The sequence below is a fragment of the Mycetocola sp. 2940 genome, from assembly GCF_040548835.1.
GTDB lineage: Bacteria > Actinomycetota > Actinomycetes > Actinomycetales > Microbacteriaceae > Mycetocola_A.
This window is the reverse complement of the sequence record NZ_JBEPSK010000004.1, coordinates 57,672-168,312: the sequence shown is the minus strand read 5'-3', so window position 1 is coordinate 168,312 and position 110,641 is coordinate 57,672. Positions and strand designations below refer to the sequence as shown.

The window sequence follows — 110,641 nt, the reverse complement described above, 5'->3', positions numbered from 1 at the left end:
GTCACGGGTGTCGGCGTCCTTGTAGTACGCGACAAAGACCAGGACGAGAACAAGCGCGACGGCGCCAGGGGCGAGGAGGAGGAGGAGGAGGAGGAGGAGGAGGAGGAGGAGGAGGAGGAGGAGGAGGAGGAGGAGGAGGAATGGGTGGTTGGCGACTGTTCCGCCGAACACAGCGCCGAAGACCGGTGCGACCATTGGACGCGAAGCCGGTGATGGCTCCGACTTTTCCGCGCTGGTTGTCTGGCAGTCTGTCTGTCTGCCTGGATCGTGCCGAATGGGTTCACCGTCTGGTTGAGGCCAGACGTTGAAGTGCACGCGACTATGTTGGCCGAACACAGGACCGGGTTCTCGAGGATCAGGGTGCACCCTCCCGCGGGTCGTCCTGCCTGGATGTAGCCCGCTGAGCCGGTGGTGGGGCGAGTGCGGCGAGGTCGCGTAAGGCTTGGTGGTACGTCGGCGAACGGTAGTACCAGCTGTGCGTGTCGACGTCCGCGACGTATCCGCTGAGGTCCAATTCCTCAGCATAGCGGTCGCGAGTGTTCTCTTCCCGGGAGTCGGTTGCCCTCACTGCCAAACTGCGGCGCGGTTCGGGGGCACCCTTGCCGACCGCTGGGCCGTCGAAGACGGTCGGACCGACGGCGACCGCTCCCCTGCACACGCTAGACCTGGGCCGGGCGCGGGTCTAGCCGTATCGGAAGGTTCTGCACCTGGGTCGCTTCCCACCGCCTAGTCAATCTGCCGCGCCTAGGCGAGGGGGCCGACTGGGCCGTTCCGTTCTGCCTCGGGCGCGCGAAAGTGCGGGATTTGTCGAAGCGTCGAGCGGTGCCCATCTCAGCGAACCCGGCTTCGTATGCCGCGGAACTGCTTCGGGGGTATCACCTCGGATAACGCAGCCCGGAGGCCGGCAAGGTTCTCCGCGATGTCGGGGCGAACGGTCGTCGTCATGCTTCATGTAACCACTTCGCTTCACGGAGCGGAACGACCCCCAGAATTTCGCGCGATGACGTATTCCCTGATGGACGACGAACGCACCAAGCGTCATGGTCAACCTATGCGCGGGCGGTCACTGCATCCCTTCGTGTTTCACGGTGGGGGCTTCCGGGTTCTGGGACAACGGGCCAGTATGCCGGAATGAGCGCTGATCAGCCGAATGAGTCCAAACCCTCCGAACCGTCCAAGCTGGCGGCGCCTCGCCGCCGGATGACGAAGGCGGAGAAGGAGACACACGCTGCTTCGATCCAGAACCTCGAGGATGAGAAGAAGCACCGTATCCGAAACACCTGGATCGGCGGTATCGCCATTGTCGTGACCGCGGCTTTCAGCCTGGCGTCGTGCGCGGAAACTCGCAATGAGATCCAGACGATGGACAGGATTGCCGCGCAGCAGCAGGCTCGTGACCGGGATCAGTTGCGGCTGCGCTGCGGCGAACAGAGTGCGGAGACAGTCGAACCCATGATCAAGATGATGCTAGCGCTGCAAGGCACAGGGCCCAGTTCCAGCTCCGTCACCGTAGCGAAGGCTGATCCTGCTCTCCTCGCCGAAATGCTCGCCGCCTCCACAAAGATGACAGCGATCTGCTCGGCAGCTGGTCTGACAAATGATAATGCAGAGGACCGATTCGGGGAGGCCATGTCGGCGATACTGACCGCCGCAGGTGAGCCGGTCGAAGATGCTCAGACTCTCGAAGAGAGGGCCGCCGCACTGGTCGAGTTGGGCGCCGCTTACAACGCGTATTTCGACGTTGACGTCACCGGCATGGACGACGTCTTCGAAACGGAAACCAGAATTGACGAAGCAGCCAAATAGACCGTTCCGTGGACAGCCAGGAAAACCTACACCGGGGCGAGTTCACCGTTCATGGCCGACAGTTCGGCGCGAGACGTTTCATCCCGTTCCGAAGCGAGCTTCGACACGGTCGTCCGGGCGTCCCAGACAGCGTCCCATTTCTCGTCCCGGTCACGCTTCGCCGTCAGGTACGCAGCGGTGACGTCAGCGAACGCTTTCTCTGACCGTTTCCACGCCTCATGCGCGTCGCCGTACTCCGCGGCGGCGGCCTCGTGGAAGGTAGGCCGGCGGATCAAGACTTGCCAAGGTCGCACTGAGCGTTCCCGCACAGCGTTCTGCCAATCGTCCTGAGGTGTGACGAGGATGAGACCACGGGTAAGCGTTCCGACATCTCGCATTTCGTCTTCGGCGATGCATGGGCGAACAGCGATGAGTGACAACCGCGACCCTAGCGTTGCCGCCGTTTCCGGCGTTTTCGCCTCGGTTGCTTCGCTCCCGGACGCTCCACGAACCAGCTCAGGAACAAGAGCACCGCATCAACGAGGACCAACCACAAAGGGGCGAGCATACCGACCCGAGATGTAGCGATTTAAGGACGCCGTCATGATGTCTTTCTTGGCGGCGTGCCAGGGCCGCGCTTCGGCGATCTGAGCTAGCGTTCGCGGGCCGGTCGGCTGTGGCATTGAGGGTTGAAGCTATCCGAACCGCGCCCGCTCCGCGTTGTTGATATACGGGCCCCAGCTGGGGCCCTAGTGGAAGACGATGTAGCGGGTGAGAATCATTGTGCGTCATTTGCATCGGCTCAGGGGCGGCCTGAGGAAGTGAGGTCAAGATGAAGCGCTTAGCCGTCTTTGTCGACGGGACCTGGAACGTGCCGGACAACAATACAAACGTATGGCGGCTCTTCAATCTCACCGCCACTGAGGACACCGATGTTCGTCAACTGTCGTATTATCACGTCGGCATAGGAACGGGCAGCCGACCGGGCGTTGGTGCCGAATCGCGACAAGCCGTCAGCTCGCGTCTTCGTGGAGCTTTCGGTGCTGGCGTCAACGCGAGTGTGCGTGCCTGCTACGAGTGGTTGGTCCGTCACCACGTTGAGGGAGATTCCGTCTATATTTTCGGCTTCTCTCGCGGAGCATTCATCGCAAGATCTCTCGTGGGTCTTATCGAACGGTGCGGTTTGCTTCTTCCCGGTACCCCAATTTCGGTCGAGGAGGTGTTCGAGAGATACAGGGTTGAGTCTCCAAACGGGCCTGTGGTGAAGAATCCTTACGCTGCTCGTTTGGAATGGCCAATCACGACTGACCCCCGATTACAGCGGTTCTCGCACAGAGTTCAAGTCGAGATGCTCGGAGTATGGGACGCAGTTCGGTACCACGACGTCCCATTTGGGACGGTTCGAGGCCTCAGCCGTGAGCAAAACCTGTTCCACGTCGTTCATCCCTCGACCGCGACCGCGAAGCGGATGTTCCACGCGCTCGCCGTCGATGAACACCGGTATGCGTACAGGCCGAATATCTTGCGGGTATCGGAGCCAGAGTCAACACAGCCCTTCGCCACCTTCGAACAGCGATGGTTCCCCGGAGCGCACTCGAATATTGGAGGCGGGTATGAAAATGACACGGCCGCCTTGCTGTCTCTGTCCTGGATGCAAGACAATGCCGCCAAAGCCGGGCTTCAGTTCAAACACAACGTGGCGCTACGAGCTGACGACCACACGGCTCCAATCGCGGATAGCTTCAGCTCCTTCTTGGGCGGGACCTACAGCTTCACCCGCGCCGGTCGTCGCTATTCTCGACCGATCGGCACGGATGTGCGCCCAAGCTGGGAAGCCACCCCAGATGGTGCCAGCAACCAGTCGATCGATGCAAGTGTTTTCGACCGGTGGCGCGAGATTGAGTCATATCGGCCGCTCAATGTGGCCCGTTGGGCGCACACTCACGGAGTAGATCCCGCCCGTTTAACGGACACATGTATCGCCGCTGCGCCTGCCCAGGTCATCGATACCTGAACCCGCTTCACACGACGTCATCCGACGCAAGCCGGTTCACGCTGAGCACAATTGATAGCAACCAAGGATTAAACTCCGCCGATGTCGTACCTGATCTTTCGGCCCGATAGCTTCCCGTAGAAGGTTCCCGGTGAGGGTCCGCTAAGCGACCCAGGGACGAGACCGAGAACGTGGGGAGACGGCGATCGCCGACCTAGCGCAAAACAAAGAATGACTATCCCAGTGGGGCGATAGGTGCCACGATAACTCCATGTCGATAGGTCGAGGGTGGAAGATGATTGCGTGGGCGACGCTTGGTTTGCTCTCGCTGGTGGCCGCGATCATCGCGCTGATTATCAGCGACGACGCGTTCGGGCGAGTCGCCCTTCCGATCTTTTTCGTGGCAATGGTTGGTCTCTGCTCCTCGCGAGTCGTCAGCTTGATTCGCGCTTCCAAGAAGGTCGCTGACTAGACACCAATTCCTATGCTGGCTTCGACGCGCTGGAACGCTGAGCGACCGATCGCCGCAAACGTCGTCAAAGCGACTAGGGCCTTCCCGCTGAGGGTCCGGCATGCGACGGCGACAACACCACGCCTAAGCGCCGGGACTCAGGTCCGAAGGGAAAGGCGCTTGCGGCGCACGTGGGCAATCGTCAGCCCGAGGACCGTGATCAAGAGGGCGCTTGTCACCCAGGCAACCGGGCCCAGGTCGACGAGTAGTACGAAAGCGCCTGGTGCGAGGACTCCGCCGATCGCAATGCCGGCGAGCCCTAGCATTGCCAAGAACTGCGTCAGGATGCGTCGGCTGGGCAGAGCTCCGAGAACAGCGAAGCCGGCGAACAGCGCCACCGTGTACCAGCTGGGTCCTTGCCACCTGAACAAGGCACCAAGGACGCCGACTGCGATCGCTGAGAGGCCGCTGGACAGCGCGAGGAAGCGTGAGACCCGGGTCCACGGGGTCATCGATGTGGCGAACGCGGATCCCATCAGGAGTGCGGGGACGACCAGCGCATTCGAGAACGGCCAGATCGCGCCGGCGATATTCGCGTTGGGCGCCCAGGCAACGTAGGACAAATACAGCGCCGTGAACGCTGTTCCCAGACCCAAGATGGATACCGATCGACCATTTCGTCGTCCCGGCGTGAGCAGTCGTTCCCGCACCCCACCGACGATGATGCTCGCTCGATCGGCAAGGCTCGGTCGCGTGAAGTTTCGTTCCTCGGCTTGATCGAGCAGGACGCCGATGACAGCTTCGCTGTTGCGTTCGCGCCATTCCGCTGGATACCAGCGCATCAGCTGCTCATACGCCCGGCCGAGCTGGCCCAGGTCGGTGTTGTGACCGGGCGCAGTCTGCGCGGAACCTTCCCAAGGCGCTGCTGAGTCACGTGCACTGCTGCTGTTGCGACCGGCTTCGGACGGGCTCGGTATTGGCGTTGAGTAGGACGGCGGAAGGTTTATGTCTTCTGGTCTCATGCCATCGCTCCTCTTGTCAGACCGGGCCGGAGCCGAAGTCGTTCCCGCGCTTGCCTTGCGCTCAATTCCATTCGGGAGACCTCCTGCTGGAGGCGGTCGGCGCCGAGATCGGTTAGCCGGAAGTATCGCCGAAGCCGACCATCTACTCGCTCGTCGCCGTCGGCCGCGATGAGGCCCTCCCGTTCGAGCCGGTCCAATGCGGCGTAGAGCGTAGTTGCCTTCAGGTTCACTCGACCTTGCGAGAGTGCCTGCGTTTCACTGATGAGCGCATATCCATGACGTCGCTCGAACGCCAGGGCCGTCAGCACCCAGAAGGTCGGCTCTCTCATCTCCGTGTCTGCCATAACTGCAACATAGTGCAACCAATGGAGTATGGGAAGAGCAACCACGACTTGGGTATGTGCCTGCGACGGCGTCGCTGTTCGCCCCGCTGAGGGTCCGCTAACGGCGAAGGCAAGAATCTGGCTCTGTTGGAAGATAGCAGGCCCCCGGGAAGAAGGGGCTGCTTTCTGCTTAGCAGCCACCGGATCTAACGCTTAGCGATGTGTAGCTTGACAGCGATGTTCTGTCCGAGCTTGAAAACAAACCCCGACACCCGACGACTCGCGACTACCACGGCTAGGCCCAGTAACGCAACCAGCCACGGAAGCGAGGTGTCTTCCGGGACAGTCACGTTACTGCCCGCAACGACCAAGTAAAGAATGATGGCCGTTCGAGATGTGTATACGAAGGCGACCATTGCAGCAGTCGCGACGATCCATCCTCGAGCGTGACGCATCGAGACGGGGGACCTTCCGGGCGGCTTCCCGCTATTGCTTATAGTCATCGGTCTCTCCTTTGAGATCGGTGGCTGCCGTCCGGCACCCGGTCCGGCACGCCGTTTAGGGACTCAAGATGTTTCCTTTCGTAACACTACTTGTAGTAGTTACATCGCTGTAGTTCCACAAGATGTTGTGGTTCACGATACCCGAGCGTTTACTCGCGGTCAAGCGAAATCTAGCGCAATTTCACTGTTTTCGGCTGGTATGCGGCCGTCATCGGCCGGACTAACCATTCGAGACGAACGGCAATGGGCGGAGGTGTCCCAAAAGAAGGACGCGACAGCGCGGAGAGGGGGCTGCGTGTCGCCCGGAGGGCAGAATCATCGCAGACGACGATCCTTCCGGGCATTCCTCGCCGTAGATCCGGGCGGTCCTGCTGCTCAGGCCGATGAGGAGCACCAGCTCATTCAGTTCACAATGGGGTCAGCTTCGCACCATGGCTTCGGCTTCGCTGGGCGACGTGGTGGCTTCCTGGGCAAGGATGTGTGCGGAATGGCGAGCCGCAGCTGCGTGAATAGAACGCATCCCCGCATGGGCGTCAGCGACCCAGCGTGACCTCCATCAAGACAGGCGTTGCGCTAACGGCGCAGATCGGACTCCGCTGGAACGTCAAGATCCATCATCTCCACACCAATCATTCCTCGCACCACCATCTCTAGCTGGTGGGCGCGCACCACGTAGGTGCGCGCTGCGCCCTTCGTGGGGACCGCTTCTCCATGTGCGACTTGGTTTCTTAATTCCAGAAGGCTGATTGCCGACTCGTAGAAGGCCTCGCTAACGGCTTGACTACGTCGCAGTTGCTCAATAATCAACCTTGGGTTACGTGTAGGGCGTCCTCGGCCGGCCTTGAGACGACCGAAATCTTCCAGCGACTTCATCAGCGTTTGCCATGACATGATGATTGCCCCCGAGGGGTCACGTGTCGGATCAGGCTTGTGCGGGTCCGGGTCAGGACCATCTTGGTCTTCTGATGAATTCCATCCCGCACCTGGTACGGAGTCCTTCGGCTCGTCCGTGGCGGGCTCCGAGTGATCCACAATCGGCTCTGACTCAAGAACTTCGTCAACGTTCTCCTCCGCAACTTCGAGGAGTTCACTGAACTCGAGTTCTCCTCCAAATCCCATTGCTGCCTTTACCCGCCCGATCAGCCTGCGAATCGGCTTCAGTAGTAGAAGAACGACAACCAGCACGACAATTGGCCACGACAAGACGTCTCCGATAACGGACGCCGCGAACTCTTTCCATCCCATCTGCTCAGCATCGCAGGTCGGGGGGGCAGCTACGAAACACTCACGGCGGTGCCGATGTGCCGACCGACCAGCGTAGCGCGCCTGATCGCTGCTCGCCGGTAGCCGATCGTCCCGTACGAGGTCAGGGAGTGACGACGAAGGTCAGGGAGTGACGACACGAACGCCGTCCCTGGATAGCTGCTAGAGGCGGAGGCACTTGCGAACCCCACCGCAGTGTCGATCCCGAGGCCAGTCATGAGTCGACGCTGGGGGCTCGACCTGAAAAGCGACTGCCGGTAGTTTACGGGGCATAATTCCGTGCGCTTTAGGGGTGAAAGAATGGACGTCCAGACACGGCGCGAGGTGCGACTCGGGCTCCTTTCGCTCTTTCTCTCCGCATTGCTGTGGTCGATCGCCCTTTTTCCACGCGGGCCGGGCGACCTTGCAGATCCGGGCTCGTGCTGTCGAGCGGAGTTCTCGGCCGGGCTTCAGGTGGCTTGGATCGTCCTCGTGGTGGGCGATGTGTTGCTGCTGTACGGCTTTTTCGGTCTCTACCGTTTGCTGGCTTCGCGGTCCGAGAGCGTCATTCCGCTCGTCGCGTTTGTCGTCAGCCTTGCAGCGGGCGCGTTCTTCCTCGCGCTGAGCATGTTCTTCGCCGTCAGCGGCCCTGCGATCGCCACCCTGGTCACGCAGGGCGAGGCTGGGGCGATAGCCGTTGTGGAAGCGAATTTCACGAGTCCAGTTGGACTGGCATGGACGGCTACCCGCGGGCTGTTCTGGATTCTGGGCCCGGTGCTGTTTGCTGTGGCAATGTGGCGTGACGGGGGGCTGCCGCGGTGGACGGGTCCGGCGCTGGCCGTCGCCTTCCTGTTGCTCATCCCCGTCACCTATGTCACAGAGCTGCTCGGCGCTGCCTTGTTCCTCGTCACCGCGGGCGTGATCGCATGGTCTGGGTGGCGCGCTTCCGAGAGCCGAACCCGCGGGCGCGCGGCGGCCGATCGTCCGCCGATCGACGCGTAGGCGACGACGAGAATTCCCGCTTAGCGTTTCCCTTGCACCCAGTTAGGGGCAGTTTGTTCCCTGCCGACGAACCACAAATACGATTGGGCAATGCATCCAACGGCACAAGTGCTCCGAAGTCGAAGCGTTTGTGTCGTCTGCCACTACACAACCTTCAGTGAGCAGCAGTGAAGCGGAAAGTGCTCCTTGCTGCGCTGCTCGGTGGACTTCTCCCAGGCCTTGTCGGATGCGCTGGGTCGACGGGCGGTGACGCGGCCCTCGACGGGCCGGATTCGGAGGTTCAGGCGGACGATTGGGTTGTTGTCCATTACGACCATGAATCGTGGGATGCGTCGCTCGACGTCTTAGACGTTCTTCTCGAGACAGAACTGGCGCAGATGAAGCTCTCGCAGCGGCCAACCTGGGCTGGATTGATGGAAACGAAGTCGGTGAGCAGTCGTACGACATCTACTTCATCGGCTACGACCACGTTGAGATGTGGGCAACCCTCGAACCAATTTTTGCTGCGGCGCCGCTGAGGTGGACCCGTGTGGAGTTGCGGAACAGCCTTGAAGGTAAGGCTGCCGTCGAACTGAGCCCATAACCGCTCTGGTGCCCAGACCCCTGCTGGCGAGCGCTTCTCAACGTGGTCGGGCGTCCCGTTGAGCGTCGCTTCTCCGAGACTCGAGAAGCGTAGACGTCTTCGTGACCTATCGTTTCTGAGTGACGTTGAGGTCTGAGCTTCGTTCGAACTCTCGGTCACCTCGGCATGATGCCCCTGGAGGGTCGAGTGAGGACACCCAGAGTGGGGTGTGTGCCGGGGATGACTCCACCCGATAGGTTCCAGATAGCAAGGGAGTGCGAATTTTCTCCTTTTGACAAAACCCGGTTCTGGAATTGAGCTAGGTCCACTGGGTCCCAGCGTGAAAAGGAACAGGGACGATGCCAAAAACCAAAGAAGCGCAAGCAGCCTTTCGCGTTGATAGCCCAGTTACAGAGGTATTCCCTCACGTGGAGACCGCGCTTGTGGAAGCAGGATTCAAACGCGTTACCGCCGATGCCGCTCGCCAAAAGGTCAACGGGGAGTGGAAGCCTTTATTTGGGACCCTCTGGGGAGAGTTGTCGGTAGCTCTGCATCCCCTGGGCACCACTACCTCCGTGATGGTGACTTCACGTGCGGCCATTGACAACATCCACGCGGCAACTCGAGACCCCAATCAGCGCCTCTTCGAACTCTTCCGCGAGAAGATGTCGGCAAAGGTCCGTATCGTACGCTCGGATGCAGAACGCGAACGGGACAAAGTCCAGACCGCCGCGCTACACGCCGACGAACACTTCTGGGACGGCACCAACTTTGTCGGGGCGAAACCTTCAGCAGCGGCTCTTGGGGTCGTCAGGGAGATGGCACCCGATGAGTCGCCATGGCTGTTCCTGACATCGGTCGGAGCCGGCGCTCTAGCCGCTTTTGGCAATTACCTGGTGATAGTGAAGACCGGCGTTGTGGTGTCTTTTATGGCTGGGTCCCTCGGGCGAGGGCGGACAACGATGTTCGCATACCCCGACATCACGGCGATCGAATACAACGGTCAACTCATGTCCGGGGTGTTGGAGATCTTGACGCCGAGCTACCAAGGCACCGCAAACAAGGACTTCTGGAGAGGAACGACTCAGAGCCGAAACGCGAATAGCGACGACCCATACACTCTCTCCAACACCCTGCCCCTGAGCCCGTCCGAGTACAAGCAGGCCTTGCCGCGTTTGAACGAACTTCGAGGACGGATCGTACGTTCGAAGTCACCGGGGGGCAACGATCTTGGTCGCGGAAACATCTCTGTCGCCGATGAGATTCGCAAACTCAAGGAACTCCTAGACCAAGGGATCGTTGATCAAAGCGAATTCGATGAAGGAAAAAAGAAGCTGCTATCGAACTTGTGATGACCAGCCGGTGCCCATCGCGCGCAACCCGTCGTGATTCAGTTCCCGCTCAGGGTCCGGGTAGGGGGCCGTCGAGGGATGGCCCGCTTTGTGCGACCCCTGGCCATCGAGTAGACGGTTCCCGTACAGTCGGGGCAACGTCAGCGCCGCCCCGCGACTTCGATCGGAGATTCTCTTGGCCGTTGTGTTGGGCGTACTCTTCGTTGCCGCCGGGCTGGCTGCCTCTACCCGTTCGGGAATTCTGGAGACCCGAGCCGCAGGCACGCGAGAGATCCCTCTGTGGACCAACAGTCGCGGGTATCGACGACCACCGGCAAGCATTCTTCTGATCCTCGCGGCAGTTCTTCTTGTCGGGATCGGCGCTATCTTCTTCGTTCCAATCTGGGGAGGAGCCGCAGCTTTGTTGATGAGTTTGCCTCTCCTGCCTCCAGTCGTGGTCGTCGCGATTCACAACCGATCCGCGCAAGCCCACCCCTAGCGAGCCTGGGCGGAGGGGCGGTTCCATAGGCTTGCCCGGCGACCGTCGGGCTACGCGAGCTGCGGTGCGCCAAGCGAGAGCATCGTTGACGCCGCCGTGCTGGTCGCAGTTACCGCAGCAGTCGCCGGAGCCTGATGGTTGGGTGGTTGCCCTTGCCCAGCCATTCGAACGCGGAATGCGAAAGTGCCGTGCTGCGTGCGATGGCCGCCAAGCTCTGAGCGCCCTGCTCATCAAGGCTGCGGGCTGCGGGGCTCTTCCGCCGTTCCACCGAATTCTTCCCATTCGACGTTCCCGATAGTGCCGCCGAGCAGACAGGACGACCACGAGTCGCCATCGGGATACATGTCGTCAGCGGGGATCGGATTGGGATCGTGTTCAGGGATGACGACCCACCACATCCCATCCGGACGGTGCTCCACCTGGTCGAGGTCCAGAGTCCGCACCATCGGCAAGTCACCGAACGGGCTTCTCGAAATGGTCCGTGCCGCGCACAGAGCGAGCGCGTCGAAATTCTCGATGGGGTCGGACGGAGCGCGTGGCGCAACGGACGGCGTTGCCGTCGCGGTCACCGTGGCGCTGGGGCCCGGCACCTCGGCGGTGCAACCCGCCAGAATGAGCGTCGCAGCAAGCACGGCAACGATCGATCGACGTGGCGCCATGCTTTTCAATTCCCTGTCGGGCAGACCGGAGGCTGCGGGTATGAGGCGTTGAACGGCTCGATCGCGCTGAGGTCAGAGAGGTCGTCGACAGGTCTCGAGCCCGAGCAATATCCGCCGGCGATCCAGGTGACATCCTCAATCGTTCCCTCGAGTGCGCAGCGCCCCCACGATTCGGTCCCCAGCCCGGGGTAGTCCGCAGCCACCGGCGACGTGTCGGTTCGTTTGAACAACACATACCAGCCGAAGGAATCGGTGCGTTCGAAGGTCGCGTCGGCGAAAGGGGTGAAGATAGTGGAGTAGCTCCCATCCATTGGGGGGCTATAGATTCGCGCTGCGCAGAGCGCGTAAGCGTCGAGCGCGTCGATTCGTGATTCGGGGCCTCGGACTTCAGGCGATGCGGTCGCTGTAACAGTCACCGTCCGTCCGGGAACCGCCGTCACCGTACAGCCGCTGAGGAACAGCGCCACAGCGCCGAGCGCCACCCCCTCGATGAACCGCACTGATCTCCCCCTGAGTTGCACACATCCTATACAGGGAGGAGGCCGGGCAGCGGCCTTCCCGAACGGGTATGCGACAGCCAATGCTCCCTCAGCGTCCAGGGTAGAGATCCACTCTTCATCGCATAACGAGTCGCTTGTCGGCTCGCCGTCGTACCGTTGCCGTTGAGGGTTCCCGTGAAGCCGTTCTCATATGAAGTTTTTCAGGCACAAGCCTGGCCGCTCAGCGCTCCTGCAACGCCCAAGAAGTGGGGGCACGGTGAAGAGCCGATTGATCGCTCGACGCTGCCATACTCCGAGAAAGCCGTCGCGCCGCCGGAGCAGCGTCGACTCTTTCACCGCACATGAATGGACCCCATGACTACCCAGACGCGACTTCCCATGCCGATGAACTTCGATCAGCCGAGTATCCGAACAGCCGGCGGTGAAGGAGTTGTCAGCGGACTTGCAGTCGGTGGGTTCATCACCGCGTTCTTTGTGCCGTTCGTCGGGTTTTGGTTGTCCGTGTTCTCGTTCGCAGACATCCGGAACGGGAACCGTTCAGGTATGGCTATCGCCACTTGGGGGACAGTGTTCAGCATTCTGGGTGTCCTGACGCAACTCGCACTGGCGTTCATCTTCGTGAATTCCGGTATTGCCAGCCTCAACGAATTTGCGACGACGTTCTCCGAACCGGCCAGCGTTCCCGTGCCGTAGATGCGCTTGCCGTTCCACAGCCGGCTACAACTGGCCTCCCAGGTAGAAGAACCTGTCGTACGGCAGCGGGGCAAGAGCGAGCAGCGCCACCAGCGCGACGAGGAGCCATCTTTTGCTCCGAGCGAGCACAATCATGCACAGCCCCATCAGGCCGACGATGGCTAGCGTGAGGAGAGGTGCGCCCGGAAACAACCACGCGTTAGTTCCGCCAAGACGGCAGATCGCGGGTAGGTCCTCGCTGAGCATGCTGTTGGTCCAGATGTTCGGACATTGCCCAAGCGCAGAGAGCCCGCCCCAGACGGTCAGCGGTAGGAAGATCGCGAAGGCCGCGATGATCACGGCGACCCCGAGAATGGGAAGAAGAGGGGTGACCTGCCTCCCGTGCGTGGACGCACTCATGCACTCGACCATACTGCTGGCTCAGCGCTGATTGGTGGTTTCGCTTCAGCCCTTCTCCCAGAGCCGCCGCGTGCGAACCATGCTCGAAATGCGCGATCTGCTTGATATTTCCCCGGTCCACGTCAAGGACCGCTCCGCGCGGAATGTAGCGATCAAGGTCCGTCACGCACATGACTGCCTCACTTCGAGGGAGCGTCACTCTCTGCGATTGACTTGCGAACGTCGTCCATGTCGAGGCCTTTCACCGCGGCGATGACTTGGTCGAGCTGGGGGGGTGCGAGCGCGCCCGGTTGGGAGAACACGAGGATCTGGTCTCGGAAGACCATGAGGGTCGGGATCGACGTGATTCCGGCGGCTGCGGACAGGGCCCGCTCAGCTTCGGTGTCGACCTTGCCGAAGACGATGTCGGTGTGCGCTTCGGATGCGGCCTCGTAGGTCGGTGCGAATGCCCGACAGGGTCCGCACCAGGCGGCCCAGAAGTCGACGAAGAGGATGTCGCTGTCTTCGACGGCGGAGTTGAACGAGCTGGTTGTCAGGTCGACGGTGGCCATGGTTTTCCTTTCAGAGAGGTGCCGTTCGGTTTCAAGCAAGCGCTCACGCGAGGGTGAGGAAGAGTTTCTCCAGCTCGTCGACGGTGAGCTGGTTGGTTGTGTCCGCCGGGGAGCCGATGCAGTCCTTCATTGCCGAGGAGACGATGGTGAAGCCGGCGCGATCGAGTGCCTTCGAGACGGCGGCCAGCTGGGTGACCACGTCGCGACATTCGGCACCGGATTCGACGGCGGTGATCACCGACGCGAGCTGGCCCTGGGCGCGACGCAGGCGGTTGAGGATTCTTTTCTGGCTATCCACTGCGGGTTCGATCGGGGCTTCGGTTGGTGTTGGCATGTGTGCTCCTTAGATGTTGGTGAGAACGGGGATGGGGGCGTTTCGGTCGGTCGCGGAGGTCCCGGCGAGCCAGGTCCTGTATCCACCGTCGAGGTTACGCACGTCGCGGCCCAGTTGGGTGAGCAGTCGCGCTGCGGTGTGACCGCGTTGCCCGACCTGGCAGTGAACGACCAGCGGTGTGTGCGGCAGTTCGGAGGTACGGGCGCGGATTTCGTCGAGGGGCACGTTGATCGCGCCGGGGATCGCGCCGTGAGCGAACTCATCGACCGAGCGAACGTCGACGAGAGTGGCACCAGCGTCGATGGCCTTGTCGAGCTCATGCCATTGAATGCTTCGCGTTGTTCCCGTTGCGACGTTGTCGGCAACGTAGCCGGCCATGTTGACGGCATCCTTTGCTGAGCCGTACTGCGGGGCGTACGCCAGCTCGAGTCGCGACAGCTGGGACGCGGTCAGGTGTCCGGTCATGGCGGTGGCAATGACGTCGATGCGTTTGTCCACACCCGTCCGACCGACGATCTGGGCGCCGAGGATGGCATCCGTTTCCGAGTCGATGAGCAGCTTCATGGACATCTGCTCAGCTCCTGGGTAGTAGCCCGCGTGAGAGGACGGATGCGTGTGCACCACTCGGTGTGGACGACCGGAAGCGGCCAGACGGGTCTCGCTCCATCCGACCATGGCGATGGTGAGCCCAAAGAGACCGACGATCGCGGTTCCCAGGGCCGGAACGCTCGGTTCCGCGATCCCCACGATGGCGTCCGCGGCGGTTCTCCCATGCCGGTTGGCGAGTCCCGCCATTGTGACGAGCGTCGCAGCAGCGTCGATGGCATCCGTCTTCTCGACAGCATCACCGACCGCATAGATCGAAGGATCACTGGTGCGCTGGTATTCGTCGACGGCGATGCCGCCCGTTTCTCCGACGGCGAGGCCGGCGGTGAGCGCGAGATGCGTGTCTGGGCGAACGCCTCGAGCTTCAATGATGAGGTCGGTCTCGATGATGGATCCGTCGTCGAGGTGCACCTGGCCTGCGCTGGCGTCGGTGACCGTGCTGTTGACGCGCACGTCGACGCCATGATCGAGAAGGATTTCGAGAACGGGGATCGCCATCTCGGGGTCGAGAGGAGAAAGAGGCTGCGGGCCGCGCTGCACAAGCGTGACCTGCACGCCACGGGAGACGAGGTTCTCAACGGCCTCGAGCCCGATGAATCCCGCTCCGACGACGACCGCCCGGGCATCGGTCCCAAGTCCTTCCAGCACGGAAGAGATCGCGTCTACGTCGTCGACCGTGCGAAGGGTGCGCACCGGAACGCCGTGCCCGGGAAGCGCAGACCCTGTGGTCGCACCGGCGGCGACGATCAGGACGTCGTAGCTTTCGGTGGCGGTCGCGCCATCGAGAACGTTGGTCACCTGCACGGTCTTCGCCTCTCGATCAATCCGGACCACCTCGTGGTTGACACGCACATCGAGGCGGAACCGGGCGGCAAGCGACTCGGGAGTTTGAAGCAGGAGGCTGTCTCGATCCTCGATAATCCCGCCGACGTAGTAAGGCAGGCCACAGTTCGCGAAGGAAACGTACGGACCGCGTTCGAAGACGACGATCTCTGCCGCCTCGTCGAGGCGACGGAGCCGCGTGGCCGCCGACATCCCGCCGGCGACGCCACCGATGATGATGGTCTTCATTCAGTTCCTATCCGGAGTCGGGTTGGTCAGCGTGAGAACAGGCGAGAGAGGAACCCGCCGGTGCTCGGCTCGCGGTCATGACCCTGGCAACGGTCGGTCCGCGGTACCCCGCGCATCACCTCATCAACATGCTGGCCGCAGCCCGCCCACGTCGTCTTTCCACAGGTCTTGCAGGTTACGGCTCGGCACATAAGGTTCGTTTCTCCCATCGATTTGCATACCCCGGGGGGTATCGTAACTACGAGTATATGATACCCCCGGGGGTATAGCAAGCCGATCGCCCCGGACTCAGCGCTCGGGCACGTTTGAGCGTGACGTCTCGTAGGGGGTCCGTAAGGCAGACACCTTTCGACCTGGCACGCGGCCGCCCTATAATCAACGCAGCAGATTGGCCCGGGCAACCCCTGAGGTGATAGAGGGATGACAAGCGGCATGAGTCCGAGCACAGGGCGGACGATCGCCGTCCTCGGCGCCACGGGCCGTCAGGGCGGCCAAGTCGTCCGGCGCCTGCTGGTGGACGGATGGCACGTACGGGCCATCATTCGAAAGCCCGGCAGCAAGAAGGCCGTGATACTCAAGGAGCGGGGAGTTGACGTCTTCGGGGCCGATCTAGAGGACCCGAAGTCTCTCGACTCTGCCTTCGCCGGGGCGCATGGCGTATTCAGCATGCAGGAGCCGCGTTCTGGCTCGATCGAGATCGAGATTCGCCAAGGCACGAATGCCGCCCGGGCGGCCGCGCGAGCCGGGGTCCGACACGTGGTCTACGGATCGGCGGGGCCGGGAGAGGAAACGACGGGCATCGAGCAGTGGGACGCCAAAATCGAGGTCGCGCGCCAGATGAAAGGGCTGGGGCTGCCGCTGACGGTCTTGCGTCCGATGGCGTTCATGGAACTCATGGTCGATCCGTCTTTCTACCCGCAGAGCTCCACGTGGTACACCATGCCGAAGCTCGCCGGCCTGGACTGCCGGATTCCTTGGCTCAGTGTGCGCGACCTCGGGGCGATCGCGGCCAAGGCATTCGCCGATCCGGAAAGGTTCATCGGAATGGACTTGCGGCTCGCCGCAGACGTCAAGTCTCTGGCGGAGTGCAGGGCGATCTATCGTGACGTCACGGGCAAGAATCCGCCCCGCTTCCCCATACCACTGTTCCTATTCCGGAAGTTCGTCGGGGACGATGTGCTGAACATGTGGCGGTGGCTGCGGGTCAACCCCGTGGAGCTTGACATAGGCCCGACCTACGAGATCCACCCTGAAACTATGGACGTACGGACGTGGCTGGCGAACTCGCACTGAACGAGGAGTATCGAGATCGTCCGATCGCGTGTGCCCGTTAATGGTCCACATCGGCGTCGAACAATACCCACCAGCCAATTGTCGTGAACTTGTGGCTCGGTGCACCTAGCTCGGCGCAATGATGAGATTCATGCCACTCTCCGGGTGATACCCCCACGACTCGGAGTACTTGTCCCACTCGCCTGTTTGTCGACCATCAAGCGCCCGGGTGCTGCCGATGAGTTCCGAGACATGTTTGGGAACGTCGAGCTCTTCGTAAACGCAATCAAGTGCGCGCGAGGTCATACCCGGGGCATCGTCGGTATCCGGTTTCGTCGAAACAATGAGCGTGGTCCCGTCATCTTCAACCGCAACAACTTTATCGAAAAGATCGTCATACAGCTTCTGCGTCACAGCGTCTCGAGTTCCCGTCGGACCTGGTTCCGGGGACTCAGCTGCGGACTCCACCCGCCGTGATACCGGCAAGAAGTTTCCGGTTCCTCGGTGGGCGCGTCGGAGTCTCCCCCACATGCTCCTGCATTGACTCATTGTTCGGTCGTCGACTCCGACTCTGACACGGCAACTGCCATTCCTCGTCCCGAGGCCCAGAAGGAGGGTCGCATCAACACCGTTACGAGCCTGGAGGCCCGCACCTCTGTAGTGCGCTCCGGACTTCGGGGCACAAGCGTCGCTGTTGACAATCATGCTCGGTTGCGACTGCAGCGTATGGCCTGGCGGTGCGGGCCGTTCTCACCAAGATGATTGCGCTTCCACAAGTCGGCGCATGGTTGAAGGCGTCCACACCGCGTGGCTCCGAGCGGTGCAGTCAGTCGGTATGGTGGCGTCATGCGTTGGTGGATTATCCTGACTGTCCTTGCCCCGTTCATCGCCGTCGCCCTCGTGGCGTGGCTCTCCGTCGCGCTCTACCGGTGGAGGCAACGCCGGACGGATGAAGTAGCTCGAGCAGCAGCGATTGACGTGTATCGCACTATGCGCGGTTCCCCGAGTACCGACCGCAATCCACCGTCTGAGTAATCCAGGAAAGACGCTGACTGAGGCGTCGAGTAGTGACTCAGAAAGCTGCCACGATAGTTCACATGAAGAAGTTCATCGCGACTTTCGTCCTCGTCGCCGCTCTCGCCCTGACCGGTTGCGGTGGGACGGGCGCCGCGCCTGCTCGCACTTCGCCAGCCGCCGCCGCCGATGAAGCCAAGCCCGTCGAGGAAGCGCCCAAGGCTCCCGACTTGGCGGGCAGCTGGAAGCAGAGCAACTCGCAGAGCGAGACCGACTTCATGACGGCTGCGATCACCGACGACGTCATCAGCGTCGACTGGGAGCTGGGGAGCGAAGACATCACTGCCGTCTACTGGGTGGGCACGTTCGAGGCCCCGGCCGACGCGACCGAAGCTCACACGTGGACCTCGCAACGTGACGCTGCGGCGACCAACACGGCGGTCATGGCGTCGACAGACGACACGAAAGACTTCACTTACAAGGAAGGCGTCATCAGCTTCACGGTGAGCATCCAAGGCAAGTCTGCGACTGTCGAATTGAAGAAGAACTAGCGGCCGCCCCTGGGCGCGTAGCCAGAGAACCATCGCCGCTGCTCGCTTGCCGCGTTCTTTCAACCATCCGCTCTCCGACCGTTTCCGATGTCCCGCAAGACGTTCCTTATGCGAGATCCTTGGCTCAACTACCAAGCACGTCGTCGAGAATCTCAGCCGTCACCGGGTCAACTTGGTCCGCTGTGACCACATAGCTGTTACGCGTAATTTGCTCGCTCGCATGGCCGAGAAGTCTGGACGCCAGCGTGATCCCGGCTGCCCGCTCGATCAGCGTCGCGGCCGTGCGCCGGTAGATGTGTGTCGTGTACTCGGTGACATCGACGCCGAGCGCGACGAGTTCCGCGCGCTCATCGTTAATGAATGCACGGAGTAAGCGCTCATAGTTGCTGACGCTCATTGTGAGACCGGTTTTTGTCGGGAACAGGAACGCTTCTGGGTCGGGCTCGGCCAGTGCCAGGCGGCGGCGCACGGCCGCTGCGGCCATCGAGGGAAGCGCGATGTTCCGTCGTTGTCGAGCACGCTTCGGGGAATGCTTTCGATGCGTCCCTTGGGTCTTGTTGCTGACGATTGTGCCGTTGACGACGAGGGTAGGCGGCAGAGTGGTCATGTCCACATCGCACCGGCGTAGGCCGAGGCATTCTCCGATCCGCACCGAGGTTCCCAGCATGATCTCCATACCGTCGAGCAGGGCACGGTAGTTGGGCCGCGGGCCGTCATCGCGCGTGACTCTCCACTGCTCCATCAGCTCCCTGATGCCGACGATTTGCGCCGTGCTGAGCGCGGACTCCTTTCTGGGCGCCGTCGGAAGCCGCTGAACGTCACGCACCGGGTTTCGATCCAGCGCGTCGTCCCGTACGGCGTACCCACAGACGAGACTCAGCACCGCGCGGGCACGCCGCGCCTTCGAAATAGTCTCTTCGTCCAGGATCTTCTGCAGGATGCGGTCACAGCGACCGACAGTCAACTGGTCGAGCCGGACTCCCCCGCATCGCGGGACGATGATCACCCGCGCAGTCGTCTCGTACGACTCGTACGTCGAGTACGAGAGGCCGCCGGTGTTCGCGCGGGTGAGGATTTGTGACAGCCACAGCTCGACCACGTCGGCGATCGTGCTCGACGGCGAAAGCGCCGCCGACCCGCCGGTGCTGAGCGCCTTCGCCTGCCGGAGAAGGTCGGCGCGGGCAGCGTCCTCAGTGTCGTCGGTCGTCGCAAGACGATGCAACGCCCCGCTGTCGTCACGGAAGGATGCTCGGGCTCGGTACCGGCCGCTCGGGAGGACTCCCACGACGACGCTGCCCAGCTCACCGGCGCGGATCTGCGGCCTAGCCATGCCGGTGCTCCTGCACCCAGGTGAGCACGTCTTGCACGTCGTACCGCACGTGCCGGCCAAGCTTGAGATACGGCGGACCGGCGTGGGTCAGGCGCCAGTCCTCCAACGTGCGCTCGGGCAGCCGGAGCAGCTCCGCAACTTCGTGCTGTGTGAGGAATTGCGGGGCGGTCTGCAACGTCAGGTCCATACCCAACAGGTGCACCATCGAACCCGTACTCGGCCGGGACAACTCCGTCTCAACCGGGACTGCCTGACACCATTAAAAGCCCACATAGGGTTTTTGGTGTCGTTTTTGGTCACAGAGGCCGTTTTGGACCTGTGAGGAAGGATGGGCGATGTCTGATTTCGCCGCGGAATCCTGCGCCTGTTACTGCTGGGGTACCTGGACTCGAACCAAGAACAAATGAACCAGAATCATCCGTGTTGCCAATTACACCATACCCCAATGGCCAAAAGCATTGCCTCGGCCGAGTGTCAACTGTAGCCTAACCCCGGCCCACTCTCAAATTGAGCGGGTGCGTGCCGCCACCGTGTCGCGCACGATCGTCGCCGACGCCTGGGCACCCGTTCCCGCAGCAACGATGAGCTGCTCCGGGCCGGGAGGAGTGATGTCGCCTGCGGCATATAGACCGGGCACGGACGTCCGGTGGTCCGCATCCACGATGAGCAGGCCGTTCTCGTCAGTATCCGCGCCCAGCCCGTCGAGATAGCCCAGCGTCGTCTCCCAGCGCGGCCGCACGAACCCGGCGGTGCGGGCGATGACCTCGCCGTCGGAGAGCGTCAGCCCGGTCAGTTCTGCGCGTTCGCCCACGAACTCGGTGACGACGCGACGTTCTACCCGGATGCCGTGGGTCGCCAGCATCCGCTCGTCGCCGTCAGAGACGGTCCCGACGCCGTTGGTGAAGACGATGATGTCGTCGCTCCAGACGGACGCGTGCAGGGCTCGCTCGGCGAGGTCGTCCGACTCCCCCACGACGGCAAGCGCCGCCCCGGCTTTCTCGAAGCCGTCGCACTCGTAGCAGCTGTGCAGCGCGGTGCCATAGAAGGCCCGCAGGTTGCCGATCGCCGGGAGTACCTCGCGGAGACCGGCAGCGACGAGCACCCGCCGAGTCGTGACGTCCTGGTCCGGCGCGCCACGCACGCCGGCGGCTGTGACCCGGAATCCCCCGTTTTCGGCCGACACCCGGTCGACCAGGGCGAATTGCACATCGCCGTCGGCGTAAGACGCGACCTCCTCGCGGCCCAACCGCCGAAGCTCCAACGGCGAGACGCCGTCGCGGGTGAGGAAGCCATGCGAGTGCAGCGTGGCGGCGTTCCGGGGCCGGTTGCCGTCGAGAACGAGGACCCGCTGCCGGGCCCGGACGAGGTTCAGCGCGGCCGACAGGCCGGCCGGTCCCCCGCCGACCACGACGACGTCGACATCGAACGGGCTGGTCATGCCGACAGGTGCGCCGAGAGCCGTGACAACCGGGCCAGCGTGTCGGCCTTGCCGAGGATCTCCATCGATTCGAACAGCGGCGGCGAGACGCGACGACCGGAGACAGCGACGCGCAGCGGGCCGTACGCTATCCGGGGCTTCAGTCCGAGCCCCTCGATCAGCGTCGCGGCCAGAGCGCCCTGGAGGCCCTCGGCGTTCCACTCGGAGTCCGGCAGCTCGGCCAGGGCCTCGCTGGAGGCCGACAGCACGTCAGTCGCGTTCTGCGGCAGGCTCTTCAGTGCGTCGTCCTGGTACTCGATGCCCGCGGCATCCGTGAAGAGGAACCCGAGCATGCCCGGTGCCTCACCGAGCAGCCCGATGCGCTCCTGGACGAGCGGCGCCGCCTCGGTGAGAATCGTGCGCTGCTGGTCGCTGAGCGGTTCGGTCAAAATGCCGTCTCGCACGAGATACGGGATGGTGCGCTCGGCGAAGTCGGCGACGTCGAGCAGGCGGATGTGGTCGCCGTTGATCGACTCGGCCTTCTTGAGGTCGAACCGGGCGGGGCTCGGGTTGACGTTCACGACGTCGAACGCGGCGACCATCTCGGTAAGGGAGAAGACGTCGCGGTCGGCCGACAGGCCCCAGCCGAGGAGGGCGAGGTAGTTGACGAGGCCTTCGGGGATGAAGCCCCGGTCGCGGTGGTGGAACAGGTTCGACTCGGGGTCGCGCTTCGACAGCTTCTTGTTGCCGTCGCCCATGACGTAGGGCAGGTGGCCGAAGCGGGGAATGAACGTCGTCAGCCCGATGTCGATGAGCGCGTGGTACAGCGCGATCTGCCGCGGCGTCGACGGCAGCAGGTCCTCGCCGCGGAGCACGTGGGTGATGCCCATCAGGGCGTCGTCGACGGGGTTCACGAACGGGTAGAGCGGATGCCCGTTGGGGCGAACGACGACGAAGTCGGTGAACGACCCGGCCGGGAAGGTGATCTCACCGCGGACGAGGTCGTCGAAGCTGAGGTCGGTGTCCGGCACCTTGAGCCGGAGGGCAGGCAGGCGGCCCTCGGCCCGGAAGGCGGCCCTCTGCTCGTCGGTGAGGTCGCGGTCGAAGTTGTCGTAGCCGAACTGTTTGGGGCGGCCGGCGGCCTCGTTGCGCGCGTCGATCTCTTCGGCGTTCGAGTAGCTCTCGTAGACGTGGCCGGCCGCGGTGAGCTTGCTGATGACGTCGCGGTAGATGTCGGCGCGCTGCGACTGACGATAGGGGCCGTGGTCTCCGCCGACTCCCTCACCCTCGTCCCAGTCGAGCTTCAGCCAGCGCAGGGCGTGGAGGATGAGCTCGTAGCTCTCCTCGGTGTCTCTCGCGGCATCCGTGTCTTCGATCCGGAAGATGAGCCGTCCCCCGGTGTGCCGCGCGTAGGCCCAGTTGAACAGGGCGGTGCGGATGAGCCCGACGTGGGGCGTGCCGGTCGGAGACGGGCAGAATCGGACGCGGACGTCACTGCCGGAAGCCGTTGAGAAGAGGGGGGAGTTTTCGCTTGACATCACCCGCAATCCTAGCCGCTGGCGGGCACCGGGGCGGCGGGCCGGCGGCTCACGACGATGGTGCCGACGACAACGACGGCGACGAGCGCGGTGGCGGCCACGGCCAGTCCGTCGAACCCGACGAAGGCGAGGATCGGACCGGCCAGCGCTCCCCCGACAGCGCCGGAGAGGCTCATCAGGGTGTCGGAGATGCCCTGCACGCGCGGGCGGCGAATGGGTTCCGTCGACTCGGTGATCAGTGCCGAGCCGGCCACCGTCGAGGCGCTCCACCCGAGCCCCAGCAGAACCAGCCCGACACTCACCGCCGGGGCGGACTCCGCGCCCATCGCGATCGTGACGAGAGCAGCAACGAACAGGGACTGTCCGAGCAGGATCACCGGGAGTCGCCCCAGCCGGTCCGCCAGGATGCCGAACACCGGCGACAGGGCGAACATCCCGGCCACGTGCAGGCTGATGGTCAGCCCGATGATGGTGAGGCTGGCGCCGTGGTGGAGCAGGTGCACCGGCGTCATCGACATCACGGCCACCATCGTGGCGTGACTGAGCGCAACGGCGGTGATGGCGAAGCGCTCCCGCGCGCGAGAGACGGCCGCGGTCTGCTCCGGCCGCGAGCCGGCATCCGACGTCGCGCCGAGCGCCCGCGCGGTCAGCAGCGGGTCGGGGCGAAGAGCGAAGAGATAGACCAGGGCGGCCAACACCTGCGCCGCGATGCCGAACAGGAACGGGCCGGTGAGTGGCACCAGACCCAGGACCCGGCCGACAGCATCCCCCGGTTCGAGCAGGTTGGGACCGATCACAGCGCCAATGGTGGTCGCCCACACGACGATCGACAGATCGCGGCCGCGGGTGCGGTCGCTCGCCAGGTCGGTGGCGGCGAACCGGGCCTGCAGGCCGACCGCCACGCCGGTGCCGAGCAGGGCGAGCGCGAGGAGGAGGAGAGGGAAGCTGCGGACGGTCGCCGCGACGATGGTGAGCGAAGCGCCGAGCGCCGAGACCAGAGCCCCGCCGCCCAGCGCAACCCGCCGCCCATGGCGGACGGCGATCCGGGCGAGCGGGATGGCCGCGATCGCCGCCCCCAACGTCGACATCGTCGCGGCCATGCCCGACCAGGCATCCGAGCCGGAGATGTCAGCGGCGAGGAGGGCGCCGAGGGAGAGCGTGGCCCCGACAGCGAACCCGCCGAGCACTTGCCCGGCCGAGAGCAGCCAGACCGACCGCCGCTGCAGTGCGGCGAGCTCTGCCTGACCGATCGCGGCGCTCATGAGGGGTCAGGCGGCGGTGTTGCGCAGGACGCCCAGGCCCGAGACGGCGACCTCGACGGTGTCGCCGGACACGAGAGGCCCGACCCCTGCTGGGGTACCGGTCAGGATGACGTCGCCGGGGAGCAGCGTGAACACCGCTGAGGCGTAGGCGATGATGTCGGCGACGGAGTGGATCATGTCAGAGAGCGGAGCCTGCTGGCGGATGTCGCCGTTGACGCGGGTCTCGATCGTTGCGCCGTCGAAGGAGAACTCGGTGTCGATGACCGGGCCGAGCGGGCAGAAGGTGTCGAAACCCTTCGCGCGGGTCCACTGCCCGTCCTTCTTCTGAAGGTCGCGGGCGGTCACATCGTTGCCGATGGTGTATCCGAAGATCACGCTCTCGGCATCCTCGGCGCGCACGTTCCTCGCGACGGCGCCGATGACGACGGCGAGTTCGCCCTCGTGCTCGATCCGGTCGGACAGCGACGGCAGAACGATGCGGTCGTTCGGGCCGATCACCGAGGTGTTCGGCTTGAGGAACAGCAGCGGTTCGGCCGGGGGTTCGTTACCGCCCATCTCCTTGACGTGGTCGGCGTAGTTCTTGCCGACGCACACCACCTTGGAGCGTGGAATGACCGGCGCGAGGAGCACGGCATCCGCCAGCGGCACCCGCTCACCGGTGGTCTCGAATCCGCCGAACATCGGATCCGCGGCGAGCACGACGAGGTCGCTCTCATCGAGGATCCCGAAGTTGATGGCACCGTCATGGCTGAATCGCGCTATTTTCACGTGTCGAGCCTAGCCTCTCCGGCGCTTCCTCCGTCAGGCGCGAGCGTCGCGGATTCGCGCGCTCAGGAATCCAGACGGTACAGCCAGCCGTGCGGGTCTTCGCGGCGTCCGTACTGGATGTCGGTGAGCTCGTCGCGAATCGACATGGTCAGTTCGCCGGGTTCCGCGTCGGGAGCACCGATCGAGAACTCTGCTGTCTTCAGCTCGCCGATGGGGGTGATCACGGCGGCGGTGCCGCAGGCGAACACCTCGGTGATCTCACCCGACTCGACTCCTGCGCGCCACTCGTCGACGGTCACGGCGCGCTCCTCGACCGTGTACCCGCGGTCGGTCGCGAGTTGGATGATGCTGTCGCGGGTCACGCCCTCGAGGATGCTGCCGGTGAGTTCGGGGGTGACGATCCGCTTGTCCCGGTGGACGAAGAAGATGTTCATGCCGCCGAGTTCTTCGATGGTGGTGCCGGTCTCGGCATCGAGGAAGAGAACCTGCGCGCAGCCGTTCTCAGCTGCCTCCTGCTGCGGGAGCAGGGATGCCGCGTAGTTGCCGCCGCACTTCGCCGCTCCGGTGCCACCGCGGCCGGCGCGGGTGTACTCGGTCGACAGCCAGATCGACACCGGCTTCACTCCGCCGGAGAAGTACGCCCCTGCCGGGCTCGCAATGACGTAGTAGCCCACCTTCTGGGCGGCCCGAACACCGAGGAACGACTCGTTCGCGATCATGAACGGCCGGAGGTACAGGCTCGTGTCTTCGCCGGACGGCACCCAGTCCTTGTCGGCGGCCACGATCTGGCGCAGCGACTCGAGGAAGTCCTCGACGCTCAGCTCCGGCAGCGCGAGCCGCCGCGCAGACCGCTGGAACCGCTCGGCGTTCTTCTCGGGTCGGAACGTCCAGACCGAGCCGTCCGCGTGCCGGTAGGCCTTGAGCCCCTCGAAGATTTCCTGGCCGTAGTGCAGCACGCTCGACGCGGGGTCGAGCTGCAGCGGTCCGTACGGCTGGACCCGGGCGTCGTGCCAGCCGTCGTCGAGGGTCCAGTCGATCGCGACCATGTGGTCGGTGAAGTGTTTGCCGAATCCGGGGTTGGCCAGGATCTCCTCGCGGTGCGCCTCTTCGACGGCCGAGGCCGACGGGCGGTGCTCGAAGGCCAGCGGGAAGGATTCTGTGTCGGTTCCTGGTGCGAGAGTCATGTGCGTTCCTTTGCGTGCTGAAATCTAGTGTGCGCCGAGCGACGCGACGATCGCATCCCCGACGGCCGACGTCGACCGGGCGTTGCCGGTTCGAGCGGCGATGTCGGCGGTCACGGCGTCGGTCACCGCTTGTGACTCGGCGGCGAGTCCCAGGTGCTCGAGCAGGAGGGCGACGCTGAGGATGGCAGCGGTCGGGTCCGCTTTCTGCTGCCCGGCGATGTCGGGGGCAGAACCGTGGACCGGCTCGAACATGCTCGGGAAGGCGCCGTCCGGGTTGATGTTTCCCGAGGCCGCGAGCCCGATGCCTCCGCTGATTGCGCCGGCAAGATCGGTGAGAATGTCGCCGAAGAGATTGTCTGTGACGATGACGTCAAATCTAGCAGGGTCGGTGACGAGAAAGATCGTGGCGGCGTCGACGTGCAGGTAGTCGACCTGCACCTGCGGGAACTCCGCCGCGACCGCGTGCACGATGCGCTGCCAGAGTCCGCCCGAAAAGGTCAGAACGTTGGTCTTGTGCACGAGCGTCAGCTTGTTGCGTCGGGCGGATGCCTTCGCGAACGCGAACCGGACGACGCGCTCCACACCGTACGCGGTGTTCACCGAAACCTCGTTGGCGATCTCGTGTTCGGTGCCCTGCCGGATCGCGCCGCCGTTACCGACATACGGGCCCTCGGTTCCTTCCCGCACGACGAGGAAGTCCACGTCTCCGGGATCGGCGAGCGGGCTCGGGACCCCGGGGTAGACCCGGGTCGGCCGGAGGTTGGCGTAGTGGTCAAGCGAGAAGCGCAGCTTGAGCAGCAGTCCGCGCTCGATGTTCGCGCCGGCAAGGCGCGGGTCACCGGGCACTCCCCCGACGGCTCCCAGGAGGATGGCGTCGTGTGAGCGGATCGCGTCGAGGTCGTCATCGGTGAGGACGTCGCCCGTCTCGAGGAACCGGGCCGCCCCGAGCGAGAATTCCGTCGTGTCGAAGCTGACGTCGCTGTCGCGGGTGACGGCATCCAGGACCTTCACTGCTTCGGCGATGACCTCAGGGCCGATCCCGTCCCCCGGAATGACCGCTAGCTTGACCTGACGCGACATGAGTGCTCCATCCTGGGCGGGGAATTTCCGACCCGTCCAGCCTATCGCCGCGCTGTCCGGCTCACCGCACGGAACGGAACGCGAGCAGCGCGACGATCGCCGCGGTGACGATGAGCCCGCAGCCGAGCCACGCCGACAGCCCCACGCCGCTGTCGAAGGCGTGGCGGGCCGATTCGAGCAGCGCGGAGGCGGCGTCCGACGGAAGCTCACCGGCGACGTGCACCGCTCCCCCGAGGGTTTCGGCGGCTGCGCTGTGCTGATCGGCGGTGAGGCCGTCCGGCAGGAGGACGGCGTTCCGGTACGAGGCGGTGAGGATGCTGCCGAGGGTGGCTGTTCCGAGCACGGCGCCGAGCTCGTACGCCGTCTCGGAGACGGCGGAGGCGGCGCCGGCCTTGTCGACTGGGGCGCTCGCGAGGATCAGCTCGTTCGACACGGTTTCGGCCGCGCCGATTCCCAGGCCGAGGAGGACGAAGCAGATCGTGATCCCGGCCGCGTCGACCGCGCCCCCGGTGAGCCCGATCGCCCCGTACCCGACAGCCGAGAGAACGAGGGCGGCGGGAACCACGATCGATGGGCGCACCCGGGCGGCCACCGGCACGACCAGGAGCCCGGCGATGATCATGGTGATCAGCCCGGGCACGAGGGTGAAGCCGGCGGTGAGCGGTGACAGCCCGAGCACGAGCTGCAGGTGCTGTGAGACGAAGAAGAGTCCGCCGACGAAAGCGATGACGCTGAGCAGGTTGATGACGACGGCGCCGCTGAATGCGGGCTGGCGGAACAGCGCCAGGTCGAGCATGGGCGTCTCCAGCCGTCGCTGGCGCCGCACGAACAGGGCGCCGGCGACGAGCCCGAGCCCGATCGCCGCGAGACCGACGGCATCCCACCCTTCCGTGGCGAGGTGCTTGATGCCGTAGACGACCGGCAGCATCGTGACCAGCGACAGGGCGATGCTCACCAGGTCGAGCTTTCCCGGGGACGGATCCCGCGACTCCGGAACGAGGAACGGCGCCAGCGCGAAGAGCGGCAGCAGCACCGGGACGGCGAGGAGGAACACGGATCCCCACCACAGATGCTCGAGCAGGATGCCGCCGATGATCGGGCCGAGTGCGCTCCCGGCAGCAAAGGCGCTCGCCCAGATCGCGATCGCGAGGCGCCTCTGGCCCCGGTCGCGGAAGATGCTGCGGATCAGGGAGAGGGTCGACGGCATCAGCATGGCGCCGAAGAACCCGAGCGCTGCCCTCGCACCGATGAGCAGTTCGATCGACGGTGCGAACGCCGCAAGCACCGACACCAGCCCGAACCCGGCGGAACCGACGAGCAGAAGCTTCCTGCGGCCGATCCGGTCGCCGAGGCTGCCCATGGCGACGAGCAGCCCAGCCAGGATGAGCGGGTAGATGTCGATCATCCACAGCAGCGCTGTGCCGCTCGGAGTGAGCGCCTCAGAGATCGCCGGCAGCGCGAAGTTCAGCACCGTGTTGTCCACCGACACCAGGAGAACGGGCAGCATGAGCACGGCCAGCGCGGCCCAGCCTCGCCAGCCGACGCGAACCGGCGTCAGCTCGAGGGCGGGAGTGCGCGTGGGGGTAGTCATGACAGATCCTTCGGTGAAGACGGTGAAGCTCCTACTATACCGGCTGGACGGTATAGTAGGAGTATGACCTCCTCCCGTGCCGGATCCGATCGACGGATGCCGCAACCCGAGACCGCGCGCGATCGCATCCTCGTTGCCTACGAAGACCTCCTCATCGAGTCCGGGGAGCGCGGCGCGACCCTCGACGCGGTCGCCGCCCGCGCCGGCGTCTCGAAGGGCGGCCTGCTCTACCACTTCGGCTCGAAGGACGCTCTCACGACGGGCTTAATCGACCGGCTGCTCGTGCTGACCGACGAGGACATCGCGCTCATGCGCTCGGCCCCGGCGGGTGTCGTGGACTACCTGATCCGGACCTCGGTCTACGCCGGCACGGCACTGGATCGTGCGCTCATCGCCGCCGCGCGCCTGGCCCAGACGTCAGACCCCCGTGCGGGCGTCGCCCTCGCGACGATCCGGACCCGTTGGCTCGATGTGGTCGCGGAGGCGGTGGGCGACCCGGTCGTGGCCCGCGCCATCGTGCTCATCAGCGATGGGCTCTACTACAACTCCGCGCTGATGGGCATGGGCGCGCCCGATCCCGCCGACACGTCGGACGAGGCTCTCGACCGGCTCCTGGCCCTGATCGCGGCGCTCAGGGCCTAGCACAAATCCCGCGCCGTCCGCGCCGGAACGCGTGTCCCTAGCCCGTACCGGCGAAATAGCCCTAGTGTGATGCCACCAGCACCAGAAAGGGAGCAATCACCATGAGTATTGGTTTGGGAATTTTCCTACTCGCCATCGGGGCGATCCTGACGTTCGCCGTCAATGTGAGCCTCGACGTCATCGACCTCGACCTGATCGGCTACATCCTGATGGGAGCCGGCCTCATCGTCATCATCATCGGTATCGCGCTCCTCACCCGGAAACGCCGTACCGTCGCGACATCCCGCACCGACGTGGACCCGACCACCGGGTCCCGTGTGAACACGACAGAGCGTGACGACACACTCTGACCTGACACCAGGAAACACGAAGAGGGCCACCGCATCGCGCGGTGGCCCTCTTTGCGTGGTTGCAGTCCCGCGCTACTGCTCGGTGATCTCGATCGCCCGGAGGACGCTGGCGTCGATGTCGGAGCGAACCGACTCGAGGATCGCATCGGGCACCGGCGAGTCGACGGTGAGCACGCTCAGCGCCTGCCCGCCCGCCGCGCGACGGGCGACCTGCATGCCGGCGATGTTGATCGACGCCTCGCCGAAGCGTCGACCGTAGATCGCGACGATTCCGGGACGGTCGGTGTAGAGCATGACGATGTGGTGCTGGGCGATCGGCACCTCGACGTCGTAGCCGTTGATCTCGACGAGCTTCTCGATCTGCTTGGTGCCGGTGAGTGTTCCCGAGACCGAGATCTGTGATCCGTCGCTGAGCGCACCGCGCAGGGTGATGAGATTGCGGTATTCCTCGCTCTCGGCATCCGTCAGCAGGCGCACCACGATGCCGCGCTGCTCGGCGAGGAGCGGGGCGTTGACGTACGACACCGTCTCGCTCACGATGTTCGTGAAGATGCCCTTGAGCGCGGCGAGCTTGAGCACGCTGACGTCATACTCGCTGAGTTCGCCGTGCACTTCGACGTCGACGCTGGTGAGCGGCGACGAGGCGAGGGAGGCGAAGACCTGTCCGAGCTTCTCCACGAGCGGGATGCCGGGACGCACGTACGGGTCGATGACGCCGCCGGCCACGTTGACCGCGTCGGGGACGAGTTCGCCACCGAGGGCAAGCCGAACGGACCGGGCGACCGAGACGCCGGCCTTCTCCTGGGCCTCATCGGTAGAAGCGCCGAGGTGCGGGGTGACGATGATGTTCGGCAGGCCGAGCAGCGCATCGTCCGACGGCGGCTCAGAGACGAAGACGTCGAGGCCGGCACCGGCGATGGTCCCGGTGATGAGGGCTTCGTGCAGCGCCTTCTCATCGATAAGCCCGCCGCGGGCGACGTTGACGATGTACGCGGTCGGCTTCATCAGCGCGAGCTGGTCGGTGCTGATCATGCCGGTGGTCTCCGGCGTCTTCGGCATGTGGATGGTGATGAAATCCGACTGCTCGAGCAGTTCGTCGAGAGTAACGAGCTGCACGCCGAGCTGCTGTGCCCGCGCGCTCGTGACGTACGGGTCGTAGGCGACGACGTGAGTGCCGAACGCCTGCAGGCGGGCCGTGATGAGCGCGCCGATGCGGCCGAGGCCGATGATGCCGATGGTCTTCTCGTAGAGCTCGGTGCCGGTGTACTTCGAGCGCTTCCACTGCCCCTGTGCGAGCGCGTTGTGCGCCTGCGGGATGTGACGGGCCAGGCTCAGGATGTGCCCGACGGTCAGCTCCGCGGCCGAGATGATGTTCGACGTGGGCGCGTTGACGACCATGACGCCGGCGGCGGTGGCCGCCTTGATGTCGACGTTGTCGAGTCCGACGCCTGCACGGGCGATGACCTTCAGCTGAGGGGCCGAGGCGAGTGCTTCGGCGTCGACCTGGGTGGCTGACCGGACGAGGATCGCGTGGGCGTCAGCGAGCGAGGCGAGGAGCGCCGGCCGGTCGGTGCCGTCCACCTGGCGGATGTCGAAATCGGGCCCGAGGGCGTCGACTGTTGCTGGGGAAAGTTCTTCGGCGATCAGTACGACCGGTTTTGACACAGGGGCATCCTTTGCTTGCAACGGGGAGACGGGCGCCGCAGCCGTCGGGACGCACGTGCTCCAACTTTACTGGACGGCGGGCAGATGTTACGTCAGCACTGACCCGATGCCGAACAGCGCGAGGAGGCTCAGCGAGAGCGCCGCCACCGCCCCCAGGCCCGCGAGGTAGAGCAGCACTTGTGACAGCACGTCCCGGCGACGGCCGAGCCAGAAGGCGAGCGCGAAGACGGCGACCGGGAGCAGGATGCCGAGGATCAGCACGACCCAGCCGAGCGCGTTGATGGTCGTCTCGAGGCCGGACGCGATGATGCTGACGCCGGCAAGATTGCCGACGGCCTCCCAGACGTCGTAGGCGAAGACAAGCCCGAAGAGGATGGCCAGGGTCAGGGTCAGCCAGGCCGGTGCGTTCGCACGGGCAGGCTGGGCAGCGGATGTCGTCATGCTCAATTCCCTCCCACAATGAACGGCCACGGAATGAGCACGATCGCTCCCGCCACGAGGGCGAGAAACCGGGCGCGGAGCGAGCCGGACGCCCTCGTCAGCCAGAAGGTCGCGCCGATCCAGAGGGCCGGGGCGAGCACGGCGAACCACAACCCGACCGTGTACATCGCCGCGCCGACGATGTCCGTGGGTGCGTTCGTCGCGCGCTGGGCGGCGATCAGCCAGCCGATTGTATAGAGCAGGTAGATCCCCGCGAGGATGCCGAACGCGACGAGCGCCACGGAGCTCATCTGTCCCTGCCGACGGTCGGCGTCCGGCGTGGCGACGCGTCCGGGCTTGCCCACAACTTTCCACCCACCGGCGACCCGCGGCGTGGCGGCGTCGGTCGGCGTGGTGCCTCGCGTGGGTGGCGCCGCAGGTTCCGCGTCGCCGGCCCAGGTCAGTGCGTCATCGTCTGGGTGGTCCGAGCTCATGCCTGCCAGCGTACCGGCGATTTCGAGCCTGGTCCGCGACCCCCCTTCCGTGCTGACAACGCCCGGACGATACTGAGGGGCGTTCTCGTCGCCTGATCGACAAAGGAGGCAGGCATGATCGACAATCGACGCACTCTCCAGCGGGACAGATGGCGCGAACTCGACCGGGTGACCGGCATCGCCGGCATCGTCGCGACCGTGGTGCTGTTCGCCCCCATCATCGCGATCTCCACGCTGGGCGAGCCGGGCTTCACCGCCACCCCTGAGCAAGCCGCCGAGTTCTTCCGGAACGGGGACACCGCGTGGGTGACCGCAGCGGAAGCCACCGCCGCGCTCGGCATGCTGGCATTCCTCTGGTTTGTGGCCGGGTTGACGACACTGCTGCGCCGGGCGGAGGGCGAGCCCGCATGGCGATCGACCGTCGCCCTCGTCTCAGGGGTGCTCGTCGCCGCCTATGGGGTGATCGACGCGAGCTGGGATGCCGCGTTCAGCCGCGGGAGCGAGCTCGACCCGGCTGTGGCCATTTTCGCGTTCGACCTCGGTAACCTCGGCTTCGCCAACGCCTGGCTTGCGCTGGCGAGCTTCGCCATCGCGGCCGGGTGGGCCCTCCTCACTGGCCGCACCCTCGCAGCATGGTGGGGCTGGTGGGTGATCGTGGCCGGCGCAGGACTCATCATCGTGCGCTTCGCGTGGGAGAGTTTCGCCTGGACACTCCCCTACTTCGTGTTCTGGGCCTGGGTGATCGCGATCTCGATCAGGCTCCTCGCCCGCCCGACGGTGTCGCCGCGGTCAGGCTGACCACGGTTCACGCGACGGCGGGCTCCTGCGCGCCGCGGCAACTCGACGGGGCACGCTCGGTCGATCGGTCGGTCCCAGAAAGTCATTCGCCAGCGATATCCACCACCCTTTCGGCCCGATCGACGCCCGCGGCAACCGTTCGGGACCGATCGACCGCCGCGCCACACTTGAATCCCCGCAAAACGTCGCACGAAGCACCCACGAACGACAAAGTGCGTCAACTCGAGCATCGGCAACGACAACGTGCGGCGACTCGACGTGCGTGCTCGGTCGATCGGTCCCAGAAGGTCGTTCGCGATCGATCGCAACCACACTCTCGGCCCGATCGACGCCCGCGGCAGCCGTTCGGGACCGATCGATCGGCGCGCCACGCTTGAATCCCCGCAAAACGTCGCACGCGGCACCCACGAACGACAAAGTGCGTCAACTCGAGCATCCGCAACGGCAACGACAGAACGGCTCCCGCCTGAGGCGGGAGCCGTTCGTCGTTCAGAAACGGATGCGACTAGCGCGCGACGGAACCGTCGACGTAGTCGTCGTCGTTCGAGGCGTTCCAAGCGAAGAGCTTGCGCAGTTCGCGACCGGTCTCTTCGATCGGGTGGGCCTCGCCCTTGGCGCGGAGCTCGAGGAACTCGGGCGCTCCGGCGTCCTGGTCATCGATGAACCGCTTGGCGAATGCACCGGACTGGATGTCGGCGAGAACGGCCTTCATGTTCTCCTTGACGTTCGGGTCGATGACCCGCGGGCCGGAGACGTAGTCGCCGTACTCGGCGGTGTCTGAGACGCTCCAGCGCTGCTTGGCAATGCCACCCTCCCACATGAGGTCGACGATGAGCTTGAGCTCGTGCAGCACCTCGAAGTACGCGACCTGCGGCTGGTAGCCGGCCTCGGTGAGGACCTCGAAGCCGTACTGGACGAGCTGCGATGCGCCACCGCAGAGGACGGCCTGCTCGCCGAACAGGTCGGTCTCGGTCTCTTCGGTGAAGGTGGTCTTGATGCCACCGGCGCGGAGGCCACCGATCGCCTTCGCGTAGCTGAGGGTCAGCGGCCAGGCGTTGCCGGTCGCATCCTTCTCGACGGCAACGATCACCGGAACGCCACGGCCTGCTTCGTACTCGCGGCGGACGGTGTGTCCCGGGCCCTTCGGGGCGACCATGACGACGTCGACGCCCTCGGGCGCCTCGATGTAGCCGAAGCGGATGTTGAAGCCGTGGCCGAAGACGAGAGCCTTGCCGTGTGACAGGTTGTCCTTGATGGACTCTGCATAGATGGTGCGCTGGAACTGGTCAGGCGCGAGAATGACGATGACGTCGGCCCAGGCAGCAGCCTCGGAGACGCTCTTCACGGTGAAGCCCTGCTCTTCAGCCTTGGCGACCGACTTGGAGCCCTCCTTGAGGCCGATGACGACCTCGACACCCGAGTCACGAAGGTTGAGCGCGTGGGCGTGGCCCTGTGAGCCGTAACCGACGACCGCGACCTTCTTGCCCTGGATGATCGAGAGGTCGGCATCTGCGTCGTAGAAAATCTCAGACAATTGTTGTTTCTCCTTTATTGGTGAGGTGTTGCTGTCGGGCGTTGCCGTCTTCCGGCGGATCCCGGCTAGTTCTTGAATACGCGGTCGGTGATGGATTTGGAGCCGCGGCCGATGGCGAGCAGGCCTGACTGCGCCATCTCCTTGATGCCGTACGGCTCGAGGACCTTGAGCATCGCGTTGGTCTTGCCCGAGTCCCCGGTGACCTCGATCACCACGGCGTCCGTCGACACATCGACGACGCGGGCCCGGAACAGGGTGACCGCTTCGAGCACCTGCGACCGGGTGGTGTTGTCGACCCGGACCTTGATGAGCAGGTGCTCACGCTGGACGGACTGGTCAAAGTCGAGCTCCACGATCTTGATCACGTTGACGAGCTTGTTCAGCTGCTTGGTGATCTGCTCGAGCGGAAGGCCTTCGACGGTCACCACGACGGTGATCCGGCTCAGCCCGGGCACCTCGCTCGTACCGACGGCGAGCGACTCGATGTTGAAGCCGCGGCGCGCGAACAGCCCGGCGACGCGGGTGAGAAGGCCGGGCTTGTTCTCGACAAGCAGGCTCAGGACGTGTCTTGACATGGTCTAGGCCTCCTCATCGAACGACGGGCTGTGGTCTTTGGCGTACTGGACGTAGCTGTTGCTGACGCCCTGCGGCACCATCGGCCACACCATAGCGTCCGCGCTCACCACGAAGTCGATGACGACCGGGCGATCGTTGGTCTCCAGCGCGAGCTTGATCGCGGCGTCGACCTCTTCTTCCTTCGTCACGCGGATGCCGAGGCATCCGTACGCGTCGGCGAGTTTCAGGAAGTCGGGGATCCGGATGGTGTCGTGGCCCGTGTTCAGGTCGGTGTTCGAGTACCGGCCGTCGTAGAACAAGGTCTGCCACTGCCGGACCATGCCCAGTGAGGAGTTGTTGATGACCGCCACTTTGATCGGGATCTTGTTGATCGCGCAGGTGGCGAGCTCCTGGTTCGTCATCTGGAAGCATCCGTCACCGTCGATCGACCAGACGACACGGTCGGGTTCGGCGACCTTCGCGCCCATCGCGGCGGGCACGGAGTACCCCATGGTGCCGGCCCCGCCGGAGTTCAGCCACGAGTTGGGTCGCTCGTACTTGATGAACTGCGCTGCCCACATCTGGTGCTGGCCGACGCCGGCGGCGTAGATGCCCTCGGGCCCGGTCAGCTCGCCGATCCGCTGGATCACATACTGCGGTGCCAGCAGGCCGTCGGTCGGTGTCGTGTACCCGAGCGGGAACTCCTCGCGGAGCCCGTTGAGGTACGTCCACCAGGCCTCGGTGTCCGGCGTGACGCCGGCGAGGGCGGGGCGCAGTGCGGCGGTCAGATCGGCGATGACGTCCTTGGCATCGCCGACGATGGGAACGTCTGCCGTGCGGATCTTCGAGATTTCCGCGGGGTCGACGTCGACGTGGACGATCTTGGCGTTCGGGGCGAACAGAGCGGTCTTGCCGGTGACCCGGTCGTCGAAACGCGCACCAAGCGACACGATGAGGTCGGACTCCTGCAGCGCCAGCACCGCCGGAACGGTGCCGTGCATGCCCGGCATGCCGAGGTGCTGGGAGTGCGAATCGGGGAACGCTCCGCGGGCCATCAGCGTGGTCACGACGGGGGCGCCGATCAGTTCGGCCAGTTCGAGGAGCTCAGCCGACGCCTTGGCGCGGATGACACCGCCGCCGACGTAGAGCACCGGCTTCTTCGACTCGACGAGCAGCTGCGCTGCCGCGAGGATCTGCTTGCCGTGGGCCTTGGTGACCGGGCGGTAGCCGGGCAGGTCGATCTTCGGCGGCCAGATGAAGGGGGCGTCCTGCTGCTGGGCATCCTTCGTGATGTCGACGAGCACAGGTCCCGGTCGGCCGGTCGACGCGATGTGGTACGCCGCTGCGAGAGTCGACGGGATGTCATTGGCGTCGGTGACGAGGAAGGAGTGCTTCGTGATCGGCATGGTGATGCCGACGATGTCCGCCTCCTGGAAGGCATCCGTTCCCATCAGGTTCGAGAACACCTGCCCGGTGATCGCGAGCAGCGGCACGGAGTCCATGTGGGCGTCCATGATCGCGGTCACAAGGTTCGTCGCGCCCGGACCGGAGGTGGCGATCGCGACGCCGACCTTTCCGGTGGATGCCGCGTAGCCCTCGGCCGCGTGGCCGGCGCCCTGTTCGTGCCGGACGAGGATGTGCCGGATCTTGGAGGTGTCCATCAGGGGGTCGTAGACCGGCAGGATCGCACCCCCTGGCAGGCCGAAGACGTCGGTGATGCCGAGCAGTTCGAGGGTGCGGACGACGGCTGAAGCGCCGCTCATCGTTTCGGGGCCGCTCGAGGCGGCCTTGAGGTCAGCGGGCGATATGGCGGTGCGAGGTTCCGCAGGCATCGTATGGATTCCCTTGTCGATGGTTGGATCTGAACGTGAGGCGCAGAGCTACCCGGTGATCGCACCCTCCGCGGCGGAGTGCACGAGCTTGGCGTACTTTGCGAGAACTCCACGGGTGTAGCGCGGGGGAAGCGGTGCCCAGCCGTTGCGGCGGGCGGCCAGCTCTTCTTCGTCGACAAGTAGGTCGAGCGACCGAGCTGCGATATCGACCCGTATCAGATCACCATCGCGCACGAAGGCAATGGGACCAGCGTCCACCGCTTCGGGTGCTATGTGGCCGATACAGAGGCCGGTTGTGCCGCCTGAGAATCGACCGTCCGTCAATAGTAGTACATCTTTTCCGAGCCCAGCGCCCTTGATGGCGGCCGTGATGGCGAGCATTTCGCGCATGCCGGGGCCACCCTTCGGACCCTCGTAACGGATGACGATGACGTCGCCGGCCGAGATCAGCCCGTCGGTGAGAGCGTCCATCGCTCCGCGCTCGCGTTCGAAGACGCGGGCGGGACCCTCGAAGACGTCGGCGTCGAAGCCGGCGGTCTTGACGACGGCGCCCTCGGGCGCGAACGTGCCGTGGAGCACGGTGATGCCGCCGGTCGCGTGGATGGGGTTGTCGAGGGTGCGGATGACGGTGCCGTCGAGCGGTTCCGGGTTGAGCGCAGCCAGGTTCTCGGCGACGGTCTTGCCGGTGACGGTGAGGGCGTCGCCGTGGAGCAGGCCGGCGTCGAGAAGCGCCTTCATGACGACGGGCACTCCCCCGTGGCGGTCGACGTCGTTCATGACGTACTTGCCGAACGGCTTGAGGTCGCCGATGTGCGGAACGGTGTCGCCGATGCGGTTGAAGTCGTCGAGGGTGAGCTCGACCTCGGCCTCGCGGGCGATCGCGAGCAGGTGCAGTACGACGTTGGTCGAACCGCCGAACGCCATGGCGACGGCGATGGCGTTCTCGAACGCCTTCTTCGTGAGAATGTCACGGGCGGTGAGCCCGAGGCGCAGCATGTTGACGACGGCCTCACCGGAGCGGTGCGCGAAGTAGTCGCGGCGGCGGTCGGCCGAGGGCGGCGATGCCGAGCCGGGGAGGCTCATGCCGAGCGCTTCGGCGACGGATGCCATGGTGTTGGCCGTGTACATTCCGCCACAGGCGCCCTCACCCGGGACGATCGCGCATTCGATGCGCTTGAGGTCTTCTTCGCTCATCGTTCCGGCCTTGCAGGCGCCGACCGCTTCGAAGGAGTCAATGATGGTGACTTCCTTCTCAGTACCGTCGCTGAGCTTCACCCAGCCGGGAGCGACCGAGCCGGCGTAGAGGAAGACCGAGGCGAGGTCGAGCCGTGCTGCTGCCATGAGCATGCCGGGGAGCGACTTGTCGCACCCGGCGAGAAGCACTGTGCCGTCGAGGCGTTCGGCCATGACGACGGTCTCGACGGAGTCGGCGATGACCTCGCGGGAGACGAGGGAGAAGTGCATGCCCTCGTGGCCCATCGAGATGCCGTCGGAGACGGAAATGGTCCCGAACTGCAGCGGGTACCCGCCGCCGGAGTGGACGCCTTCCTTCGCGCCCTGGGCGAGCCGGTCAAGCGACAGGTTGCACGGGGTGATTTCGTTCCAGCTCGACGCGATGCCGATCTGGGGCTTGTCCCAGTCCTCGTCGCCCATTCCAACCGCGCGGAGCATTCCGCGTGAGGTGGAGGCTTCGATTCCGTCGGTGACTGCTCGGCTGCGCGGTTTCAGGTCGATCTCTGACATGGTTCGAGTCTAGAACCTCGCGCATGCTCCGATTTTCATCGACCGGTTGCTGCCCGGAGGCTCGCCAGCGTATCGAGCACGTCGGCGACCTCTGCCGGGGAGCCGACGCGGAATGGCGCGATCGTCGGCCCCTCACCGCTCTTCAGGGCGAGGTCCCCTGCCCCCAGCACCGAGAACGCGTCCTCGTCGGTGACGTCGTCGCCGGCGTACAGCACGGCTGTGGCGCCGGTGTAGTCGCGCAGGTGCACGATCGCGTCGCCTTTGGTCGCGTCGAGCACCGAGAATTCGAGGACGTCCTTGCCGTCGCGCACCGTGGCATCCGGGCACACATCAGCGACGATCCTGCGCGCCTCGTCCTCGGCGGCGAACGCGGCGTCCGCGTCGAGGCCGCGGGTGTGCACGGCGAAACCCGCCGGTTTGCGCTCGATCCGCGCGCCGGGGTGGGCGTCTGAGAACCGGGCGAACCCGGCGGTCAGTTTGGCCAGCCTGGCGCTGTCGACCTCGTCGAGCGGAGGGTGGGCGGCGACGCCGTCGAAGCGGTACTCGGCGCCATGCGACCCGACGAGGAGAACACCGGCGGGAGCTTCAGACGCGTGCTGGAGACTGTCGACCGCACGCCCGGAGACGAACGCGACCGTCGTGTGCGACACCTCGAGGAGCCGTTCGACCGCGAGCCGCGCTTCGGGCAGGGCGCGGGCGTCTTCCGGCCGGTCGACGAACGGCGCGAGCGTCCCGTCGAAGTCGAGCGCGACGAGCAGGTGCTCCGCCTGGGCGAGCTCCGCGAGCGCGGTGGTCAGCGCGGCGTCGACGGGGCTCATTTTCGTGCGTCCGGGTGCTCGTGAGAGACAGGATGCGACGTGGTCGAGTTCGAGAGTTCCTCGAGGAACACCCGCGACCACTTCACGACGTCGTTTTCGAGCACGCGTTTGCGCAGCGCTCGCATTCGCCGGCGCCGCTCGGACGGCTGCATCTCGACGGCTTGCATGATGGCATCCTTCACCCCTTCGATGTCGTGCGGGTTGATGAGGAGCGCCTGGCGCAGATCGTCGGATGCCCCGGCGAACTCGCTGAGGACGAGGACGCCGCCGAGGTCCGCACGGGTGGCGACGTATTCCTTGGCGACGAGGTTCATCCCGTCCCGCAGGGCGGTGACGAGCATGACGTCCGCGGCGAGGTAGAGCGCGACCATTTCTTCACGCGGATAGCCCTGGTGCAGGTAGTTGATGGCGGTGTGGCCGATCGAGCCGTAGTCGCCGTTGATGCGGCCGACGGTGAGTTCGATCTCGTCGCGGAGCTGCATGTAGCTGCCGACGCGTTCGCGGCTGGGGCTGGCGACCTGCACGAGGGTGACGTCGTCGACGGTGAGGCGGCGTTCGGCGAGGAGTTCGCCGAACGCCTTGAGCCGGTGCCCGATGCCCTTGGTGTAGTCGAGCCGGTCGACGCCGAGCATGATGGTCTTCGGGTTGCCGAGCTCTTCGCGGATCTGCTTCGCCCGGGCCTGCACCGCGGGGTCCTTCGCCAGTTCGACGTAACTCGTCGCATCGATGGAGATGGGGAACGCGCGGGCGACGACCCGGCGCACCGGTGCCCCGCGCACGTGGGACCGGTCGCCGGTGGTGGCGTCTGAAGAGTCGCCGACCGGGACCCAGACCCTGGTGCCCTTGGTGTCGTAACCGAACAACCGCCGCACGGCGCGGGCGAAATTACCGGCGTCAGCGACGCGCTGGAAACCGATGACGTCGGCGCCGAGCAGGCCCGAGATGATCTGCTGCCGCCACGGAAGCTGGGAGAAGATCCCGTAGGCAGGGAATGGGATGTGGTTGAAGAACCCGATCGTGAGGTCCGGGCGTGCTTCGCGGAGCATCCCTGGCACCAGCTGGAGCTGGTAGTCGTGCACCCAGACGGTGGCACCGGTGTCGGCGATCCGCGCAGTGGCGTCGGCGAAGCGACGGTTGACGTCGACGTAGGTTTCCCACCATTCACGGTGATAGCTCGGCTGGGCGATCACGTCGTGGTACAGCGGCCACAGCGTGTCGTTCGAGAATCCCTCGTAGTAATTCTCGATCTCCTCCGTGTTGAGCGCGATCGGCACCATCCGGATGCCTTCATGTTCGAACGGCTCCAGCTCGACGTCTGGCGCTCCCGGCCAGCCCACCCAGGCACCGTCGGACGACTTCATCAACGGCTCGAGTGCAGCCACCAGTCCACCGGGTGACATCCGCCATCCGGCCGAACCGTCCGGCTGGATGGCGCTGTCGACGGGCAGACGGTTGGCGACGACGACGAAGTCGTAGGTGTCGCCTGCGGTGGGTGTGGTCACGTTGATTGTTGTCCCCTCGGCCATCGACTGGCCTGTGTTCTTCCGCCACTGTCCGGTGGCCTCACAGGTTACCAGCAGCCGGTTGGCGGCGCCCCGTCGCACACCTTCGTGCTATGGCGCGACCGGTTGGAACTCTCGATCGAATACCGCTAGCGTCGGAGGCCTTGGAGGTGCATCCATATGCGCAAATACGTTCTGAATTTCACAGTCATCAGCGCCTTTTTCGGTGCGATCACGCTGATCAAAACCAGCAAGAACGCCCCACGGGACTGGCGCCTTGCACTGCTCTGGCTCGGGTGGCTCGTGACCGTCGCCAACGCGTTCGCTGCTGTGTCGGAGCGCACCGACCAGAAAGAGGTCGAGGCCGAGGGTGGCGAAAGCAAGCTCAAGCGCCGGAAGGCCGGGAAGATCAAGCGTTAAGTCAGCGCACGGCACACCGCGATCCGCCGTATCCCCGCCCCCATCGGCGGGAAACGGCGTGTCAGGTGGCCGTTTCCGGGGCCACTCCCCCACACTGGGAACACCACCACCAGCAGCAGGGAGAACCGGACATGTTTGGTCGCCGCCGTCATCGCGCACCGGTCACCGTCGCACCACCTGTGCCGGCGCCCCAGCCCGGAATCCAGCTCTCAGAAGAGCAGCTGTTCGACACGGTGCGAGCCCGGCTCGACGCGCACATGGGTGCCACCGGAGACTGGACGCTCGTGCGTCGCTCGGAATCCGATACCGACACCTTCTTCCACGACATGGCGGCGTTCTCGCTCGCCCGTGAAATCACGACCGCGATCGTCGGCGCCCCCTCGACTGCCGTCGAGGGTCATCTCGACGCACTTGTCGACCAGCCGGCAAGCATCATGCAGACGATCACCGTCCGCACGGTTCCGTCCTCGGCTGCGTCCGGCGCCGCCGACGTCGGTCCGACCGTCTTCGACGGCCCAGCGGATTCCGATGCCCTCCCCGTCGAGCTCACCAGGGTCGAACACGTGATGTTCGAACTCAACACCGTGGCCGTCTGGGCAGACCCGCAACGCCATGACCCTGCGCACGTGAACCCGGAGATGGTCACGCCGACGGTGTCTCGCGCCAAGAAACGCTGGAACGGCGCCCGCGTCTCCTGAGGAAACGCACGGCGAACGGCCGGTGACAGCTTGAGGCGGCCTGCTGGATGTACAGCTAAAGGGCGACGCCGATCGGATCCCAGCCCGCAGGCCCGCTCGAGCCCGCCGGGTAGTCGACGAGCGGCACTGCTCCCGAGCGCCAGGCGGCGAGGAATGGTTCCACGATCCTCCAGCTCTGCTCGGCTGTGTCGCCACGAACCGACAGCGCCGGGTCGTTGTCGAGAATGCCCTCGAGCACTTCGCCGTAGGCACCGAACTGCCCGGGGTCGAAGGTCGCCTCGAAGGTCATCCTCTCGAGCTCGTGCGGATCACCGGCACCATTGATGTTGATCGACAGCGACATCTCATCCGGAGCGAGAAACAACCGCAACACGGTCGGGTCGGTTCGGCCGCTGAATCCGACGGGCACATGATTGGCGGGTTTAAACCGCACAACGATCTCGCGGCGTCGTTTGCCGAGGGCCTTGCCCGAGCGGAGGGTGAACGGCACGCCTGCCCAGCGCCAGGTGTCCACCTGGACCGTGACCTCGGCGAGCGTCTCGGTATCGCGAGCCGGATCCACACCGTCCTCATCGATGTACGACGGGTAGTCGCGGCCGTCGACACTACCCGCCGTATAGCGGCCGCGCCGGCTCGAGGATGCGGCGTCGCCGGCCCACGGCCGGGTGGCGCGCAGCACGAGTCCCTTGGCATCGCGGAGGTCGACGGCGTCGAGCGTCGACGGCGCTTCCATGGCGAAAAGTGCGAGCACCTGCAGCAGGTGGCTCTGGATCATGTCGACGAGGGCGCCGGCCTTGTCGTAGTAACCGGCCCGCTTCTCCAATCCCAGCTGTTCGTCGTAGACGATGTCGACCCGTTCGATGTGCTCCCCGCTCCACAGCGGTTCGAAGATGCGGTTGGCGAAGCGCATGCCCAGCAGGTTGAACACGGTCGAGCGACCGAGGAAATGGTCGACCCGGTGAATCTGATCCTCGGGGACCAGGCGGGCGAGCTGGCGGTTCAGCGCGGCGGCACTGGAGGCGTCTGTTCCGAACGGCTTCTCCAGCGCCAGCACGGTTCCCTCAGGCAGGGCCACCGATTCCAGCGCCGTGCACGCTTTCACCGTGACCGCCGGCGGCAATGCGAAGTAGATGGCGGGTGTGCCCACCGCCTCGGCGATCAGCTTCTCCAGCGCTCCAGCGTCGGTGACATCGGCCTGCCGGAACACGGTGTCGCCCAGGAGGGCGTCGACGGCGTTCCCGGATGCCTCCACGGTCGCGAACGAGGACGCCACGATGTCACGCCACGCGGCATCCGTCATCGCATCGACACTCACCCCGATCAACTGCACGCGGCGGTCGGGTTGGCTGGTGAGCAGCTGCCCCAGGGCCGGAAGGAGAAGTCTCGATGAGAGGTCCCCTCCCCCACCGAGCAGGAACAGAGTCGTCGTTGGCTGCGTCATTCTCCGACCATACGCCCAGGGGCCCAGTCCCGTCGCCGGACGCGCAAGAACCGCCCAGATGCCCGTTGCCGCGCTTTTTCCTGCGGAGTAGCATCCGGCCTCGAGGGGGAACCGACACTCAAGAGGAGACCACGTCATGACCCGCTCCAACCGTCACTTTATTCACCCAACCGCCGCGCTGTGTGCCGCAGCCGCTCTCGTGCTCGCAGGTTCGGCGCCAGCCACCGCCCGGCCGGGAGGCGTCCCGGCGATTCCCGTGAACAACGGGCAGGAGACCACCGGCGCCGACACCGGAGCCAGCGGGTTCTTCAGCTACACGATCGATGGCAATCAGTTCTGCTACACGCTCGAGGCACGGAACCTCTCAGTGCCTGCCGTCGCTGCACACATTCACCTCGCTCCCCGGGAAGTCGCGGGGGACGTCGTCCTGCCGCTGGATGTGGGAACCGGCACCAGCTGGACGGTGAGCGAATGCGTCACCGCCGACCCCGCACTGCTCGCCGCCATCGACTCGAGCCCGCGGTCGTACTACGTCAACGTGCACACACCGACGTTCCCGGGTGGTGAAATCCGCGGCCAACTCAAGTAGCCCGACCCGGCGTCTGACGGACGCCGGGCTCGACTCTTTCGGGGGGTTTCCGGGCGTGTCGCGCCACCCCTAGATTCAGGACGTGGGGAATCCTCACATTCCCGCACACGAACTGAAACGCCCGCTTTCCACCCGAACAGTTTTCGCGCGAATCGCGCCCAGACACCGGCTCTACCCGAGGATGCCCGATGCCCAAGAGTTCTACAAGCACGCCCAGGCGCAAGCGCCAGTGGGGTGCCGAACGGTCCACCCGCCCCCTGTCCGTGGTGCATGATCGACCCAGCGACGCGAAGATCACCTGGGGACGACTCGCCATCCTCGCCACCGTGCTCGCCTGGCTCGGGTATCTCATCTACACGATCATGCGCCAGTTCCTCAACAACGGCACCGAGGGATTCCGCTTCACCACCGAGGCCATCTCCTACGTCGTCGTCCTCACCTTCCTCACGTTCTCCGCGCTCATGTACCTGGTGGCCCGCCAGGGGGCGCTGCAGCGGTTCCGTGACCATGTACGCGTTCCCCGCGCGGAACTCGACAGCCACTTCACCGACCATGACGGCTCGATCACCGTGCTGGTCCCCTCCTACAGCGAAGAGCCGGCTGTCATCCGCAAGACGCTCTGGTCTGCCGTCCTCCAGGAATACCCGTCGATGCGGGTCGTCCTCCTTCTCGACGACCCGCCGTTCCCGACAGACCCCAGGGTCGCGGAGACGCTGGAGATCTCCCGGGGCATCACCGCTGAAATCCAGGACGCCCTGGCTGAGCCGCGATCGCGGTTCACCGACCGGCTGCTGCTGTGCGAGATCCTCTGCATCGACGGCGCCCCCGCTTCGCCTGACGCGGTTCGGGACCTTGCGGCCGACTACCGGTGGGCAGCGAGCTGGCTCCGGCAGATGGCTGCAGACGAGGCACTCGACGATCACGTCGACGTCTTCTTCGCCGAACAGGTGATCGGCGGTCTCGCTGACGACCTCGCCGTCACCGCAGCCGCCCTCGAAACCGCTGCGACGGAGCAAGCGTCGCTTCCGGCAAGCCGGATTCTGGAACTCCAGCGCCGGCTCACCTGGATCTTCTCGGCCGAGCTGGAGACCTTCGAACGCAAGAAGTACGCATCGCTCTCGCACGAGGCCAACAAGGCGATGAACCTCAACGCCTACATCGGGCTGATGGGCGGCAGCTACATCCGGGAGAACAGCCCGAACGGGACGATCCTTCGGCCTGCGCCCAGCGACACCCAGGCGGAAATCGTCATCCCCGATTCCGAGTACCTGCTCACCCTCGACGCCGACTCGCTCCTGCTCAAGGACTACTGCCTCCGCCTCGTGTTCCTCCTGGAACAGCCCGACAACGAGCGCGTCGCGGTGACACAGACCCCATATTCATCGTTTCGGGGCGCACCGACACGGATCGAGCGTCTCGCCGGGGCGACCACCGACATCCAGCACATCCTCCACCAGGGCATGTCCTACTACGGAGCGACGTTCTGGGTCGGGGCGAACGCGGTCATCCGAAAGCGCGCCCTGGAGGACATCGTCGAGGTCGAAACGGTCGGCGGGTTCGACGTGCGCCGCTACGTTCAGGACCGCACCGTCATCGAAGACACCGAGTCGAGCATCGACCTCGGCACCCACGGCTGGACGCTGGTCAACTACCCCGAACGGCTGAGCTACAGTGCGACCCCTCCCGACTTCGGGTCGCTCATCGTCCAGCGCAGGCGGTGGGCGAACGGCGGGCTTCTGATCCTCCCGAAGCTCTGGCGTCAGATGCGTGAACGGAGGCGGGGCGGGCATCCGCTGCGCCTCCTGGAGGTCCTCCTGCGGGTGAACTACATGGCGTCGATCACCTGGGCGAGCCTGGGCCTGGTCTTCCTGCTGGTTTACCCGTACGACAGCCGCCTGCTCAGTCCGGTCGTGGTGCTCGCGGCCCTCCCGTACTTCCTGGCGATGGGAAGCGACCTCCGTTACTGCGGCTACCAGTACAGCGACATTCTCCGCATCTACGGGTTCAACCTCGTGCTGCTCCCCGTCAACCTGGCCGGCGTGCTCAAGTCCATCGAGCAGTCGATCACCAGCAAGAAGATCCCCTTCGCCCGCACACCGAAGATCAAGAACCGCACAGCGTCTCCGGTGCTCTACGTGCTGACCCCGTATCTGATCGTCGCCTTCTCGGTTCTCACCTTCTGGCGTGACGTGAATGCCCAGAACTGGGGAAACGCCGCATTTGCGGCCTTCAACGCCCTCCTCGGCACCGGCTCGATCATCGCCAATATCGGAATCTGGAATTCCATCGTCGACGTCAATGTCAGCATGACGCGCTGGCTCTTCGTGGAGAGGAAGCCCAAAGCCTCCCGCACCGCCGTCGCCTCACTCTCGCCGGCGTCGCCCGACTGGCGCGCGGTGCTGTACCACGGCTCACTCGACGGAACACCCGCCGTTGCTCCCGCCGCGGCTCCCTCGACCGTTCTCGTCCCCACCCGAAGGAGCGCCCGATGACCAAGGAACGCGTTCCGCGCACCCGTTCACGCCGCCGCCTCTCCGTGGTTCGCGTGGGCCTGGCGATCGTTCTCGTCTCCACGCTGACCGGAGGAGGCTACGCCGGATTCCAGTGGTGGCAGTCCGCACAGGCGGCCGAACACTACGAACCGTGGTTCGCCGGGTACGCCGACGTGACGGCGACGCCGACCTTCCGCTTCGAAGCGCCAGCGTCTGATGCGGCACGGGATGTCGTCCTGTCGTTCATCGTCGCCGACACCGACGACGAGTGCACGCCCACCTGGGGCACGGCCTACACGCTCGACGAAGCCGCCGCGTCACTCGATCTGGACCGCCGGCTCGCCGGGCTCGCCAAACGCGGCGGGCAGGTCGCCATCTCCTTCGGCGGGCTGCTGAACGATGAGTTGGCCACCGTCTGCACGGATCCGAGGAAACTCGTCGACGCGTACGCGGATGTCATCACCCGTTACGACGTCAGCACCATCGACCTCGACATCGAAGCGGCCAACCTGACCGACCGCGAAGCGGGCGAGCGCCGTGCCGAAGCGATTTCGGAACTGCAGGAGGATCGGCGTAACGGCGGAGACGACCTCGCTGTCTGGCTCACACTCCCGGTCGCACCATTCGGCATGACCGAGGACGGGACAACGGCCGTCACCCAGATGCTCGATGCGGGCGTGGACCTTGCCGGTGTGAACGTCATGACGATGGACTACGGCAGCAGCCGTGCCGAGGGCGACACCCAGGCGGAAGCGTCGATCAAAGCGCTCACCTCCGCCCACCGTCAGATCCGCGGCTTGTACGCACGAGCCGGAACCGAGCTGACCGACGCAACCGTGTGGTCGAAGATCGGCGCCACTCCGATGATCGGCCAGAACGACGTTCCCGACGAGGTCTTCGACCTCGATGACGCGAAGGCATTGAACGCCTTCGCGGTCGAGAAGAAAATCGGCCGGATGTCGATGTGGTCGTTGAACCGGGACAAGACCTGCGGCTCGAACTACGTCGACCTGAAACGGGTGTCCGATTCCTGCAGCGGCATCAAGCAGGGCGACATCAAATTCGCCGATCTGCTGGCATCCGGCTTCTCCGGTCGGCCGGAGAAGTCCGCCTCGGCGGTGACCACATCGGAAGCCGACCAGATCGAGGCGATCGTCGACGATCCGAAGACGAGCCCGTACCCGGTCTGGGCGCCGACCGCCTCGTACCTGGAAGGAACCAAGATCGTCTGGCACCACAGCGTCTACCAGGCGAAGTGGTGGACGCGCGGGGACCTTCCCGACGACCCGGTGCTGAACGAATGGGAGACCCCGTGGACGCTCATCGGCCCGGTGCTGCCGGGAGAGAAGCCGTTCGAGCCGCTGACACTGCCCGAAGGGACGTATCCGGACTGGGCGGGCACGGCGGTCTACGAGCGGGAGAATCGCGTGCTGTTCGACGGCATGCCGTTCGAATCGAAGTGGTGGAACCAGGGCGAGAGCCCCGCGGCGGCGTCGGCTGACCCGGACAGTTCGCCGTGGACCCCGCTCAGCGACGAGGACGTCGCGGAGGTGCTGGAGAAGGGCGCCGACACGGTTCCCTGATCTGCCACGGCACTGTTCGGGTTCACGGAATTTCCAATGGCGAGGCTGCGTCGGCGGGCGATCCGTCCGCCTCGTGGACAAGGTCGACGTTGACGTTGTACGACCCGGAACCGACGAGGTCGGGAACCCAGATTTTCACGGTTCCGGTGTCATATTCCGTCGTCGCGATGATCCGGTACGCCACGTTCTCGGCCTCCCAGCCGCCCGTCACATCGATGCCGTCCAGCGACCACCTCAGGAGGAGAGGTCGGTCCTTCAACCCCTCAAGGGTCAGATCGACCGCGAGAGTCCAGCCGAGCGCGTCCAGGCCTGCCGGGCCACTCTGCAACTCGACCTCCTCCAGCGCATCGACGAGCTCGTCGGCCGCTTCCTCAGGGGTGACCGGCTCACCCTCTTCGTCGACCGTTGCGGGCGGGAGGATTCTCGGGAGGGTGTGGATCAGGTCGGGGTCGTAGGGCTCGAGCACCCGTTGTTCCGCAACCTCACTGACGTATCCCGCTGGCGGGCGCCACGGCACCACCCAGGTCGGCGTGGGAGTGGGGGTCGGGGTCGGCGTCGGGGTCGGGGTGGGAGTCGGCGTCGGGGTCGGGGTCGGGGTTGGCGTCGGCGTCGGGGTTGGTTCCGGGGTCGGTGTCGCAGGTTCCTGTGTCGGCGCGAGGATGTTGGGCAGCAGAAGAACGAGACGCCGGCCGGTTCCTGCGGCTTCCGGCGTGGGGAGATAGACGTCCGTGCCGATCTCCTCAGACGCGAACTCGCTGAGCGGGGTCATCTTGAGCCGCTCGACCGACTCGATGCGCGCCACGTCCTTGACGTCCGGCTGCGGCGGCGGAAAGACCTTCTCCCAGAAATTGATCACGGCCAGCAGGGCGACGGCCAGCGCACCAGCGGTTATGACAAGTGTCTTCAGCTGCAGGTACCACGGGGTCTTCTTGTCCTGCTTCCGTGATTTTCTTTTCGGCTTCGATTTCGGTTTTGGATCTTGAGCCATGACGCACCGTCCTCAATCGACTTGCGATTAAGGCTCCTCCTGCTCCCGGGCAGCGTCAACGGAGTGCCTGCGACGCTCTCATCGGCCTCGCCTCGGAGCCGGGCCGCCCCCGGCCGAGTTGCCTCAACGGGGCTGACTCGCCGCCTGAATGAGAGTAGAACTGGCGCAAACTGGCCTCCTGTCAGTTCCACGTGGAGGTGGGAGCAATGGCAAACGAATTCGACTGGATCGTCGTCCCCGACAAAGAATCCGTGAAGACGATCAAACCGGGAACCGCGTACACCTACGACCTCGTCAATATGACCATCAGCGAGGCGTTGTGTTACCAGAAGCGGGATTTCGGCATCAACCTCGGATTCACGGATCCTGGTGAATCCAGCAACATCCGATTCCTGCGCAAGAGCGGAACCGGAGACATCAAGTACGGCGAGATGTTCGCGATCGGAGTCAGGGCCGGACGGTGGCTCTATTACCAGAAACGGGACTTCGGTCCCAACCTCGGCTGGTCCGAACTTCCGAAGTTCGAATGGCGTTTCGACGCGGAAGATGGGAGGACCGGCACGGTTTCTGTCATCGAACTCGTCGGGCTCTACAACTCGGTGGAGAAGGACACACTGATGTACGAGCGGCGGGACTGGGGCGTCAACCTCAAATGGTTCAAAGATGCCGGCAAGCACGACAGCTTTGGTGATCTCAAAGAGGTCGCCAACAGGATCAAGTCAATCAAGGAGGGATTCAGCGACTGGTTCGGCTGATACCCAAAACGACGACCCGCAGGTTATGGTGCACCCCCCGGGACTTGAACCCGGAACCCACTGATTAAGAGTCAGTTGCTCTGCCAATTGAGCTAGAGGTGCGTGTTTCGGCCGCCAGCAGTGCGGCGGGCCGTGGAAAAGATTAGCATGCGATCCGCGTCCTTGGCCAATCGAGCCGCCCTGGTGGGGAGCGGTCACTAACGGCTTCGCCGCTATCGTGGGAGCATGACCACGCCGCTCCCCTCCCTCTCCGACGACCTCGCCCTGGCGCAGCGTCTGGCGGATGCCGCCGATGCGATCTCCCTCGCTCGCTTCCGGTCGACAACGCTCGAGATCTCGACGAAGCCGGATGCCACGCACGTCACCGACGCCGACCTCGCCGTCGAACGAGCGCTGCGTGAGATCCTTGCGGCGGAACGGCCGGCCGACGGCATCCTCGGTGAGGAATACGGAACGGCAGGCTCGGTTCAGCGGCAGTGGATTCTCGACCCCATCGACGGCACCGCCAACTTCCTTCGGGGCGTTCCCAACTGGGCGACGCTCATCAGCCTCGCTGTGGACGGCACCCCCGTCGTCGGGGTGGCGAGCGCTCCCGCCTTCGGAAAAAGATGGTGGGCGGCGGAGGGAATGGGCGCCTGGCTCGCGGAGGACGGGAAAGAGGCGCGCACACTCCACGTGTCGGGTGTGAAGAGCCTCGCGGATGCCTCCCTGAGTTTCCAGAGCATCGCACAGTGGGATTCTGCCGGCTACCTCGACCAGCTCATCCACCTGACCCGCGCGGTCTGGCGGGACCGGGCCTACGGCGACATGTGGTCCTACGGGTTGCTTGCCGAGGGGCTCATCGATATCGTCGCGGAGTTCGACGTCAAGGAGTACGACATTGCCCCGTTCGTCGTGCTGGTCCGCGAGGCGGGTGGCCGGTTCACCGCGATCGACGGCACCGACACTCTCGCCGGTCGCAGCTCCCTGGCGACCAACGGCCTCCTGCACGGCCAGGTGCTCGACGCCCTCACGCACGGGGAAACCACACGACGCAAGGCCCTGTGATCCCCAGCATCTCGCCCTAGCATTTCGGTATGAGCACGCGAGGGTCGGAACCCGTCTACAGCACAGCGATCGCCGTCGGGAGGCTGGTCTTCGGCGGTCTCCGGCTGAAGCCGATCGTGACCGGCGCCGAGCACCTGCCAGCCACGGGCGGTGCCGTCCTTGCCATCACCCACTTCGGGTACATGGACTTCGCACTGACGGAGTGGATGGTCTGGCATCGCAACCGTCGACGCATCCGGTTTCTCGCGAAGAAGGGCGCCTTTGACAAGCCCGTCGTCGGCTGGCTGCTCAGGGGCATGCGCCACATCTCCGTCGATATGAAGGCCGGGGGCGAGGCCTACAGCCAGGCCATCACAGCGTTGAAGGCTGGTGAACTCCTCGGCGTGTTCCCCGAAGCAGGGGTCAATCGATCATTCACGGTGCGGGAACTCAAAACGGGAACCATTCGGATGGCCGCCGAAGCCGGGGTCCCGGTCATCCCGATCGCTGTCTGGGGCGGACAGCGCCTGCTGACCAAGGGCCGTAAACCGTCACTCGCCGAGGCGCGCAACGTGCCTGTCCATTTCGCGATCGGTGCCCCGTTCAAACCGGATGCTGCCTCAGACGTCCGTGAGCAGACCACGGCGCTCCGCGCGTCGATGCAGAGCCTCCTCGACGAAGCGCAGGCCGGCTACCCCGACGACGGGACAGGGGCGTGGTGGCAGCCGGCGCACCTCGGCGGTACGGCCCCGACTCCCGAAGAGGCCGCCGTCGCGGAGGCGGAACGCCAGCGACGGAAGGCCGCGGCTGAGGCCGGGGCGCGGTAATCCGCGACCGACGGCATCCGCTGGTCAGTGGGAGACGGGTACCAGCCGGCCGCGACCGACCGGAAGCCAGGGAGCGGAATAGGCCAGCGGCTCCGGGGCGCCCGGCGCGAGCAGGAGCTCGGCGTGCCCGAACTTCCAGAGCCGGTTGTACAGGTAGACCGATACCTCGGTGGGGGCTTCTGCCGACACCTGCCAGGTGCCCGTTCCCCATTGGGCGGGCTGGCCGCGGCCGTTGAACACAACGGTGGGCTTGAGGATGGCGCCGAACCAGGGTTTCCGGAGCGTGAGCTCGAGCCGTTCGCTGTGCGCCATGACCCAAGCTAACCACGGATCTCCGCGCCCGAAACGCAGGAAAGGCCGCCCACTGGGCGGCCTTTCCTGTCAACAGGCGTGATAGCAACTGATGGTGGAGATGCGGGGAATTGAACCCCGGTCCACTGCTGTGGTCATGTGCCTTCTACGGGTGTATCCAGTGCAGGCGTTCTACTCGGCTCCGGAATTTGCCACTGGCACCTAATCCGACGAGCCCAGCCTCAGTAAGAGTCCCTCTACGCCCTGAGACGAAACGTAGAAGCAATCTCTCTAAATGGCGCCAGGGTCCGGGTAGAGAGCATCCCCGGTCTGACGGACTTCTTTAGTGCGCTCGCTTAGGCAGCGAGGGCGAAGTCAGTGCGCTTTGAATTGGCACTTATTGTTTTCCAGAGATCGTTAACGAGATAACCCTGGATCCTCGACCCGCTTCTCACAGTTGCGCAGGCAATGTCGAAACCGATCATCCCCATGCACACTCGTGAAGAGTGAGTTCCTATCACGCGCTGTTGAGTTACCAAACCGGACAGACCGGCTAAGGACCTTCCGGCCCAGCTTTCCAGTATACCCGGTTCGCCGCGCGGCTGTCATGCATGCATCCGAACACCCTGTCTTGCCGGAGCCGGGGGCTATAGGGTCGCAGCATGAACGACACAGCCGGTCAGGGATCCGAGCAGCAGGCCGTGGTGATCTCGGTCCGCGGTGACGCTTTCGCCGAAGCTCCCGCCGAACGGGCGACGGTCAGCCTCACCGTGGGTTTCGACGGCGCCGAGCGGCACGACGTCCGCGAGCGGTCGACCGCCGCCCTCGGCGAATGCATCGGCTCGATCGCTTCGCTGCACGAGCCTGAGGCGGGTCCGGTGGTCACATGGACGGCGGACGACGTGCAGGTCTGGGCGGACCGCCCCTGGAACACCGAGGGTGCGCAACTCCCCCTCGTCTACCATTCCCGGGCGAACGTCACCGTGACCTTCAGCGATTTTCCCCGACTCAGTCTGTGGCTCGAGGACACAGCGAACCGGGACGGGATCTCGGTGGGCGGAGTCTCCTGGACCGTCAGCGACCTCACCCGACGAGAGCTCGAGGCGCGGGCGCAGCGGGATGCCGTCGCTCATGCGCTCGACAAGGCAACCGTCTACGCCGCTTCGCTCGGTCTCGGCACGGTGACGCCGCGAGAGCTCTCCGAGCCTGCGACGCTGGCGCACCCGCTCGTCGTGCGGGAAGACGCACGGATGTTCTCGGTGGCGGGTCCGTCCGTCGATCTGGCGCCGGCGCCCGTGCGTGTCGATGTCGACGTGCACCTGCGGTTCACGGCAGAGGCCTGAACCCCGCCGTCAGTCGCGTTACTCGCCGAGGTGGTTGCGCGCGGCGACGGCGCGAGCCGCCTCGCGGGTCGCTTCCCGTTCGCGGAGTGTCTGGCGCTTGTCGTATTCCTTCTTGCCCTTGGCGATGGCGATCTCGACCTTCGCCCGTCCGTCGCTGAAGTAGAGCTTCAGCGGGATGATCGTGTAGCCGCCCGGGGCGACCTTGTGGCTGATCTTGAGGATCTGCGCCTTGTGCAGCAGGAGCTTGCGCTTGCGCCGCGGCGGGTGGTTGTTCCAGGTGGCGCCCGTGTACTCGGGTATGTGCACCGCGTCGAGCCACGCTTCGCCACCCTCGATGAAGGCGTACCCGTCGACGAGCGACGCACGCCCGGCGCGCAACGACTTCACCTCGGAGCCGCTGAGAACCAGTCCGGCTTCATAAGTGTCCTCGATGAGGTAGTCGTGGCGCGCTTTGCGATTGGTGGCCACGACGTTTTGACCACGTTCCCTGGGCACTGAGTTCACTCCGACTGTCGGTTCGCGGCACGGTGCCGCACGAGAATCGCCGCGCCGGTGGCGCGGCAGCCCATCAGTCTAACAACAGGGCACGTGCGCCCGGTGTGCCTAGATCTTGAGGTAGCGCTTGATCGCGAAGTTCGCCGACAACGCGGCGAGGATCATCCCGAGGAGGATGAGCACCGGAACGACCACGAACGCGTCGGAGAGGTCGACGAAGCTGACGAACGGCATCCGCGGCGCGAGGTATCCCGAGATGAAATACTGCACGATGCCGACCACCGCAACACCGGCGAGGATCGAGCCGATCACCGCGGAGAACACTCCCTCGAGGATGAACGGCGTCTGAATGAACCGGTTGGATGCACCCACGAGCCGCATGATCCCGATCTCCTTGCGCCGTGAATACGCAGACAACCGGATCGTCGTCGCGATGAGCAGAACGGCGGCGACGAGCATCAGCCCCGCGATCCCGATCGCGGTGTAGCTGGCGACGTTGAGCACCTGGAAGATGGCATCGAGGTATTGCCGCTGGTCGGTCACCTCTTCCACGCCCGCCGTACTCGAGAAGGCCTCGACCAGCACCTCCGACTGGGAGGGATCCTTGAGGTTGACCCAATAGGTCTCGTTCAACTGCTCGGGAACGACGAGGCCCGCGAGTTCATTGCCCTCGAACTGCTTCTGGAAGTTCTCGTAGGCGAGTTGCTGGTCCTCGAAGTAGAACTCGTCGATGAAGGGCGCGAGGGTTTCGCTCTCAAGCTGGCCGGTGATGCTGGCCTTCTGATCCTCGGATGCCGCTCCGGCGACACAGGTCTCGGTGGGAGAATCCGCGGTGCAGAGGTAGATCGCGACCTGGGCGCGGTCGTACCAGACGTTCTTCATCTGGCCGATCTGCATCTGCAGCAGGACGGCCGCGCCCACGAAGGTGAGCGAGATGAACGTCACCAGGATGACCGAAATCACCATCGAGACGTTGCGGCGGAGCCCGGTGGAGGCTTCCTGCCAGATCAGTGAGAGCCTCATTTGACGGGCCCCACGCTCTGGTCGTCGCCCGAATCAGGGTCTTTCGCTGGTCTCAGTCCGAGGCGCTCGGCCAGGGTCAGATGTTCGCTCACGTCGCCGAGGCTGTCCGAACTCGGAAGGTTGATAGCGCCCGTTGCGGCCGGGGGCAGGCGATCGACATCGCCGGTGTGCGCCGGCAGGGAGCGCCGCGCGGCCGGGGTTTCGACAGCTGCTGCCGGCGTGTTGATGAGGATCTGGTGTGCTTGCGTCTCAGCGTCGGCCTGAGCTGCGACCTCGGCGACCTCTTCTCTCGCCGCCTTCGCGGACTGGCCTTTGGCGACGGCGGGCTTGAGCTCGGGAATGATCCCGGTGGTGCCGTAGCCGCCCTCGAGTTCGTCGCGCACGATGACGCCGTCGACGAGTTCGACGACGCGTCGCTGCATCTTGTCGACGATTCCTGCCTCGTGGGTGGCCATGACCACCGTTGTTCCGCTGGCGTTGATCCGCTCGAGAATCTGCATGATCCCGGCGCTGGTGGCTGGGTCGAGGTTTCCGGTCGGCTCGTCGGCGAGCAGGATCTGCGGTTTGTTCACCACCGCGCGGGCGATGGCGACGCGCTGCTGCTCACCACCGGAGAGCTCGTGGGGCAGCCGGTCGGCCTTGTTCTCCAGGCCCACCATCTTCAGCACGTCGGGAACGGCCTCCTGCACGAAACCCCGTGACTTGCCGATGACCTGCAGCGTGAATGCCACGTTCTCGAAGACCGTCTTGTTCGGCAGCAGGCGGAAGTCCTGGAACACGACGCCGAGGTTCCGGCGGAAGTACGGGATCTTCCGGCTCGAAATGGAGCCGAGGTCGTTTCCGAGCACGAAGATGGAACCCTTCGACGGCTTCTCCTCCTTGAGGATCAACCGAAGGCAACTCGACTTCCCCGAACCTGATGCGCCGACGAGGAAGACGAACTCGCCCCGCGCGATCTCCAGATCCATGTCGTGGATGGCCGGTCGCTTGGTGCCGGAGTATTTCTTCGTGACGTTCTCAAACCGAATCATGACGAGTCGAGCCTAGGCAGGAGTGGGGGGAAAGTGTCTGTGACACGCCTACGCAGGCCGGGTTGCCTGACGCTCAGTCGTCGGTCGGCTGCTTGCGCCAGCGGATACCAGCGGCGATGAAACCGTCGATGTCACCGTCGAAGACGTTCTGCGGGTTGTTGACTTCATGGTCTGTCCGGAGGTCCTTGACCATCTGGTACGGAGCGAGGACGTAGGAACGCATCTGGTCACCCCAGCTCGCCGTGATGTTCCCGGCAAGTTCCTTCTTCTTCGCGTTCTCCTGCTCGCGCTGGACGAGGAGCAGGCGCGACTTCAGCACCCGCAGCGCGGCGGCGCGGTTCTGAATCTGGCTCTTCTCGTTCTGGCAGCTGACGACGATGCCGGTGGGGAGGTGGGTGATGCGCACCGCGGAGTCGGTCGTGTTGACCGACTGGCCGCCGGGGCCGGACGAACGGAAGACGTCGACCCGCATGTCGTTGTCGGGGATGTCGACCTCTTCGGTCTCCGGCATCAGCGGCACGACTTCGACCGCGGCAAAGCTCGTCTGTCGTTTGCCGGCCGAGTTGAACGGGCTCATGCGGACGAGGCGGTGGGTGCCCGCCTCGACGCTGAGGGTGCCGAAGGCGTACGGCGCGTCGATCTCGAAAGTGGCTGACTTGATGCCCGCTTCTTCGGCGTAGCTGGTGTCGAGGACTGTCGCTTTGTACTTGTGCTGCTCGGCCCACCGCAGGTACATCCGGAAGAGCATGTCGGCGAAATCGGCGGCGTCGACACCGCCGGCGCCCGCGCGGATGGTCACCACGGCGGCGAGCGGGTCGTACTCACCGTTGAGCAGCGTCTGCACCTCGAGGTCGCCGATCTGCTTTTGCAGGTCGAGCAGCTCGGACCGTGCCTCGGTCGCCGAGTCCTCGTCGCCTTCGGCGATCGCGAGGCCGACGAGGACTTCGAGGTCGTCGAGCTGGTTCTCGATCGAGGTGAGCCGCGCCAGTTCCGACTGGCGGTGGCTCAGCGCGCTGGTGATCTTCTGCGCCTTGTCGGTGTCGTCCCACAGATCGGGCACGCCGGCCTGTTCGCTCAGGTCGGCGATCTCGGCGCGCAGCCGGTCCACTCCGACGACCTCGCGAATGTCGGCGAAGGTGGTGCGGATGGCGGCGATCTGGTCGTTCAGGTCTAGATCTAACATGTCGGATCCAGCCTACCTTCCGCCCGGTCCGGCGGGCCGCCCTAGACTCGAAACCACCATGACAGACGGAAATCAGACATTCAGCATCCGTTCCGTCGCCGTCGTCGTCTTCCTGCCGACCCTCCTGTTCTCGATCGGCGAGGGCGCACTCATTCCGCTCATCCCGATTGCCGCGACCAACCTCGGCGCGAGCCTCGCCATCGCCGGTGTCATTGCCGGGATGCTCATGATCGGCGAACTGGTCGGCGACATTCCGAGCGGCTGGCTGGTGAGCCGGGTCGGCGAACGCGCGGCGATGATCGGTGCCGCCCTGCTGTCGATCGCGGCGACCCTCGGGGCTGTACTCGCCCCCAACCCGTGGATTCTCGGCCTGGCGATCTTCGTCCTCGGCCTCGCGACCGCCGTCTTCGCCCTCGCCCGGCACGCCTTCATGACGAGTTATGTGCCCCTGCAGTACCGCGCCCGGGCTCTGTCGACGCTCGGCGGGGTGTTCCGAGCGGGCCTGTTCATCGGACCCCTGGTGTCCGTGCCAGTGATCCACCTCACCGGCGGCGCACAGGGCGCGTTCTGGATCATGGCGCTCTCGTGCCTCGCGGCCGTGCTGATCCTCGTGCTGCTGCCCGACCCCGAGGCCCTGTTCGGCCAGGTCAGCCGGGCGCGGCAGAACAGCCCCCACGCACACACCGCGGGAAAGGATTCCGCTGCCGACCGGTCGCACGGGCTGTTCCACACGCTGTGGGAGTTCCGCGGCGTGCTTGCGCGGATGGGCTCCGGCGCCGCGCTCATCGGAGGCATGCGGGCGGCGCGCACGGTGATCCTGCCGTTGTGGGCGGTGAGCCTCGGGGTGAGCGAGGCGAACACGGCGCTCATCATCGGACTCGCCGGCGCTGTCGACTTCGCCCTGTTCTATGTCAGCGGGCACGTGATGGACCGGTTCGGCCGGATCTGGAGCGCGGTCCCGTCGACGCTCGGCCTCGGGCTCGGGATGCTTCTCCTCGCGTTCACGCACGACTCCCCGAACGCGGTGGTCTGGTTCATCGTCGCGGCCGGAGTCCTCTCGGTGTCGAACGGACTGGGCAGCGGCATCCTGATGACCCTCGGCGCCGACCTCGCTCCCCCCGGTCGTCCCGCCCCGTTCCTCGGGGCCTGGCGTTTCACCGGTGACGCGGGGTCGGCGGCAGCTCCGCTGCTGGTGGCCGGACTGACGGCGCTGCTGTCGGTGTCGTTCGCCGCCGGCGCGGTCGGTGCCATCGGCATCTTGGGGGCGTGGCACCTGGCACGCATGATCCCCCGCTACGTTCCCGCGCGTCCGCGTCGCTAACCGAGCGATCCCCAGGCGGCACCGCTGAGGATCACCACGCACGCGAGAGTGACCAGTGCCATGGCGCCGAACGCACTCGCCATCGCCGTGAGCCGACGCGGGCCGGGGTGCGTGGCGAAGCGGACGACGATCATCGCCACGAACAGCGCGACGACGAGAACGAGCCCGACCCAGGCGATGACGGGTCCGAGCGGCACGAGCGCCAGGAGCACCCCGGCACACACGACGGCGAGGACCGCGCCGAAGACGATCCAGATCGTTCCCGTCGACGTCGTGAGGGACGGCTGGCTGCGAACCTGCGTCGGGTCGGTCATGATGCTCCGGTCACCCCTTCCGCCAGTCGTTGCTGGTGATGTGCGAGCCGCCTTGCGGGCCCATCTGGAGCATTCCGCCGTCGACGGCCCAGGAAGCGCCGGTGACGTAGGCGGATGCCGGTGATGCGAGGAACGCGATCACAGCGGCGACCTCGCGGGCGTCGCCCGGGCGCCCGAGGGGAACGCCCGGACGCTCGGTGGAGCGGGGGTCCTCATCGGTCTGATTGGTCATCGGGGTCGCGATCTCGCCGGGAGCGACGGCGTTCGCCGTGATCTGGTGCTGGCCGAGTTCGAGGGCGACGGTCTTGATCAGGCCGCCAAGCCCGTGTTTGGCGGCGTCGTATGCGCTGGACCCGACGCGCGGCTGGTGCTCGTGCACACTCGTCACCGCGATGATGCGGCCGCCGTTGCCGGCGGTCACCATCCGCTTCGCCGCGCGCTGGATGCAGACGAAGGCACCGTCCAGGTCGGCGGCCACGGTGTGCCGCCACTGGTCGATGGTCATCTCGAGGAGCGGGACGTTGACACCGGTACCCGAGTTGTTGACGAACACGTCGAGGCCGCCGAGCTGGTCGGCCAGCGCATCCACCGCATTCCCGCAACCGTCGAGGTCCGTCGTGTCGAGGTGTGCGACCACGGCGTTCTGCCCGTGTCCCCGCACCTCCTCCGCGGTCTCTTCCGCGCCCGCCCTGTCGGTGTGCCAGGTGATACCGACGTCCATTCCGGCTTCGGCGAGCGCCACAGCGGTCGCGCGCCCGATCCCGGAGTCCGATCCGGTGACGATGGCGAATTTCGGGGCGAATGTCATGCGTACCTCCGTGGCGAACTCGGTGAGTCAACGCAACACCCCGCCTGGCACGCTCCTCAAGCCCTTGACAGCGATTCGGGCCCTTGACAGCGCAGCCCCGTACTGCGATTTCGGGGACTTCCGGGGGCACACCGCCGGGCCTATGCTGTCGCGCGAAGGTGAGCGGCCGCGAGGGCCATCCCTCGTCAGCGCCCGTCATGCCCAGCAACGGCCGGAAAGCCACCCACCGTTTTGGAAGGTGATTTGCGATGAAAAAGAAGTTGATGTCGGCCCTCGCCGCCGGCCTCCTCACCGTCAGTGCCGTCGCCGTTCCCATAGCAGCACAGGCCCAGCCCGTCGAGTTCGAGCACTACAGCGGCACGAACTCCTTCGACACGGATGAGTGCGGGTTTCCCGCGCACGTCGATGTGACGTTCGAGGGACTTTTCATGCTGAAGGAGAACAAGGACGGCGGCCCGGCCCTCCTGATGGACAATTACCACGTTGTGGAGACAGGGACCGCGAACGGCCGCACCCTCACGATCGAGCACCAGGGCATGATCAAGGAGACAAGCTTTGAACTCGTCGAAGGGACGATCTACCAGGTCGAGGTGATGGAGGCCGGTCAGCCGTTTGTGATGAGCGACGAGAACGGAACCGTGTTCCTGCGTGACCGGGGACTGCTGAGGTGGACGTACCAGGTGGACACCGCTGACCCTGACCCGGCGAACTGGGTCGAGGTCGAGGGCAGTTTCGAGATCCTCGCCGACCACGGCAGCCACCCCGGGTTCTACTTCGATTTCTGCGCCGCCCTCGAGGAGTACTTCTTCGGCTGACAGCGTTTCGAAGCGATCAGCACTGGCCTTCCGGGGCTGCGCCCAGGAAGGCCAGTGCGAACTCGGGTGAACAGGTCGCGGGAGCGGTGAAGGACATCAGGTCGCCCGCGGCCTCGCCCAGAAGCGATTCCCGGAAGAGCGGCTCGTCGATGAGGTGGAACGCAAGCTCGCCCTCGAATCGCTCGACCGCCCTGTCCAGATCCTCGCCAGTCATGCCCAGCCGCTCGGTGAGGGCGTGTCTGAGTTGTGCTTCGTCCGCACCCACGAGGGCGCCCAGTCGTGCGAGGGCGGATGCCTGCGGAACGCCGGCACGACGATCAGCAGCGCTTTCTGCAGGGAGAGCGGCGCTGAGCATCGCGGCGGCGTCGACGATGCCGGCGCCGAAGGCGGCCGAATCCCAGCCCGCCGGCACTTTCGCTCCCCCGGTCTTCAGCAGGGTGAGGAACACGGACTGCACCCGCGGGCCGTAGCGCTCCCGCAGGGTGTCGGGGCCGTGGTGCGCCAGCCACAGCGCGGCGACGCCCGCGAGATGGGTTACGGCATACGACGTGCCTGATGACCGGAACACGCGCGCCCTGGGGGTGTCGTTCACCCACACGTATCCCGCGACGTGGACACCCCAGCCAGGGGCGCTGACATCCACAGCTCGTCCCCGCGACGACTCGGGCCACGGCTGATCGTCCGGCCCTGTCGCTGCGACGGCCAGGCAGTTGGGATACGAGGCCGGCGCCACGACGATGCCGACGTTGTTGCCGGCCGCGCCGAGCACGATCATTCCGGCATCGACCGCTCGTTGGATGGCCGCCTCCAGACCGAAGAACCCCTTGCCGCCGACGCTGATCGACACCACGTGGCATCCGGTGGTGCGGGCATGGTCCACCGCCCGCGCGACGTCACTGTCGAACAGTTGAATGACGCTTTCGACCGCCCGGAGCGGAACCACTCGTGCGCCCGGTGCGACCCCGACGATGCCGGTTGCCTCAGTCCCCTGCCCGGTCATGACGCTCGCTGTCGTCGTGCCGTGACCGGGAAAAGGCAGCGGCCAGGGAGAATCGTCCGGCGACACCAGCGGGTCGCGGGCGTCGTCGTCGTTGGCGAGGAAGTCCCGGTCCCTGGTGAGGTCAAGGGCGTCGACGCCCAGGTTCGGATGCAGCGTGTACCCGGTGTCGGGGTGCCCGATTCGGATGCCGTCCCCGCGCGTCGGCTCGATCGCCCACGCCTCGTCGCACCGGATGGCGTCGCGCGCCCACCGGCTCGCCTCGCTCCCCGGCGGGAAGCCGGGGGCGTCAGACGCCGCTCCGCGGTCGCGAGCCGGGTCGACGAACGCCGTCACCGGAAGGTCGGCCTCGGCACGGGTAACGGTTCCCGTGCCGAGGACGGCCTGAACCAGCGAGTGCGCTTTACGGGCATACTCGCCGGTTCCGATCTGCTCCTCGACGTGCCCCGAGATCAGCCAGAGGGTGTCGTCGTCCTCCAGAAGCGGGGCTGCCTCCCAGTCGGCCAGAACGCCGCACAGCACGTCGGCAAGATCGTCGGGGCGAAAGCCGGATGCGGGCGCCTGGACGGCGATGCGCATCTCGTGGACGCGCAGGCGTGTTTTCTCCGTCGAATCGTCCATCTCGCACTCCCGCTCCGTCGAAGAATCCGCGTGTGCCGGAGCCTAGGGATTCCGGGAGCCGTTGCGCAAGCCAGATCAGGCAAACGCCTCGAGCCGGCCGTGCCGCAGGATTACTCGTCCAGCCCGAGTTGCCTGAGCTGGTCCGCAATGTCGTAGTAGCGGCGCTCGTCGATGATCCTGCCGTCCTCATCGACGGTGTCGAAGAACGCCATCCTGAACCGGAGCGATCTGTTGGTGGGTGGCACTTCTTCGCCTGTCGGCAGCGCCAGCGGACCGGTGTGCGTTCCTTCCATGGTCATCTCGACTGCGAGGGTCGTGCCACTGATGACGCTGCAGGTCACGTCTGCCCGCATGTCCGGGAACCCTCTGAAGTACCCTTCAGCGTCCTTCTCCACGGCAGCCCGGCCCCGCAACGGTTCGGCATACTGGGGATCGCGAACGACGGCATCCTCGCGGTACGACGCGGCCAGGCGCGCGGCATCCCGCGCGTTGATGGCGGCGATCTGTTCCCCGAGAGCTCGTTCGATGGTGGTTGTGTCCTGGGCGACGTCGCCCGAGAACCTGGTCATGGTGTGCTTCCTTTCACTTACGGATTAACGCGGCCATCGTCCCTCCGGACGCGTCCGCTGGCAAGGGGTTCCCGGCCTTCCGCAGCCGCACCCGTGTCACCGGAACACCGACCGCGCAACCGCCGTCACCTCGAGCCGGATGCCGTCGGCCACGAACAGGGTGAGCACCGGCGGCCGCCAGGCCGACGACACCGTCACCGTCGCGCTCCTGCCGTCCTGCGACCCGGCATTTTCCAGCGTCAGAGCGTCGAACGCTCCCACCGGATTGTCCTCGAGGAAGTCGGCGACGGCAGCACGGACCCGGGGCGACCGGACGGTGACCGACGGCTCCCCGCCGTCGAGAGACACCGACGAGAGTTCGAACGCCTCCGCTCCGACGAGGGCGGCCGCATCGGCGAGGCTGTACAGCCGTTTTCGCTCCAGGTAGAGCGACGTGGTCGCAGCAACCAGAAGGATCACCGAAAGTGAGAGCATCCCGTAGAAAATGGCGAGGAGGAGGGTCGATCCGTCCTCGTTCCGCGCCCGGCGAAGCATCCGGTTCATTTCTCGGCCCAGAACCGGGAGACCTGCTGTCGCGCCGACGCCTGCACCGGCACGCTCGCGGCCTGTGACAGGTCGAGGACGTCGGGCACGAGCGGGAGGGCGACGTCCACGCGCACGGTGACCGTGACGACAGCGTTGCGTGACGGGCAGGACGGAGTGGCGGTGCATGTGACCTCGACAGATGCCGCCTCCGGTGCGATGCCGTAATCGGCGAGACCGAAGTCAATCGCGCGGGTCGCGCGCGCCGCCGCCTCCTCCGCGTTCGAGGCCTGCACGAAGACCCGGGCGGCCTGCCGCGCCGCACCCTCGGCTGCGAGCGCGCCGGCCTGCACGGCGGCCAGGGCGAGCACGAGATAGACGAGCGGGACGAGCAGGAGAAGGCCGTTGGTGACGAACTCCAGGGCCGCTGAACCGTCCTCCTTCGTGAGGAGCCGGCGAATCCGACCCCTAGTCGTCAAGCGTCTCGACGGCGGCATGGCCCTGAACCTCCAGTGTGTGCTCCACCCCGATCAGGCCCAGCAGCGGCAGTCGCGTCACCACGCGGATGTCGACGCTCGGGTGACCGAGGAACGTGCCGGTCTCGGCGGTGACGTCGTCGGCGTACTCGGCACCGATCGCGACGGTGATGAGCTCCTTCGTCCTTGCCACGCCGTCGGCCGGTCCGTTGTCGGCGAGCGCCGCGAACCGGGCTCCCTCGGCGGCGGCGTCGATCACCGTGTTGCGCACGTGCAGGGCGAGTCCGAGCTGGAGGACGGAGAGCGTCAGCGCCGTGAGGAGCATAGCCACGAACGTGAACTCGGCAACGGCTGAACCGTCCTCGCGCGCCCAGCCCGTGCCCCGCATCGGTCACATCCCGGAGACCCGGGCGATGGCCTGCTCGAAGAGCGAGCTGAGCGCCGGGCCGGCGAGGCTCCAGATGAGCACGACAAGGCCGGCGGTCATCAGGGTGATCAGCACCCAGCCGGGCACATCACCGTCGTCGTTTGCCCGCGCCGTCAGCGAACGCTGCCATTTCGAAAGGGTGTTCATGGGGTCTCCTTCGCGTGGTGGTGGGATGGCGCCGTCAGAACCCGGACTGGAGAACGAAGATGCCGGGAAAGATGGCGAACAGGATGGAGAGCGGGAGGATGAGAAAGATCAGGGGGACGAGCATGGCCACTTCTTTCTTGCCCGCCGTCTCGAGAAGCCTGCGCTTTGCTTCATCCCGGGCGTCCTGCGCCTGGGCGCGAAGCACGTCGGCGAGCGGAGAACCTCGCTCCAGGGCGGCAGCGAGCTGCTCGACGCAGCGGGTCAGCGACGGCAGGTCGACCCGTGCGGCCAGTTCGGCGAGCGCCGACGCCAGGGGGATCCCCGTCTGAACGGAGCCAACGACGTGCCGGAACTCGCGACTGAGTTCGCCGGAACTCACCCGCCCGACCCGTCGGAGTGAGTCGAAGATGCCCTCCCCCGCCGACAGGCTGAGGCTCAGGAATTCGAGCACCGTCGGCATCTCTGCGGCGATGCGGGCGAGGCGGGCTCGGGCGGCACGCTTGAGCAGGGTGTCGCGAGCCACGGCGCCCAGAATCGCCCCGGTGATCGGGGCAACGACGATCGCGGCTGCCGGAAGCGTTCGGTTCGTCGCGCCCAGCGTCGCCAGAAGGATGCCCGCGCCAGAGCCCGCGACTGCCCAGCCCAGTTGTTCAGCGCGGAACCGGTGTACGGTCATCGCGCTTCCTGCCTGCCCCAGCCGGTGCTGGATCACGGTGTTCCCACCGAGGATCCTCGCGAGCAGTTCGACCAGGCGGTGGACCGTCGGCGCGAGAAGGGTGCCGACGATCGGGAGTGGGTCCACGACCCGCCTGAGGGTGAACAGGCGGGCGCCCTCCGACACGTCGACGATGTAGGGCGCAACCCGGTCCGCGAGGGTGGGGCCGCCCATCCGGGGCAGCACGGCGAGAACCGACCAGAGCCCGAGGCCGAGGAGCGTCCCGAGGACGAGACCCCAGGCCGCGGTGGCGCTCACCGGAACCACCGCCTTTCCTGCGGCAGCCGCCCCACCGACAACATGATGCGGTAGGCGATAACCGACACGACGACACCGACGGTGATGAGCAGGGACCCTCCCGCGGAGTTGTAGGCCAGGGCCGCTTCGGGTCTGGTCGAAAGCAGCAGCAGGATGCACCACGGTGCGGCGACGCCGAGCTTGGCCGCGTTCCGGATCCAAGACTGCCGCGCTTCGACTTCGGCACGGATCGCAATGTCCTCCCGCAGGTACGCCGCAAGACTCCTCAACACGACGGGAAGGTCGGAGCCGCCGACGTCACGCGCCATCCGAAGCGTCTCCAGGATCCGATCCGGAACGGGGTCGGCCAGGTCGTGCTTCAACCGGTCGAGGCATCCGGAAAAGGAGGCCGTCCGGCGATAGTCGCTCTCGAACGCAAGAAAATTCGGCCGCAGCGCTTCGGGCCCACTGCGAGCGAGGCTGGCGACGGCGTCGGGCAGGGCGAGCCCCGACCGCACGGCACCGACGAGGTGGTCGACGACATCGGGCCATAGGGCCCGGTTCGACGACCGGTGCGCCCGCGCCCGCCATCTCACCGCGAGCGCGGGAAGCAGGCCGCCGACGATCACGGCGCACACGGAGACGGCGCTGACGTGCAGGAGCGCATGCGCCACCGCACCGGAGAGAACCGCCAGCAGCACCGAGAGCGCGACGAACGCCCAGCGAGGCACCCGTCCGAGGCCGGCCAGGGCAAGGTCCGCTCCGAAGCGGCCGGCCCGCCGTACCCGCCGGGGAGTGCCGCTTCGCCTGGGGTACAGCCATGGTGATCCAACCAGGAGCAGACCGACGGCCAGCGAACATCCGAGCAGGAGAGTCATCAGGCGCCTCGTCGGAGGATCGCGGCCGGGTTCAGGCCGGCGTTCTCGAACTTCCCGAGGCGGGTGGGATGGCTGCCGGTCGCTTCGAGCAAGCCGTCCCTCATCGTGAACAGCGGACTGGCTTCGATTACGGGGCCGGAGAGGTTGCCGCTCGGCGCGAGGATCGAGACCACGCGGCGAAAGCCGTTACGGTCCAGCTCGCAGTGCACGACGATGTCGATGCACGCCGCCACTGTCGGCTGCACGAACGACGCGTCGATGTTGCGGCCCGCGAGCAGGGGCAGGGTCGACAGTTTGACCAGGGCGTCGCGCGCTGAGTTCGCGTGGATGGAGCACATGCCCGGGATGCCGCTGTTGAGCGCGATCAGCAGGTCGAGGCTTTCGGCTTCGCGCACCTCCCCGACGATGAGGCGGTCGGGCCGCATCCGCAGTGCTTCCTTGATCAGCCGGCGAAGGGTGATCTCACCGGTTCCCTCGAGGCTGGGCTGCCGGCATTGCATCGCGACAACATCGGCGATCGCGAGGTCGAGTTCGAAGGTCTCCTCGACGGTGACGATGCGTTCGTTGGTGTGCACACTGGAGAGCAGGGCGCCGAGGAGGGTGGTCTTGCCGGCCTGGGTCGCACCGGAGATGAGGATGTTCGACCCGGCGAGCACACAGCACCGGAGGAATTCCGCGGCCTGGGCGCTGAGCGATCCGCCGACGACGAGGCTGCGGAGGTCACGGACACGGCGGCTGAACTTGCGGATGTTCACGGCCATGTGGCGTCGAGTGACGTCGGGGATGACGACATGGAGCCGGGACCCGTCGGGCAGGGACGCGTCGACGAACGGCGAACTGAAGTCGATGCGCCGTCCGGTGGTCTGCAGCATCCGCTCGACGAGGTCGCGGACGCCGCCCTCGGTCAGCACCGTGTTGGTCAGCTCCGGGATGCCGTTCTTCGCCACGAACACCCGCGTCGGCGCGTTGATCCAGATCTCCTCGACCTCCGGATCGTCGAGGTACGGCTGCAGCGGCCCCAACCCGGTGAGCGTCGCCACGACCTCCCGTTCGGTGACCGACTCGTCCGACAGGAGCGGGAGCGAGCTCCCCAGCGCGCGTTCGCTGTACCGGCGCACTTCCTCCTGCACGAAGCGCTGGGCGAGCCCGTCGCCGGACAGGTCGGCGCCCTCACGCCGCACCCGGTCGCGGACCCGTTGGGTGATGATCTCGGCCGCCGATGTCATGGGGAAAGTCTGCCGAAAGCATCCGCCGCCCGTTCCGGTTATCCACAGGCGTTAAGTTCCCCTCCAAGAGGTCACAGGTTGCTGGGAGTGCTGCCCCTAAACTGATAGACGTTCGCGGGAGTGGTGAAATTGGCAGACACGCAGGATTTAGGTTCCTGTGCTTTCGAGCGTGTGGGTTCAAGTCCCACCTTCCGCACGCACCCGTGGCCGACCGGCCATGACAAGCACCGACCGACGGAGTAGCGGCTGCCCATGATCTCGACAGGCCTCATCCCCTGGCTCGACCCAGAGAGCATCATCGGTGCCGCGGGCCCGTGGGCGCTCGTGGTCGTCTGCTTCATCGTCTTCGCGGAAACCGGCCTGCTCGTCGGCTTCCTCCTTCCCGGCGACACCCTCCTGGTCATCACCGGACTGCTGACCTACTACGGCATGCACTCCGCCACGACCAGCGGACTGGACCTCGACATCTGGTGGGTGGCGCTTGCGATCGGGTTCGCCGCCTTCCTCGGCGGTGAAGTCGGTTATCTCATCGGGCACAAGGCCGGCCCGCGGATCTTCGAGCGCAAGGAATCGGGCGTCTTCAGCATCCGGAACGTGGAGCGCACCAATGCGTTCTTCACGCGCTTCGGCGGCATCGCCGTGATCCTCGCCCGATTCGTGCCGATTGTGCGCACCTTCGCACCCGTCGCCGCCGGCGTCGGTCATATGGACTACAAGAAATACACCTTCTACAACCTCGTCGGCGCGATCATCTGGGGCGTCGGCCTCACCTACTTCGGTTACTTCCTGGGCTACATTCCCCCGGTCGCCGGGTTCGTGCAGGAGTACATCGATGTCATCCTCATCGGGGCCGTCGTTCTCACGCTCATCCCGACCGTCTGGCACTACATCCAGTCCAGTCGCAAAGCCAAGCGCCTCGCGGAGGCCGGCGAAGACGTCATCACCGACCCCGACGAAGCCCGGCACATGGTGCTCGATCCGGAGACCTTCGAGAAGAAGCCCGAACTGTAGGCGTCCGCCGTCAGGGGCGTCCGCCGTCAGGCGGCAGGCGCCTGGGAGATACGGACCGTATTGCCGGAGGGGTCACGGAACGCGCAGTCGCGCGGACCCCACGGCTGGTCGATCGGCTCCTGGAGAACCTCGGCGCCGGATGCCCGCACGGCCTCGAAGGTCGCGTCCAGGTCGTCTGAGCTGAACACGAGCATCGGCAGGACTCCCTTGGCGAGAAGCTCCTGCATCGCATCGCCGTCGGCCTTCGACCGGCCGGCGTGGGGCACGGAGAGGACGATACCGAGCCCCGGCTGGGCGTCGCTGCCGAGGGTCACCCAGCGGTAGTCGCCCGATGGCACATCCTGCTGGACCTCGAGGCCGAGTGCGTCACGGTAGAAGGTGAGCGCCTCGTCGACGTCGGAAACGGTGACGTTTGTGTATTGAAGTGTGACTGTCATGCCCGGAACACTACGCCCGGCGCACGTCGTCCGCTTCTCCGATCCTGATCGGTTAAGAGTGTTGCGGATGCTCATGGCCGGCATGCTTTGCCGGCTCCAGCTGGAAGGTCGAATGCTCGACGTCGAAGTGACCGGCCAGGCATTCCGAGAGCGTGTCGAGCATCTCCCCCGTGCGCTGTTCGGCGAAAACGGCTGCTTCGACGACGACGTGGGCGGTGAAGACGTGCTGGCCAGTGGTGATCGACCAGACGTGGACATCGTGCACGTCGATCACCCCTGGGGCGTCACGGATGTGCCGCCGGATGAGGTCGACGTCCGTGTCCGGCGGCGTTGACTGGTTGAGCACCCGCCAGACGTCCCGGAGCAGGCTCCACGCGCGCGGGAGGATGCCCGCGGCGATGATCAGGGAGGCGATGGCATCCGCCTGGACGAAACCGGTGGCCAGGATGATGACGGCGGCGATGATCACCCCGATGGAGCCGAAGAGGTCGCCGAGCACCTCGAAGTATGCGCCGCGCATGTTGATCGACGTTTTCGCGGAGCTGCGCAGGATGATCGCCGACACGACGTTGGCGAGAAGACCCACGACGGCGACGACGAGCATCGGCATGCCGAGCACCTCGACCCGGTCCGGGTCGAGGAGTCGGGAGACGCCGGTGATCGCGATCGAGACCGCGACAGCGAGCAGGATGAGACCGTTGAACAGGGCGGCGAGCACCTCGACCCTGCGGTACCCGTAGGTGTGCCGCTGCGTCGCCGGACGCGCCGCGACGCCGAGGGCGACGAGCGCGATCACCAGGCCGGTGAGGTCGCTGAACATGTGCCCGGCATCCGCGAGCAGGGCGAGCGACCCGGTGAGGATGCCGCCGACCACCTCTGCGACGAGGACGACCGCCACGATGCCGAGGACGAGCCACAGCTTGCGCCGATTATCGGTGTGTTGTGCGTGGTCGTGTGCCATGGTTCCTCCACGTTAACGCCGGCGGGGCTCCGGAGCCAGTTCCCGCCCCCTGTTGGGAATGATCGCCGTTCTCACTCGCGTCTCGCGTGATGAGGGTCACACCAGTGCCGGTTTGACGTCGCGCACGATCGACTCGAGGATCCGGGCGTTGAACTCGACGCCGAGTTGGTTGGGCACCGTGACGAGGACCGTGTCGGCGGCCGCCACGGCCTCATCCTGTGCCAGTTCGGCGGCGATGACATCAGGGTCACCGACATAGCTGCGGCCGAACCGGGCCAGCCCACCGTCAAGATGGCCGACCTGATCCTTCGCCTCGACCTGAGCCCGAAGTCCGAAATAATGACGCGTCTCGTCGTCGATGAGCGGGATGATGCTTCGACTGACCGAGACGCGCGGCTCGCGGTCGTGACCAGCGTCTCGCCACGCCTCTCGGTACATCCGGATCTGCTCCGCCTGGAGCTGGTCGAACGGCACGCCGGTGTCTTCGGTCAGCAGGGTGGAGCTCATGAGGTTCATGCCCTGTTCCGCCGTCCAGACGGCGGTGGCCCGGGATCCTGCTCCCCACCAGATCCGCTCAGCCAGGCCCGGTGACCGGGGCTCGACCGCGAGAGGCTGCTCCACTCCGGTCACGTGCGGGTTCGACGTCGCGACACCGGCGCCGTCGATGGCGGCGCGGAAGAGAGCCGTGTGGGCCCGGGCGAGGTCGGCGTCGGTCTGGCCGGCATCGGGGACATACCCGAAGGCTTCGGAGCCGCGGAGCGCGGTCTCGGGTGAGCCGCGGCTGACGCCGAGCTGCAGTCGGCCGTCACTGATGAGGTCGGTGGCAGCGGCTTCCTCGGCCAGGTAGAGCGGGTTTTCGTAGCGCATGTCGATGACGCCGGTGCCGATCTCGATCCGGCTCGTCCGCGCGGCGATGGCGGCGAGCAGCGGGAACGGCGATGCCAGCTGCCGGGCGAAGTGGTGGACGCGGAAGTACGCCCCGTCGACGCCGAGCTCCTCTGCGGCCACGGCGAGGTCGATGGACTGCACGAGCGCATCCCGCGCGGTGCGAACCTTCGAACCGGGGACGGGTTGCCAGTGGCCGAAGGAGAGGAACCCGATGCGCGTCATGTTCGGTGCAAGCGCCGCACCCCCCGGGCTTATTCCTCGCGAGGTGCTGACTATGGGGTGGTTGGCCCCGCCCGGAACCCCCTCAGACCCAGCAACTCGCGGTCAGAGGAGGGAGCGCAGCGCCGGGATCAGGTCGGCGAAGGCCCGTGCCCGGTGGCTGATCTCGTTCTTCGTCTCGGGCGGCAGCTCCGCCGAGGAGACGTCGTAGCCGTCCGGAACGAAGATCGGGTCATAGCCGAAACCATTCGCACCGGTGGCCTCCATGGCGAGCCGCCCCAGCCACACTCCTTCGGAGACGTGCTCGACCCCGCCGTGGGGCAGGCCGTCCGGCACAACCAGGGCGATGGTGCAGCGGAAGCTCGCCGCCCGGTGCTCCGGCGCGATGTCCGAGAGCTGCGCGAGGAGCAACTCGAGGTTCGCGCGGTCGCCGTGACCCGGCCCCGCCCAGCGGGCCGAGAAGATTCCGGGCGCACCCCCGAGCACGTCGACCGCGATGCCGCTGTCATCGGCAAGCGCGATCCGGCCGGTGTGGGCGGCCGCTGTCCGTGCCTTGATCAGGGCGTTCTGTGCGAAGGTGACGCCGTCCTCGACCGGTTCGGGGCCGTCGTACGCGACGACGGTCACGTCCGGCATGGCAGCGCCGAGGATCCGCTGGAACTCGCCGACCTTGTGCTGGTTGTGGGTGGCGAGCACGACCTCGATCGTCATGCCGAGTCGCGCCCCAGTGCCGCCACCTGCATCGCGGTGAGGTCTGCCGCTCCGCCCAGTGCGAGGTCGAGGAGTGAGTCGAGTTCACGGCGGTCGAACGGGGCGCCTTCGGCGGTGCCCTGAACCTCGACGAACAGACCGCGGCCGGTTACGACGACGTTCATGTCGGTTTCGGCGCGGACGTCCTCGACGTAGGCGAGGTCGAGCAGCGGGGCTCCGTCGACGATGCCCACAGAGACGGCGGCGACGCTGTCGATGAGCGGGGCTGCCTTCTGCCCGATGAACTTCTTCTCCCGAGCCCATTCGATGGCATCCGCGAGCGCGACATAGGCGCCGGTGATCGCCGCCGTGCGGGTTCCACCGTCGGCCTGAAGCACGTCACAGTCGATGACGATCGTGTTCTCGCCGAGCGCTTTGGTATCGATGACGGCGCGAAGGCTGCGCCCGATCAGACGGGAGATCTCGTGAGTCCTGCCACCGATCCTGCCCTTGACCGACTCACGATCCATCCGGCTGTTCGTCGATCGCGGCAGCATGGAGTACTCCGCCGTGACCCAGCCCTTTCCCTTGCCGGCGAGCCAGCGCGGTACCCCGTTGGTGAATGAGGCGGTGCAGAGGACCTTCGTCTTGCCGAAGGAAATGAGCGCTGAGCCCTCGGCCTGGGCACTCCATCCTCGTTCGATGGTCACTTCGCGCAGTTCGCTCGGAGTACGGCCGTCTTTACGGGTGATCTCAGACATGTGTTTCTCCCTGCTGGGCGCCGGACGGCGCGGGTATCGAAGGCTAAAAGTTGCGGAAGTCGGGGTGCGCACGGATCGCGGCGAGGTCGATCACACCGGTCTGGACGAGGTCGACGTGGGAGATCTCGCGCCCGATCAGGCGGTGGGCGAGTTGCAGGAATTCATCTTCGCTCGCCCCCGTTGCTTCGTAGTGGTGGGACGGCGGCACGGGGCTGGTGCGCTCGAGCCCCTGTGACACGAGTTCGCGGTAGACGTCATTGGCCGTCTCGGTGTCGCTCGACACCAGCGTCACGTTCGGACCCATCACGTACGAGATGGCGCCCTTGAGGAACGGGTAGTGGGTACAGCCGAGCACAACGGTGTCGACGCCGGCGTCGACCAGCGGCTGGAGGTAACGCTGGGCCGTGGCGAGCACCTCAGGTCCTGTGGTGATCCCCTTCTCGACGAACTCGACGAACCGCGGGCAGGCCTGGCTGAACAGGTGAAGGTCGGGGGCTGCGGCGAAGGCGTCTTCGTAGGCCAGGGAGTTGATCGTCCCCTCGGTACCGATGACGCCCACGCGGGAGTTCCTGGTGCTGCTGACCGCGGTGCGAACGGCGGGCTGGATGACCTCGATCACCGGGACCGCGTAACGCTCCCGCGCGTCACGGAGCATGGCAGCGGATGCCGTATTGCAGGCGATGACGATCATCTTCACGCCCTGCGCGACGAGATCGTCGAGCACCTCGAGCGCAAACCGTCGTACGTCGGCGATCGGCTTGGGCCCGTACGGGGAATGGGCGGTGTCTCCGATGTACAGGATCTCCTCGTTGGGGAGTTGGTCCTGGATCGCGCGTGCCACCGTGAGCCCGCCGACGCCCGAGTCGAAGATCCCGATAGGCGCGTCATTCACGTTCCCCAGCCTACCTGCCCGCCTTCACCACCGTCGTCGATATGCTGGCGGGGTGAACCCAACGTCGTTCCCGCGGCCCTCGACCGCGCTGCACACCGACCGCTACGAGCTGACGATGGTCGAGGCGGCAATCGAACACGGCACAGCAGGCACCGAGTGCATGTTCGAGGTGTTCGCCCGGCGACTGCCCGGCGCCCGCCGATACGGCATCGTCGCCGGCACAGGCCGGCTCCTCGACCTCATCCGGGACTTCCGCTTCGACGACGCGGAGCTGACCTGGCTTCGCGAGAACGATGTCGTCACCGGCCGCACGCTCGACTGGCTTGCCGACTACCGTTTCTCCGGCAGCATCTGGGGGTACCGTGAGGGCGAAGCGTACTTCCCGAGTTCACCGATCCTCGTGGTGGAATCGAGCTTCGCCGAGGGCGTGCTCCTCGAAACGCTCGTCCTCAGCGTCCTCAACTACGACAGCGCCGTCGCCAACGCGGCCTCGCGCATGGTGACGGCGGCCAATGGACGGCCGCTCGCCGAAATGGGATCGCGCCGGGCCCACGAGCACAGCGCGGTCGCTGCCGCCCGCGCCGCCTACATCGCCGGATTCGACGCCACGAGCAACCTGGAGGCCGGCCGCACCTGGGGCATCCCGACGATGGGCACGGCCGCTCACGCGTTCACCCTGCTGCACGACACCGAGGAGGAGGCGTTCCGCGCCCAGGTGGCGGCAGTCGGCCCCGGCACGACACTCCTCGTCGACACGTATGACGTTGCCGAGGGGGTTCGCGCGGCGGTGACGGCAGCGGGTACCGGCCTCGGGGCCGTTCGCCTCGACTCCGGTGACCTCCCAACCCTCGTCGTCGAGGTGCGTGAGCTCCTCGACTCGCTGGGCGCGACCGGCACGAAGATCACGGTGACCAACGACCTCGACGAGCACGCGATCGCCGCCCTCTCCGCTGTGCCAGTGGATTCGTACGGTGTCGGAACGTCCGTCGTCACCGGCTCGGGGTCCCCCGCCGCCGGGATGGTCTACAAGCTCGTCGCGAGGCGCGACACCGACGGTGACTGGAAATCGGTGGCGAAGAAGTCGCCAGACAAGATCAGCGTCGGCGGGCGCAAATTCCCGGTGCGCCGGATGAATTCCGCCCGCATCGCTGTCGAGGAGCTCATCTACGTCGGGGACGGCCCTGAGGACAGTGATTCAGGCTCCAGCCTGGAGCGCCCGCTGTTCGTCCAGCTGGTCGACGGCGGCGTCATCGACGAACAGTTCACCGGTGCGGCCGGCACCCGACGCGCGCGTGAGCACCGTGCGAAGATCCTGGCCGAGTTGCCAGCGGATGCGTCACGCCTCGGCCGCGGGGATCCGACGCTCCCCACCACATTCTCGGGCTGAAGGCCTCTACTCGGCCTTCATCTTCTCGTAGATGGCCTTGCAGCTCGGGCAGACCGGAAACTTCTCCGGGTCGCGACCCGGGGTCCACTTCTTGCCGCAGAGCGCACGCACGGGTTTGCCGCTCAGCGCGGATTCCAGGATCTTGTCTTTCTTGACGTAGTGCGAGAACCGTTCGTGGTCGCCGGGCTCCACTCCCTCGTTGTTGAGGAGCTCCTCGAGTTCACGGTCCAGTACCGAGGTTCCACCGGCATCCGGGGTCGAACCGGGTTCTGCAATGCTCAGGCGCGCGTTTCTCATGCGACGATTCTACCCGCGTGACGGGCGACGCCGGTCAGTGGCTGAGCGCGAACTCCATGATCTCGGGGCCGCGGCGGTCGAAGGCCCGCCCGCCCCGCCAGACGCCAACCACAAGAGCGAGAACCCCGGTGCCCACGCCTGCGATGAGTGAGTACATGTGCTGCGACGGGTCTTCGACGATGCCGAGCCAGGCGAAATAGAAGGCCGGTGCGGCGACCAGGAGCGAACCGGCGAGACCCAGCGACTGGGAGAAACCGCCGCGGGTCCCTGACGACTGGGGCTGCTGGAACGGGCTGTCGCCCGGGAGCGCGGCCGGGTACGGGAGCCGGGCGGAAAGATAGCTCGACATCCCGACGCCGCCGAGGAACAGGGCGCTGGAGACGCCGAGCATCGAAGGCAGCGCGGCCCAGTCGCCATAGAAGTTGATGCTGATCATCGACCCGATGACGATCAGCGGGATGCCGATCATGAGAACCGGCACCATCCGCCCGATCCGGTCGGCCCAGCCACGCACCCCGGAGACGACGTGGAGCCAGATCGCCGTGGAGTCGAAGGCGAGGTCGTTGTGCAGGGACCAGCCGAGGAAGATCGCCATCACCGGCAGCGGCAGCAGGGAGAGCGTCGAGATCGGCACGCCGATGACGAGGAACGGAAGGATCATGATGAACGGCACGAGCGGAATGATCAGGATCGACACGAGGTACCGCGAATCCCGCGCCCAGTAGGTGATGCTGCGCGCGGCGATGACGGATGCCGGCCGGCCCGGCAGCACATCGAACCAGCCCATGCCGCCATAGGTCTTTGCGACCGGCTCGCGTTCGGGAGTGACGAGCATGTGGGCGACGAGTCGGTCCCAGGCGAGCCAGAGCAGCGCGGCGGTTGCGGTGGCGACGCCGAGCTTGAGCAGGGCACCATTGACGTCGCCCATGGCGGCATCCCCGGGCACCGACCAGACGGCGCCGAACGGGGTCCAGCTCACGACATCGGCGGCATCCCCGAGCACGGTCACGCCGTCGCGCGCCCAGTCGACGCTCGACAAAAGGATGATGGCCGGCGCGAGGAGGACGAGGACAAGAGTGCTGATCACCCCGGTGAGTTCGCGGGAGCGGCGCGTGGCGAGAAGGAGCGACGCGAGAGCGGTGGTGACACGGGCGGCGAGCACACAGGTTGCCACGGCGAGCACCGCCGAGAGAACGGCCAGAAGCAGCGGCAATGGACCTCGTGCCCAGGTCACCACGGTCAATGCGCTGAGGATGAGGATCACCAGCGAGGGAACGCTGATGAGCGCGGCGAGGAGCAGGCCGACAGACAGGCGGCGCTGGGAGAAGCCCACCAGCGCGAACCGACGCGGGTCCATGTCGTCGTCGACGCCGAACACGAGCGGAAGCAGCACGAACCCGAGCACGACGAAGGAACCGGCGAGGACGAGCAGGTTCCGGGTGAGCTCGTCGGGCGCGAAGCGCAGGGCGATGAGGCCGCTGCCAAGAAGCACGACGAGTGCGACCCCCGCGGCGGTGCCCAGGACGATGCCGAGGAGCTGCCACACACTTCGTCGGAATCCGTTGGCCAGCAGCCGAAGCCTTAATCCGAGAAGCTGTGCAACCATTCCATTCCTTCTGCGGCTTTGCGGCCGCCGGCGAGTTCAACGAACCGCTCCTCGAGAGTCCCGCTCCCCCGCACGTCGTCGACGGCGCCGGCGGCGAGGACTTTGCCGTGGACGATGATCGCCACGTGGTCGCAGACGCGCTGGATGAGGTCCATCCCGTGGCTGGACAAGACGACGGTGCCGCCATGCGCAACGTACCGCTGCAGGATCTCGACGACGTTGGCCGCGGAGACCGGGTCGACCGACTCGAACGGCTCATCGAGCACCAGCAGGCGTGGCGAATGGATCATGGCGGCGGCGAGGGCCACCTTTTTCGTCATTCCTGCCGAATAGTCGGTGACGAGTCGGTTGAGTGCGTCTTCGAGTCCGAATGCCCGGGCGAGGTCTTTGGTCCGTGCGCGCACGGTCGCGCCGTCGAGGCCCCGCAGAACCCCGGCGTAGTACAGCAGCTGCGCCCCGGTCAGACGGTCGAAGAGGCGCAGCCGGTCTGGCAACACGCCGATCGAGCGTTTCGCGGCGTCCGGCTCACCCCAGACGTTGACACCGTGCACCGTGATGGTGCCGGCGTCGGGCCGGAGAAGCCCGGTGATCATCGAGAGCGTCGTCGTTTTTCCGGCACCGTTCGGGCCAACGATGCCGTAGAAGGAGCCCTGATGCACGTCGAGATCGATGCCGTCGACGGCGATCGTATCGCCGAACCGGCGGGAAAGGCCGGTGATGCGAAGGACGACGGGCGATGTCGCCGGATCTACTCTCTCGATCGGTGTGTCGTCGGCCTCAGCGGCAACGAGCTCGTCGAGAAGCTCGGTGACCCTCGCCGTCTCGACGTCGTCATCGATCGGTTCAGCTGCGGGCGCGAGGCCGGGGTCGGCGACGGTATCGGGGAGGGCGAGGTCGACGGGTCCTGGGGCTCCGACCGGGGACTCGGCCGCGAGGGCGGCGGCCGTCGGCACCCGGGGCAGGACAGCGTCATCGACGGGGGTTTCGGGCACGGACGCCTCCTCTCCCGGTGCCTGACGCTCGTCAGTTTTCTCCTCCGACAGTTCGGGCACAAGGGTTTCGGCGACGGACCGGGCAGGAGGCCGCGCTTCATCCCGGGCAGCGAGCAAGACAGCCACAGGCAGGAGCGGCGCGGACGGGCGAGGGTCCGCTGCGGCGTCGGTCTGGTCTGCGGCGTTGGTCCGGATCTCGGGCTCCGCTTCCGCCATGGGCTCGGGCATCAGTTCAGGCGTCGGCTCAGGCTCTATCTCCAGCGTCACCACGGGTGGTGTGGCCACGGGCGCTGCGGCCTCGGTCGCGGCCTCCGGTCCGGACAGCTGCTCGGCTCGATTCGGCGGGTCGGATGCCGGGACGAGGGTCAGGAACGGCCAGCGTTTGATCCAGGCGAAGCGCAGCGGTTCCTGGTCGTCGATGGTCGAGTGCAGTTCCGGTGCTTCCGGCATCGTTTCGAACTTGAGCGCGGCGTCTTCGGGGCTCAGGGACGGCAGGGGTGGCGGAATCATGTCGAACGGAGCGGCAGCAGGCAACACCTGCGTGGGCGCGTGGTCGTCCGATGATGCCGGTCTGAGAACCGGCGGCTTCGGGGTACCGGACGGGGCCGTGATGGCGAAGTCGCCTGACACGTTGGAGGCGAGTGTCAGCGCTGGACGCTTCGACGACGTGCGCCTGACCGGCTTGCTGCGGGGCGCGATCCGGGTTGCGGGAGGCTGGTCAGGGTGGACCGCGTTGGTCGGCGATCCGGCATCCGCATCGGGACCGATGTCCGCGCTGTTCGGTTCTGGCTCGACGCGGGGATCTGGCTGCCCGTCCGCCCTGACCTTGAGTGCGGGATCGGAGAACACCGCGATCAGCTCGGCCACGGCGGCTTCTGCGACGCTCGGCTGCGTCGGGGGCTCTTCCACTGTTGCCGTCGGAGCCGGAGGCATGGCAACGGATTCGGATGGGGCCGTGGGCGGCACGCCGGTTGCAGCGTCTGTGACGGCCGTTGCGTCTGCTCCCGGTGGTTTTGTCGTGCGCGGCTTGGCCGGGGTGCGCGGCTTCGCTGGCGTCCGGGGCGTGGCGGTAGTGGATTTCTTTGCGGCGGGCTTCGCGGGCTTCGTGGTTTCGGTTGGAGAGGACGCGGGCTTCGTGGATGCGGCCTGGGCGGGGGCGCGCTTCGCGGCTGCCGGCCTGGTGCTCAGGGGCTTGGCGGCCGCAGCCTTGGCGGTCGCAGCCTTGGCGGCCGCGGGTCTGGCGGTCGCAGCCTTGGCGGCCGCTGACTTTGAGGACGCCGCCTGGGCAGGAGCATCCTGCGCTATCTCGGGCTCAGCCGGTTCTGACGCGGTTGCAGGAGTCTTGGCCGCCGGTGCCTGCCGCGTTGTTGCCGGTTGTGCGACGGGCGTTGTCCGGGCCGCCGGTTTACGGGCGGCCGGTTTACGGGCGGCCGGTTTACGGGCCGCCGGTGGGCGCTGAGGGGCCGCCGCGGCGCCGCGGGTGGGACCGGCGATATCGCCGACGGGAGAGGCTGCAGGTGAGCCAGTCGTCGATTCACTCTCTGAAGCGGGGCTCTCCGCCAACGCGGAGGCATCCCTCGACTGCCCGAGGGGGGATGCCTTCTGCATCTCCCGGTCGGGCACGTTCTGGGGGGAATCGGGCGCGGGTGTCACTGGTCCAACCTACCAAGTGACCACCGTCTATTCGAGGCGAGGCCCGACTTCGGGCGCCGTGAACCTGTCAAAAGCCCGAGTGCCGTATTACGATCCCACAACAAGAAGGCTTTCGCTGCTGTCCCTCATGGGGGTGTCAGGCTAACGTGGTCGATGGCATAACGGGGTGTCATTTCATCGACTTACAGGTAAATTCCAATACAACATCGCCGGAAACGGCGACCGGATAGCCTTAACAATCTTGAGGAGAATTCCGTGACGACCCAGGTAGTAATACTTGCAGCAGGCATGGGGAGCCGGCTGGGCCGCTCCCTTCCGAAGCCGCTCACCGAACTGGCTGACGGCCGCACCATCATGCAGCAGCAGTTCGACAACATCCACCACGCGTTCGGCAAGAACGTGAAGGTCACCATCGTTGTGGGCTACAAGCTCGAGCACATCATCGAAGCGTTCCCTGAGGCGTCCTTCGTGTACAACGAGCAATACGACCAGACGAACACGTCGAAGAGCCTCATGCGGGCCCTGAACGCCTCACAGCCCGGCGGCGTCCTGTGGATGAACGGCGACGTCGTCTTCGATCCTGCGGTGCTCGACCGAGCCGCCGCCATGATGGCTCGCGACCAGTCGTTCGTCACCGTGAACACCTCGAAGGTGTCCGACGAAGAGGTCAAGTACACGACCAGCGCCGAGGGGTACATCGAAGAACTGTCGAAGACCGTCAAGAACGGCCTCGGCGAGGCTGTCGGAATCAACTACGTGTCGCGCGACGACAAGGCGAACCTCCTTCGCCAGCTGGCCCGCGTCGGCGACCAGGACTACTTCGAACGCGGCATCGAGCTTGCCATCGAGCAGGACCGGATGCTCGTAGAGCCCGTCGACATCTCCGACCTCTACGCCGTTGAGGTCGACTTCGCCGAGGACCTCGAGCGAGCGAACCTCTACGTCTAGCAGCACCGAAAACATCGACCGGCACGCGTCCCCTGACCGTGCCGGTCTTTGTTTGCCGCTAGGTTGGTGGCTGTGAGTTCACCCGCCGACGTACGACCGCCGCAGCGTTCATACGTCACTCGCTACCGCCACGCCCTCTGGCTGCTGACCAAGCGGGATCTCCGCGTCCGCTACTCGACGAGCGTGCTCGGCTACGTCTGGTCGATCCTCGATCCGCTGGTCATGGCAGGAATCTACTGGTTCGTCTTCGCCGTCGTCTTCGATCGCGGCGGACGCGTCGGCGAGCAGCCGTACATCGTCTTCCTGCTCATCGGCCTCCTGCCCTGGATGTGGTTCAACGGCGCTGTCTCCGACAGCACCCGCGCCTTCCTCCGCGAGGCCAAGCTCGTGCGCTCGACCTCGATCCCCCGCACGATCTGGGTCAACCGCCTCGTCCTCTCCAAGGGCATCGAGTTCCTCGCGGCGCTTCCCGTCCTCGCTTTGTTCGCGATCGTCGCCGGAGCGCCCCTCCACTGGGAGGCGGTGCTGTTCCCCGTCGCGATCGTCCTCCAGGCGATCCTGACTGTGGGCATCAGCCTGATCGTCGCCCCCCTCGTCGTGTTCTTCCGTGACCTCGAACGCGCGGTCAAGCTCATCCTCCGCTTCCTCTTCTACGCCTCCCCCATCGTCTACGGGCTCAGCGACCTCCCCCGCGAGCTCCAGACCCTGGCCGCATTCAACCCGCTCGCCGGAATCTTCTCGCTGTACCGCGGCGCATTCTTCCCGCAGCAGCTCGAGTGGTTCGCCATCGCCGTGTCCGCTGCCATGTCGCTTGCCTTCCTCGCACTCGGGTTGTGGATCTTCAGGCGGTCCGAGCGCAACGTGCTGAAGGAGCTGTGATGCCGGCACCCGTCATTCGCGTCGACAACGTCGGCATCCGCTTCCGGCGCAACCGCGGCGGCCGCCGCAACTTCAAGGATCTCTTCTCGAACCGCAACCGCCGCTCACGTCCGGGCGAGTTCTGGGCGTTTCGCAACGTGTCGTTCGACGTGCAGGCCGGTGAGGCCATCGGCGTGGTGGGCCGGAACGGGCAAGGCAAGTCGACCCTCCTCAAGCTCGTCGCCGGGGTCGTCCTCACCGATGAAGGCCGGGTCGAGGTCAATGGTGGGGTCGCCCCGCTGATCGAGATCACCGGCGGTTTCGTCAACGACCTCACCGTGCGCGACAACGTCTACCTGACCGCCGGGCTGCACGGCATGACGAGAACCGAGATCGAGGGTCGTTTCGACGAGATCATCGATTTCGCTGAGATCGGTGACTTCATCGACACCCCGTACAAGCACCTGTCGAGCGGCATGAAGGTCCGCATCGCCTTCAGCGTGATCTCCATGCTCGAGGAGCCGATCATCCTCGTCGACGAGGTCCTCGCGGTGGGTGACCGTGGCTTCAAGGAAAAGTGTTACCGCCGCATCGAAGAATTGCTGGCCGGTGGACGCACCCTCTTCTTCGTCTCCCACAACGAGAAAGACCTGCGTCGGTTCTGCACCCGCGGCCTCTACCTCGACAAAGGCAAGCTCCAACTGGACGGCCCGATCGCCGACGTGCTCGACCGGTACAACGCCGAATACCACCGCTGAGTCCGTAAGGGAAGCCTCCCGCCCGCCCTGCGTGTTCCCAGCACGCAAACCTAGACTGATGCGGTACCACCCAATCCGTCGCAGGGGGAGCTCATGACCACGTCAAGCGAACAAGTGCGCATTCTGGATGCCGCGACGCCCGAAACCCCATCGCAGCCGTCTCCGGTCTGGCTGCGCGGGATCGACAGGGCCCTCTCCGTTCAGCGGCCGGTCGTTGTCGCCCACATCCGTGCCCTGAGGCGCTCACACCCGAACGCCACCCCCGCCCAGCTTGTTCGCATCCTCGAACGGCGCTACCTGACCGCCATCACCACCGGTGGCGCAGCGGTCGGCGTGACGGCCATGGTGCCCGGCGTTGGAACCGCAGTCACGCTCACGCTCGCCGGTGCTGAAACCATCGGGTTCCTCGAGACGACCGCTCTGTTCGCGCAGTCGGTCGCCGAAGTCCATGGTATCACCGTGGACGACCCGGTACGGGCCCGTGCCCTGGTGATGACCCTCATGCTCGGCAAGACCGGCACCGACCTCGTGAAGCAGTTCACCGGTCAGGCTTTCGGGGGCGGGCCACCCCGTGCCGCGTTCTGGGGTGAGACGGTCACCCGAAACGTGCCCCAGGCCATGATGGGTCCCGTCGTCGACGCGCTGAAGCGCCGGTTCCTGAAGTACTTCGTCGTCAACCAGGGCTCGTCGCTCATCGGCAAGGCCCTGCCGTTCGGGATCGGTGCCGCCATCGGCGGCGCAGGCAACAACTTCGCCGGGCGCCAGGTCGTCACGGCCGCCCGGAATGCCTTCGGCCCTGCTCCGCTGTGGCTGCCGCTCGAACTCGAACCGCGCGAACGTGCCACGCGACCAACGATCCGTCAGCTGCGCGAACGGCTGCCGCTCCGCACGTCACGGCGCGACGCGCCCACCGACTAACGCAGGTCGTCGTCGTCCTCGCCGGTGTCCAGCGATTGCGCGAGGTCGCCCGCAGAAACGGGCGCCTCTGAAGCGGATGCCGCGAGTTGCGTGGACTCATCACTCGCGTGCATCGCGGCGTACCGCTCCCACTCCCCCATCAGGTGCTCGACGGCGTCATGGAAACGCTGCGTCGCCGCGCCCGGTGCGGGGTCGCCGAAGTACCGTCGCACCCAGAAATCGAGTCGTTCGACGGTCTCGGGATCGTGCAGCAGCCGGTCGGTGTGGGCGGCGATCGATGACGCGTCAGCTGCATCGAGCCATTCGCACGCCGACAAATACCCGTCGGTGTCGACCTGGGCCTCTGGATCGCTGGGGCGGGTGACGAGAAGCGGTTTTCCGCTCGCGAGGCGGTCGTAGACCATGGCCGAGATGTCAACGACGGCGACGTCGGCCGCGGACAGCTGCCAGCCCAGTTCGGGTCCGGTGTCGTGAACGTGGTGGGCGCCGGGGTCCGACGCGTTCGCGGCCGCGAGCATCCCGATGATCTCCCGGTTCGCTGCAGCGTAGGCGTGGTCGACGACGCCGCTGCGGGGATGTGGACGGTAGATCACCCGGTGGGTCCCGGTGTCCAGGAGGGCCCGCACCAGCGCGACGCCGTGGGTGGCGATCGAACCGTACGCAGCGGCCCGGCGGTCGCCTTCCCAGGTCGGCGCGTACAGCACCACCGTCCGCTCGTCGGGCGTGTACGGGAGAGAGCCGGAGTAGTGGTCGGCCTGCGGACGGCCGATCCGGATCGCCCTCTTGTCGAAGTCGTAGTCCCACAGCACCTTCCGCAGGCGGGCGATGGCGGCGTCTCCGGCGACGAGGCTGTAGTCGTAGGCCTTGAACTGGTTCGTCGTCATGTACATCTTGTCGCTCTCACCATGGTTGATGAAAACGTGCCAGCGTTGGCCGTACCGGAACATCTGGAAGTTTTTGGTGTTCTGGTTGACGTAGAAGACGATGCGGATGTCCTGCTCGGCGAGCGTCTGCTCGAGAGCGACGACGGAGCGGACGTATGCGACGGGAAGCGGGGACTCCTCGAACAGGAGCGTCGCCGCCGTTGCGCCGCGGCTGAGCACGACGACCGGCCAGGTGCGGCCGAGGACTTCGAGCGGTTTGTACCACTGCCGGATCTGGTACATGTTCACCTGGCTGTCGGCGAAGTACACGGCGATCTTGTACGTGTTCGACTCGAGCGGCGGCAACTGAGCGAGGCGGTGCGAGAGAGCGGCGCGCGCGCGCCGGTTGGCGAGGAGATCCCGCCCGATCTTCACTGCTTTTCGCGCGTCCCTCAAGATCTCCATGAGTACAAGCGTAGCCAACTAGACCACCGGCGGTCGGCCCGCGCGGCTCATCCGCCACACGGTGGACCACCGGATCGGACGACGTTCTCCGGGATCGGTGCGCCACCCTTCACGCCATCCACCGAACCAGGCACGAAGAGCAGCAGGCTGGCGCCACCACCGCAGAAGATGGACGCCGGTCCAGGCGCCGACGTACACCGGAACGAGTGGAAGCGGAAGGTTGCGCCGGGCCAGCCACACCCGGTTGCGGGCGTTGAGCCGGTAGTACTCCGAGTGCCGGGTCTGCGTGACGACCGGGTGGTGGGCCTCGAGATCGCCGGCATACCAGGCTCGCTTGCCCGAGTCCCAGACCCGCCAGGCCAGTTCGATGCCCTCGTGCGCGTAGAAGAACGGTGAGGCCCAGCCGCCGGTGGCGTCGAAGACGGTCCGGGGCAGGAAGACGGCTGCCTCAAGGCACGAGAACACGTTGCCCGGGTCCCGGGCGTCGCCCTTGCGGATGCGGGGAATCCACCGGCGCGGAGACGGTTTCCCGGTCGGGTCGGTCAGCCGCGGTTGGATGAGCCCGATGCCGGGATCGTGGGTGACGAGAGCGATGCATGACGCCAGGAATCCGGCATCCGGCAGAAACGCGTCGTCGTCGAGGAAGAAGATGTAGTCGCCGGAAACCTCATCGGCGCCACGGTTGCGTCCGGCGGGGATGCCGACGTTCTCCGCCAGCGCGAGACCGCGAACCCCGTCGGGCAGGCCCTCAGGCTGCCAGCCGTTCCCGACGACGACGACGTCGAGTGTCACGCCCTCCTGGTCCTGCACGCTGCGGATGCCTCGGGCCAGGTCGATCGGGCGCGTCCCCTGGGTGAGGACCACGACGCCGACCTGCGGAACGGGCTCAGGCACGGACGCGCTTCGACGACATGATCGCGACGAAGTGGCCGAACAGGGTCACCGTGCCGAGGACGAGCAGGAGGACGAGCACGCCACGCATGGCGACGAGCTCCCCGACGAACAAGCCGACGATCGCCGCAACGAAGATCACCATGGTGAGTTCGACGGAGTGGAAGATCCGGTGGAACGGCACGAACTTCGCGACCTTCCTCGCCGCCGCGAGGATGCCTCCGCTCGGCGCCGACTCGCCCTCGGTGTACGTCAGCTTGGGAGCGCCGTAATTGGCGCGCGCGACCCGCACCATGTCGTTGAGCGCTTTGTTCAGCACGATGACGAGCGCGAGCAGGGCGCCGAGGGTCGTGTAAAGGTAATCGGCGGGTGCGTCGAACGGGTACCCGGCCGCGCGGATGGCGAGTGCCAGCGGGATGAGCGATTCCGTCGAGTAGTGGCCGACGGCATCCAGGAACGCGCCGGCCGGCGACGACGTGCGGCGCCACCGGGCGACCTCACCGTCGCTGCAGTCGACAAGCATCTGAAGCTGGCCGAGTACGAGCCCGAGCAGGGCACCCCAGATGCCGGGGATGAGCAGAGCTCCGGCGATCGACCATCCGGTCAGGATCATCAGGCCGGTGACACCGTTGGCCGAGATACGTGTGCGCAACAGCAGCCAGGTCAGGTAGGGCGAGATGTTGCGGAGGTACAGCGACGCCGTCCAGTGTTCGGCGTTGCGGCGGCCCCGGACTTCGGGTGGCTGGGCGACTTCTCTCAGTTCCGCGATCGAGCGGGGTTTGAGCGGGCGTTCAATCGACGCGTCCGACACTCGCGCCTCCGGTTCTCTCGTTTTTCAGCGCTGAGATGTTGCTCGCCAGCGACAGGAAGCCGAGGATGAATCCGACTCCCCAGCAGAAATGGATACAGGGCAACACTACGAGGAACCACAGTTGGGACCGGATGCCGTCCCGCCGGGCGACGACGAGGGTCGCGACCAGAACAAGGAGGGCGTAGACCGCGGGGACAACCCAGCCGAGGAGCAGGACGGGGGGAACGCCCGCAGCGGCCTGCAGCAGCCCGAGGATCCCGAGGAGGACGCCCAGCGCGACGCCGACGACCATGACCGGAGGCGCGAAGTATCGGAGCGTGTTCGCGCTCGGGAACCGGCGGGTCAGTTCGCCCCGCCAGAGGCCCGTGGAGAAGAACTGCCTCGCCAGCGCGTCAAAGCTCGGCCGAGGGCGATAAGTGACCCTCAGTTCGGGAGTGAACCAGACGACACCGCCTGCTGCGCGGATCCGCCGGTTGAGCTCCCAGTCCTGTCCACGTTTGATGCGTTCGTCGAACATGCCGACGCGCTCGAGCGGCGCACGCCGGAAGACGCCGAGGTACACCGTGTCGGCCGGGCCTTCGGCCCCTCCGACGTGGTGCGGGGTTCCGCCGAGACCAACCCGGCTGCCGTAGGCACGCGCAACCGCGCGTTCGAACGGGGTCGTCCCCTGGGCATCCATGATTCCGCCGACATTGTCGGCGCCGGTGCGCTGGAGAGTCTCGACGGCGACGCGCGCGTAGTCGGACGGCAGGACCGAGTGGGCGTCGACGCGCACAACGATCGGGTACCGGGTGGCGGCAATGGCAATGTTGAGACCGGCGGGTGTCGATCCGACCGGGTTCGGGAGAACCCGGATGCGGGCGTCGGCCGAGGAGAGCTCGGCGACGAGTTCGTTGGTTCCGTCGATGGACGGGCCGACCGCGATGGCGACCTCGAACGGGCCGGCGTAGTCCTGGCTGAGCAGGCTGTCGACGGCCGCCCGCACGTGCGTCACATCGTTGAGAACAGGCATGACGTAGGAGACTCCGACGAGCTCGGCGCGTGCGCCAGTCGGTGTGCTATCGGCCATGGTCTCCACTCGATGATTGCTCGATTGAGCCTACCAGTGGGCGCGGAGACCCTCGGATCGCCACGAAAAACCCCCGCGAGCACTCGCTCGCGGGGGTCTCGAATCGACCGGTCAGAGAACCAGTTCACCCAGTGTGACGTCGACGGTCTTCGTCTCGCCGTTGCGGACGAAGGTGACCTCGGCTGTCGCGTTGGCGGCGAGCGCGCGGACCTGCGCGGTGAGGTCGGTTGCACCCGTGATCGGGTGCCCATCGAAGTTGGTGACGATGTCGCCCTTCGCGAGCCCCGCATCCGCGGCGGCGCCACCCGGGCTCACATCGCTGATCAGTGCACCGACGACGGGGCTGTCCGCGGCGCTGGCGGCGTCACCGACGCTCGCACCGAGGAGTCCGTGGGTTGCCTCGCCGTTCTCGATGATCTCATCGGCGATCCGCTTGGCGATGTTTGCGTTGATCGCGAAGCCCACACCGATGTTGCCGCTCTGGTCCGTGCTCTGCGTGCTGCCTGCGCTCGCGATGGCGACGTTGACACCGATGAGTTTGCCGTCGCTGTCCACGAGCGCGCCTCCGGAGTTTCCGGGGTTGATGGCGGCATCCGTCTGGATCACCGCCAGCGAGATCACCGATTGGGTCTGAGGGTCGGTTTCGGTCTCTTCGCCGGGGAGGTTGAAGCCCCACACGTCATACGGGCTCTCGGTGCCGTCCTCTTCAGTGGAGTCCTTGGGAACAGCGGAGGACGCGACGGTGATGCTGCGGTTCAGCGCGCTGACGATTCCGTCCGTGACGGTCCCGGCAAGTCCAAGGGGCGCTCCGATGGCCACGGCGACGTCGCCGACGTTGAGCTTGTCGGAGTCAGCGAACTTCATCGGGGTCATCCCGCTGGCGCCTTCGAGCTTGATGACGGCGAGGTCATAGACCGGGTCGGTGCCGACGATGGTGGCTGAGTACAGTTTCCCGTCATTGTCGGTGACCTGGATCTGCGCGTCGGAGAGTTGTCCGTCGAGCGTGGCGACGTGGTTGTTGGTCAGGACGTAACCGTCGTCGCTGAGGACGATGCCCGAGCCGCTTCCGCCGCTGTCGGTGCCCTGCACGGCGAGGGTGACGACGCTCGGAGACGCTGTGGCCGCAATCGCCGTGGCACGCGTCACATCCGACGTGTCGTTGATGGTGATGTTCTGGGAGCCTGTCGCGCCCGAACTGACGGTCGCACCGTCGTTCTCCAGAAGAAGCGCGGCGGTGCCTGCGCCCGTTGCTCCGCCGACGAGGGCGCCGATGGCGAGCCCGGCGACCAGGAGGCCGACAGTGGTGCGGCGCTTGCCGTTCTTCGGCGCGCGGGAATCGGTCGCGGTGGCCTTGGCCTGCGGACCGAAGGAGGATCCGTAAGGGTGGGTGCCCGGAGCGTCGCCCTGATAGTGCTGGCCGTCGAACCGCTGGTGCTGGTCGGGGAATGCCGGGTAGGGCGCCGTGGGGTAGCCGGTGGGGTTGGTCGGCTGTTCAGCGGCGTGCGCGGACGAGCCGAGACCGAAACCTGCGCCGGATGCCGGTGGGTACACCTCTGTTGTGCGGGCGTCCTCGGGGTTGGCCTCGGGGAAATAGGTCGGCACCGGGGGCACGTTCGGGGCCGGGGTGTGCCAGGGGTTGGAAGCCGCATCGGTGCTGGCATTCTGTGCGGCGGCGTCATGGGGGTCCCGAGCGTGGTTCGGGTCCTGGGGGTGTTCGTTCATGGGATGCTCCTTCCAAGCACAGCCAGCTTCCACGGCGAAGCTGTGCGTTCACTATGGGCACTCTGTGAGCGGACTTGGCTCCGGCCGTGACCTTGCTGCCCGGGATTCCACAGGAGGAAATGAGCTCACGCTCCAGCGTACCCACGTGCCGGTGCTCGGCGGGAGCCCCGGACTACCCTTGAGGAAGTCGGCGGAAACGCCATGTCGAAGGGAAACGCGAATGGGCGAGCACGGGGGCTGGCAACGAACGGCGGCGGGGGCAGGACTCCTGCAAAAAGACGGTTCGATCGCAGCCACGATCTTCGCCGAGATGAGCGCCCTCGCTCTTCGGACGGGTGCGATCAACCTCGGTCAGGGCTTCCCGGACGAGGATGGTCCTGACGAGGTACTCGCCGCCGCTCGGCAGGCCATCAGCGACGGCGCGAACCAGTATCCCCCCGGGCGCGGAATTCCCGACTTGCGGCTTGCGATCGCGGAACACCAGCATCGCTTCTACGGCATCACCGTCGACCCTGACTCCGAGGTCCTCGTGACAGCCGGCGCCACGGAAGGGCTCGCGGCTGCGATTCTCGCACTGGTCGAGCCGGGCGACGAGGTACTGACCTTCGAACCGTTCTACGACGCGTACGGCGGCCTGATCGCTCTCTCGAACGCCCGGCACCGGACGGTGCCGCTCCGCTGGCCGGACTTCCAGCCCGATCCCGACGACCTCCGTGCCGCCGTGAACGACAACACGAGGATCATCCTTCTCAACAATCCCCACAATCCCACCGGGGCAGTGTTCGACCGTGGCACGCTCGAGCTGATCGTCGAGCTCGCGCACCGCCATGACGCCATCATCGTCACCGACGAAGTGTATGAGCACCTTGTCTACGGCAGCGCCCACGTGCCGGTGGCCTCGCTCCCGGGCGCCTGGGACCGGACGCTGACGCTCTCCTCCGGCGGCAAGACGTTCAGCACAACGGGTTGGAAGATCGGCTGGGCTACGGGGCCTGCCCGACTCGTGACAGCCGTCACCACCGTCAAGCAGTTCCTTACCTATGTGAACGGCGCACCCTTCCAGCCCGCGATCGCCACCGGCCTGCGTCTGCCCGGCGAATTCTTCGAGCACGCCGCCGCCGAGCTGCAGGCGAAACGGGACATCCTCGCGGAGGGGCTCCGTGCCGCGGGTTTCACCCTGTCGCTTCCTGACGCGTCCTATTTCATCGTCGCAGACGCTGCGGCCCTTGGGGCTGTGGATGCCGTCGAATTCTGCCGGCAACTTCCGTCGCGCGCCGGCGTCGTCGGCATCCCGATCACGGCGTTCGTCCACGAAGACCGACATGAGGACTATCGCTCGCTGGTGCGATTCGCGTTCTGCAAGAAGCGGAGCGTCCTGTCCGATGCCGCAGCACGGCTCGCGGCGCTTCGCTGAACGGTTACGCCGACTCGGCGTTCGTCGGGACGATCCGGTACCGGCGAAGACTCAACGCCGGGTTGACCGCTCGCACAGACGCGATCGTCGACGCCGATGCGAAGCCGACCGCAACATCCGTCTCGGTGCCGATTCCGGCGAGCTGGGTGCCGGACGGGTCGATCAGCATGCTGTTCCCAACGCCGATGGGAGGGCTGTGGTCCGCCGCTGCGACGTAGATGGTGTTCTCGATGGCCCGAGCCGTCACGAGGGTGCGCCAGTGGTGTTCCTTGAGCGGCCCCCGTACCCATTCCGCGGGCACAAGGACGACGTCGGCACCGGCATCCACAATCCGCCTGGTCACTTCGGGGAAGCGGATGTCGTAACAGGTCTGGATCCCAAACCGGAGGCCCCCGGTCTCGAACAGCTCCGGCTCGTCGAGAGGGCCGGCCACCACCCAGTCGCTCTCCTTCTGTCCGAAGGCGTCGTAGAGATGCTGTTTTCGGTACCGGGCAACGAGTTCCGCCTCCGGCGACAGCGCGACGATCGTGTTGGCGAATTTCGATGGATCGTCCGTGCGCTCCACCATCCCGGCGACGAGATGGATGCCGAGGTCCTGCGCAACGCCGGCGAGGAAGTGGACGAAGCGGCCGTCCAACGGTTCGGCGTGGGCGACCAGGTCTTCGCCCATGGGATCACTGAAGTAACTGGAGTACTCAGGGAACACGACGACGGATGCTCCGCGCTCGGCAGCCCGCTCGGCCAGCGCTCGAATGGCGAAGAGATTCGCCTCGCCATTCGCCCCCGGTGCGAACTGGGCGACGGCGACTCCAACGGGCGCGTGTTCGGTCATTGCCCCAGCTTAGGCAACGCCCGACGGAAAATGTCGGCCCCGTTGGCGCGGGAGAACCCGGATGTCGTGCACAATGAGTGCATGGGATTCCTGGTCTATGGAGACGGCACCGAGTACGAGATCGACGACCGGGCGCTCGCGCACCTCAAAATCGTCATCGGATCGAAGCTTCGGCGGCAGGAGGGCTTCTTCGTCAGCTGGGAACACACTCCCGAAGAAGGCTCCGGGCGCGTTTCGGTCTGGGTGTCTCCCTCGATTCCGATCCAGTTCCGGTTCGTGGGCAGCAAGACTCCCGAGCTGAACCGGCAATGGCTTGAAGTCCTTGCGGATTCGTCATTCGGCCCCCGAGGGCTGCACTTGCTGAGCGAGGCCGATGCGACAGCGCAGTCGGCTTCACGCAAGGCCTGACCGAACGCCGCTGCGCCGGCCCTTGGAGAAACCTGTGCGTTTGCATGGGTTGCCTCTGTGCGCCTGAGGCGCCCCAAAACGCGAGCTTTTGTCATGATGTTGCGTCCGGCCCCACTTTGGGTGACGAAATGTTCGATAACACCGCCTGATGGCTAACAATTTGCGCCCCGAGTTGTTACCAATTTGTTAACTTGCCTCGGTCTCAGGGTGAAAAATCAGCTCGTTTCGCGTAGTGTCTAAGAAGTCCCAATGGCTCATGTTGAGCCGAAGGACCATGCGTGAGGTGCCCCCCTCGTCTACTCACGTGGCCACTCCCGAATTCTGCTGCAGACGAGGCAGCGTCATTTCGCATGTCGCTTGGGCCCACGGAGAATAAACCTTGGCGAATGCTGGTGATCCCCTGTCGAAAAACGGTGAGTTGACCCGTCGGAACAGGCAGCGAACCCTTCGAGAGACGAGCACCCAGGCGACCGCTCTTCCGAGCCGCCGGAGTTTGCGGGAACGCGCTGCTGCCCCCGCTCCGGCCGGCCACTCAGACGCACCGATTGCCGACGAGGGAACAGCCCCGGTCGCCGCCGAACCGACTCCACCGCGCCGACGCCGCGATGCGCGAGCCGCCGTTCGGGCGGAACGCCCCACCAAACCCGAGGACGTCTCGATCGTCGAAGAGGTGATCGCTCCGATCCCGGTGTGGGCAGATCCAACCGCAGACGTTTCTGAACCGGATGCCGTTCCCTCGACGGCCCCGTCGGGAACCGGCGCACTCGAAGAAGTGCCGGTTTCCGCGGAATCCCCCGCCCCCGCGCCGTTCACCGCGGAACCGTCGTCGATTGCGGCAGCCTTCATCGCTCCGCCGAGCGCATTCCACCGGCCGCGGTTCTCCGCGACCGCCGAGGATTCCTCGCCGGTTCCTGCGGCGAGGGCACACAGCACACAGGCATCCGCGCCGCGCTCGGCCCGCTGGCGTTCGCTTCGTTCGCCCGCGATCATCGCGCTTGCCATTCCGGCGCTCCTCGGCACCGTCGCCCTTCCCGCGTACGCGTTCTCACCGGGGAACGGTTCGACCGCGTCGATCACCGATGCCAACGCGGCCATCACGGACGAAACGCTTGCGACCCAGTCCCTCACTGTCAGCGACGACGTCACTCTCGCTCAGGTCGAACGCGACGGCTACTCAGCGACCAGCGCTGAGGAACTCGAGCAGACCTATGCGGCCGCCGGTTACATCTACGACAGTGCCGCCTCCCTCGCGGGCTATCTTGCACCGTCGACCAGTGGCTGGTGGCGACCCCTGCCGGGCGAGATCACATCGAAGTACGGTCCCCGTGGTCTCATCTGCAACGGTGCCGGGTGCTCGAGTTCCTTCCATGAAGGTATCGACTTCGGTGGCGCATGCGGTACACCGATCAAGGCGACAGCCACCGGCATCGTCAGCTTCACCGGAAACGCGGGTGCCTTCGGCAACCGGGTGATCATCGACCATGGCGACGGCCTTCAGACGATCTACGGCCACCTCCTTGGCGGCTCATACAAAGTGGCCGTGGGCGATGTGGTCGAGGGTGGAACGATCATTGCCGACGTCGGGGCCACCGGTGTCGTCAGCGGCTGCCACCTGGACCTCAAGGTGTCGATCAATGGGGAACACACCAACCCCGCACCGTTCCTGCGCGAACGCGGCGTCACCGTCTGATTCCGGCGTATTTGGCGGCCGATCCCTGCGGTCCCCATAATTTGCTTGCCATTCGGCTCTGAACCCGCAAAGATCGGCACTACCGTCAGTACCGACGGGCAACCCGAGAGACCCGCCCCAGGCCACTCACCGGCGACGAAAGCAGCGCTCCATGGGCACCCTGACCTACGACGGCGTCGTCGTCGAGTTCGACGATCGGCTGCTCGCACACCTCCAGATCGTCATCGTTCAAAAGTTGCGCTGCGGTGAGAGTTTTCTGCTGTCGTGGAAGGATGCGGTCAGCATCGGCAACGGTCGCAGTTCGGTGTGGCTGCATCCGTCGATCCCCCTCTACTTCAAGTTCTGGGGCAGTCGCCCGCCGACGATCAATCGGCAGTGGATCGCCGAGCTGACAGCGTCGGCGAACAGCGCGCACGGTCTCGTCGTGTTCGGCGAAGACGGTTCCCACCAGCCGACGGCCGGCCGCGGAGGCGAGCCCACGTCGGCACACGTGAACGGCAGCCCGGACGAAAAGGCAGCCCACGAGGCCCCGCCGCCGGACCGCGCGGCTGGCCCGTAAAAGTTAGCTGGGAAGTCAAGCCCTTGCCCGCGCGCGGGATTTCGCGTTTGCTGTAGATGATCATTCACTGAATCACCGGTCACCGATGACCGCGCTGGTGGAGGATCCCACACACCCCACTGGAGCGATGAATGACCATCGAAGCTGTCCACTCCACTTCGCGCGCCGAAAAGCCCGACAGCACTGTTTGGGTCCCCGTGGCGACCGGGCTGTGGGCCGGCAACACGGCCGGGAACTTCATCGGACTGATCGAGCGGGTCTCGACGCACGGCTACACGGCACGCAACGGCCGGAGCGAAACCGTGGGCCTGTACAGCAGCCTGGCAGAAGCAAAACGGGCTGTCGAACGCTCCTGACAGACGGTGGCAATGCCGATCCAGCCCGCGCCTTGAGAGGAAACCGGGCCGGGATCCCTTTCGCCTTCTTCTTCCGGTAGGTAACCTGTTGCACGATCGGTAGGCCTTTGGGCCGAGCAGGTGCCATGAGGAGGAATCGCGGTGGCGGCCAGCGCGGACGCTGAGACCCGAGGTATCGTTGCCCGGCAACGCAAACCTCTGTACTCACTGCTGGCTGCCGAGAGCGTGGGTCAAATAGGCAACAATATGACCCTCGTCGCCGGTCCATGGTTTGTGCTCGAAACGACCGGTAGCGCAGCATTGACCGGTCTCGTCGGCGCGGCGCTGGCCTTGGGAGCCGTACTGCCCGCTGTGCTGGGAGGGCCCCTGGTCGACCGCCTCGGCTTCAAACGCGCAAGCGTTCTGGCTGACATCGTCAGTGCTGTCGCTATCGGTGCCGTTCCTGTGCTCCATCTGATGGGTGTTCTTGAACTGTGGCATCTGCTCCTCCTCGTCTTCGCGCTGTCCAGCATCAACGCCCAGGGCGACACCGCCAGATACGCCCTCATACCCACGCTTGCACAGTGGGCTGGCACGTCGACCGAGCGTGCGAACGCCGTGGACCGGGCCTGCGTTCGCCTGGGACAGGTCGTTGGACCCGTCCTTGCGGGAATCCTGATCACGGTGTTCGGCGCCACGAACGTCCTCCTCATCGACGCGGGTACATTTCTTGCCTCGGCGACGCTGGTCGCCCTGGGCGTTCCGTCGCGAGCCAACTCGGCCGAGCGGGCCCCTCTCTCTGAGGGAGGCGGGAGCTACACGGCCGCCCTGGCCGAAGGACTGAGGTTCGTGCGCAGCAGCAAACTCCTGTTGTCGATGGTTCTTCTGGCCGCGCTGGGCAACTTCCTCGACAAACCGCTGATGGCCGTCATCGCCCCGGTCTATGCCGAGACCGTATTCGGCAGCCCGACGAGCCTGGGAATCGTACTTGGTGCATTCGGGGCTGGGGCGCTGGCTGGGTCATTGCTGTATGGGGCGGTGGGCCGTCGCTGGCCGCGCAGGCGCACGTTCCTCCTCTGCTATCTCCTCGGCCCCCTGGTGATCTACGGAACCCTGGCGCTGGCCCCGACGCTGGGGTGGGTCGTCCTCGCGGCGGCGATGTGCGGCCTGCTCTTCGGCCCGGTTAATCCAATCATCGTGACGGTCATCCAGGACAGGACGCCCCCACAGATGCTCGGCCGCGCTTTCGGCGCGCTCATCGCCATCGGCCAGGCGGGGATCCCTCTCGGCGCCGTGCTCGCCGGGGTGGCCATCCAGGCCATCGGTCTGATTCCGACGATCGTCGCGATGGGCACCCTCTACCTCACCGTCAGCGGCGCCATGTTCTTCAATCGTTCCCTGCGGGGCATGGATCTCACACCCGACCTGCCGAAGGAAGCACAGCCGCAGCACGCGGAACGTCATCGCGATCCACGCACAGGAAGCACCTGAAACGCGCCGGCGTGCCCGGCGAGTCAAGAGAAAGAGGTGGGAAATGAGCAGGCAGAAGAGTCGACCGACGGACCGGCAACCGCCGAGCATCATTCTCGTCGACCCGGACGAGTCGTCGCGGAACGCCGCCGCGTTCGCAATCACCCGTCGCTTCGGCGCGGACTACACCGTCGATGTCTTCCGGTCGTCTGCTGAAGGCCTGGACGGCATCCGCCGGCTCATCGCGCTCGACCGCGACATCGCCGCCATCGCGGCAGACATCGACCTCCCTGATGTCGACGGCGTCACGTTCCTGGAGAAGGTACACGCTCTCGACAGGCAGGCGACACGGATCCTGACCATCGCAATGGACGACACCCATGCGAAGGTGCCACTGGGCCGGCTGCAGGAGGTGCAGCGCGCAACTGCGCTGGGCCAGATCGACATCGCAATGGTGAAGGGCTGGGACACGCCGGAGGAATGGTTGTACCCGCAATTGCAGGAGGTACTGACGGCGTGGACACGTGCTCATCGTCCCCAGCACTTCCTCTATCGCATCGTGGGCGAACAGTGGGCGCCGCGCTCGCACGAATTCCGTGACTTCCTGACGAGGAACGGGGTTCCGTTCCTGTTCTTCGCAGTCGACACCGCGGAAGGCAGTCGACTCGTTCGCGAATACCGGGTGGACCCGCGACGCCTCCCAGCCCTCATCCGCCACGACGGCTCGGTCCTGCACGACCCCTCGAACGCCGAAGTGGCTGCCTCACACGGAATCTCCACGCGCGCACAGCAGGACAGCTATGACCTGGCCATCATCGGTGCGGGGCCGACCGGATTGGCGGCAGCCGTCTTCGGTGCATCCGAGGGCCTTCGAACCGTCGTGATCGAACGGGAAGCGATCGGCGGGCAGGCAGCGACGAGCTCGATGGTCCGCAACTACCTCGGCTTTCCCCGCGGCATCAATGGCGGAGTTCTGGCTCACCGCGCCTGGGAGCAGGCGGTCCTGCTCGGCACAGAATTCGTCTTCACCCATGAGGCCTCAGCGGTTTCGGCGGGTGAGCACGGCCTTTGCGTCACGTTCCGCGATGCCGAACCGATCCGGGCGGACGCCGTTCTTCTCGCTACGGGTGTGTCGTATCGCCGGCTGGGTGTGGACCTGCTCGACCGGCTCACCGGAGCAGGCATCCTGTACGGGGCGGCCGGTGCCGAAGCGCCGGCGCTCGCGGGTGAGGCTGTCGCCGTCATCGGCGGTGCGAATTCTGCGGGGCAGGCCGCGTTGCACCTTGCCCGCTTCGCCAGTACCGTGACCGTCGTCGTGCGTGGGAACTCGCTTACCGCCGGCATGTCCCGCTACCTGATCGACCAGATCGACGCCACAGGGAACATCACCGTGCTCCTGAACGCGCGCGTCGTCGGAGGCAACGGCGATACGCGGCTGAGCGGCCTCGAGCTCGAAGACACCGCGACCGGCAAGCGCCAGACCCTCGCCGTCAGCGCTGCCTTTGTCCTGATCGGCGCAGAGCCGGCCACCGAATGGCTGGTCAACCTCAGCCGGGATGAACGCGGCTACCTTCGGACCGGCTCCGACGTGCCGATGGAATCCTGGTCGTCTCAGCGCCCTCCGCTGCCGTTCGAAACGAGCCTGCCCGGGGTGTTCGCGGCCGGGGACGTGAGGCTCGGATCCGTGAAGCGGGTCGCTGGTGGCGTGGGCGAAGGATCCGTAGCCATCGGTTCCGTCCACCAGTATCTCCGCAACCGTGTACCGCAATCAGAAGAAAGGATGCTCCAATGAACACGCAATATCAGACGAACTGGATCAGGGCCGGACTGGTGGCCCTTCCCGTGTACGGACTGCTGACCGCTTGGTCGTCGCTGACTCCCCAGCCCGACGCGGCAAGTGACCCTGAAGGCTGGGCCCGATTCGTCAGCGCCCCGTCCTACCTCGTCAGTCACCTGGTCGGCAGCGTCGGCGGGACGATCCTCGCCATCTTCGCGACGTTCGCGCTGGGGAGCTACCTGGCGTCGACACGGGCCGGGCGCCTCGCGCTGCCCGCCATGGTGGTGGCTGCCCTGGGGCACGCCCTCCTGCTCGTGCCTGCGACGATCTCCACCTTCGCGACCCCGGCCCTGGGCCAGGCGTACCTGTCCGGATCAAGCGAGGTGATGCAGGTCGAATTCTCGGGAACGATGACCTTCATGTTCCTGATCGGTCTCCTGCTTGCCTTCGTCGGCAGCCTGCTGCTCGGAGTCGCCATGTGGCGCTCGCATGCATTGCCTCGCGGCGCGGCGGCGGTCTGGCTTATCGGCACGATCGTCTTCTATCCCCTCGGCGTCGTTCTGGGAATCGCGACGGTCAACGCCTCACTGCCGACCCAGGTCGTCGGTGCCCTCCTGATCGCCGTCAGCGGGGCCTGGATCGCCTGGGCGGCGTTCGGTGGACGGACGGCTCGATCGAGTGTCCCCGCCCCGGCATGAGGCGACCAGGCGCACGCCCGGCCGCTCAAGCGCCAGTCCCCGGGCAAAGGAAAAGGCCCGGAATCTTCACGATTCCGGGCCTTCTTTGTTGCGGGGGCAGGATTTGAACCTACGACCTCTGGGTTATGAGCCCAGCGAGCTACCGAACTGCTCCACCCCGCGGCACAAGAAGAAACTCTAGCACGGGAATTCAGACAGCGCGAATCGGGGCTCCGCCGGGTCCGACGCTGCGCCCGAGGAGAGGCACCTCGGTGGGCTGCGAGTCGCACGTGAAGGGGGCGCGGCAGTTCTCAGCGCAGTTTCGATGCGACCAGGCTCACCGCCAGGGGCAGCCAGTTCTCGTGCGGCCACCCGAACATCCCGTCGCCGACCGGTACAAGACACGGATACATGCGCCACGGAAGCTCGTCATGCTCGGCCATCCGGTCCAGGCGAAGCCCGGCATCGAGCAGGGCTCCGATGGTCTGTGACAGCGGGTGCGCCCATTCGCACCCGCGGGTGTTGGAGAGCACAGCATGCTCATCGGCGTAATCGCTCGCCTCGTCGTAGACCTCAGGCTCCTCCTCGGCATACGGAAAGCGGAATACCGGCAGCGCGTCGGGGTTCTCCGGGTCCGCATCGAACACCTGTGCTGAGGGATGTCCGTCGGCGAAGTAAAGGAGTCCGCCGGGTTTGAGGAACCACTCCACGATTCGGGCCCACTCGGCGATGTCGGGCAGCCAGCAGATGGTCCCCCAGGTGGTGAAGATCACGTCGAACGAATCCGGTTCAGGCAGCGCGTGACGTGCGTCGTACAGGTTCGCCGCGACGAAGCGTGCCTGTTCGCTGAGCCCGAGTTCCCCCGCGAGCTTGCGGGCCTCACGCACCGCGGCCATCGAGAAGTCGAGGCCCACGACGGATGCTCCGCGCTGGGCGAGCGTCAACGTGTCGACACCGAAATGGCACTGCAGGTGCAGCACGCGCTTGCCGGACAGGTCGAAGCGGCCGTCCGCACCTGGAAACGCTCGGGCCAGCTCCGCCTCGTCGACCCGGGTGAGTGTGCCCGCGCCGGCGCGCAGCGGTTCCTGATCGTAAAAATCACTGGCCACGTGAATGGGGACACGTTCGTCCCAGTGTGCGCGGTTGGCGTCGAGCCACTCCCCCGAGCGGACATCGACAGCGCGTGGGGTGGTGAACGGGATCTCAGTCACCCACCCCACGCTACCGGTTCGGTTAGCCGTTCAGCAGGTCGATCGCCTGCCCCAACGCGGCGCTGAGCCGGGCATCCGCCTCGCCGTACGCCTCCCAGTTGCCTTCAGCCATCGCGACCTGCTTGTCGTTCATCGCGTCCTTGGCGTCATCCAGTGCTGCCCGAAGTGCGGCATCGACCACCGGGTTGCCTGTGTCGGGTTCCGCCAGATTCGGCGGCTCCTCGGTTCCGGGCTCGGTCGGCGCCGAAGGATCGGCGGGCGCCGTCGGTCCGTCGACTCCAGGCGTGTTGCCGTCGCCGGCCTTCGCACCCGAATCGCCGCCGAACAGCGAATCGAGAGCCTCGTCCAGGGTGTCCTCGAAGGCGATCTGGTCACCGAAAGCGACGAGGACCTTCTGGAGCAGCGGGTAGCTGGTCTCGCCGGTCGACTGGACGTAGACCGGTTGCACGTAGAGCAGTCCGCCTCCGACGGGCAGCGTCAGCAGGTTGCCGTTCAGCACCTTCGACTGCCCCTGCTTCAGCAGGTTGATCAAGGACGAGACTTCGGGGTCGGTGTTGAATGCGTTCTGCACCTGGCCCGGGCCGGGAACGGTGACGTCCTTCGGCAGGGTGAGCAGCCGCAGCGATCCGTAGTCTTCCCCTGGCTTGCCTGCCTCGGCGCCGGCATCCGCGTTCACAGCCAGGTACCCGGTGAGCACGCTCGACGCGCTGTCACCGGTTCCTCGTGGGACGAACGTCGAATACAGCGAGAACGTCGGTGCTTCCTGCCCCGGCATCTGCATGGTCAGGTAGTACGGCGGCTGGCGAAGCGCCTCCGCTGCCTCGGACTGCGGGTCGGCCGGTGTCGACCAGGCGTCCGTCTTCGAGTAGAACTTACCGGCATCCACCACGTGGTACTGCCCGAGGATCTGGCGCTGCACCTTGAACAGGTCGGCCGGGTAACGGACGTGGCTCATCAACTCGCCGCTCATCTCCGACATCGGCTGAATCGTCGACGGGTAGATCTTCTGCCAGGTCTTGAGGATGGCGTCCTCGGTGTCCCAGGCGTACAGGGTCACCGAACCGTCATACGCGTCGACGGTTGCCTTGACCGAGTTGCGGATGTAGTTGATGTCGTCGAGGGCGAACCGCTGGTCGTCGGTCGCGGAGTCGGCGATCGCCGTCGACAGGCCCACGGTGCGCGAATACGGGTATGCGTCCGATGTTGTGTAGCCGTCGACAATCCAGACGACGCGGCCGTCCACGACGCTCGGGTAGGGGTCGGAATCGAGGGTCAGGTACGGGGCGACCTTCTTCACTCGCGTGGCGGGGTCCCTGTCGTACATGATCTGTGACTGGCTGGTGACGTCGTCGGAGAGGAAGATCTGCTCGGACTGGAACTTGAGTGCGTAGACCAGCTTGTTGAGGACCGAGTCGAGTTTGGGCCCCGCATCGCCCTCGAAGGTGTTGTACGTCTCGGACGCGCCATCCTCACCGGACGGGAAGTCGAGCTCGACCGGCTTGTTGCCCTTGGGCGCACCGACGATGGAGTACGCGGGCGACGCCTCACCGAAATAGATCCGCGGTTCGAAGTCCCCGAGCGCCCCGGACGTCGGGATACCGGACTCCAGGAAGACCGGCTGACCGTCGACCGAGCGCTGGTTGCCGTATGCGGCGACGAGTCCATAGCCGTGGGTGTAGACGAAGGTGTTGTTGACCCAGGTGTCTTCGGGGTCCTGGCGGAGTTCGCGGAGGGCGACGACGGCATCCTGGCTCTCTCCGTCGACCTGGTACCGGTCGACGTCCATGTTCGGTGAGAACGCGTAGTAGTTCTTGAACCGCTCCAGCTGCGAGACCGACGGGCTGACGAGCGCCGGGTCGATGATCCGGATGGATGCGGTGGTCTCGGCGTCCTCACGGAGCGCGCCGGCCGTGGCATCCGTCGTCGCGTTGTACGGAATCTCTTCGAGGTCGGCGACGTCGTAGGCATCGCGGGTGAGGTCGATGTTGCGCTGGATGTACGGCGTCTCGAGGTTCTTCGCGTTCGGGTCGACCTGGAAGCGCTGCACGACCCACGGGTAGGCGGTGCCGACGAGGAGGCCGGCGACGAGCAGGAGCGCCGTCCCGACGACGGGCAGCCGCCAGCGGCCGATGAATGCCGTGACGAGGAAGAGGACGGCGACGAGGGCGGCGATGCCTGCGAGGATGACCCGGCCGGGGATCGTCGCGTTGTCGTCGGTGTAGTTCGCGCCGGTGATCAGGTCACCGGTCTGGTTGAGCGTCACGTACTGGTCGAGCCAGATGGATACCGCCTGAAGCGCGATGTACAGCGCCGCCAGGATGGCGATCTGGATCCGGGCTGCCTTCGAGATGCGCAGCTCACGCCCCGATACGCGGATCGAACCGTACAGGTAGCTGACGGCAATGGTCAGGAGCGTCGCGAGGAGCACGACGGCGGAGGCGAAGCCGACGAGTCCGCGGAAGAACGGAAGCTCGAAGAAGTAGAACGAGACGTCGAGGCCGAACTGCGGCTCGACTTCACCGACCGGGGTGCGGTTCAGCCAGAGCAGAACCACTTCCCAGCGCGTCGCCGCGGCAAATCCGGCGAAGAGCCCGAGAACGACGGGGATGCCGTACGTGGCGAGTCGGCGCAGCGGCTCGACGAGCTCCTGGTACCGGTCGAGCTGGCTGCTGAGCTTCGCATACACCGGGCGCAGCCGGTAGGCGAGCATGATGCTCGCCCAGACCGGGATGGCCATGCCGAGGAACCCGATGACGAACATGATCGCTGAGGCGATCCACTGGGTGGTCAGCACCGTGGCGAAGCCCAGCTGCTCGAACCAGAGGAAGTCCGAGTACAACCCGGCAAAGATAAAGAACGCAACGACCAGCACACCGACGACAGCTGCCGTGATGGCGAGCGGTGCTCTGCTGCGGTTGGGGTTCGGATTGGCGCGGGCTGATGCTGATGGAGCGGTTGTCACTTGTGGCCTCTGTCAGTTTTCGGATTCTGATGCCAAGTCTATGGGGATCGCCCCCCGGCTGGCTGGGAGCTAGCCTGTTGCCTGCTGCAAGCTAGCCCGCCGCCGGCTGTGACTCGCAGGTCGCGAGGGCGTCGATGCCATCGGACGCCGCGATTGCGTCGAGCGCGGTGATCGCGTCGTCCAGGGTGGCCACGCTCAGGACACGGATGCCGTCGGGCACGTGCCCGACGACCTCGTTGCAGTTCGCCGCGGGCGCGAGGAAGTAGTCCGATCCGGCATCCTCCGCTCCGTAGAGCTTCTGACGGATGCCGCCGATCGGCCCGACGACGCCTTCGGCGTCGATCGTTCCGGTCCCGGCCACCTTCTCTCCTCCGTTGATTTCGCCCGGGGTCATCTTGTCGATGATGCCGAGCGCGAACATCATGCCGGCGCTCGGCCCGCCGACGTTGTCGAGCTGGATGGTGACGTCGACCGGAAAGTCGTAGAGGACCTTCGTGGCGACGCCGACGATGCTCGTCTCCTTGCCGTCGGCCGAGGTCGCTGGGACGGGCGTGATCGAGACGGTGGTCGGGACCTCATCGCGCAGGATGTCGAATTCCGCTGCCGAGTCCGAGCCGTTCCGCGCGATCGCGTCACGAAGCGAGGCCAGGTCGCTGACGGCGACATCGTTCACCGCGAGGATCTCGTCGTCGACCTTGAGCTTGCCGTCTGCCGGAGTCCCGTCGGCGACCTGGCCGACGGCGAGTTGGGCAGGAAAGTCGTAGCCGAGTTCCGTGAGGGCCGCCGCGATGGCATCCTGCTGGGAATCGACCATCAGCGCAGCGTTCTCGGCCTCGCGCTCCTCGGTCGTCACGCCTTCGGGGAAGAGGGAATCGACCGGAACGATGGCTTTGCTCGGCGAGAACCAGGCCAGCGCCACCTCGAACCAGCTTGGGCGCTGTTCCCGGTTGCCGACCGCCTGGACGGTGAGCATGTCGAGCGTTCCCCCGGTCTCGTAGGTCTCGGCGCCATCTACTGTCACGAGCGGGACCTTCTCGTCCTTGATCGTGACGGAGCCGAGGGTGTTGAAGACCGGACCCGGCTGTTGGATCACATACGACGTCGGCCAGAGGGCGAGCCCGAGGACGATGACGAGCGACACGGCGAGCGCCAGCCAGCCGCGATTGCGGCGGCGGCGTTCTTTCTCCATCCGAGCAAGCTCCGCGTCTGAGTACAGCGCCTCCGGTGCGTATACCGGCGGGGTTTCGTTGAACAGACTCATCGTGCCTTTCTGGTGTTCGCGACGGGCGGACACCTGCCACGGGCAGCCACGCGAATCTCGGAGGATCAACGACTAGCGTAGATCCCGCAACCGAATGCTGTCTGAAAGGTGGCCTCTGTGCCCGACGAATCCGACAAAAACCCCGAGGACGAATTCCGTGACATGCTGCGGCAGTTCCTGGCCGGGAACGCCGGGATCGACCCCAGCCAGCTCGCCGGGGCCGCCGGTCTCCCCGGGGACCCCGCCTCGGTCAACGCCATGATCAGCCAGCTTCGCAATGCGCTGCAGGGCGCGGGCGACGGCAAGGTCAACTGGCAGGCCGCCACCGACCAGGCTGTCACCATTGCGACCAACGAGGCCGTGCCCGCAACGGCCGAGCAGCGTGCCGCACTCGATGCGGCGTTCTCGGTGGCCGCGCTCTGGCTCGACGATGTGACCGGGATCAGCGAGCTGACGAGCGTGCCGCGCCTGGTCACCCGGGCCGAATGGGCACGCGCGACCATGCCGGTGTGGACGCAGCTCGCCGAGCCGGTGGCCACGAGCATCTCCGACGCCCTCACCGGGGTGCTGCGCGAGCAGGCACCGGAGGAGTTCCAGGGCATGGTCGAGAACGCCGGCGCGCTTCTGAGGAGCATCGGCGGCGCCCTCTTCGCGATGCAGCTCGGCCAGGTCGTCGGCCAGCTGTCGACAGAGGTCGTCTCGGGAGGAGACATCGGCATCCCGCTTCTCGACGACAACCAGGCCGCCATCCTGCCGCAGAACGCGACGGCCTTCGGCGAGGGTCTCGACATTCCCGACGATCAGGTCCAGTTGTATCTCGCCGTGCGCGAGATCGCTCACGCCCGCCTGTTCCGTCACGCCCGCTGGCTGCGTCTGCACCTCATTTCGTCGATCACCGAATTCGCCCGTGGCATCCGGATCGACACCGATCGGCTCGAGAGCCTCGCCGAGGGCTTCGACCCGTCGAACCCGGAGGAACTGCGGCAGGCCATGGTCGACGGCTCGCTGATTCCCCCGAAGACCGACGCCCAGCTGAGCACGCTCGCCCGCCTTGAAACCACCCTCGCCCTGGTCGAAGGCTGGGTCGACGTCGTGACCGCCCGGGCGACAGGGCGGCTGCCGAAGGCCGATGCGATCGCCGAGATGGTCCGGCGCCGCCGTGCGACCGGGGGGCCTGCCGAGTCGGCGTTCTCCACCCTCGTCGGCCTCGAGCTGCGGCCGCGACGTCTGCGTGAGGCTGCCGCGATGTGGCAGCAGATCACGGATGCCGTCGGCGACGACGCGCGGGACGCCCTGTGGGCACACCCTGACGTGATCCCCACAGGTGCAGACATCGACGACCCGGCCGCATTGATCGCCCGCCTCGAGGCGCGTGCCCGCGGCGAGGTCCCCGAGCCGGACGAATTCGACACCGCGCTCGAAGACCTGCTCCGGGGCGAGGGAGGCCCGCCGAAGGGCGACACTCCCCCGGTGGTCTGACGCGGCGTCCCGGCACCGGCGCCTCGATCCGCCACACCGTGTCGTCCAGAGCGCCTACGAACAGCACCTCCAGGCAACTCAACGCTCCGAACAGCGTTCCGTGGCAACTCGACGCACCGAACAACATTGCGTGGCAACTCGACGCACCGGGCGGCATCCCGCACCTGCACGGGCTCGATTCCCCACAACGTGTCGTCCACAGCGCCCGCGAACAGCACCTCCTGGCAACTCAACGCTCCGAACAGCGTTCCGTGGCAACTCGACGCACCGGGCGGCATCCCGCACCTGCACGGGCTCGATTCGCCACAACGTGTCGTTCAGAGCGCTCGCGAACAGCACCTTTAGGCAACTCAACGCTCGAACAACATCACGTGGCAACTCGACGCACCGAACAACATCGCGTGGCAACTCGACGCACCGAACAACATCGCGTGGCAACTCGACGCACCGAACAACATCGCGTGACAACTCGACGCTCCGAACAACATCCCGTGGCAACTCGACGCACCGGGCGGCATCCCGCACCTGCACGGGCTCGATTCGCCACAACGTGTCGTTCAGAGCGCCCGCGAACAGCACCTCCAGGCAACTCAACGCTCCGAACAACATCGCGTGGCAACTCGACGCTCCGAACAACATCGCGTCGCAACTCGACGCACCGGGCGGCATCCCGCACCTGCACGGGCTCGATCCGCCACAACGTGTCGTCCACAGCGCCCGCGAACAGCACCTTTAGGCAACTCGACGCTCCGAACAGCGTTCCGTGGCAACTCGACCGCGCGCCACAGACCGCCGATCGGCATCCGTGCTGTGGAAAACCCGCACGCCGAACGCGCCCGTGAGGCATGATCTCGGGCATGTTCCTTCAACTCGATCCCCGATACCCCATCGTCTGGCGCGACACATCGTCGCTGCAGATCGGCGCCGAGCACCCGCTCGCGCGACTCGACCGGGTCACGCCGGCTCTCGAACACCTGCTCGGCGCGGTGATGGCCGGCACCAGCAGGAACCAGCTCGACAACCTGGCGACCCAGGTCGGGGCGGAGCCCGACGACGTGGATCGCTTCCTCGCCGAGATCACCCCGGCACTTCTCGCGCCTGAGCGGCTCCGGGAGACGCCGCACTGGATCGTCGACGGAGACGGGAAGACGGCTGACGGCATCCGTCGTCTCTTGCGATCCTCCGGGTTCCCGGAATCGGGAACGGAGACGGCGGAGCCTCCGGACCTCGCCGTTCTCGTGTCCACCCACGTCATCGACCCGCGGCGGTATGTGCGCTGGCTCAGCCTCGACATCCCGCACCTCGCCGTGGTCTACACCGATATCGGGGTGCAGATCGGCCCGCTCGTCGAGCCGGGCGCGGGGCCATGCCTGCACTGCCTTGCCCGCGAACGGACGGATGCCGACGCGGCCTGGCCGGTGATGGCCGCTCAGCTTCTCGGCCGGCCGTCCCTCGCTGAGCAGGAACCGCTGATCAGCGAGGTCAGCGCGCGGGTGGCCCGAATCGTGACGGCACGACTCGAGAACGGCTCGAACGACCTTGTCTCGGCGTCGCTCAGGATCGACGCGTTCCGAGTGTCGGGGAGCCTGACCGTGCACCGGCCACACCCGGAGTGCGGATGCCGATCTCTGTCAGGAAGCGCGACTGCTCCCGCGGCTGGGGAGAGCGCCCTGAATGCTCAGCCCACGACATGAACAACCGTGACCGGGCCCGGGTGATGCCCACATAGAGCAACCTTCGTTCCTCATCCACCTGTTCGAAGCTCCTGGCGTAGCTGATCGGCACGAGCCCTTCGCTGAGTCCCAGGAGATACACGGCATCCCACTCGAGCCCCTTCGCCGAATGCAGGGTGGCGAGGGTGACCGCAGACACCGTCGGTTCGTGCTGTCCGGCTTGCCGTTCCAGGAGCTCGTCGGTGAACTGGCGGAACGTCGTATCCGGCGGCGCCTGGTCGACGAGTCCCATGATCGCGTTGAGCGATTCCCACTTGTCGCGCACCGCTCCCGCCGCCTCAGGGGCGACCTGGGTCCAGCCGAGCGAACGCAGAACGTCGCTGACCGACTTGAAGAGCGGTTCGCCGGTGATGGACACGGATGCCCCGCGCAGCGCCATGATCGCCTGCCGCACCTCGGGCAGGTCGAAGAAACGTTTGCTGCCGCGCAGCAGGTAAGGGATGCCCACATCACTGAGGGCGGTTTCGAGCGCGGCCGACTGCACGTTCACCCGGTAGAGGATCGCGATGTGCTCGGGTTTCGTTCCCGCAGCGATCTGCTCGAGCACCGACTGGGCGATCGCCCTGGCCTCGGACATGTCGTTCGGATACATCGAGATGTCGGGCTGGCGGTGGCTGTCCGCCCCCCGGCTGGCGTGGAGGGTCAGCGCGCCCGGGCGACCCCGCATCAGACGGTTGGCGGTGTCGACGATCTGGGGGGTGGACCGGTAGTTCTGCTCGAGCCGCACCACCGTGGCATCCGGATGTCGCGCGGGAAAGTCGAGGAGGAAGTCGCTGCGGGCCCCGGCGAAGGAATAGATCGTCTGGCTGGCGTCGCCGACGACGCAGACGTCGTTCCGGCCGCCGATCCAGAGTTCGAGAAGCTGTTGCTGAAGCGGTGACACGTCCTGGTACTCGTCGACCACGAAGAACCGGTATTGCTCATGGACCTGCATGGCGACGGCCGGCTCGGTCTGGATCATGCCGGCGCAGGCCAGGAGCACGTCTTCGAAGTCGAGCTGCCGGCGTTCGTCCTTGAGGTCCTCGTACGCCTGCTGCATCGCCGCGACCTGGTCTGCGGTGAGGTTCTGCGGGGCAGGCCGGTTCGCGGCGGCGTACTGTTCGATGCTCAGGCCTGACACCTTGCGCCACTCGACCTCGGCGGCGATGTCGCGCAGGGTCGCCGTGTCGAGCTTGAGGCGCAGGCGTTCGGCTGCGTGGCCGAGCATCTTCCCCTTGCTCGGAATAAGCGCGGGCATGATGCCGCCGACGGTGTGCGGCCAGAAGTAGTTGAGCTGGCTGAGGGCCGCCGCGTGGAAGGTGCGCGCGGCGACGCCTCCGGCGCCCAGATGACGGAGCCGGCCGCGCAGCTCCGCCGCTGCCCGGTTCGTGAAGGTAAGGGCCATCACCCGGTTCGCGGCGTAGGTGCCGGTCGCGACCCCGTGCGCGATCCGGTGGGTGATCGCCCGGGTCTTGCCCGTACCGGCACCGGCGAGCACACAGACCGGACCGCGGAGAGCCTCGGCGGCGACCCTCTGGTCGTCGTCGAGCCCGGCGAGAAGATCGGTGAGTTCGCCGCTCATGCCTTGACGACTGGCTCAGCGGAAGCCAACCGCGCTGACTCGTCGAGGTCGGGGCCGCCGTCGGCGACCAGCCACAGGTCGATCAGGTGCCGGGCGATCGAGATCGTCCCCGGTAGCAGCAGGGTGCCGGCCTCTTTGCGGAGCTGGTCGCGCGTGAACCAGCGCAGGTCGATGATCTCGTCACCATCCGGGCGGAGGTCGTCGGGGTCTTCGCCTGCGGCGACGCGGGCGGAGAAACCAAGCATCATCGACCGCGGGAAGGGCCACGGCTGCGACCCGAGGTAGCGCGGGTTTTCGACGCGCACGCCGGACTCTTCGGCGATCTCACGGCAGACCGCGCTCTCCAGCGACTCCCCCGCCTCCACGAAGCCGGCGAGCAGCGAATAGCGTCCTTCGGGCCAGAGCACGTTCGACCCGAGGAGGAGCCGGTCGTCCTCATCGAGCACGAGCACGATGACCGCCGGGTCGGTGCGAGGGAAAGTCTGGTTCGAGCAGGCGGGACAGCGCCTCGCCCAGCCGGCGAGTTCGGGCGCGGTGCCGACGCCGCAGCGTGAACAGTGCGGCTCGGAGGCGTGCCAGTTCGCGAGGGCCACGGCCGCCGCAAGCAGCGCGGAGTCCCCCGTGCCGAGCGAGTCCCCGGATTCGCGAAGCGACACCCACCGGTCGGGATCTGGTTCGGTCGCGGCCGCGATCTCATCCGACAGCACGGCCGCCACAACCGGCGCGCCCGGCTCGGCGTCGGTCTCGGGGTCGGTCGCCCGGCCGAGGTAGAGAAGAAGGTCGGCATCGGCGGCCGCCTCCGGCGAGGAGAGAGCGAGCCGCTCGCCGGTCATCAGGGTTTTACCGTTCCACAGCGGGAGAACCCGGCAGAGCGGATCAGCCGCCAGTTCGGCGAACAGGTCCGGCCGAACGCGCGCGTCGGCGTCGCGGTCGACGACACCGCGGGCGAGGGGAAGATCGCGAAGCGCACCAAGGACGAACAAAAAGCACTCCCACGTGAAAGGCGTGGCGTATGGCCGCCACGGGGCTGGGCAACCTAACCTAGATGCCATGGCCAGATCGCATCTAACTCTAGCCGCGTTGGCTACATCAGCCGTCGCGGACCTGCAGATTCTCGGCGCAGGCCCGTTCGGGCACGGAACAACCGGTGACTTCGACTCGGCTCTGCTCCGCACCAGCGACGATCGCGAGCTCGTGATCCGTGTGCCGGCGAACGAGCGGGCGGCGAGCGAACAGTCCGTCGAACTCATTGCCCTGCAGGCGATGACCGCGGGCATCCGCAGCCGTCTCCCGTTCGAGGTGCCCACGGTGGTCGGCCAGGGGTCGACCCGCGGGACCCGGGTCGTCGTCTACGACTACCTGCCCGGCTATACCGTCGAGGCGTCCGCGATCCCCGCCGGCGACGGCATCGCAACGTCGATGGGTGCGGCGATCGCCGCCATCCACGCGCTTCCCGGTTCGTTCGTCGCTGAAGTGGGTCTCCCCCACCTCACCGCCGCCGAGTGCCGCAACGAGGCCCGCAGCGTCATCGAGCGCGCGGCGTCGACACGGCTGCTGCCGACAGCGGTCCGCAAACGCTGGACGGATGCCGCGGCGGACGACACCCTCTGGCAGTTTCAGCCGACCGTGATTCACGGCTCCCTCAGCGCCGACTCCTTCGTGCTCACCGACCACGACGTCGGACCCATCGTCACCGGTGTGCTGGGGTGGAGTTCCCTCCGCGTGGGCGACCCCGCCCGCGACCTGCACTGGCTGAGCGGCACCGGTGAGGCCGCTGAGAGCGTGCTCGCCGCCTATCGGTCGTCGTCGACGAGACACCAGGACAGCCTGCTCGTGCAGCGGTCGATGCTGCACGCCGAACTGGAACTCGCGCGGTGGCTGTTGCACGGCGTGGATTCCCGCGACCAGCGCATCATCGACGACGCCGTCAGCCTGCTCGACGGACTTGTCGACCACGTTCTCGGGAACCTCATGAACCCGTTGTCGCCGCAGACCGGCCCGATCATGGCCGTGTCCGATGTGGAGGACATGCTTCGCCGCACCCCGCCCTCGACCGCCGTCTCGGGCACATCAGGGATCGGCATGCAGACCGACAGCTACGACCGCTCAGAACTCGAGGCTGTCTTCGGCCGCGACGCCGAGCTGGTCAGCAACCCGGAACGGGCCGACGACACAGACGGGCGATCCGCGAAAGCCGACCAGGACCCGGATGCCGTCGAGACCGGCCCGATCCACATTGTCGGGTCGGGCAGCGCGGCGTCGAGCAGTGCTGCGTCGGACATCATCGCCGCCAAGGGTGACCGCGGCGACGCGGGCTACACCGCCGAACTCGACTTCTCGGCGCTTGAGGCTGCCGAGTCCGGCGAGATCACACCCCTGAACCAGCGGCGACCGAGCTCCTCAGCGGAGTAGAGGACCTCGGGCCGGATCACACGGTCGTCGGTGACGTAGTAGAACACCGCGTCGATGAGTTCCGTAGGCACCTGCTTCCACTGGGCATAAGCGAGGCGGTACAGCGCGAGCTGATACTGGCGTTCCTCGAGCTCGGCAGCCGTCGTCGGGGCCTTGCCGGTCTTCCAGTCGACGATCTGAAAGCGCCCGTCGCGTTCGTAGACGGCGTCGAGCTTGCAGATGATGATCTGCCCGCCGAGGACGAAGTTGATCTCGCGTTCCACCTCGACCGGGCGGAGCCCCGCCCATTCGGATGCCTCGAACGTGCGCTGCAGAACGGCCAGTTCGTCCAGCTCCCGCTGCTCGAGCGGCAGCAGGGTGCCCGGGCCCTCGTCGAGGTCCTGTTCGAGGAGGCCGGAGTCGAGCGATTCCTGTCCGCCCGCGATACCCGCGCGTTGCTCCACCCAGGAGTGGAACAGGGTTCCGAGGCGGGTCTGCCGGTAGGGGCGTTCGGGCAGGGGGCGACGCATCCGGGTCGCAAGGCCGGCGGCATCCGTCACGAATTCCTTGAACCGGGATGCCGGCACCCGGTCGGGAAGGTCGACGTACTCGTCGGACAGCAGCCGGGCCTCGCGCTCGG

111 protein-coding genes, 4 tRNA genes, 1 other RNA gene and 1 pseudogene (2 of these 117 only partly in view) are annotated in these 110,641 nt (G+C 66.0%); 42 read left to right on the top strand and 75 right to left on the bottom strand.

From position 1 onward, the window contains the following. Positions 1-195: the 5' portion of a hypothetical protein gene (locus ABIE24_RS07805; RefSeq protein ID WP_354498428.1), read on the bottom strand. The gene continues 150 nt to the left of window position 1, outside the view; only the first 195 of its 345 coding nucleotides appear in the window; it begins with the start codon at positions 193-195; its stop codon lies beyond the left edge, outside the window. 936 nt (positions 196-1,131) lie between these two features. Here ABIE24_RS07805 and ABIE24_RS07800 point away from each other — a divergent pair. Beyond that, positions 1,132-1,806: a hypothetical protein gene (locus tag ABIE24_RS07800; RefSeq protein WP_354498427.1), complete on the top strand. Its 675-nt coding sequence runs from the start codon at positions 1,132-1,134 to the stop codon at positions 1,804-1,806. Positions 1,807-1,832: 26 nt separating this feature from the next. Here the strand turns inward: ABIE24_RS07800 and ABIE24_RS07795 are convergent, their stop codons facing one another. Next, positions 1,833-2,081, bottom strand: a complete 249-nt coding sequence (locus tag ABIE24_RS07795) for a hypothetical protein (protein ID WP_354498425.1) — start codon at positions 2,079-2,081, stop codon at positions 1,833-1,835. Positions 2,082-2,617: 536 nt separating this feature from the next. Between ABIE24_RS07795 and ABIE24_RS07790 the strand changes: the two genes are divergently transcribed. Both ABIE24_RS07790 and ABIE24_RS07785 read left to right on the top strand, forming a co-directional pair. After that, on the top strand, positions 2,618-3,799 hold the full coding sequence (locus tag ABIE24_RS07790; protein ID WP_354498423.1) for a phospholipase effector Tle1 domain-containing protein: 1,182 nt from the start codon (positions 2,618-2,620) through the stop codon (positions 3,797-3,799). A 274-nt stretch (positions 3,800-4,073) separates the two neighbouring features. Further along, positions 4,074-4,250 carry a hypothetical protein gene (locus ABIE24_RS07785; protein ID WP_354498421.1) on the top strand — a complete coding sequence of 59 codons (177 nt, stop codon included), beginning with the start codon at positions 4,074-4,076 and terminating at the stop codon, positions 4,248-4,250. Between the two features lie 137 nt (positions 4,251-4,387). Here the strand turns inward: ABIE24_RS07785 and ABIE24_RS07780 are convergent, their stop codons facing one another. The 3 genes from ABIE24_RS07780 to ABIE24_RS07770 all read right to left on the bottom strand — a co-directional run bounded on the left by ABIE24_RS07780 (position 4,388) and on the right by ABIE24_RS07770 (position 7,322). Continuing rightward, positions 4,388-5,071, bottom strand: a complete 684-nt coding sequence (locus ABIE24_RS07780) for a hypothetical protein (protein ID WP_354498419.1) — start codon at positions 5,069-5,071, stop codon at positions 4,388-4,390. 176 nt (positions 5,072-5,247) lie between these two features. Then, entirely contained in the window at positions 5,248-5,595 is a 348-nt protein-coding gene (locus tag ABIE24_RS07775; protein WP_354498417.1) for a PadR family transcriptional regulator, read from the bottom strand. Between the two features lie 1,055 nt (positions 5,596-6,650). After that, positions 6,651-7,322 (bottom strand): hypothetical protein, encoded by a 672-nt coding sequence (locus ABIE24_RS07770; RefSeq protein WP_354498415.1) that lies wholly within the window; start codon positions 7,320-7,322, stop codon positions 6,651-6,653. Positions 7,323-7,640: 318 nt separating this feature from the next. Between ABIE24_RS07770 and ABIE24_RS07765 the strand changes: the two genes are divergently transcribed. Next, positions 7,641-8,321 carry a hypothetical protein gene (locus ABIE24_RS07765; RefSeq protein ID WP_354498413.1) on the top strand — a complete coding sequence of 227 codons (681 nt, stop codon included), beginning with the start codon at positions 7,641-7,643 and terminating at the stop codon, positions 8,319-8,321. A gap of 143 nt (positions 8,322-8,464) precedes the next feature. On the opposite strand, the gene ABIE24_RS07760 is transcribed toward ABIE24_RS07765, so the two are convergent. Next, positions 8,465-8,629 carry a hypothetical protein gene (locus ABIE24_RS07760; protein WP_354498412.1) on the bottom strand — a complete coding sequence of 55 codons (165 nt, stop codon included), beginning with the start codon at positions 8,627-8,629 and terminating at the stop codon, positions 8,465-8,467. A gap of 613 nt (positions 8,630-9,242) precedes the next feature. Between ABIE24_RS07760 and ABIE24_RS07755 the strand changes: the two genes are divergently transcribed. Further along, positions 9,243-10,235: an SHOCT domain-containing protein gene (locus ABIE24_RS07755; RefSeq protein WP_354498410.1), complete on the top strand. Its 993-nt coding sequence runs from the start codon at positions 9,243-9,245 to the stop codon at positions 10,233-10,235. Positions 10,236-10,943: 708 nt separating this feature from the next. On the opposite strand, the gene ABIE24_RS07750 is transcribed toward ABIE24_RS07755, so the two are convergent. Further along, positions 10,944-11,372, bottom strand: coding sequence for a hypothetical protein (locus tag ABIE24_RS07750; RefSeq protein WP_354498408.1), 429 nt, complete (start codon positions 11,370-11,372; stop codon positions 10,944-10,946). 5 nt (positions 11,373-11,377) lie between these two features. Then, complete coding sequence (locus tag ABIE24_RS07745) at positions 11,378-11,683, bottom strand: hypothetical protein (protein ID WP_354498406.1); 306 nt, start codon at positions 11,681-11,683, stop codon at positions 11,378-11,380. 543 nt (positions 11,684-12,226) lie between these two features. Between ABIE24_RS07745 and ABIE24_RS07740 the strand changes: the two genes are divergently transcribed. After that, positions 12,227-12,565, top strand: coding sequence for a hypothetical protein (locus tag ABIE24_RS07740; protein ID WP_354498405.1), 339 nt, complete (start codon positions 12,227-12,229; stop codon positions 12,563-12,565). 24 nt (positions 12,566-12,589) lie between these two features. Here the strand turns inward: ABIE24_RS07740 and ABIE24_RS07735 are convergent, their stop codons facing one another. From ABIE24_RS07735 to ABIE24_RS17665, 5 genes are all read right to left on the bottom strand, one after another. Beyond that, the gene (locus ABIE24_RS07735; protein ID WP_354498403.1) at positions 12,590-12,964 is read right to left on the bottom strand and encodes a hypothetical protein; all 375 of its coding nucleotides are present in this window, start codon (positions 12,962-12,964) and stop codon (positions 12,590-12,592) included. Positions 12,965-13,143: 179 nt separating this feature from the next. Then, positions 13,144-13,515 carry a thioredoxin family protein gene (locus tag ABIE24_RS07730; protein WP_354498401.1) on the bottom strand — a complete coding sequence of 124 codons (372 nt, stop codon included), beginning with the start codon at positions 13,513-13,515 and terminating at the stop codon, positions 13,144-13,146. 43 nt (positions 13,516-13,558) lie between these two features. Further along, positions 13,559-13,849, bottom strand: a complete 291-nt coding sequence (locus ABIE24_RS07725) for a metal-sensitive transcriptional regulator (RefSeq protein ID WP_354498399.1) — start codon at positions 13,847-13,849, stop codon at positions 13,559-13,561. A 9-nt stretch (positions 13,850-13,858) separates the two neighbouring features. Continuing rightward, positions 13,859-15,526 (bottom strand): FAD-dependent oxidoreductase, encoded by a 1,668-nt coding sequence (locus ABIE24_RS07720; protein WP_354498397.1) that lies wholly within the window; start codon positions 15,524-15,526, stop codon positions 13,859-13,861. A 26-nt stretch (positions 15,527-15,552) separates the two neighbouring features. Then, positions 15,553-15,717 carry a DUF8730 family Cys-rich protein gene (locus ABIE24_RS17665; protein ID WP_502916261.1) on the bottom strand — a complete coding sequence of 55 codons (165 nt, stop codon included), beginning with the start codon at positions 15,715-15,717 and terminating at the stop codon, positions 15,553-15,555. A gap of 241 nt (positions 15,718-15,958) precedes the next feature. Between ABIE24_RS17665 and ABIE24_RS07715 the strand changes: the two genes are divergently transcribed. Then, complete coding sequence (locus ABIE24_RS07715) at positions 15,959-16,819, top strand: NmrA/HSCARG family protein (RefSeq protein WP_354498395.1); 861 nt, start codon at positions 15,959-15,961, stop codon at positions 16,817-16,819. A gap of 105 nt (positions 16,820-16,924) precedes the next feature. Here ABIE24_RS07715 and ABIE24_RS07710 read toward each other — a convergent pair whose 3' ends face one another. Then, positions 16,925-17,212 (bottom strand): hypothetical protein, encoded by a 288-nt coding sequence (locus tag ABIE24_RS07710; protein ID WP_354498393.1) that lies wholly within the window; start codon positions 17,210-17,212, stop codon positions 16,925-16,927. 432 nt (positions 17,213-17,644) lie between these two features. Here ABIE24_RS07710 and ABIE24_RS07705 point away from each other — a divergent pair, with 432 nt between their 5' ends. Beyond that, a complete protein-coding gene (locus tag ABIE24_RS07705; protein WP_354498391.1) occupies positions 17,645-17,833 on the top strand; it encodes a hypothetical protein in 189 nt (62 codons plus the stop codon). Positions 17,834-17,895: 62 nt separating this feature from the next. After that, positions 17,896-18,363 carry a hypothetical protein gene (locus tag ABIE24_RS07700; protein WP_354498389.1) on the top strand — a complete coding sequence of 156 codons (468 nt, stop codon included), beginning with the start codon at positions 17,896-17,898 and terminating at the stop codon, positions 18,361-18,363. A 124-nt stretch (positions 18,364-18,487) separates the two neighbouring features. Here ABIE24_RS07700 and ABIE24_RS07695 read toward each other — a convergent pair whose 3' ends face one another. From ABIE24_RS07695 to ABIE24_RS07650, 10 genes are all read right to left on the bottom strand, one after another. Next, the gene (locus ABIE24_RS07695) at positions 18,488-19,693 is read right to left on the bottom strand and encodes a tyrosine-type recombinase/integrase (RefSeq protein ID WP_354498387.1); all 1,206 of its coding nucleotides are present in this window, start codon (positions 19,691-19,693) and stop codon (positions 18,488-18,490) included. Beyond that, the gene (locus ABIE24_RS07690; RefSeq protein WP_354498385.1) at positions 19,686-19,880 is read right to left on the bottom strand and encodes a helix-turn-helix transcriptional regulator; all 195 of its coding nucleotides are present in this window, start codon (positions 19,878-19,880) and stop codon (positions 19,686-19,688) included. The genes ABIE24_RS07695 and ABIE24_RS07690 overlap by 8 nt, the downstream gene beginning before the upstream one ends. 186 nt (positions 19,881-20,066) lie before the next feature. Continuing rightward, a tRNA-Gln gene (locus tag ABIE24_RS07685) sits at positions 20,067-20,138 on the bottom strand. Between the two features lie 57 nt (positions 20,139-20,195). Continuing rightward, a complete protein-coding gene (locus ABIE24_RS07680; protein WP_354498383.1) occupies positions 20,196-21,131 on the bottom strand; it encodes an NAD(P)/FAD-dependent oxidoreductase in 936 nt (311 codons plus the stop codon). Continuing rightward, positions 21,128-22,648 (bottom strand): glutamate--tRNA ligase, encoded by a 1,521-nt coding sequence (gene gltX, locus ABIE24_RS07675; RefSeq protein ID WP_354498381.1) that lies wholly within the window; start codon positions 22,646-22,648, stop codon positions 21,128-21,130. The genes ABIE24_RS07680 and gltX overlap by 4 nt, the downstream gene beginning before the upstream one ends. A gap of 11 nt (positions 22,649-22,659) precedes the next feature. Beyond that, entirely contained in the window at positions 22,660-23,910 is a 1,251-nt protein-coding gene (locus ABIE24_RS07670) for an MFS transporter (RefSeq protein WP_354498379.1), read from the bottom strand. 6 nt (positions 23,911-23,916) lie between these two features. After that, positions 23,917-24,678, bottom strand: coding sequence for a fumarylacetoacetate hydrolase family protein (locus ABIE24_RS07665; protein ID WP_354498377.1), 762 nt, complete (start codon positions 24,676-24,678; stop codon positions 23,917-23,919). Between the two features lie 62 nt (positions 24,679-24,740). Further along, positions 24,741-25,862, bottom strand: a complete 1,122-nt coding sequence (locus ABIE24_RS07660; RefSeq protein ID WP_354498375.1) for a branched-chain amino acid aminotransferase — start codon at positions 25,860-25,862, stop codon at positions 24,741-24,743. Between the two features lie 24 nt (positions 25,863-25,886). Continuing rightward, the gene (locus tag ABIE24_RS07655) at positions 25,887-26,942 is read right to left on the bottom strand and encodes a 3-isopropylmalate dehydrogenase (RefSeq protein WP_354498373.1); all 1,056 of its coding nucleotides are present in this window, start codon (positions 26,940-26,942) and stop codon (positions 25,887-25,889) included. A 61-nt stretch (positions 26,943-27,003) separates the two neighbouring features. Continuing rightward, the gene (locus ABIE24_RS07650) at positions 27,004-28,533 is read right to left on the bottom strand and encodes an MFS transporter (RefSeq protein WP_354498372.1); all 1,530 of its coding nucleotides are present in this window, start codon (positions 28,531-28,533) and stop codon (positions 27,004-27,006) included. 63 nt (positions 28,534-28,596) lie between these two features. On the opposite strand from ABIE24_RS07650, the gene ABIE24_RS07645 reads away from it, so the two are divergent. Both ABIE24_RS07645 and ABIE24_RS07640 read left to right on the top strand, forming a co-directional pair. Next, positions 28,597-29,175: a TetR/AcrR family transcriptional regulator gene (locus ABIE24_RS07645; protein ID WP_354498370.1), complete on the top strand. Its 579-nt coding sequence runs from the start codon at positions 28,597-28,599 to the stop codon at positions 29,173-29,175. A 101-nt stretch (positions 29,176-29,276) separates the two neighbouring features. After that, positions 29,277-29,525, top strand: coding sequence for a DUF6458 family protein (locus tag ABIE24_RS07640; RefSeq protein ID WP_354498368.1), 249 nt, complete (start codon positions 29,277-29,279; stop codon positions 29,523-29,525). A gap of 72 nt (positions 29,526-29,597) precedes the next feature. Here the strand turns inward: ABIE24_RS07640 and serA are convergent, their stop codons facing one another. From serA to ABIE24_RS07625, 3 genes are all read right to left on the bottom strand, one after another. Continuing rightward, positions 29,598-31,190: a phosphoglycerate dehydrogenase gene (gene serA / locus ABIE24_RS07635; protein ID WP_354498366.1), complete on the bottom strand. Its 1,593-nt coding sequence runs from the start codon at positions 31,188-31,190 to the stop codon at positions 29,598-29,600. A gap of 87 nt (positions 31,191-31,277) precedes the next feature. Continuing rightward, the gene (locus ABIE24_RS07630) at positions 31,278-31,631 is read right to left on the bottom strand and encodes a hypothetical protein (RefSeq protein ID WP_354498364.1); all 354 of its coding nucleotides are present in this window, start codon (positions 31,629-31,631) and stop codon (positions 31,278-31,280) included. 2 nt (positions 31,632-31,633) lie between these two features. Beyond that, complete coding sequence (locus ABIE24_RS07625; RefSeq protein WP_354498362.1) at positions 31,634-32,104, bottom strand: DNA polymerase III subunit gamma/tau; 471 nt, start codon at positions 32,102-32,104, stop codon at positions 31,634-31,636. Between the two features lie 114 nt (positions 32,105-32,218). On the opposite strand from ABIE24_RS07625, the gene ABIE24_RS07620 reads away from it, so the two are divergent. After that, the gene (locus tag ABIE24_RS07620) at positions 32,219-32,902 is read left to right on the top strand and encodes a hypothetical protein (protein ID WP_354498361.1); all 684 of its coding nucleotides are present in this window, start codon (positions 32,219-32,221) and stop codon (positions 32,900-32,902) included. A 505-nt stretch (positions 32,903-33,407) separates the two neighbouring features. Here the strand turns inward: ABIE24_RS07620 and ilvC are convergent. The 6 genes from ilvC to otsA form a co-directional block, all read right to left on the bottom strand. Then, a complete protein-coding gene (gene ilvC / locus ABIE24_RS07615; protein ID WP_354498358.1) occupies positions 33,408-34,436 on the bottom strand; it encodes a ketol-acid reductoisomerase in 1,029 nt (342 codons plus the stop codon). A gap of 65 nt (positions 34,437-34,501) precedes the next feature. Then, the gene (gene ilvN / locus ABIE24_RS07610; RefSeq protein WP_354498356.1) at positions 34,502-35,011 is read right to left on the bottom strand and encodes an acetolactate synthase small subunit; all 510 of its coding nucleotides are present in this window, start codon (positions 35,009-35,011) and stop codon (positions 34,502-34,504) included. Between the two features lie 3 nt (positions 35,012-35,014). Continuing rightward, a complete protein-coding gene (locus ABIE24_RS07605) occupies positions 35,015-36,823 on the bottom strand; it encodes an acetolactate synthase large subunit (protein ID WP_354498354.1) in 1,809 nt (602 codons plus the stop codon). Between the two features lie 48 nt (positions 36,824-36,871). Further along, entirely contained in the window at positions 36,872-38,566 is a 1,695-nt protein-coding gene (gene ilvD / locus ABIE24_RS07600) for a dihydroxy-acid dehydratase (protein ID WP_354498352.1), read from the bottom strand. 35 nt (positions 38,567-38,601) lie between these two features. Next, entirely contained in the window at positions 38,602-39,384 is a 783-nt protein-coding gene (gene otsB, locus ABIE24_RS07595) for a trehalose-phosphatase (protein ID WP_354498350.1), read from the bottom strand. Beyond that, on the bottom strand, positions 39,381-40,910 hold the full coding sequence (otsA, locus tag ABIE24_RS07590) for an alpha,alpha-trehalose-phosphate synthase (UDP-forming) (protein WP_502916254.1): 1,530 nt from the start codon (positions 40,908-40,910) through the stop codon (positions 39,381-39,383). Before otsA ends, otsB begins: the two co-directional genes overlap by 4 nt. Positions 40,911-41,066: 156 nt before the next feature. On the opposite strand from otsA, the gene ABIE24_RS07585 reads away from it, so the two are divergent. Further along, a complete protein-coding gene (locus ABIE24_RS07585) occupies positions 41,067-41,306 on the top strand; it encodes a hypothetical protein (RefSeq protein ID WP_354498346.1) in 240 nt (79 codons plus the stop codon). 131 nt (positions 41,307-41,437) lie between these two features. Further along, positions 41,438-42,004 carry a hypothetical protein gene (locus tag ABIE24_RS07580; RefSeq protein WP_354498344.1) on the top strand — a complete coding sequence of 189 codons (567 nt, stop codon included), beginning with the start codon at positions 41,438-41,440 and terminating at the stop codon, positions 42,002-42,004. A gap of 55 nt (positions 42,005-42,059) precedes the next feature. On the opposite strand, the gene ABIE24_RS07575 is transcribed toward ABIE24_RS07580, so the two are convergent. Further along, complete coding sequence (locus ABIE24_RS07575) at positions 42,060-43,445, bottom strand: glucose-6-phosphate dehydrogenase (protein ID WP_354498342.1); 1,386 nt, start codon at positions 43,443-43,445, stop codon at positions 42,060-42,062. A gap of 136 nt (positions 43,446-43,581) precedes the next feature. Between ABIE24_RS07575 and ABIE24_RS07570 the strand changes: the two genes are divergently transcribed. The 3 genes from ABIE24_RS07570 (at position 43,582) to ABIE24_RS07560 (ending at position 48,109) form a co-directional block, all read left to right on the top strand. Continuing rightward, the gene (locus ABIE24_RS07570; RefSeq protein ID WP_354498340.1) at positions 43,582-44,034 is read left to right on the top strand and encodes a CHRD domain-containing protein; all 453 of its coding nucleotides are present in this window, start codon (positions 43,582-43,584) and stop codon (positions 44,032-44,034) included. A gap of 188 nt (positions 44,035-44,222) precedes the next feature. Then, on the top strand, positions 44,223-46,526 hold the full coding sequence (locus ABIE24_RS07565) for a glycosyltransferase family 2 protein (RefSeq protein ID WP_354498339.1): 2,304 nt from the start codon (positions 44,223-44,225) through the stop codon (positions 46,524-46,526). Then, a complete protein-coding gene (locus ABIE24_RS07560) occupies positions 46,523-48,109 on the top strand; it encodes a chitinase (protein WP_354498337.1) in 1,587 nt (528 codons plus the stop codon). Before ABIE24_RS07565 ends, ABIE24_RS07560 begins: the two co-directional genes overlap by 4 nt. A gap of 22 nt (positions 48,110-48,131) precedes the next feature. On the opposite strand, the gene ABIE24_RS07555 is transcribed toward ABIE24_RS07560, so the two are convergent. Next, positions 48,132-49,097, bottom strand: coding sequence for a hypothetical protein (locus tag ABIE24_RS07555; protein ID WP_354498335.1), 966 nt, complete (start codon positions 49,095-49,097; stop codon positions 48,132-48,134). 206 nt (positions 49,098-49,303) lie between these two features. Between ABIE24_RS07555 and ABIE24_RS07550 the strand changes: the two genes are divergently transcribed. Continuing rightward, positions 49,304-49,852: a hypothetical protein gene (locus tag ABIE24_RS07550; protein WP_354498334.1), complete on the top strand. Its 549-nt coding sequence runs from the start codon at positions 49,304-49,306 to the stop codon at positions 49,850-49,852. A gap of 26 nt (positions 49,853-49,878) precedes the next feature. Here the strand turns inward: ABIE24_RS07550 and ABIE24_RS07545 are convergent. After that, positions 49,879-49,954, bottom strand: a tRNA-Lys gene (locus ABIE24_RS07545). Between the two features lie 123 nt (positions 49,955-50,077). Here ABIE24_RS07545 and ABIE24_RS07540 point away from each other — a divergent pair. Together ABIE24_RS07540 and ABIE24_RS07535 are read left to right on the top strand one after the other, a co-directional pair. Then, positions 50,078-50,899 carry an inositol monophosphatase family protein gene (locus tag ABIE24_RS07540; protein WP_354498332.1) on the top strand — a complete coding sequence of 274 codons (822 nt, stop codon included), beginning with the start codon at positions 50,078-50,080 and terminating at the stop codon, positions 50,897-50,899. Positions 50,900-50,928: 29 nt separating this feature from the next. Next, positions 50,929-51,705 carry a lysophospholipid acyltransferase family protein gene (locus ABIE24_RS07535; protein ID WP_354498330.1) on the top strand — a complete coding sequence of 259 codons (777 nt, stop codon included), beginning with the start codon at positions 50,929-50,931 and terminating at the stop codon, positions 51,703-51,705. 24 nt (positions 51,706-51,729) lie between these two features. Here ABIE24_RS07535 and ABIE24_RS07530 read toward each other — a convergent pair whose 3' ends face one another. Then, a complete protein-coding gene (locus tag ABIE24_RS07530) occupies positions 51,730-52,017 on the bottom strand; it encodes a hypothetical protein (protein WP_354498328.1) in 288 nt (95 codons plus the stop codon). 92 nt (positions 52,018-52,109) lie between these two features. Beyond that, positions 52,110-52,485, bottom strand: a transfer-messenger RNA (tmRNA) gene (ssrA, locus tag ABIE24_RS07525). Positions 52,486-52,658: 173 nt separating this feature from the next. Here ssrA and ABIE24_RS07520 point away from each other — a divergent pair. Then, positions 52,659-53,339 (top strand): SIMPL domain-containing protein, encoded by a 681-nt coding sequence (locus ABIE24_RS07520; protein WP_354498326.1) that lies wholly within the window; start codon positions 52,659-52,661, stop codon positions 53,337-53,339. An 18-nt stretch (positions 53,340-53,357) separates the two neighbouring features. Here the strand turns inward: ABIE24_RS07520 and smpB are convergent, their stop codons facing one another. The 4 genes from smpB to prfB all read right to left on the bottom strand — a co-directional run bounded on the left by smpB (position 53,358) and on the right by prfB (position 57,071). Continuing rightward, on the bottom strand, positions 53,358-53,834 hold the full coding sequence (gene smpB / locus ABIE24_RS07515; protein WP_354498324.1) for an SsrA-binding protein SmpB: 477 nt from the start codon (positions 53,832-53,834) through the stop codon (positions 53,358-53,360). A gap of 108 nt (positions 53,835-53,942) precedes the next feature. Then, positions 53,943-54,857 (bottom strand): permease-like cell division protein FtsX, encoded by a 915-nt coding sequence (gene ftsX / locus ABIE24_RS07510; protein WP_354498322.1) that lies wholly within the window; start codon positions 54,855-54,857, stop codon positions 53,943-53,945. Continuing rightward, on the bottom strand, positions 54,854-55,888 hold the full coding sequence (gene ftsE, locus ABIE24_RS07505; RefSeq protein ID WP_354498320.1) for a cell division ATP-binding protein FtsE: 1,035 nt from the start codon (positions 55,886-55,888) through the stop codon (positions 54,854-54,856). Before ftsE ends, ftsX begins: the two co-directional genes overlap by 4 nt. Before the next feature lie 73 nt (positions 55,889-55,961). Next, positions 55,962-57,071 (bottom strand): peptide chain release factor 2, encoded by a 1,110-nt coding sequence (prfB, locus tag ABIE24_RS07500; protein WP_354498317.1) that lies wholly within the window; start codon positions 57,069-57,071, stop codon positions 55,962-55,964. A 58-nt stretch (positions 57,072-57,129) separates the two neighbouring features. Here prfB and ABIE24_RS07495 point away from each other — a divergent pair, with 58 nt between their 5' ends. Then, on the top strand, positions 57,130-58,392 hold the full coding sequence (locus ABIE24_RS07495; RefSeq protein WP_354498315.1) for an MFS transporter: 1,263 nt from the start codon (positions 57,130-57,132) through the stop codon (positions 58,390-58,392). Here the strand turns inward: ABIE24_RS07495 and ABIE24_RS07490 are convergent. Next, positions 58,389-58,706, bottom strand: coding sequence for a hypothetical protein (locus tag ABIE24_RS07490; RefSeq protein WP_354498313.1), 318 nt, complete (start codon positions 58,704-58,706; stop codon positions 58,389-58,391). The genes ABIE24_RS07495 and ABIE24_RS07490 overlap by 4 nt on opposite strands. 10 nt (positions 58,707-58,716) lie before the next feature. Then, positions 58,717-59,514 (bottom strand): SDR family oxidoreductase, encoded by a 798-nt coding sequence (locus tag ABIE24_RS07485; protein ID WP_354498311.1) that lies wholly within the window; start codon positions 59,512-59,514, stop codon positions 58,717-58,719. A 248-nt stretch (positions 59,515-59,762) separates the two neighbouring features. Between ABIE24_RS07485 and ABIE24_RS07480 the strand changes: the two genes are divergently transcribed. After that, positions 59,763-60,329: a hypothetical protein gene (locus tag ABIE24_RS07480; protein WP_354498309.1), complete on the top strand. Its 567-nt coding sequence runs from the start codon at positions 59,763-59,765 to the stop codon at positions 60,327-60,329. Positions 60,330-60,345: 16 nt separating this feature from the next. On the opposite strand, the gene ABIE24_RS07475 is transcribed toward ABIE24_RS07480, so the two are convergent. From ABIE24_RS07475 to ABIE24_RS07435, 9 genes are all read right to left on the bottom strand, one after another. Next, positions 60,346-61,947 carry a S8 family peptidase gene (locus ABIE24_RS07475; RefSeq protein WP_354498307.1) on the bottom strand — a complete coding sequence of 534 codons (1,602 nt, stop codon included), beginning with the start codon at positions 61,945-61,947 and terminating at the stop codon, positions 60,346-60,348. 110 nt (positions 61,948-62,057) lie between these two features. Continuing rightward, the gene (locus ABIE24_RS07470) at positions 62,058-62,516 is read right to left on the bottom strand and encodes an ester cyclase (protein ID WP_354498305.1); all 459 of its coding nucleotides are present in this window, start codon (positions 62,514-62,516) and stop codon (positions 62,058-62,060) included. Between the two features lie 96 nt (positions 62,517-62,612). After that, positions 62,613-63,050, bottom strand: a complete 438-nt coding sequence (locus ABIE24_RS07465; protein ID WP_354498303.1) for a pilus assembly protein TadG-related protein — start codon at positions 63,048-63,050, stop codon at positions 62,613-62,615. Between the two features lie 5 nt (positions 63,051-63,055). Further along, the gene (locus ABIE24_RS07460) at positions 63,056-63,517 is read right to left on the bottom strand and encodes a hypothetical protein (protein WP_354498301.1); all 462 of its coding nucleotides are present in this window, start codon (positions 63,515-63,517) and stop codon (positions 63,056-63,058) included. Beyond that, a complete protein-coding gene (locus ABIE24_RS07455) occupies positions 63,507-63,902 on the bottom strand; it encodes a TadE family protein (RefSeq protein WP_354498299.1) in 396 nt (131 codons plus the stop codon). The genes ABIE24_RS07460 and ABIE24_RS07455 overlap by 11 nt, the downstream gene beginning before the upstream one ends. A gap of 3 nt (positions 63,903-63,905) precedes the next feature. Beyond that, a complete protein-coding gene (locus tag ABIE24_RS07450; RefSeq protein WP_354498297.1) occupies positions 63,906-64,088 on the bottom strand; it encodes a hypothetical protein in 183 nt (60 codons plus the stop codon). Positions 64,089-64,122: 34 nt separating this feature from the next. Further along, entirely contained in the window at positions 64,123-64,548 is a 426-nt protein-coding gene (locus ABIE24_RS17660) for a type II secretion system F family protein (RefSeq protein WP_502916260.1), read from the bottom strand. A gap of 509 nt (positions 64,549-65,057) precedes the next feature. Beyond that, complete coding sequence (locus ABIE24_RS07440) at positions 65,058-65,918, bottom strand: type II secretion system F family protein (protein WP_354498293.1); 861 nt, start codon at positions 65,916-65,918, stop codon at positions 65,058-65,060. Beyond that, positions 65,918-67,144 carry a TadA family conjugal transfer-associated ATPase gene (locus tag ABIE24_RS07435; protein ID WP_354498291.1) on the bottom strand — a complete coding sequence of 409 codons (1,227 nt, stop codon included), beginning with the start codon at positions 67,142-67,144 and terminating at the stop codon, positions 65,918-65,920. The genes ABIE24_RS07440 and ABIE24_RS07435 overlap by 1 nt, the downstream gene beginning before the upstream one ends. A gap of 114 nt (positions 67,145-67,258) precedes the next feature. Between ABIE24_RS07435 and ABIE24_RS07430 the strand changes: the two genes are divergently transcribed. Further along, positions 67,259-67,340 (top strand) — tRNA-Leu (locus ABIE24_RS07430). Positions 67,341-67,396: 56 nt separating this feature from the next. Next, complete coding sequence (locus tag ABIE24_RS07425; RefSeq protein ID WP_354498289.1) at positions 67,397-68,155, top strand: DedA family protein; 759 nt, start codon at positions 67,397-67,399, stop codon at positions 68,153-68,155. A 26-nt stretch (positions 68,156-68,181) separates the two neighbouring features. Here the strand turns inward: ABIE24_RS07425 and ABIE24_RS07420 are convergent, their stop codons facing one another. The 6 genes from ABIE24_RS07420 to murI form a co-directional block, all read right to left on the bottom strand. Continuing rightward, positions 68,182-68,592 (bottom strand): VOC family protein, encoded by a 411-nt coding sequence (locus ABIE24_RS07420; RefSeq protein WP_354498288.1) that lies wholly within the window; start codon positions 68,590-68,592, stop codon positions 68,182-68,184. 52 nt (positions 68,593-68,644) lie between these two features. Then, complete coding sequence (locus ABIE24_RS07415; RefSeq protein WP_354498286.1) at positions 68,645-69,553, bottom strand: cation diffusion facilitator family transporter; 909 nt, start codon at positions 69,551-69,553, stop codon at positions 68,645-68,647. Positions 69,554-69,649: 96 nt separating this feature from the next. Further along, positions 69,650-70,663, bottom strand: a complete 1,014-nt coding sequence (locus ABIE24_RS07410; RefSeq protein ID WP_354498284.1) for an LLM class flavin-dependent oxidoreductase — start codon at positions 70,661-70,663, stop codon at positions 69,650-69,652. Between the two features lie 102 nt (positions 70,664-70,765). Continuing rightward, a complete protein-coding gene (gene rdgB, locus ABIE24_RS07405) occupies positions 70,766-71,371 on the bottom strand; it encodes an RdgB/HAM1 family non-canonical purine NTP pyrophosphatase (protein WP_354498282.1) in 606 nt (201 codons plus the stop codon). Further along, positions 71,368-72,111, bottom strand: a complete 744-nt coding sequence (gene rph / locus ABIE24_RS07400) for a ribonuclease PH (RefSeq protein WP_354498280.1) — start codon at positions 72,109-72,111, stop codon at positions 71,368-71,370. The genes rdgB and rph overlap by 4 nt, the downstream gene beginning before the upstream one ends. Before the next feature lie 43 nt (positions 72,112-72,154). Beyond that, positions 72,155-73,003 carry a glutamate racemase gene (gene murI, locus ABIE24_RS07395; RefSeq protein WP_354498278.1) on the bottom strand — a complete coding sequence of 283 codons (849 nt, stop codon included), beginning with the start codon at positions 73,001-73,003 and terminating at the stop codon, positions 72,155-72,157. Positions 73,004-73,118: 115 nt separating this feature from the next. Here murI and ABIE24_RS07390 point away from each other — a divergent pair, with 115 nt between their 5' ends. After that, positions 73,119-74,390 (top strand): nicotinate phosphoribosyltransferase, encoded by a 1,272-nt coding sequence (locus ABIE24_RS07390; RefSeq protein ID WP_502916259.1) that lies wholly within the window; start codon positions 73,119-73,121, stop codon positions 74,388-74,390. Positions 74,391-74,396: 6 nt separating this feature from the next. On the opposite strand, the gene ABIE24_RS07385 is transcribed toward ABIE24_RS07390, so the two are convergent. Genes ABIE24_RS07385 through ABIE24_RS17655 form a run of 3 tightly spaced genes read right to left on the bottom strand, consistent with a single transcriptional unit; the run spans position 74,397 to position 78,152 of the window. Then, entirely contained in the window at positions 74,397-74,687 is a 291-nt protein-coding gene (locus ABIE24_RS07385; protein WP_354498274.1) for a DUF3039 domain-containing protein, read from the bottom strand. Positions 74,688-74,721: 34 nt separating this feature from the next. After that, positions 74,722-76,293, bottom strand: a complete 1,572-nt coding sequence (locus tag ABIE24_RS07380) for a hypothetical protein (protein WP_354498273.1) — start codon at positions 76,291-76,293, stop codon at positions 74,722-74,724. Continuing rightward, on the bottom strand, positions 76,269-78,152 hold the full coding sequence (locus tag ABIE24_RS17655; RefSeq protein WP_502916253.1) for an ABC transporter ATP-binding protein: 1,884 nt from the start codon (positions 78,150-78,152) through the stop codon (positions 76,269-76,271). The genes ABIE24_RS07380 and ABIE24_RS17655 overlap by 25 nt, the downstream gene beginning before the upstream one ends. A gap of 1,041 nt (positions 78,153-79,193) precedes the next feature. Here ABIE24_RS17655 and ABIE24_RS07370 point away from each other — a divergent pair. The 4 genes from ABIE24_RS07370 (at position 79,194) to ABIE24_RS07355 (ending at position 82,420) form a co-directional block, all read left to right on the top strand. Beyond that, complete coding sequence (locus tag ABIE24_RS07370; protein WP_354498271.1) at positions 79,194-79,886, top strand: phosphocholine cytidylyltransferase family protein; 693 nt, start codon at positions 79,194-79,196, stop codon at positions 79,884-79,886. A gap of 63 nt (positions 79,887-79,949) precedes the next feature. Next, positions 79,950-80,765, top strand: coding sequence for an ABC transporter permease (locus ABIE24_RS07365; protein WP_502916252.1), 816 nt, complete (start codon positions 79,950-79,952; stop codon positions 80,763-80,765). Next, positions 80,765-81,502 carry an ABC transporter ATP-binding protein gene (locus ABIE24_RS07360; protein WP_354498267.1) on the top strand — a complete coding sequence of 246 codons (738 nt, stop codon included), beginning with the start codon at positions 80,765-80,767 and terminating at the stop codon, positions 81,500-81,502. The genes ABIE24_RS07365 and ABIE24_RS07360 overlap by 1 nt, the downstream gene beginning before the upstream one ends. 93 nt (positions 81,503-81,595) lie before the next feature. Beyond that, the gene (locus tag ABIE24_RS07355; protein ID WP_354498265.1) at positions 81,596-82,420 is read left to right on the top strand and encodes a hypothetical protein; all 825 of its coding nucleotides are present in this window, start codon (positions 81,596-81,598) and stop codon (positions 82,418-82,420) included. Here ABIE24_RS07355 and ABIE24_RS07350 read toward each other — a convergent pair. From ABIE24_RS07350 to ABIE24_RS07330, 5 genes are all read right to left on the bottom strand, one after another. Further along, a complete protein-coding gene (locus tag ABIE24_RS07350) occupies positions 82,417-83,748 on the bottom strand; it encodes a CDP-glycerol glycerophosphotransferase family protein (RefSeq protein ID WP_354498263.1) in 1,332 nt (443 codons plus the stop codon). The two genes, ABIE24_RS07355 and ABIE24_RS07350, sit on opposite strands and share 4 nt — an antisense overlap. 18 nt (positions 83,749-83,766) lie before the next feature. Continuing rightward, positions 83,767-84,642, bottom strand: coding sequence for a glycosyltransferase family 2 protein (locus ABIE24_RS07345; protein ID WP_354498261.1), 876 nt, complete (start codon positions 84,640-84,642; stop codon positions 83,767-83,769). Then, positions 84,635-85,450 (bottom strand): CDP-alcohol phosphatidyltransferase family protein, encoded by an 816-nt coding sequence (locus ABIE24_RS07340; protein WP_354498259.1) that lies wholly within the window; start codon positions 85,448-85,450, stop codon positions 84,635-84,637. The genes ABIE24_RS07345 and ABIE24_RS07340 overlap by 8 nt, the downstream gene beginning before the upstream one ends. Next, positions 85,431-86,519, bottom strand: coding sequence for a glycosyltransferase family 2 protein (locus ABIE24_RS07335; protein WP_354498257.1), 1,089 nt, complete (start codon positions 86,517-86,519; stop codon positions 85,431-85,433). The genes ABIE24_RS07340 and ABIE24_RS07335 overlap by 20 nt, the downstream gene beginning before the upstream one ends. Before the next feature lie 111 nt (positions 86,520-86,630). Further along, positions 86,631-88,241 carry a S1C family serine protease gene (locus ABIE24_RS07330; RefSeq protein ID WP_354498255.1) on the bottom strand — a complete coding sequence of 537 codons (1,611 nt, stop codon included), beginning with the start codon at positions 88,239-88,241 and terminating at the stop codon, positions 86,631-86,633. Positions 88,242-88,461: 220 nt separating this feature from the next. On the opposite strand from ABIE24_RS07330, the gene ABIE24_RS07325 reads away from it, so the two are divergent. Further along, positions 88,462-89,655, top strand: coding sequence for an aminotransferase class I/II-fold pyridoxal phosphate-dependent enzyme (locus ABIE24_RS07325; RefSeq protein ID WP_354498253.1), 1,194 nt, complete (start codon positions 88,462-88,464; stop codon positions 89,653-89,655). Positions 89,656-89,659: 4 nt separating this feature from the next. Here ABIE24_RS07325 and ABIE24_RS07320 read toward each other — a convergent pair whose 3' ends face one another. Further along, entirely contained in the window at positions 89,660-90,487 is an 828-nt protein-coding gene (locus ABIE24_RS07320) for a carbon-nitrogen hydrolase family protein (protein ID WP_354498251.1), read from the bottom strand. Between the two features lie 30 nt (positions 90,488-90,517). Between ABIE24_RS07320 and ABIE24_RS07315 the strand changes: the two genes are divergently transcribed. The 7 genes from ABIE24_RS07315 (at position 90,518) to ABIE24_RS07285 (ending at position 97,424) form a co-directional block, all read left to right on the top strand. Continuing rightward, on the top strand, positions 90,518-90,895 hold the full coding sequence (locus ABIE24_RS07315; protein WP_354498250.1) for a DUF7882 family protein: 378 nt from the start codon (positions 90,518-90,520) through the stop codon (positions 90,893-90,895). 418 nt (positions 90,896-91,313) lie between these two features. Continuing rightward, on the top strand, positions 91,314-92,585 hold the full coding sequence (locus tag ABIE24_RS07310; RefSeq protein ID WP_354498248.1) for a M23 family metallopeptidase: 1,272 nt from the start codon (positions 91,314-91,316) through the stop codon (positions 92,583-92,585). Positions 92,586-92,736: 151 nt separating this feature from the next. Then, positions 92,737-93,144 (top strand): DUF7882 family protein, encoded by a 408-nt coding sequence (locus tag ABIE24_RS07305; protein ID WP_354498246.1) that lies wholly within the window; start codon positions 92,737-92,739, stop codon positions 93,142-93,144. Positions 93,145-93,275: 131 nt separating this feature from the next. After that, the gene (locus tag ABIE24_RS07300; protein ID WP_354498244.1) at positions 93,276-93,500 is read left to right on the top strand and encodes a hypothetical protein; all 225 of its coding nucleotides are present in this window, start codon (positions 93,276-93,278) and stop codon (positions 93,498-93,500) included. A gap of 141 nt (positions 93,501-93,641) precedes the next feature. Next, complete coding sequence (locus ABIE24_RS07295) at positions 93,642-94,970, top strand: MFS transporter (RefSeq protein WP_354498242.1); 1,329 nt, start codon at positions 93,642-93,644, stop codon at positions 94,968-94,970. Between the two features lie 43 nt (positions 94,971-95,013). Further along, positions 95,014-96,741: an NAD(P)/FAD-dependent oxidoreductase gene (locus tag ABIE24_RS07290; RefSeq protein WP_354498240.1), complete on the top strand. Its 1,728-nt coding sequence runs from the start codon at positions 95,014-95,016 to the stop codon at positions 96,739-96,741. Then, positions 96,738-97,424: a hypothetical protein gene (locus tag ABIE24_RS07285; RefSeq protein WP_354498238.1), complete on the top strand. Its 687-nt coding sequence runs from the start codon at positions 96,738-96,740 to the stop codon at positions 97,422-97,424. Before ABIE24_RS07290 ends, ABIE24_RS07285 begins: the two co-directional genes overlap by 4 nt. Positions 97,425-97,512: 88 nt before the next feature. Here ABIE24_RS07285 and ABIE24_RS07280 read toward each other — a convergent pair. From ABIE24_RS07280 to ABIE24_RS07265, 4 genes are all read right to left on the bottom strand, one after another. Then, positions 97,513-97,586: transfer RNA gene (locus tag ABIE24_RS07280), tRNA-Met, on the bottom strand. Between the two features lie 128 nt (positions 97,587-97,714). Continuing rightward, positions 97,715-98,614 carry a class I SAM-dependent methyltransferase gene (locus tag ABIE24_RS07275; protein ID WP_354498236.1) on the bottom strand — a complete coding sequence of 300 codons (900 nt, stop codon included), beginning with the start codon at positions 98,612-98,614 and terminating at the stop codon, positions 97,715-97,717. A 22-nt stretch (positions 98,615-98,636) separates the two neighbouring features. Continuing rightward, positions 98,637-101,576, bottom strand: a complete 2,940-nt coding sequence (locus ABIE24_RS07270; RefSeq protein ID WP_354498235.1) for a UPF0182 family membrane protein — start codon at positions 101,574-101,576, stop codon at positions 98,637-98,639. A gap of 91 nt (positions 101,577-101,667) precedes the next feature. Continuing rightward, positions 101,668-102,837, bottom strand: a complete 1,170-nt coding sequence (locus ABIE24_RS07265) for a YlbL family protein (protein WP_354498233.1) — start codon at positions 102,835-102,837, stop codon at positions 101,668-101,670. 117 nt (positions 102,838-102,954) lie between these two features. Here ABIE24_RS07265 and ABIE24_RS07260 point away from each other — a divergent pair, with 117 nt between their 5' ends. From ABIE24_RS07260 to ABIE24_RS07250, 3 genes and pseudogenes are all read left to right on the top strand, one after another. Next, positions 102,955-104,316 carry a zinc-dependent metalloprotease gene (locus ABIE24_RS07260; protein ID WP_502916251.1) on the top strand — a complete coding sequence of 454 codons (1,362 nt, stop codon included), beginning with the start codon at positions 102,955-102,957 and terminating at the stop codon, positions 104,314-104,316. A 550-nt stretch (positions 104,317-104,866) separates the two neighbouring features. After that, positions 104,867-105,052: a hypothetical protein gene (locus ABIE24_RS07255; RefSeq protein ID WP_354498231.1), complete on the top strand. Its 186-nt coding sequence runs from the start codon at positions 104,867-104,869 to the stop codon at positions 105,050-105,052. 109 nt (positions 105,053-105,161) lie between these two features. Continuing rightward, positions 105,162-105,911 (top strand): annotated as a pseudogene (locus tag ABIE24_RS07250) (TOMM precursor leader peptide-binding protein); the annotation flags it as partial. Here ABIE24_RS07250 and ABIE24_RS07245 read toward each other — a convergent pair. Continuing rightward, positions 105,871-107,610, bottom strand: a complete 1,740-nt coding sequence (locus ABIE24_RS07245; protein WP_354498229.1) for an ATP-dependent helicase — start codon at positions 107,608-107,610, stop codon at positions 105,871-105,873. The pseudogene ABIE24_RS07250 and the gene ABIE24_RS07245 overlap by 41 nt on opposite strands. Continuing rightward, positions 107,607-108,593, bottom strand: coding sequence for an NAD(+) diphosphatase (gene nudC / locus ABIE24_RS07240; RefSeq protein WP_354498227.1), 987 nt, complete (start codon positions 108,591-108,593; stop codon positions 107,607-107,609). The genes ABIE24_RS07245 and nudC overlap by 4 nt, the downstream gene beginning before the upstream one ends. A 97-nt stretch (positions 108,594-108,690) precedes the next feature. Here nudC and ABIE24_RS07235 point away from each other — a divergent pair, with 97 nt between their 5' ends. Next, positions 108,691-110,022: a phosphotransferase gene (locus ABIE24_RS07235; RefSeq protein ID WP_354498226.1), complete on the top strand. Its 1,332-nt coding sequence runs from the start codon at positions 108,691-108,693 to the stop codon at positions 110,020-110,022. Here ABIE24_RS07235 and ABIE24_RS07230 read toward each other — a convergent pair. Then, positions 109,926-110,641, bottom strand: the 3' portion of a protein-coding gene (locus ABIE24_RS07230; RefSeq protein WP_354498224.1) for an ATP-dependent DNA helicase. 2,566 nt of this gene lie beyond the right edge of the window; the window shows 716 of its 3,282 coding nt (coding positions 2,567-3,282); its start codon lies beyond the right edge, outside the window; the stop codon is at positions 109,926-109,928. The genes ABIE24_RS07235 and ABIE24_RS07230 overlap by 97 nt on opposite strands.

Excerpts from the sequence above, each read along its gene's own strand:
- ABIE24_RS07800 (WP_354498427.1), top strand. The coding sequence starts at position 1,132 with ATGAGCGCTGATCAGCCGAATGAGTCCAAACCCTCCGAACCGTCCAAG.
- ABIE24_RS07790 (WP_354498423.1), top strand. The coding sequence starts at position 2,618 with ATGAAGCGCTTAGCCGTCTTTGTCGACGGGACCTGGAACGTGCCGGAC.
- ABIE24_RS07785 (WP_354498421.1), top strand. The coding sequence starts at position 4,074 with ATGATTGCGTGGGCGACGCTTGGTTTGCTCTCGCTGGTGGCCGCGATC.
- ABIE24_RS07780 (WP_354498419.1), bottom strand. The coding sequence starts at position 5,071 with ATGCGCTGGTATCCAGCGGAATGGCGCGAACGCAACAGCGAAGCTGTC.
- ABIE24_RS07775 (WP_354498417.1), bottom strand. The coding sequence starts at position 5,595 with ATGGCAGACACGGAGATGAGAGAGCCGACCTTCTGGGTGCTGACGGCC.
- ABIE24_RS07770 (WP_354498415.1), bottom strand. The coding sequence starts at position 7,322 with ATGGGATGGAAAGAGTTCGCGGCGTCCGTTATCGGAGACGTCTTGTCG.
- ABIE24_RS07765 (WP_354498413.1), top strand. The coding sequence starts at position 7,641 with ATGGACGTCCAGACACGGCGCGAGGTGCGACTCGGGCTCCTTTCGCTC.
- ABIE24_RS07760 (WP_354498412.1), bottom strand. The coding sequence starts at position 8,629 with ATGGACAACAACCCAATCGTCCGCCTGAACCTCCGAATCCGGCCCGTC.
- ABIE24_RS07755 (WP_354498410.1), top strand. The coding sequence starts at position 9,243 with ATGCCAAAAACCAAAGAAGCGCAAGCAGCCTTTCGCGTTGATAGCCCA.
- ABIE24_RS07750 (WP_354498408.1), bottom strand. The coding sequence starts at position 11,372 with ATGGCGCCACGTCGATCGATCGTTGCCGTGCTTGCTGCGACGCTCATT.
- ABIE24_RS07745 (WP_354498406.1), bottom strand. The coding sequence starts at position 11,683 with ATGGATGGGAGCTACTCCACTATCTTCACCCCTTTCGCCGACGCGACC.
- ABIE24_RS07740 (WP_354498405.1), top strand. The coding sequence starts at position 12,227 with ATGACTACCCAGACGCGACTTCCCATGCCGATGAACTTCGATCAGCCG.
- ABIE24_RS07735 (WP_354498403.1), bottom strand. The coding sequence starts at position 12,964 with ATGAGTGCGTCCACGCACGGGAGGCAGGTCACCCCTCTTCTTCCCATT.
- ABIE24_RS07730 (WP_354498401.1), bottom strand. The coding sequence starts at position 13,515 with ATGGCCACCGTCGACCTGACAACCAGCTCGTTCAACTCCGCCGTCGAA.
- ABIE24_RS07725 (WP_354498399.1), bottom strand. The coding sequence starts at position 13,849 with ATGCCAACACCAACCGAAGCCCCGATCGAACCCGCAGTGGATAGCCAG.
- ABIE24_RS07720 (WP_354498397.1), bottom strand. The coding sequence starts at position 15,526 with ATGAAGACCATCATCATCGGTGGCGTCGCCGGCGGGATGTCGGCGGCC.
- ABIE24_RS17665 (WP_502916261.1), bottom strand. The coding sequence starts at position 15,717 with ATGTGCCGAGCCGTAACCTGCAAGACCTGTGGAAAGACGACGTGGGCG.
- ABIE24_RS07715 (WP_354498395.1), top strand. The coding sequence starts at position 15,959 with ATGAGTCCGAGCACAGGGCGGACGATCGCCGTCCTCGGCGCCACGGGC.
- ABIE24_RS07705 (WP_354498391.1), top strand. The coding sequence starts at position 17,645 with ATGCGTTGGTGGATTATCCTGACTGTCCTTGCCCCGTTCATCGCCGTC.
- ABIE24_RS07700 (WP_354498389.1), top strand. The coding sequence starts at position 17,896 with ATGAAGAAGTTCATCGCGACTTTCGTCCTCGTCGCCGCTCTCGCCCTG.
- ABIE24_RS07695 (WP_354498387.1), bottom strand. The coding sequence starts at position 19,693 with ATGGCTAGGCCGCAGATCCGCGCCGGTGAGCTGGGCAGCGTCGTCGTG.
- ABIE24_RS07690 (WP_354498385.1), bottom strand. The coding sequence starts at position 19,880 with ATGGACCTGACGTTGCAGACCGCCCCGCAATTCCTCACACAGCACGAA.
- ABIE24_RS07680 (WP_354498383.1), bottom strand. The coding sequence starts at position 21,131 with ATGACCAGCCCGTTCGATGTCGACGTCGTCGTGGTCGGCGGGGGACCG.
- gltX (WP_354498381.1), bottom strand. The coding sequence starts at position 22,648 with ATGTCAAGCGAAAACTCCCCCCTCTTCTCAACGGCTTCCGGCAGTGAC.
- ABIE24_RS07670 (WP_354498379.1), bottom strand. The coding sequence starts at position 23,910 with ATGAGCGCCGCGATCGGTCAGGCAGAGCTCGCCGCACTGCAGCGGCGG.
- ABIE24_RS07660 (WP_354498375.1), bottom strand. The coding sequence starts at position 25,862 with ATGACTCTCGCACCAGGAACCGACACAGAATCCTTCCCGCTGGCCTTC.
- ABIE24_RS07655 (WP_354498373.1), bottom strand. The coding sequence starts at position 26,942 with ATGTCGCGTCAGGTCAAGCTAGCGGTCATTCCGGGGGACGGGATCGGC.
- ABIE24_RS07650 (WP_354498372.1), bottom strand. The coding sequence starts at position 28,533 with ATGACTACCCCCACGCGCACTCCCGCCCTCGAGCTGACGCCGGTTCGC.
- ABIE24_RS07645 (WP_354498370.1), top strand. The coding sequence starts at position 28,597 with ATGACCTCCTCCCGTGCCGGATCCGATCGACGGATGCCGCAACCCGAG.
- ABIE24_RS07640 (WP_354498368.1), top strand. The coding sequence starts at position 29,277 with ATGAGTATTGGTTTGGGAATTTTCCTACTCGCCATCGGGGCGATCCTG.
- ABIE24_RS07630 (WP_354498364.1), bottom strand. The coding sequence starts at position 31,631 with ATGACGACATCCGCTGCCCAGCCTGCCCGTGCGAACGCACCGGCCTGG.
- ABIE24_RS07625 (WP_354498362.1), bottom strand. The coding sequence starts at position 32,104 with ATGAGCTCGGACCACCCAGACGATGACGCACTGACCTGGGCCGGCGAC.
- ABIE24_RS07620 (WP_354498361.1), top strand. The coding sequence starts at position 32,219 with ATGATCGACAATCGACGCACTCTCCAGCGGGACAGATGGCGCGAACTC.
- ilvN (WP_354498356.1), bottom strand. The coding sequence starts at position 35,011 with ATGTCAAGACACGTCCTGAGCCTGCTTGTCGAGAACAAGCCCGGCCTT.
- ABIE24_RS07605 (WP_354498354.1), bottom strand. The coding sequence starts at position 36,823 with ATGCCTGCGGAACCTCGCACCGCCATATCGCCCGCTGACCTCAAGGCC.
- ilvD (WP_354498352.1), bottom strand. The coding sequence starts at position 38,566 with ATGTCAGAGATCGACCTGAAACCGCGCAGCCGAGCAGTCACCGACGGA.
- otsB (WP_354498350.1), bottom strand. The coding sequence starts at position 39,384 with ATGAGCCCCGTCGACGCCGCGCTGACCACCGCGCTCGCGGAGCTCGCC.
- otsA (WP_502916254.1), bottom strand. The coding sequence starts at position 40,910 with ATGGCCGAGGGGACAACAATCAACGTGACCACACCCACCGCAGGCGAC.
- ABIE24_RS07585 (WP_354498346.1), top strand. The coding sequence starts at position 41,067 with ATGCGCAAATACGTTCTGAATTTCACAGTCATCAGCGCCTTTTTCGGT.
- ABIE24_RS07580 (WP_354498344.1), top strand. The coding sequence starts at position 41,438 with ATGTTTGGTCGCCGCCGTCATCGCGCACCGGTCACCGTCGCACCACCT.
- ABIE24_RS07575 (WP_354498342.1), bottom strand. The coding sequence starts at position 43,445 with ATGACGCAGCCAACGACGACTCTGTTCCTGCTCGGTGGGGGAGGGGAC.
- ABIE24_RS07570 (WP_354498340.1), top strand. The coding sequence starts at position 43,582 with ATGACCCGCTCCAACCGTCACTTTATTCACCCAACCGCCGCGCTGTGT.
- ABIE24_RS07565 (WP_354498339.1), top strand. The coding sequence starts at position 44,223 with ATGCCCAAGAGTTCTACAAGCACGCCCAGGCGCAAGCGCCAGTGGGGT.
- ABIE24_RS07560 (WP_354498337.1), top strand. The coding sequence starts at position 46,523 with ATGACCAAGGAACGCGTTCCGCGCACCCGTTCACGCCGCCGCCTCTCC.
- ABIE24_RS07555 (WP_354498335.1), bottom strand. The coding sequence starts at position 49,097 with ATGGCTCAAGATCCAAAACCGAAATCGAAGCCGAAAAGAAAATCACGG.
- ABIE24_RS07550 (WP_354498334.1), top strand. The coding sequence starts at position 49,304 with ATGGCAAACGAATTCGACTGGATCGTCGTCCCCGACAAAGAATCCGTG.
- ABIE24_RS07540 (WP_354498332.1), top strand. The coding sequence starts at position 50,078 with ATGACCACGCCGCTCCCCTCCCTCTCCGACGACCTCGCCCTGGCGCAG.
- ABIE24_RS07535 (WP_354498330.1), top strand. The coding sequence starts at position 50,929 with ATGAGCACGCGAGGGTCGGAACCCGTCTACAGCACAGCGATCGCCGTC.
- ABIE24_RS07530 (WP_354498328.1), bottom strand. The coding sequence starts at position 52,017 with ATGGCGCACAGCGAACGGCTCGAGCTCACGCTCCGGAAACCCTGGTTC.
- ABIE24_RS07520 (WP_354498326.1), top strand. The coding sequence starts at position 52,659 with ATGAACGACACAGCCGGTCAGGGATCCGAGCAGCAGGCCGTGGTGATC.
- ftsX (WP_354498322.1), bottom strand. The coding sequence starts at position 54,857 with ATGAGGCTCTCACTGATCTGGCAGGAAGCCTCCACCGGGCTCCGCCGC.
- ftsE (WP_354498320.1), bottom strand. The coding sequence starts at position 55,888 with ATGATTCGGTTTGAGAACGTCACGAAGAAATACTCCGGCACCAAGCGA.
- prfB (WP_354498317.1), bottom strand. The coding sequence starts at position 57,071 with ATGTTAGATCTAGACCTGAACGACCAGATCGCCGCCATCCGCACCACC.
- ABIE24_RS07495 (WP_354498315.1), top strand. The coding sequence starts at position 57,130 with ATGACAGACGGAAATCAGACATTCAGCATCCGTTCCGTCGCCGTCGTC.
- ABIE24_RS07490 (WP_354498313.1), bottom strand. The coding sequence starts at position 58,706 with ATGACCGACCCGACGCAGGTTCGCAGCCAGCCGTCCCTCACGACGTCG.
- ABIE24_RS07485 (WP_354498311.1), bottom strand. The coding sequence starts at position 59,514 with ATGACATTCGCCCCGAAATTCGCCATCGTCACCGGATCGGACTCCGGG.
- ABIE24_RS07480 (WP_354498309.1), top strand. The coding sequence starts at position 59,763 with ATGAAAAAGAAGTTGATGTCGGCCCTCGCCGCCGGCCTCCTCACCGTC.
- ABIE24_RS07475 (WP_354498307.1), bottom strand. The coding sequence starts at position 61,947 with ATGGACGATTCGACGGAGAAAACACGCCTGCGCGTCCACGAGATGCGC.
- ABIE24_RS07470 (WP_354498305.1), bottom strand. The coding sequence starts at position 62,516 with ATGACCAGGTTCTCGGGCGACGTCGCCCAGGACACAACCACCATCGAA.
- ABIE24_RS07465 (WP_354498303.1), bottom strand. The coding sequence starts at position 63,050 with ATGCTTCGCCGGGCGCGGAACGAGGACGGATCGACCCTCCTCCTCGCC.
- ABIE24_RS07455 (WP_354498299.1), bottom strand. The coding sequence starts at position 63,902 with ATGCGGGGCACGGGCTGGGCGCGCGAGGACGGTTCAGCCGTTGCCGAG.
- ABIE24_RS07450 (WP_354498297.1), bottom strand. The coding sequence starts at position 64,088 with ATGAACACCCTTTCGAAATGGCAGCGTTCGCTGACGGCGCGGGCAAAC.
- ABIE24_RS17660 (WP_502916260.1), bottom strand. The coding sequence starts at position 64,548 with ATGCCGACGGTGCTCGAATTCCTGAGCCTCAGCCTGTCGGCGGGGGAG.
- ABIE24_RS07440 (WP_354498293.1), bottom strand. The coding sequence starts at position 65,918 with ATGACTCTCCTGCTCGGATGTTCGCTGGCCGTCGGTCTGCTCCTGGTT.
- ABIE24_RS07435 (WP_354498291.1), bottom strand. The coding sequence starts at position 67,144 with ATGACATCGGCGGCCGAGATCATCACCCAACGGGTCCGCGACCGGGTG.
- ABIE24_RS07425 (WP_354498289.1), top strand. The coding sequence starts at position 67,397 with ATGATCTCGACAGGCCTCATCCCCTGGCTCGACCCAGAGAGCATCATC.
- ABIE24_RS07420 (WP_354498288.1), bottom strand. The coding sequence starts at position 68,592 with ATGACAGTCACACTTCAATACACAAACGTCACCGTTTCCGACGTCGAC.
- ABIE24_RS07415 (WP_354498286.1), bottom strand. The coding sequence starts at position 69,553 with ATGGCACACGACCACGCACAACACACCGATAATCGGCGCAAGCTGTGG.
- ABIE24_RS07410 (WP_354498284.1), bottom strand. The coding sequence starts at position 70,663 with ATGACGCGCATCGGGTTCCTCTCCTTCGGCCACTGGCAACCCGTCCCC.
- rdgB (WP_354498282.1), bottom strand. The coding sequence starts at position 71,371 with ATGACGATCGAGGTCGTGCTCGCCACCCACAACCAGCACAAGGTCGGC.
- rph (WP_354498280.1), bottom strand. The coding sequence starts at position 72,111 with ATGTCTGAGATCACCCGTAAAGACGGCCGTACTCCGAGCGAACTGCGC.
- ABIE24_RS07390 (WP_502916259.1), top strand. The coding sequence starts at position 73,119 with ATGGTCGAGGCGGCAATCGAACACGGCACAGCAGGCACCGAGTGCATG.
- ABIE24_RS07385 (WP_354498274.1), bottom strand. The coding sequence starts at position 74,687 with ATGAGAAACGCGCGCCTGAGCATTGCAGAACCCGGTTCGACCCCGGAT.
- ABIE24_RS07380 (WP_354498273.1), bottom strand. The coding sequence starts at position 76,293 with ATGGTTGCACAGCTTCTCGGATTAAGGCTTCGGCTGCTGGCCAACGGA.
- ABIE24_RS07360 (WP_354498267.1), top strand. The coding sequence starts at position 80,765 with ATGCCGGCACCCGTCATTCGCGTCGACAACGTCGGCATCCGCTTCCGG.
- ABIE24_RS07355 (WP_354498265.1), top strand. The coding sequence starts at position 81,596 with ATGACCACGTCAAGCGAACAAGTGCGCATTCTGGATGCCGCGACGCCC.
- ABIE24_RS07350 (WP_354498263.1), bottom strand. The coding sequence starts at position 83,748 with ATGGAGATCTTGAGGGACGCGCGAAAAGCAGTGAAGATCGGGCGGGAT.
- ABIE24_RS07335 (WP_354498257.1), bottom strand. The coding sequence starts at position 86,519 with ATGGCCGATAGCACACCGACTGGCGCACGCGCCGAGCTCGTCGGAGTC.
- ABIE24_RS07330 (WP_354498255.1), bottom strand. The coding sequence starts at position 88,241 with ATGAACGAACACCCCCAGGACCCGAACCACGCTCGGGACCCCCATGAC.
- ABIE24_RS07325 (WP_354498253.1), top strand. The coding sequence starts at position 88,462 with ATGGGCGAGCACGGGGGCTGGCAACGAACGGCGGCGGGGGCAGGACTC.
- ABIE24_RS07320 (WP_354498251.1), bottom strand. The coding sequence starts at position 90,487 with ATGACCGAACACGCGCCCGTTGGAGTCGCCGTCGCCCAGTTCGCACCG.
- ABIE24_RS07315 (WP_354498250.1), top strand. The coding sequence starts at position 90,518 with ATGTCGGCCCCGTTGGCGCGGGAGAACCCGGATGTCGTGCACAATGAG.
- ABIE24_RS07305 (WP_354498246.1), top strand. The coding sequence starts at position 92,737 with ATGGGCACCCTGACCTACGACGGCGTCGTCGTCGAGTTCGACGATCGG.
- ABIE24_RS07300 (WP_354498244.1), top strand. The coding sequence starts at position 93,276 with ATGACCATCGAAGCTGTCCACTCCACTTCGCGCGCCGAAAAGCCCGAC.
- ABIE24_RS07290 (WP_354498240.1), top strand. The coding sequence starts at position 95,014 with ATGAGCAGGCAGAAGAGTCGACCGACGGACCGGCAACCGCCGAGCATC.
- ABIE24_RS07285 (WP_354498238.1), top strand. The coding sequence starts at position 96,738 with ATGAACACGCAATATCAGACGAACTGGATCAGGGCCGGACTGGTGGCC.
- ABIE24_RS07265 (WP_354498233.1), bottom strand. The coding sequence starts at position 102,837 with ATGAGTCTGTTCAACGAAACCCCGCCGGTATACGCACCGGAGGCGCTG.
- ABIE24_RS07245 (WP_354498229.1), bottom strand. The coding sequence starts at position 107,610 with ATGAGCGGCGAACTCACCGATCTTCTCGCCGGGCTCGACGACGACCAG.